Origin of the sequence: Cupriavidus sp. UBA2010, from assembly GCF_002335265.1 — a bacterium.
Classification (GTDB): Bacteria; Pseudomonadota; Gammaproteobacteria; order Burkholderiales; family Burkholderiaceae; genus Cupriavidus; species Cupriavidus metallidurans.
In genome coordinates this window covers 1-115,343 of the sequence record NZ_DDCI01000012.1, presented here as the reverse complement: position 1 = coordinate 115,343, position 115,343 = coordinate 1, and the positions used below count along the sequence as shown (strand labels likewise).

Sequence of the window (115,343 nt, the reverse complement as noted above, 5' to 3'; positions counted from 1 at the left end):
CGCATCAACTGAAGCTGGCCGGGGTCGATCGTGGCTTCGTGCGTATAGAGCGGCCATGCATACATCATCACCTGCATCATGCCGAGCATCGCCACCGCCATGCGCATCAGCAGGCCGCGCCGCTCACGGCGATCGTGCTGGTCGCCACGCGACACCTCGAACGGCCATGCCTGGTAGCCGATGTCGGCCAGCGTGGACAGCAGCCCTGCCACGCCCTGCTTGTTCTCTTGCCAGCGCACCACCACGCGGCGCGTAGCCACGTTCGCCACGGCCGACTCGACCCCATCCAGTTGTCCGAGGTGCTGCTCGATCAGCCAGGCACAGGCTGCGCAGCGGATGTTTTCCGGTGCTAGCGTAATCTCCGCCCGGCCATCGCCCAGTTCGCGAACGAACTGGTTGCGCAGCTCAGGGGTATCGTAGGCGGCCCACACAGGTTCCGCCTCGCGTCGCGCCTGGGCATCTATCGGCCGCGCGAATCGCGTGACATCGCTATATAGATGCCCGAAACCTGCTGAATAGAGTGTCTGTGCCAGCGCCTGGCAGCCGCCACAGCAGAACGTGCGGCGCTGCCCGTCTATATCAGCGACGAGCGGCGTGACATCGCGCCCGAGAGGCTGGCCGCAATGAAAACAATGAACAGTGGATGTGGACAGAGACGCCGACCCAGGCCGTGTGCCCGAGGCAAGGGCTGCGGCGGAACCAAGTTGTGCGCTCGGATTGGACGGAACGGACGTTCCATCGGGCGCGAGGGGGCTGGCGTGCAGGGACGGCATAGTGCGCTTTTAGTACCCAGCGAATACTAGGTAACCAGCGCGCCATATGCCTTGATAAAGATCAAACTTCCAAAAATGGAGTCAGGGCCGGGGCGGTGCAGACAGGGGAGCCGATTCGAATGGCCCTCACCCCCCCCTGCCAGCCTGTCAGGTCAACGAGGTGTCGACGGTACGACGTTCGGACTCGATGTACTCCCTCGACTGCATCTCGATGATCCGCGACACCGTCCGGTGAAACTCGTTCGCCATCTGGCCTTCGGTATAGAGTTCGTCGGCTGGCACCTCGGCGGACATCAGCAGCTTGACCTTGTGATCGTAGAAAACATCAATCAGCCAGGTGAAGCGGCGCGCCTCCGAGGACATCCGCGGCGTCATCTTCGGCACATCCGACAGGATCACCGTATGAAACTGTGACGCAATCTCCAGATAGTCGTTCTGGGAGCGCGGGCCGCCGCACAAGGTTGCGAAATCGAACCAGACCACGCCATTGGCCTTGCGCAGCGCCTTGATCTCGCGATGTTCGATATGCAGGATCGGAGATTCGTCCGCCGTACCCGCGATAGACACGAACGCATCGCGCAGCGCGGCGCTGGCTTCCCGGTTCAGCGGCGTGTGGTAGGCCTGCACCTGTTCCAGCGCCCGCTTGCGGTAGTCGATGCCGGCATCGACATTGAGCACATCGAGTTTTTGCTGCAGCAGCGCAATAGCCGGCAGCACCCGATCACGGTGAAGGCCGTCCGGGTAAAGCAGATCCGGGCGATAGTTCGACGTCATCACGAACTGCACACCGTTTTCGAACAACTGCTGCAGCAGACGATGCAGGATCATCGCATCCGCCACATCATTGACGTGGAACTCGTCGAAGCAGATCAGCCGGAAGCGGCGCGCAATGCGTTTCGCCAGTTCGTCCAGCGGGTCTGCCCGGCCGCGCAGTTCCTCGAGTTCCCGATGCACCTCGCGCATGAACTCGTGGAAGTGGAGCCGCGTCTTGCGCACCACCGGCACGCAGGAATAGAAACTGTCCATCAGGAACGACTTGCCGCGCCCCACTCCACCCCACATGTAGACGCCCTTCGGCACCTCGGGGTGTACCAGCAGCTTCTTCAGCGTGCTGTTTCGACGGCCCTTGTAGGCCACCCACTCGTCATAGCATTGCTGGAGCCGCTCCACGGCGCGACGCTGCGCCTCATCAGACTGATAGCCGCGCTGCTTGAGTTCGTGTTCGTAAAACTCGGTGACGTTCATGTGGGTTCAACCGGAGGCTGCAAGTGAAAACGGCGCGCCGCGAATGGCGGCGCGCCGGTGCTCACACTTTGCGAGGCAAATGCCTTACATGTTGAGCTGACGCTTGTCGACGGCCAGCGCGGCTTCGCGCATGACTTCCGACATCGACGGGTGCGGGTGGCAAACGCGACCGATATCTTCGCTCGCAGCCTTGAACTCCATCGCCACCACGGCTTCGGCGATCAGGTCCGAAGCATTCGCGGCCACGATGTGCACGCCCAGGATCTCGTCGGTCTTGGCATCGGCCAGCATCTTCACGAAACCGTCCGAAGCACCCATGCCCAGCGCACGGCCATTGGCCATGAACGGGAATTGGCCCGACTTGTACTCGCGGCCTTCGGCCTTGAGTTGCTGCTCGGTCTTGCCGACCCACGCGATTTCCGGGAACGTGTAGATAACCCAGGGAACCGTGTTGAAGTCGATGTGCGGCTTCTGGCCAACGATACGCTCGGCCACAGCCACGCCTTCGTCTTCGGCCTTGTGCGCCAGCATCGGGCCACGCACCACGTCGCCGATTGCCCAGATGCCCGGCACCTTGGTCTGGCAGTGATCGTCCACCTCGATGAAGCCACGCTGGTCCACGCCCAGGCCCACGGCGTCGAGGCCGAGGTTGTCGGTGTTCGGCACGCGGCCCACCGACACGATCAGGCGATCGACTTCCAGCGTCTGTGCCTTGCCGTCCTTGTCGGTGTAGTTGACCGTGACGTTGTCCTTGCCGGTCTTCACTTCGTCGACCTTGACGCTCAGATGGAACTGCAGCCCCTGCTTGGTCAGCAGCTTCTGCGCTTCCTTGGCCACGCCTTCGTCGGCTGCGCCCAGGAATGCGGGCAGCGCTTCCAGCACGGTCACTTCGGCACCCAGACGGCGCCACACCGAGCCCAGTTCCAGGCCGATCACGCCGGCGCCGATCACGCCCAGCTTCTTCGGCACGGTACCGAACTTCAGCGCGCCTTCGTTATCGCTGATCAGGTTGTTGTCGACAGCGATGCCCGGCAGATGGCGAGCCTTCGAGCCCGTGGCGATGATGACTTGCTTGGCGGTCAGCGTTTCGCCGTTCACTTCCACTTGGAAGCCTTCTGCAGCCTTGCCGGTGAACTTGCCGTAGCCCTTGAACAGGGTCACCTTGTTCTTGCGGAACAGGAACTCGATGCCCTTCGTCATCTTGCTGACGATGTCGTCCTTGCGCTTGAGCATCTTGGCCACGTCGACCTTGACGTCGCCCACGGTGATGCCATGGTCGGCCAGGTGATGCGAGGCGTTCTCGAACTCTTCCGAGGAAGCCAGCAGTGCCTTGGACGGAATGCAGCCTACGTTCAGGCAGGTACCGCCCAGGCGTGCTTCGCCCTTCGGATCGTCATAGGCATTGCCTTCCAGGCAAGCCACGTTCAGGCCCAACTGGGCAGCGCGGATGGCGGCGATATAGCCGCCGGGGCCGGCGCCGATCACCAGCACGTCGAATTGTTTGCTCATGGGAAATTTCTCACTGGTGCGTCATGCCCGCGCAAGGGCGGGCGTCCGGCGGCGATGTGGCGGCCGGGTCCCCGCACGCGAAGCGCGGGGACGACGACAAACGATAGACGGAGGTCTGGCCTGAATTACAGGTCCAGCAGCAGACGAGCCGGATCTTCCAGCGCTTCCTTCATGGCCACCAGACCCAGAACGGCTTCGCGGCCGTCGATGATACGGTGGTCGTAGGACATCGCCAGGTAGTTCATCGGACGGATCACGATCTGGCCGTCTTCCACCACGGCACGGTCCTTGGTGGCGTGCACGCCCAGGATGGCCGACTGCGGTGGGTTGATGATCGGGGTCGACAGCATCGAGCCGAACGTACCGCCGTTCGAGATCGAGAACGTACCGCCGGTCAGCTCTTCCAGCGACAGCTTGCCGTCACGCGCCTTGGTACCGTACTCGGCGATCTTCTTCTCGATGTCGGCCAGGCTCATCTGGTCGGCGTTGCGCAGGATCGGCACCACCAGACCACGCGGCGAGCCCACGGCGATACCGATGTCGAAGTAGCCGTGGTAGACGATGTCGTTGCCGTCCACCGAGGCGTTGATGACCGGGTACTTCTTCAGCGCGTGCACGGCGGCCTTCACGAAGAAAGACATGAAGCCCAGCTTCACACCGTGTTCCTTCTCGAAGCGATCCTTGTACTTGGCGCGCAGATCCATCACCGGCTTCATGTTCACTTCGTTGAAGGTGGTGAGGATGGCGTTGGTCGATTGCGACTGGATCAGACGCTCGGCGATACGGGCGCGCAGGCGGCTCATCGGCACGCGCTCTTCCGGGCGATCGCCCAGCGCAGCGAAGTCAACCTGGGCCGACACTTGCGGCAGGGCCGGCTTGGCGGCGGCCGGAGCCGGAGCAGCCTTGGCGGCCGGAGCGGGAGCCGAGCCGGCTGCCAGCACGTCACCCTTGGTGATGCGGCCGTCCTTGCCAGTGCCAGCCACTTGCGAAGCAGACAGGCCACCCTCGGCCATCAGCTTGGCAGCCGACGGCATGGCGATGGCGCCAGCGCTGGCGGCGGCTGCGGGGGCAGCGGCTGCCGGGGCCGGTGCTGCTGCGGCGGGAGCCGGAGCGGCGGCGGCCGGTGCAACGGCGCCTGCAGTGGCTGCCGTGTCGATCTTGGCAATCACTTCATCGGCCACGACGGTATCGCCGTCGTTCTTGATGATCTGCGACAGAACGCCGGCCGACGGTGCCGGCACTTCCAGCACAACCTTGTCCGTTTCGATTTCGATCAGGATCTCGTCCTGAGCAACGGCTTCGCCCGGCTTCTTCTTCCAGTTCAGCATGGTCGCTTCGGCGACCGATTCCGACAATTGGGGAACCTTGACGTCAACAATAGCCATGGTTTGAAAATTCCTCGATGTATGCGTGTGTTTCGTTGCGGGTAGGCTGACCCGCGGCGCGCATCCTTGTGCGCGGCCCGCGGGTGCCGACGAATTACTTGGTCAGAACAAAGCCCTTGAGCTTGGAGAACGCAGCGTCCAGCAGCGCCTTCTGTTGCTCGTTGTGCTTTGCGTAGTAGCCCACCGCCGGCGAAGCCGAGGCGGGACGACCGGCATAACCGAGCTTCTGGCCTTCCGTCATGTTTTCCATGATGTAGTGCTGCACGAAGAACCAGGCACCCTGGTTCTGCGGCTCGTCCTGGCACCACAGGATTTCGGTCGCGCCCGGATACTTCTTGAGTTCCGCGGCAACAGCCTTGTGCGGGAACGGATACAGCTGTTCCATGCGGATGATCGCCGTGTCGGTGGCACCGCGCTCACGGCGGGTGTTGACCAGGTCGTAGTAGACCTTGCCCGAGCACATGATCACGCGCTTGACCTTGCTGGCATTCAGTTCCTCGTGATCGGGGATCACGGTCTCGAAATGACCCTTGGCCAGATCGGACAGCGGCGACACGGCATCCTTGCTACGCAGCAGCGACTTCGGCGTCATGATCACCAGCGGCTTGCGGAACAGACGGATCATCTGGCGACGCAGCAGGTGGAAGATCTGGGCCGGTGTGGTCGGCTGGACAACCTGGATGTTGTGGTCGGCGCAGAGCTGCAGGAAACGCTCGATACGGGCCGAGCTATGTTCCGGACCCTGGCCTTCGTAGCCGTGCGGCAGCATCATCGTCAAGCCCGATGCGCGACCCCACTTCACTTCACCCGACGAGATGAACTGGTCGATCACAACCTGGGCGCCGTTGACGAAGTCGCCGAACTGGGCTTCCCAGATCACCAGCGCGTTCGGTTCGGCGGTCGAGTAGCCGTATTCGAAGCCGAGCACGGCCTCTTCCGACAGCACCGAGTCGATCACCGTGAACGGTGCCTGGTTTTCCGACACGTTCTGCAGCGGCACGTACGAGCCGGCATCCCAGCGCTCGCGAGCCTGGTCATGCAGCACGGCGTGGCGGTGCGTGAAGGTACCGCGGCCGGCGTCCTGGCCGGTGATACGCACCGGGTAGCCCGAGGCCACCAGCGAAGCGAAGGCCAGGTGCTCACCCATGCCCCAGTCCAGCATCTGCTCGCCACGGCCCATGTTGGAGCGGTCCTTGACGACCTTCTCCACCAGCGGGTGCAGCTTGAAGTGCTCGGGAATCGTGGTGATGCGCTCGGCCAGACGCTTCAGTTCCGTCATCGGCACGGCGGTGTCGGCAGCGTCCGTCCACTTGCGGTTCAGGAACGGCATCCAGTCCACGGCGAACTTGTTCTTGAAGTTCGACAGGACCGGGTCCACCGTGTGCTTGCCCGCATCCATGGCGGCACGGTAGTCCTTGACCAGCTCGTCGCCGAACTCGGCTGCGGTCAGGTTCTGCGCCACCAGTTTGTCGGCGTACAGCTTGCGCGTACCCGGATGCTGGCCGATCTTCTTGTACATCAGCGGCTGCGTCATGGCCGGCGTGTCTTGCTCGTTGTGGCCCAGCTTGCGGAAGCAGATGATGTCGACCACGACGTCCTTGTTGAATTCCATGCGGAAATCAACGGCCAGCTGCATGGCGTACACCACGGCTTCGGGATCGTCGCCGTTCACGTGCAGCACCGGCGCCTCGATCATCTTGACCACGTCCGTGCAATACAGCGTCGAACGGGCGTCACGCGGGTCCGACGTGGTGAAACCGATCTGGTTATTGATAACCAGATGCATCGTGCCACCCGTGCCGTAGCCGCGGGTCTGCGCGAGGTTCAGCGTTTCCATCACCACGCCCTGACCTGCAAAGGCCGCGTCGCCGTGCACTTGCACCGGCAGCACTTCCTTGTGGCCGACGTCGCCGCGGCGTTCCTGGCGAGCCTTGGACGAGCCTTCGACCACCGGGTTGACGATTTCCAGGTGCGACGGGTTGAACGCGAGCGACAGGTGAACCGGGCCGCCTTCCGTCGAGACATCGCTCGAGAAGCCCTTGTGGTACTTCACGTCACCGGCCGGCAGGTCGTCGACGTGCTTGCCTTCGAATTCGGCGAACAGGTCGGCCGGCATCTTGCCCAGCGTATTGACCAGCACGTTCAGACGGCCACGGTGAGCCATGCCGATCACGATTTCCTGCACGCCCTTGGTGCCGGCGTGCTGGATCAGTTCGTCCATCGCGGCGATGAAGCTCTCGCCACCTTCGAGCGAGAAGCGCTTCTGGCCGACGTACTTGGTGTGGAGGAATCGCTCCAGGCCTTCGGCCGCGGTCAGGCGGTCGAGGATGTGCTTCTTCTTCTCCAGCGTGAACACGGGCTTGGAACGCGTGGTTTCCAGGCGCTCCTGCCACCAGCGCTTCTGCGCCTGGTCGCTCACGTACATGAACTCGGCGCCAATGGTGCCGCAGTACGTTTCGCGCAGGTTGTTGAGCAGCTCGCGCAGGCTCATCGACTCCTTGCCGAAGTACGTGTTGCTGGCATTGAAGACGATATCGAGGTCAGCCTCGGAGAAGCCGTAGAACGCCGGATCCAGGTCAGGCAGGGGCGGACGCTCCTGGCGCTTGAGCGGGTCGAGGTCTGCCCAGTGCGAGCCGATGTTGCGGTAAGCGGCGATCAGCTGCGTGGCAGCGACGCGCTTGCGGCCCATATCGGAATCGGCCGAGGCAACAATGGTCTTGATGGGGCCCTGCTTGGCGCGCTCGGCGAACGAGGCGACGATCGGTGCGTGGGGAATATCGCGGGCGTTGGAACCATCCGCAGCCGGGACATTCTGCATCGCGTCGAAATACGCGCGCCAGTTGTCGGGAACCGAGCTGGGATTCTGGAGGTAGGCCTCGTACAGCTCTTCCACATAGGGGGCGTTGCCGCCGAAGAGGTACGAATTGCTTTGATACTGCTGCATCATGGGGCGCTCACTATTCTCCGGGAATGCCGGAGTTAAGCGGGTTCATCAACCTTCCGCGACACGGCTCGACCGGTTAGCGGATTGCAAACAACTCTTGGGGGCCCAACGGTTACCACCTTGAACGAACGGCACCTTGTCAGGTGCCGCTAGTTTTCGGTCTCGCCGCCAGACCCGAAAGGGCAAGTTGTGCGGGGAAGGACCTAAGTCTTCACTCGCGAAGCATAGCACGTTTGCCCAGAACTCGTAGGGACTTTTCGTGATGCAAAACAAGACGGACTGTTCAGGACTGTGGCGCGATCTGATCGACCGCATCGGTGATCAAGCCATCCAGCCCCCATGACAGCAGGTTCGCTGCCCTCGCCGGATCGTTGACCGTGTAGCAGAGCACCTTGAACCCGGCTGAATGCGCGGCGCCGATGACAGCGGCATCGAGTTCGCGGTGGTTGGCGTCAAGCGCCACGCATTCCAGCCGGCGCAGCCGCTCGAGCCAATCTGCAGGCAATGTATCCAGCAACAAGGCACGCGGGAGGTCTGGCGCCACCTGATGCGCCGCCTCCAACGCCACCTCCGAAAACGAGGACAGCAATGGCGGCGTGCCAGCACCCTTCCACATCGAAAGTGCATCAAGCGCCACGGCAGCACCGGTCCGATACTCGGTCCCCGGCACCGGCTTGATTTCTATATTGACCATGAAGCCATTGGCCTGCGTATAGCGAGCAATGGCCGCCAGCGTCGGCACCGGCTCGCCCGCGTACGCGGGACTGTGCCAGCCGCCAGCATCCAGCGCCGCCAGTTCGCCCAGCGTCAGCGCATCGACACGCCCTTTGCCGGTCGTAGTGCGATCCAGCGTCGCATCGTGCATCAGGATCGGCTTGCCGTCGGCAGACAGCTTCACGTCGAACTCGAACATCCGGTAGCCGAACGACGCACCGTGCCGAAACGCGGCCAGCGTGTTTTCGGGAGCCAGCTTGCCCGCGCCGCGATGGGCGATAAAGCGAGGATAGGGCCAATTCGTCATGCCTGAGCCTCGATACGCTTGCCCGACTGCACATCAAAGAAATGCAGATGCTCGGCCGACGCCGTGATCGGCAGCTTGTCGCCGGCACGCACCTGCATCTGGCTGTCGAGCCTGACCACGATGGGCTGGCCACCGAGCGAACCGTAAGCGAACGAATCCGCGCCGAGCGCTTCTACCACCCGCACATCCAGTTCGGCGATTGCCTCATGCACGGCACAAGGCTCGATGTGTTCGGGACGTAATCCCATCAGCGCCTGCTCGGGCAGATGCAGCCCCATCGGCAGATGTCCCAGCGTTGCCGCCGTCTGCCCGTCCTTGGGCTGGACCCGCATTTGCGCCCCGCCCTGCCCGCTTCCGTTCCGCGCCACCGGCACCAGGTTCATCGGCGGCGAACCAATGAAGCCGGCGACGAACGTGCTGGCCGGTCGCGCATAGACTTCCAGCGGCGTGCCGATCTGCTCCACCCGGCCGCCATTGAGCACCATCATGCGGTCCGCCAGCGTCATGGCCTCCACCTGGTCGTGCGTCACATAGAGGCTGGTCGTCTTGAGTCGGCGGTGCAGATCCTTGAGCTCCAGCCGCATCTGCACGCGCAGCTTGGCGTCGAGGTTCGACAGCGGTTCGTCGAACAAGAACACCGATGGCTCGCGCACGATCGCACGGCCCATCGCCACGCGCTGCCGCTGTCCGCCGGATAACGCGCGCGGTTTGCGCTCGAGCAGCGACGCAAGTTCCAGGATGCCCGCCGCGTGCTTGACGCGCCGCTCGATCTCGCCCTTCGACATCCCACGGATCTTCAGCCCGTACGCCATGTTGTCGTACACGCTCATGTGCGGATAGAGCGCGTAATTCTGGAACACCATCGCGATATCACGCGCGGCCGGCTCCAGATCGTTGACGACGTTGTCGCCAATATGGATCTCACCACCGGTGATCGTCTCGAGGCCCGCCACCATGCGCAGCAGCGTGGATTTGCCGCAGCCGGACGGCCCGACGATCACGATGAACTCGCCGTCGGCGATTTCCATGTCGATGCCGTGCACGACCTGCGTGCCCCCGGCATAGGTTTTCTGAACGTTGCGAAGAGACAGCTTTGCCATGGAATGACCTTATTTTTCCGTTTCCACGAGGCCCTTGACGAACCAGCGTTGCATCAGCACCACCACCACTGCCGGCGGAATCATCGCCAGCATCACGGTGGCCATCACGAGGTTCCAGTCGGTAGCGGCATCGCCCGAGCGGGAAATCATCTGCGTCACGCCCACCACCACGGGCGTCATTGACTTCTGCGTGGTGATCAGCAATGGCCAGAGGTACTGGTTCCAGCCATAGATGAACTGGATCACGAACAGCGCGGCGATACTGGTGCGCGACAGCGGCAGCACCACATCCCAGAAGAATCGCAACGGTCCGGCCCCGTCGATGCGAGCGGCTTCGGCCAGTTCATCCGGGATCGTCAGAAAGAATTGCCGAAACAGGAACGTGGCGGTGGCCGACGCGATGATGGGAATCGTCAGACCGAAGTAGCTATCCAGCATGCCGAGGTCAGACACCACCTTGTAGGTCGGCAGGATACGCACTTCCACCGGCAGCATCAGCGTGATGAAGATCATCCAGAAGAACGTCTTGCGCAGCGGAAAGCGGAAGTAGACGATCGCGAAGGCGGAAATGATCGAAATCGCGATCTTCCCCAGCGCAATGCCCAACGCCATGATCAGGCTGTTCTTCATCATGGTCGAGACCGGCGAAGCGGCCTCGCCCACGCCCTGGAACAGCACGGTGCGATAATTTTCGATCAGATGGCTGCCCGGGATCAGCGTCATCGGTGCATCGAGTACCTGCTCGGCCGTCAGCGTCGACGCGACGAAAGTCAGGTACACCGGAAATGCCACGACCGCGATGCCGACGATCAGCACGAGGTGGGTAATAAAGTCGAGTACGGGACGTCGTTCTACCATGGCTGGCTCCTCAATACTGGACTTTGCGTTCCACGAATCGGAACTGCACCACGGTCAGCGCGATCACGATCACCATCAGCACCACCGACTGCGCGGCCGAGCCACCAATATCCATGCCACGGAAGCCGTCATGGAACACCTTGTAGACGAGCGTGTTGGTCGAGTTGAACGGGCCGCCGTGGGTCACCGCATCGATGATCGCGAAGGTATCGAAGAAGGCGTAGACCATGTTGATCACGAGCAGGAAGAAGGTGGTAGGCGACAGCAGCGGGAACACGATCGACCAGAAGCGCTTCCACGGGCCCGCGCCGTCGATGGCCGCGGCCTCGATCAGCGATTTCGGAATGCTCTGCAGCCCGGCCAGGAAGAACAGGAAGTTGTAGCTGACCTGCTTCCATGCCGCGGCCAGCACCACCAGCAGCAGTGCCTGGTTGCCATTGAGCAGGAAGTTCCAGTCCACGCCTGCCTTGCGCAGCGCGTAGGACACCACACCCAGGGTTGGGTTGAACATGAACATCCAGAGCACGCCGGCCACGGCAGGCGCTACGGCGTACGGCCAGATCAGCAGGGTCTTGTAGCCAGTGGCGACGCGCACGACGCGATCGGCGAAGTACGCCAGCAGTAGCGCCACGGACAGGCCCACCACCGTCACGCCAATGGCGAAGATCGCGGTGGTCTGGAAGGACTCGATGTACTGCGGGTCCTTCCACAGCGTAACGAAGTTATCGAGTCCAACGAACTCGAGATGGATGCCGAAGGCATCCTGCTGCAGCATCGACTGCCACAGCGCTTGCCCGGCGGGCAAAAAGAAGAAGATCAGCGTGATGGCGATCTGCGGCAGCACCAGCAGATACGGCAACCACGGAGAGCGAAAGACGACGCGCTTTTCCATCGAGGGGGTTCCCAAAACAAACGCAAACGGGCGACGATTGTGCCGCCGCCCGCTTCAGCTCCATCACCGCAGGGGATTATTCCCTGGCGGTCTTCTGGAAACGCTCCAGCAGTTCGTTGCCACGTGCCACGGCGTTGTCGAGCGCGGCCTTCGGCTCCTTCTTGCCAGCCCACACCGCTTCGAGTTCCTCGTCGATCACGGTACGGATCTGCACGAGGTTGCCGAGACGCACGCCGCGCGACTTGTCGGTGGTCTTCACGACCATCTGCTCGACCGAGACATCGGCACCCGGGTTCTTGTCGTAGTAACCCGACTTCCTCGTCATCTCATACGCAGCCATCGTCACCGGCAGGTAGCCCGTGGCCTGGTGCCAGTCCGACTGGATCTCGGGCCGCGACAGGAACGTGAAGAACTTGGCCACGCCCTTGTACTCGTCGGCCTTCTTGCCGCCCATCACCCACAGCGATGCGCCGCCAATGATCGTGTTCTGCGGCGCGCCCGGCACGTCCGGGTAGTACGGCAGTTGCGACACACCAAACTGGAACTTGGCGTTCTTGCGGATATTGGCCAGCGATGCGGACGAGCCCGTGAACATCGCGCACTCGCCGTTGTAGAACTTGGCCTGCGACTCCGCCTTGCGGCCGCCGTAGCTGAAGTAGCCCTTCTTCACCATCTCCTGCAGGTTCGTGATGTGCTTTACGTGCAGCGGGCTATTGAAGACCAGCCGTGCGTCGGTGCCGCCAAAACCGTTGTTCTTCGTGGCGAAGAGCGTGTTGTGCCAGGCGGAGAAACTCTCCAGGTGCACCCAGCTCTGCCAGTCGGTGGTATAGGCGCAGCTCTGGCCCGACGCCTTGAGCTTGGCCGAATACTGCATCACCTCTGGCCAGGTCTTGGGCGGGGCGGAAATGCCCGCCTTCTTGAAGGCATCCTTGTTGTAATAGAAGACAGTCGTCGAGCTATTGAACGGGAACGACAGCATCTCGCCCTTCGACGACGTGTAGTAACCCGCCACTGCCGGGATGTACGCCTTTTGGTCGAACTTCTCGCCAGCGTCCTTCATCACCTGCGACACCGGCTTGATGGCGCCCTTGGCGCTCATCATCGTCGCGGTACCCACCTCGAATACCTGCAGGATGGCCGGCGCGCCGCCCGCGCGGAACGCCGCAATGCCGGCTGCCATGGTCTCGTCGTAATTGCCCTTGTTGACCGGCACGATCTTGTAGTCAGACTGGCTGGCGTTGAACTTGTCGGCAATCTCATTGACCTTGTCGTTCAGCGCGCCCTGCATGGCGTGCCACCACTGGATCTCAACAGCGGCATGGGCCGTACCGGCCAAGGCCAGGGTTGCAACGGCGGCGAGCTTCAACGCGGTGCGTGGAAAAGACATTGGCATTTCTCCTGAGGCTGTGTTCGGTCCGACCAATTTTTTTGAAAAAGCGACCGACTGTATGCATTTTTTGTGACAGGCATGTTACGCCGCTCTTATGTCACGGCAAACAGGGCAAACCCGCCTTGCCGAAGAGATTGTTGCGGCATATTGACACTGCGCAACCATCGCCCTTGCAACAAGGACGCAGATACAATTCGCCGCCATGACCTCGCCCCAACCTTTCTCCGCCCTGCCCGACGCCGCCCTGTGCCGCGTGCGCGGCATCCTGACCGACATTGACGGCACGCTGACCACCGATGGCCGCCTGCCCGCGGCCACGTATCTGGCATTGGATCGCCTCACCCGTGCCGGGCTGCATGTGATTCCGGTAACTGGGCGATGCATCGCATGGGCGGAGATTCTGACTCGTCTGTGGCCGGTTGACGCAATCATCGGCGAAAACGGCGCCTTTTACTCGCATCTGCGTAACGGCAAGCTGGTTACCCGTTTTCTGGACGACGCGGAAACGCGCGATGCCAACCTGTTTCGCATCCACGCGCTCGGCCAGGAAATCCTGCGCGAGGTCCCCGGCTGCGCACTGGCATCGGACCAGGCATGGCATGCTGCCGATCTCGCGATCGACCATGCCGAGGACGTCCCGCCGCTGCCGCAACGAGCAGTCGACCGGATCGCCGAGATGATGCGCGAGGCTGGCATGACAGCAACGATCAGTTCGATCCATGTGAATGGATGGTTTGGGCACCACGACAAACTATCGATGAGCCGGCTGTGTGTAGAGGAACTCCTCGGTGACGACATCGACGCCAATCGCGACGAATGGCTGTTCATCGGCGACTCGGCCAACGACGTCGCGATGTTCGGCCACTTCCCGCTGTCGGTCGGCGTTGCCAACGTGAGTGACATCCTCCACCTGCTGCCGCACAAACCGGCCTACGTCACCAATGCATCCGGTGGCGAGGGTTTCGCCGAAATGGTGGAAAGGTTATTGGGACTGAGGCAGTTGGCCTGACGGTCGTCAAGCAAGGCTGAAGTTCTCCTGGAGCGGGTAGCTATCTCAAGATTCTCGCCCGTATAAGCATTGCTGCGCCGCAACGGCGTGGAATGCCAATACTCCAGGAGAACAATCAATGACGAACAAATCTCGCACATCGCCGCGCGCGAGGTACGCTGCTGTGGCGCTGCTCGCGGCCATTGCCCTGAGCGCTTGCGGAGGCGCTGGCGACGGATATCAATCCTCCCAGCCCGTGACCACGTCCGGTGCGCCCTCGACTCCGGAACCCTCTCTGCCCTCGGCTCCGGAACCCTCTCCGCCCAAGCCAACCAACGTCATGACACCGGCCTGCAGTCATTGCGGAGTGGTCGATGCGGACAACTACGCGGGGACCGGGGTGGGCGTCTGGCACGGCATCAATGCCACTGCAGACACTGTGGATATGCCAATTCACATTTCGGGATTGAAGGGCCAGGACGTGACGCTAGTCTTCACCAACCACACCGGCATTGCGCGGACCATGCCGAACATCTCGCTGACGACTTCGCAAATGCCGAGCATCGTCGCTAGCGCGCTGCGGTGGGACAACGGCACACAGGAAACCAAGCGCCGCATTTCCGACTTCAACCGTGAAGGCTGGGTCGCGCTCGCCGGCACGCGTGGCAGCACACCCCACTATTCCACTACAAGCGAGCCGACTCCTGCTGCGGTGGGTGATGTGAGGACCTGGTACCACGCTGACAATTCCGAGCGGTCAGCCATACTTGTGCGTCAGCAGGCAGCCTCCGATGGCACCACAATCAACATCTGGGTTGAAGAGTCGGAGAACGATGCCACCAAGGTACATTCGGACATCGTTGCCCGCCTCGCAGACGGCTTCGCCTCGAAAGGAAAGATCTACGACATGCTGAAGTCGGTGGGTGGCCCGCTCTGGGGGCCACACGCCTACTTCGACGTGATCTCCGCCACCGGACAGCCGATCGATATCGTCATCCTGAACTTCGACCACAATGAGAAGCCGTTTGGTGGAATCGGCTACTTCTACGGACGAAACGCCATAAAAAAAGCGGCGAGAACCAATCCATACAGCAACGAATCCGTATCCCTGTATCTGGATGCCGAGACGCTCTATCTGGGCGGCGAAGTTGGCATGAGGACAATGCTGCTGACCATGGCGCACGAGGCCGTGCACGCGCAGAACTTCTACCGTCGCGGGATGCTCATGGGGCCGAAGTACAGCTTCGACGAGTGGCTGGAAGAGGCTTCGGCCATGATGATGGAGGACCTCGCAAGCCTCTCGATCGACGCAAACTACAACGCAATCCGCGACGTTCGTTTCCGGGACTACATTGGCTACAAGGCCGGCTCTTACAACTGCGGCCTGACAACGTGGACACCGTTCGCCGCGTCATGCGACAGCTACTCGGTCTCCGGCTCGCTCGGCGGATTCCTGAACCGACAACTCGGACTCGATTTCTACAAGAACTTGCTGACCGACACGAGCAGCAACTCAGTGGCCGTACTCGACTCCGCCATTCGCTCGGTGCAGCCGGAATCGAGCCTCGGAGAGCAACTACGTCGGTTCGGCGCGACTTCGGGCGCGCTGATGAAATCCCCTAGCCCTGCCGGCTTTGGCTTCCCGGAACGACAAGACGGCCCGTTCACGCTTCCGCTGATCGATCCGCAAGCGCTCCTGCCCCTCCGGACACTGACGCAATCGATACCTGCCACTCTCGAGGCATACGCTAACCTGCCGGTGGTCCGTTCCGCAGTGAGCGGTGCATACAGCGAAACCGTGAAGGTTCCTGCCGGCTCCACGCTGTCTGTCGTGATTCAATAGTGAATACGGGGGCTGCGCAGCGGCCCCGCATTTCCGGAGACACCGCATGAGAGCAAGCCTCGGCGCGCTGCTCGCCGCAATCAGCATCGCAGCATGTGCGACAAACTCGCCGGCAGACGCGCGTCAGACATTGGTGGGTGAGATCTACGTCAAGGGGAACGACCCTTTCCCGACCGTCATGCTCGAGACCAGTGACATGACCTTCTGGGAGCTGAGCGGCGTTGCCGTCGCGGACGCTCGTGCGCTGACGGGCAAACGCGTGACGGCGCGGGGGAAAATCGAGCGGCCGCCGGGCCCCGATGTCTGGCTCCCGTCGCTGCGCGTCGACAGCGTGCCCGAGCTGGTTAGTCCCTGAATGGAAACCACCAAGCAAAAAAGAGAGGCCCCGCGAACGCGAGGCCTCTCGATCCAGGGCCACAGACTTACGGGTCTGCGATCAGTCGAACCCAAGCTCCTGCAGCTTGCGGGTAATGGTGTTCCGACCGATGCCGAGCCGCGTCGCGGCCTCCACGCGACGTCCGCGCGTGACACCGAGCGCGGCTTCCAACACCGCTTTCTCGAATCGCCGCGTCAGCGCATCCATGACTTCGGGCTGCCCCGATTCGAGCATCGACTTTGCCTCGCCAGCCAGCAGCGTTTCCCAGCTTGCCGAAACGGCGCTCGCCGCAAATGCCGACGCTGACGACGTGGCCGAAGAGACCATGGGCGGTCTCGTGGCGACCATCGTGTCACCCTCGCCCGCGGCATGCGTGCCGTAGTCAGAAACTTCCGCGGCCTCGTACTCTCCCGACGACCTCGACTCGCTCGGTGAACGCATCGGCGACACACTGCTTTCGCCGTACCCCGCCTCGATCATCTCGCGCGGGAAATCCTTGACCTCGATGGTCTGCGCCGGCGCCATGACGGTCAGCCAGTTGCAAAGGTTCTCGAGCTGGCGTACGTTGCCGGGGAACGGCAGCGTGCTGACGTAGGCCAGTGCGTCATCGGACATGCGCTTGGTTTCGACGCCAAGCTCCTTCGCGCTCTTCTGCAGGAAATGGCGGGCCAGCAGCGTGATGTCCTCCGGCCGCTCGCGCAGCGGCGGCAGGCGCAGGCGAATCACATTGAGACGGTGGAACAAATCCTCGCGGAACAGCCCTTCCTTGACGCGCGTCTCGAGGTTCTGGTGCGTGGCGGCAATGACGCGCACATTGGCGCGCAACGGATTATGCCCCCCCACCCGATAGAAATTTCCATCCGAAAGCACACGCAGCAGGCGCGTCTGCAAATCAAATGGCATATCGCCGATTTCGTCGAGGAACAGCGTGCCACCTTCGGCCTGTTCGAAGCGACCGCGACGCATGGTCTGCGCGCCGGTGAACGCGCCACGCTCATGGCCGAACAGCTCCGATTCGAGCAGATCCTTGGGAATCGCCGCCGTATTCAGCGCAATGAACGGACCATTCGCGCGCGGGCTGTGCTTGTGCAACGCACGCGCCACCAGTTCCTTGCCGGTACCGGACTCGCCGGTGATCATCACGGTGACGTTCGATTGCGACAGACGACCGATCGCGCGGAACACGTCCTGCATCGCCGGGGCCTGGCCGAGGATTTCCGGCGCATCGACCAAGCGATCGTCCATTTCCTCCTCGCGCAGGCTTTCCTCGAGCGCCCGGCGAATCAACTCGACTGCCTTGTCGACATCGAATGGCTTGGCCAGATACTCGAACGCGCCCCCCTGGAACGCGGCCACGGCGCTATCCAGGTCCGAATAGGCCGTCATCACGATAACGGGCAGGCCCGGATGCCGCGCCTTGATGGCCTGCAGCAGATCCAGGCCAGAACCGCCGGGCATTCGGATATCCGAAATCAGGACCTGCGGCTCGTCCTCTTCCAGCGCCGCGAGCACGTCGCGCACGTTGGTAAAACTGCGGGAGAGCAGGCTTTCACGGGCAAGGGCCTTTTCCAGGACCCAGCGGATTGATTGATCGTCGTCGACTATCCAGATCGGCTTCATGTGCGTCGCTTGTCTGCTCGGTGTCATGTGGTCTCCCGTATTCCCTGCTGATGGCAGGGCCCTGCGCCGCTCGCACCGTCTCGCCGATCGGGCGGTTAGTGCAATGGCAACAGGATACGGAAGTCGGTACAGCCCGGCTTGCTCTCGCATTCGATCAAGCCCTCGTGTTGCTGCACGAAGGTTTGAGCGAGTGTGAGACCGAGCCCGCTACCGCCATCCCTGCCCGAAACCAACGGATAGAAGATGCGCTCGCGAATGTCCTCGGGGATTCCCGGGCCGTTGTCAATCACATGCAAATCCAATGCCAGCTTGAAAAGCCGCTTGGCGATCGTGACCTGCCGGGCCACCCGGGTCCGCAGGATGATCTGCGCATCGCCGCGCGCAATACGCTCGTGCAGCGCCTGGGCGGCGTTATGGACGATGTTCAGCACGGCCTGGATCAGTTGCTCCATGTCGCCGCGCAATTCGGGCAGGCTGGCATCGTAGTCGCGCACGATTTCCAGCCCGTTAGGAAACTCGGCCAGCACCACCGAGCGCACTCGCTCCAGCACCTCGTGGATATTGAGGTCCGAGACGATGTGCGGATGACGATGCGGCTCCAGCAGGCGGTCCACCAGCGTCTGCAGGCGGTCCGACTCCTTGATGATGACCTGCGTGTACTCCCGGAGTGCACGCTCGGGCAACTCGAATTCGAGCAACTGGGCCGCGCCGCGAATCCCGCCCAGCGGGTTCTTGATCTCGTGAGCCAGATTGCGGATCAGTTCCTTGTTCGCCGAGGTCAGGTCAAGAATGCGCTCCTCGCGGTCACTGCGCACCTTCTGCTCGTTAAGCAGCACCTCGACCACTGCTGTGTTCGGGTAGCCTTCCACGCCACCGATTACCACGTGCGCGTGCATCGGTTCCTGCAATGGCGGCCGCAGGACCAGATCCTGCCTGCGCACGTCCACCTGCCGGGCCATCACCGTCTCGAACATGCTGTCGAGCTCTTCCGACGCCCCGAAAAGGTCCGGCAGGGACAGTTCCACCATGGCCTTGCGCGACACGGCAAAGCTGGCCTCCGCCGCCGGGTTCGCGTAAATCACCCGCAGGCCCGGCTGGCGCACCAGCAGCACAGGGTTGGCCACTACATCCAGGCCCGGATGCAGGGCCGCGCCGCCCAACGGCAGGATGTCCGCATCACGATCGGCCGGCTCGCCGGCGTCCGGCTTGCGGTCTGTTCCAGCTACCTTGCGGGACACTTCTCGAATCAGGCGGCGCATTCAACTCAATCCTTCAGGCCGGAAAGCTCCCGGCGCAGCGATGCCACGTTGGCTTCGCTGCGGGTGATGTCGTCACGAAGCCGCGCGACACGATCCAGGTACTTCTGATAATTGCGCTCGCCGCCCTGACGCTCCGGCTCGCCGTTGTTGTACTCGGCACGCAGACCGGCCAACCTGGCCTCCTCAGTTTGCAGTTCGGTTTCCAGCACTGTGCGGCGCTCGCTGTCACGGCTCTTTTGCGTAGCGCTATCCACGCGCGGGAAGCTGGTCGGCGACGTGGACGCCACCGACTTGCCACCCGAAGACGCGCCGCCAGCACGCGAGCCGGGTACGGTGACCACATCCGGCAGGTTCAGCCGCTTGCAGTCCTTGCTGTTGCCAGGATTGCCATTGCGGTACTCGGGCACGCCATCGGCGCCCTTGCACATGTACACGTCGGACGACTGCGCGGCGGCAGGCCGGGCCCATGGCAACGCCATGGCCGCGACCATCACCAAAATGGGGAAGCCCACACGCATCTGGTGCGGCAACGCACCGCTGGCATTGCTGAAGACCCTGCTCGAGATCGCTTCCATGAACATCGACATGTAGGTTAGGAAAAGAGCCCCATTCTAGCGATCAACGTGGCCTCAAAACAAAAAGGGACAGCCGAAGCCGCCCCTTCCTGGTGCAACTGTTGCCCGGCCACAACCCGGCAACTCACTCGGCTTACAGCGAGTAGTACATGTCGAACTCGATCGGGTGAGTCGTCATGCGGAAACGCGTGACTTCCTCCATCTTCAGTTCGATATAGGCGTCGAGCATCGAGTTCGAGAACACACCACCGCGGGTCAGGAACTCACGGTCGTTGTCCAGGTACTCCAGGGCCTGATCCAGGCTCGAGCAGACGGTCGGGATCTTCGCGTCTTCTTCGGGCGGCAGATCGTACAGGTTCTTGTCGGCAGCTTCGCCCGGGTGGATCTTGTTCATCACGCCATCCAGACCGGCCATCATCAGTGCCGAGAAGCCCAGGTACGGGTTCATCAGCGGATCCGGGAAGCGCGTTTCGATGCGGCGACCCTTCGGGTTGGCCACGTACGGAATACGGATCGAAGCCGAACGGTTGCGAGCCGAGTAGGCCAGCTTCACCGGTGCTTCGAAGCCCGGCACCAGACGCTTGTACGAGTTCGTACCCGGGTTGGTGATGGCGTTCAGCGCGCGAGCGTGCTTGATGATGCCGCCGATGTAGTACAGCGCGAATTCCGACAGGCCGGCGTAGCCGTTGCCCGCGAACAGGTTCTGACCGTCCTTCCAGATCGACTGGTGAACGTGCATGCCCGAACCGTTATCGCCCACGATCGGCTTCGGCATGAACGTGGCGGTCTTGCCGTAGGTGTGCGCGACGTTCTGGATCACGTACTTCTGCAGTTGGGTCCAGTCGGCGCGTTGCACCAGCGTGCTGAAGCGCGTGCCAATTTCGTTCTGGCCCTGGCCAGCCACTTCGTGGTGGTGCACTTCAACGGGGATGCCCAGCGATTCCAGAATCAGGCACATTTCCGAACGCATGTCCTGGAACGTGTCGATCGGGGCAACCGGGAAATAGCCGCCCTTCTTGCCCGGACGGTGACCGCTGTTGCCGTGCTCGAATTCCTTGCCCGACGACCATGGTGCTTCTTCCGACTGGATCTTCACCGAGCAGCCTTGCATGTCGATGTTCCAGGTCACGCCGTCGAAGATGAAGAACTCGGGTTCCGGACCGAAGAAGGCGGTGTCGCCCAGGCCGGTGCTCTTCAGGTAGGCTTCAGCGCGCTTGGCGATCGAGCGCGGATCGCGGTCGTAGCCCTTGCCGTCCGACGGCTCGATCACGTCGCAGCTCAGCACCAGCGTCGGCTCTTCGTAGAACGGGTCGATGTAGGCGGTACCCGAATCCGGCATGAGCAGCATGTCGGAGGCCTCGATACCCTTCCAGCCTGCGATGGACGAACCATCAAAGGCGTGGCCGCTCTCGAACTTGTCTTCGTCGAAGTGCGACACCGGCACCGAGACGTGCTGTTCTTTGCCCTTGGTATCCGTGAAACGGAAATCGACGAACTTCACGTCGTTTTCGTTCACGAGCTTCATCACATCTGCAACGCTCTGCGCCATGCCTATCTCCTGGAAATTCGGGCTGAAACTGGGAAAGTGGGTAAGCCAAAGTTGGTGCGGTCATCTGTCTGGACCGCCCCAAAAGGGACGTCGAATGTTAGCAGAAAGCGTGCCAGCCGAAGCCACCTTTCCGCCTGCCAGACTCCCGACTTCCCGAAAAACGTGCACTGGCTTGGATTGGCGCGCACCGGAGCGAAAACATCGGATTGCATGCAATCCAGCCGGCCAACCTGATGCCACGGCGAAGTGCACTGCCCGCGCACGCCGCTCACCCCAATCAAACACCATAACGGTGCGCAATCCAAGGTTTTGCACCGTTTATGTGCTCACCTCGAAATTAGGCACCATATGGGTGCAATCGCATAGCACCACCACCGCGCCTTGCTTGGACATTTTTCGGGTCTGCCACAATGGCCGCGCTAGAATAACGCCGATTCAGCCGGCTTCCCAGTGCCGCGTTGGCCTTGTTGCCCCTGCTCAGGCCAGCCCCCGCTTTCCCTCCATTCTTATTGACTCCGTCACAAAAGATGACTACCCGAGACGAACTCCTCCAGGCCGCCCAGACGCGCAAGCAGCAAGGCGAACTCTCCTATTTCGGCGCCCTCACGCCGCAAGAGGCCTATGCGCTGCTGCAGGCCGAGCCGAAGGCCGTACTGGTCGACGTGCGCACGCAGGCAGAACTGGATTGGGTGGGCGGCGTGGATCTGCCCGACGAGCAGTTCGCCCATATCGAATGGATGTCGTATCCCGGCGGCGCCCAGAACGCCAACTTTGTGGCTGAACTGAAGGCCCGGGTACCGGCCGACGCGCCGGTGCTGTTCCTGTGCCGCAGCGCCGCCCGCTCGAAACACGCGGCGCGCGTGGCGACGGAAAACGGTTACCTGCTGGCGATGGATGTACTCGAAGGCTTCGAAGGCAACCGCGACGACCACCATCACCGCAAGACGGTGGAGGGCTGGTGCGTGCGCGGCCTGCCGTGGCATGGCGCCTGAGCAGCGCCACGAATCATTGATACGCCGCTTACTGCTCGACGATCTCGAAGCCCATCGTCCGGACCCCGTCGAGCAGCATCGCGTAAGCCGGCCCGACCATGTCGGCCGGCCCCTTCACACCAAGGTCGATATGGCGCCGCACGAATTTGTCACCGCGCGCGGCATCCCCGACTGATGGCAGGCTGAACACGCGAATACCGGCGAACGACGCCTCCACCTGCTCCATCAACGGCGTCAGCGTCGATTCGGGCGCCTCGAACACGTAGAACGCGCGCGACACCTCGGTATCCTGATGGAACAGGTGCGCGTACCGGTTGTCCAGCACCCACTCCATCATCGGCCACGCCATGACCGGGAAGCCCGGCATGAAATGGTGATCGGCCACCGAGAAACCCGGAATGCGGTTGTAGCTGTTCGGAATGATCCGGGCACCGACCGGGAACTCCCCCATCTTGAAACGATGCTGGTTCTCTGGCTGGTTCAGATCCGCCTTGACCGGATCGCCATTGGCCGTTTCCGCAATACGCAATGCGATCAGTTCGCGCGCCTCGGGGTGCAAGGCCAGATCCACGCCCAGCGCCGCGGCCACGCATTGGCGCGTGTGGTCGTCAGGCGTGGCGCCGATGCCACCCGTGCAGAAGACGATATCCGCGCCCGCCAGCGTGCGGCGTAGCGTGGCCGTGATGCGCTCGCGGTCATCCCCGATGTACTCGGCCCAGTCCAGCGCCAGCCCGCGCGCGCCAAGTAGCTCGATGGCACGGCGCATGTGCTTGTCCTCGCGCCGACCGGAGAGAATCTCGTCGCCGATGACAATCAAACCAAAACCCATGATGCGCTCGCTCAGAATTGTTTTCAGGAAGGCTCGATGCGGCGCACATCAGAGGGCGCCAGCTCGATCACGTCGGTAGCCGGGGGCGGTGGCGGCGCGGCGGCCGCGCGCTCCGCACGCAGATCCCCCAGCGCGCGCAGGCAGAAGTGGCCGAACCACAGTGCCGAGAAAATGAAGATCAGCACGTAGAGCCACAGCGTGCCGGCCAGCACCAGCGGGAACAGGAAGATGATGACAGCGGACCAGACCCACAGCAACGTCGGCGCGGACCCGAGCAAGCCAACCGCCACACCGATCATCAGCAGCGGCACCCGATGGCGCTTCATGAGCGTCTTGCGTTCTTCGGCCGTGGCATGTTCCGCCAGTGCGTCGTAGGTCATCACCCGGTACGTCAGCCAGCCCCACAATACCGGCGGAATCAGCGCGAAGAACGGCGGAATCAGCCATAACGGCAGCGTGATGAGGATCAGCAACAGGAAGATCAGCGTGCTGCCGAGCGTCTGGAAGACGCTGCCAACGATGCTGCCCCCATGAGACTTGGCCAGATCCGGATAGCTGCGTTCGAGCTGCCTGACCACCACCGGCACCGAGAACAAGCTGATGAAGATCAGCATCGACGCAATGACCAGCGGGATCGCCAGGGTCAGCACGAAGAGCGGCGCCACCACGCTGCGCAGCGACTGCAGACCGAGCCAGTCGAGCATCGAGTAGATCCAGCTCGTGAACACCGAGCCTTCGAGGATGGCGCGGGCCGTCCCCATGATTGGTTCCCAGCCCCACCAGATCAGGCCGCCCCAGAGGACGGTAGCGAGAACGAATGGCACGATGGTCAGCATCAGCATCCGTGGATGCATCTGACTGACCAGTGCGCGGCCAAACGAGCGGAAGATATCGTTCATGCGGCAAAGAGGTGAAAGAAGCCCTCGGAGCCTAGCACAGCCCGGCGATCGTGTTTCCGGAAACCCTCGGAAATGCGCGCGAAGTGGCGCTGGAGCCGAGCAGAAAGAAACCTACCCCAGGCGAAGCAACCGCTTGATGCCAAGCCATTGCTGCGACAGGAAGCCATCGCCGTAGCTACGCGCACGCCCGGCAGGTGGCGGCATCTGGTCGCGGATGCCGGTCGGATGATAGGCGTCGGTGAAGTCCGCAGTGCCAAAGAGCATGTCCCACCAAGGGAAGATCACGCCATAGTTGCACCCGCCGAGCCGTGCGGGCTTGTCCGCCGTGGCGCGTTTTTCATGGCCGAGCCCCACCGCGTGGTGCGTGCGATGGAAGCGCGGCGAAATCAGCAGGCGCTCGCCCAACCAGCCGAAGTGCAGGCGCAGATTGGCGTGCTGCAGGCTCTGCAGCAGTTGCGACAGCGCCACAAGCAGGACGTACTGCGACGGCTCGACCCCCACCGCCAGCGCAACGGCCGCGAAAACGAAATCGCGCAGGATATCGTCGAGCAGATGATTGCGGTTGTCGCTCCAGAGCGTCATTTGGCGCTGGCTGTGGTGCACCGCGTGCAGGCTCCACCACCAGCGGTACGTATGCGACAGCCGGTGATACCAGTAGTCGAGCAGGTCGAAAAGCGCCAGATAGAGGAAAAAGCTGATCAGCGGGATCGACGTCACGCCGGGCCACCAGTCCTCGACGTTGACACGCTGCCATCCCAGCAGTCGCAGATGGCCTTCGATGCCATCCATCAACGGTGCCAGCAGGAAAAACATCACCAGCCGGAACAGCCCCAGGCGATGGATGAGCGTATAGAGGATATCGGTGCGGATGGCCGCGCGGTCGGTCACGGCCTCAACGGGCCGCAGTCTCTCGAGCGGACCGAGGATCAGCACCATCACGGCGATCTGGACCAACCCGACCAGCAGCCATTCCGTGCCGGTGAACGCGTCTTCGGCATAGCCACCGAAGCCGAGGTTATAAACCACGGGCAACACCACGTTCTGAAAGACCGTGGCTTCGATCTGGCCCACCCACAGGTTAAGCCAGTTGGCGAGCGCGTCCCACATTACCGTTTCGCTCCCGATACAGACGATGTTTGAGGTTGTTCCCCCGCCTGCTCCACTCGCACCGGACCACGCTGGGCAATCCAGTGCTTGTACTGCGGATGCTCGCGCAGCGTGGCGAAGCAAAAGCCCTTCTGCTCGAGCCCGCTGATCAGCGGCTCCAGCACGCCCGGCGCCCAGGGGTCCTTGCGCGACCAGATACCCAGGTGGGCCATCGTGATGTCGCCATCGCGCAGATCGCGCAGCGCGCGTTCGAGCAACACCTGGTTAGGGTAGCGCTCGGAAGACAGTTCGTCGCCGAGAAAACCGGCCGGCGCCCAGCCCACGTGCTTGAAGCCGCATTGCTCGGCCCATGCCAGCGTCTTCGGTGACGTATGGCCACCCGGAGCGCGCCACAGCGGCACCATCGGCTGACCGGTCATCGACTGGAAGGCCTGCGCGCTCCGGCGCAGTTCCGTGCAGAACGATTCCTCGGTCATCGCCACGTCCTTGCCGCCCTGCGCCCCGAACTGCGGCCGCATGACGACCTTGCCGCCCTCGCCACCCTTCGCGCTGCGAAGGTAGACATGGTCGAACGTGTGGGTGCCAAAGGCATGACCGTCGGCAGCCAGCGATTTCCAGTAAGCCGCCCAAGTTGGATCCAGCGAATTGTCGTGGTTGACCGTGGGCTCGTTGGCCAGGAAGAACGTCGCGCGGATATGGTGCTTGCGCAACGTGCGAGCGATCAGTTCCGCCTGGCTCATGCTGCCAGTGTCAAACGTCAGATAGAGCGTGCCGGCTCGGCAGGCTCCGGGGCTGGCGTCGGCCGCCAGAGCAAGCGAGGCGCTCGCCAGCAACCCCGCCGCAGCTACCCCGATCCGGATCATCCAGTTGCGCATGGCGCTGACCTTCTTAATAGAGCGGCGCGCGCGTGCGGAAGTAGATGCCATGCGGCGATTTGCCGACACGGATCGTCTTGATCATCTTGCGGCTGGCCACATCGATCAGGCCAACCGAGCGCGCCCAGCGGAACGTCACCCAGAGCGTCTTGCCATCGGCAGTCAGTTCCATGTCGTCCGAGCCCGGCAGCAGACCCGTGATCTCGCCGACCTTCGACAGCGTTTGCTGGTCGATGATGCTTATCGAGCCAGACACCCGGTTGCTCAGGAACAGATGCCGCTTGTCGCCCACGGCCCGGAAGTTGTGCGCGCCCTTGCCGGTCTGGATCTGCTTGACCACTGTCCGGGTACGCCAGTCGATCACGGCAACGTAGTCAGCCCCCGTCATGCCCACCAGCAAGTACTTCTGGTCTGGCGTGACCCAGATACCGGCCGGCGCGGAGCCAGCCTCCATGGTCCAGAGCACGGCGAGCGTGTTCAGGTCGATCGCGGCGATCTGGTTCGAATCCTGCAGCGTGATGAATGCAATCTTGCTGTCGGCCGTGAACGCGATATGGCTCGGTGTCTTGGCCAGCGGGAACTGCTTGGCGATCTTGAGCTGGCGGCCATCCCAACGATAGACGTCGACGCGGTCCAGCCGGTTGCCGGTGGCGATGAACCACTTCTGGTCGGGCGAGAAGCCGATCTGGTATGGGTCGTCGATGTTCGGCACGCGCTGCTGCACCTTGCCGGTCACCGGGTCGAGGAAAACGAGGTCGTTGCCAACCGCATTGGCGACGATCAGCGATTTGTCGTCGGGGGTGGCGATCAGGTGATGGGGTTCCTTCCCGATCGGGAACGTCTCCAACACCTTCTGCGTGTCCTTGTCGATCAAAGTAACGCTTGCGTCACCTGAATTCAGGATTACTACAACTTCCGCGCGGGCGGGTGCGGACACCAATGCCAATGCCAGGGCGCCGACCGAAACAGCGCCAGCCACAACACGACGCAATGCGAGCATAAGACCGTTAAATCATGACGAATCGCGCATTCTAACGTTTCAATCGACCAGTACGATGACGTGAATCATCAAACTTGAGGGCCTATCACAATTAGATACAAATAATCTGGACAGCCCCCCCTCCTGGACACCGGCCTATCGCTGCATGGACTCCCAGACTTTCTGAAGCCGCTTGACCGACATTGGCTGTGGCGTGCGCAGTTCCTGCGCGAACAAGGCCACCCGCAATTCCTCAAGCATCCAGCGGAATTCGTCGAGGCGGGCATCGGCAGCGCCCCGGCCCTGCGACCGTAGTTGCTTCTCCGCACGCTGCCACTGTTGCACCAGCGGGGTCATTTCCTGGATGCGCTGGCTGTCACGGGACGGATCGCCCTTGAGCTTGTCCACCCGCATCACCATGCCCTTCAGGTAGCGCGGAAAGTGCGCCAGCTGGACATATGGCGTATCGATCACGAAAGACTTCGTCATCAAGCGTGCCAGTTGGCCTTCCAGATCCTGATAGGCCGAGCCGAACGGCTTGGCCTGGAGCAGCTTACGCGGCAGCCCCGCAAACTCGGCGAGGATCGTGCCCACCAGCCGCGCGATTTCCTGGGCCAGCAGCGACAGCCGCGCCCGCCCTTCTTCCTTGCGGGTATTGAACTCGGCTTCGTTGCGCGGCAGGGGCGCCTGCAGGCAGGCGCGTTCCAGCGCCATCATGACGATCTGGTTACGCAACTCCTCCTGCGTGCCCAGCGTCATGTACTGCATCGCCATCTGCTGCAGGTTCGGAATGTTCTTCTCGATGAACTTGACCTGCTCGCGCAGTTGCAGTGCGAACAACCGGCGCAGCCCGGCATGGTGGATACGCGCGGCCTCCTGCGGATCGTCGAAGACTTCCACATCGCAGTGATCGCCGTGGTCAACCAGCGCCGGATAGCCAAACAGCGTCTGGTTGCCCTTGCGGATCTCAAGCAGTTCGGGCAACTCGCCGAACGACCACGAGGTCAGGTTCTCGAATTGACCGGCTTCCGCCGCAGGCACATCACGCGCGGCAATGTTCTGGAACGACTGCTGCGCCTGACCGCCGAACTCCGCACGCAACTGGGCCAGGTTGCGGCCCATGTCCAGCTGGCGGCCGTGCTCGTCGATCACCTTGAAATTCATCGCGTGGTGGGCAGGCAGCGTCTCGAGCTTGAAGTCCGCACGCTTGATCATCGTGCCGGTCTGCTCGCGGACGTCGGCGATCAGCACATCGAGCAGATCTCCCTCCCCGAACGGCTGGCGGTCGACAAACCCAGCCGCGTAGTCGGGCAGCGGCACGCAGTGGCGGCGCAGCTTCTGTGGCAGCGATTTCAGCAGCAGATGCACCTTCTCCTTGATCATGCCCGGCACGAGCCACTCGGTGCGCTCGGGTCGTACCTGGTTGAGCGCGTACAGCGGCACCGTCAGCGTCACGCCATCGCGATGGCTGCCAGGTTCGAAGTGGTACGTCAGCGCCATGTCGATCCCGGCGATCGGCAGGATCTTCGGGAACAGGTCCGTCGTGATACCTGCCGCTTCGTGCCGCATCAACTCGTCGCGATTCAGGTACAGGAGTTTGCGATCCTTCGCGGACTCCGCCTGATACCACTTCTCGAACGCCACCTGATTGTGGATGTCGGCGGGAATCGCGCGATCGTAGAACGCGAAAATGAGCGCGTCGTCCACCAGCACGTCCTGACGGCGCGACTTGTGCTCCAGGTTCTCGATCTCGCGCACCAGACGCTGGTTATGGGCGAAGAACGGCAGCCGTGTGTCGAACTCGCCTTCCACTAGTGCGTGGCGGATGAACAGCTCGCGTGCCTCGGCCGGGTTCATCGGCCCAAAGTGCACCCGACGATGCTGGTACACGGGCAAGCCGTACAGCGTGCCGCGCTCGAGCGCCAGCACTTGCCCGGCCTTCTTCTCCCAGTGCGGCTCGCTCCAGCTCACCTTGAGCAGATGGCTGCCTACCTGCTCGACCCATTCCGGCTCGACGCGGGCCAGCGTGCGCGCGTACAGGCGACTGGTTTCCACCAATTCGGCCGCGATGATCCAGCGCCCCACCTTGCGCGCGATGAGCGAGCCCGGCCAGAGGTGGAACTTGATGCCGCGCGCGCCCAGGTACTCGCGCCCCTTGCCATCGGATTCGTCCAGCTTCAGGCCAACGTTGCCGAGCAGGCCGGTCAGCAGCGCCTTGTGCACCTGCTCGAAGGTCGGCTCGCTCTCGTTCAGGCGCCAGCCCTGTTCCGTCACCGTGGTCAGCAACTGCGAATGCACATCGCGCCATTCGCGCAGGCGAACATGCGACAGGAAGTTGGCGCGGCACTGCTCCTGCAACTGCCGGTTGGTCTTCTTGTGCGCGACGGCTTCTTCGAACCACTTCCACAGCTTGACCCAGCCCAGAAACTCGGACTTCTCGTCCATGAACTTGCGATGTGCCTGGTCGGCGGCCTCCTGGGCCTCCTGCGGGCGGTCTCGCGGGTCCTGCACGGACAACGCGCTGGCGATGATCAGCACCTCGCGCAGACATTGCTGGTCGCGCGCGGCCAGGATCATCCGCGCCACGCGCGGGTCGAGCGGCAGCTTGGACAACTGGCGGCCAACGCCGGTGAGCTGGTTGGCCTCGTCGAACGCGCCCAGTTCCTGCAGCAACTGGTAGCCGTCGGCGATGGCACGGCCCAGCGGCGGCTCGATAAACGGGAACGCCTCGATATCGGTCAGGCGCAGCGCTTTCATGCGCAGGATGACCGCTGCCAGCGACGAGCGCAGGATTTCCGGATCGGTGAAGCGCACGCGGCCCAGGAAATCACTTTCCTCGTACAGGCGGATGCAGACACCGTTCGCCACCCGGCCACATCGGCCGGCACGCTGGTTGGCTGCCGCCTGCGAGATCGATTCGATCTGGAGTTGCTCGACCTTGTTGCGGTACGAATAGCGCTTGACGCGCGCCAGCCCCGTATCCACCACGTAGCGGATGCCAGGCACCGTCAGCGACGTCTCCGCCACGTTGGTGGCCAGCACGATGCGCCGCGCGTTCGACGGTTTGAACACCCGTTCCTGCTCCTGCACGGACAGCCGCGCAAACAGCGGCAGGATTTCCGTATGCGGCGGATGATGCTTGCGCAGCGCCTCGGCGGCCTCGCGGATCTCCCGCTCGCCCGGCAGGAACACCAGCACGTCACCGGGCCCGACGCGGCAGAGTTCGTCCACGGCGTCAACGATGCCGTCGTACAGATCGCGCTCCCGGGCCTTCTCGGTACGCGGGGCGCCGTCGGCCGGCGCATCCGCCTGGATCGGCCGGTAGCGCACCTCTACCGGATAGAGTCGGCCACTGACCTCGATCACGGGCGCCGGCTTGCCGTTGCGCGCGAAATGCTCGGCAAAGCGCTTGGCGTCGATGGTTGCCGACGTGATGATCACCTTCAGATCCGGCCGCTTCGGCAAGATCTGGCGCAGGTAGCCGATCAGGAAGTCGATGTTGAGGCTGCGCTCGTGCGCCTCGTCGATGATGATCGTGTCGTAGGCGCGCAGCAGCGGATCATTCTGCGTCTCGGCCAGCAGGATGCCGTCGGTCATCAGCTTGACCGATGCACCGGCCGACATCGTGTCGTTGAACCGGACCTGATAGCCGACCGTCTCGCCCAGCGGCGTGCCCAGTTCCTGCGCGATGCGCTTGGCCGTGGAGGTGGCCGCGATCCGGCGCGGCTGGGTGTGGCCGATCAGCCCGCCGCCGGGCTTGCCCTCGCGTGCCGGGCCCCGCCCGATCGACAACGCGATCTTCGGCAGCTGAGTGGTCTTGCCCGAGCCGGTTTCGCCGGAAACGATGATGACCTGGTTGGCCTGCAGTGCCCGGGCGATCTCTTCGCGCCGCGCCGAGACGGGCAAGGCCTCCGGAAACGTGATTTCCGGTATCGGATTGGCAAGCCGTGCCGGCTGGGGCGCACGAGGTTGGCGAGGCCCGCCGGGCGGGCGAGGCGCGCGCGCGGCGGCCTCCGCCGGCCGCATGGCGGGATTCGGAGGAACCGGGGAAGTCGTGGCCTCGGCGGGCCGGGACGGAACAGGTTTGGCGGGGCGTTGTGCTGACATTGGCCGGGATTATAATCCGCCGCATGAACGCCAGAACCGACTCCCCGCAGCAGGACCCCGATCCTGCCTCCGCCCCGCTCCCGCTGCCCGTAAAGGCCGCGCCCGACACCCAGAAGCCGCCCGTCGCCACGGAGCTTGCCGAGCCCGCCGGCCCGGACCAGCAGCAGTTCGTCGACTGGCTGCGATCGGTCGCGCCCTATATCCATGCCTTCCGGGGCAAGACCTTCGTGATCGCCTTCAGCGGCGAACTGGTCAAGGCCGGGGTGCTCAACGGACTGGTCAACGACGTGGCACTGCTGCACGCGATGGGCATGCAGATTGTGCTGGTGTTCGGGTCCCGACCGCAGGTGGAAGAACAGCTCGCGCTGCGCAATGTCCAGTCGCAGTACGCGGAAGGCATCCGAATCACCGACAACGCCGCGCTGGAATGCGCCAAGGAAGCCGCCGGCGAACTGCGCCTCGACATCGAGGCCGCGTTCAGCCAGGGGCTGCCCAACACGCCGATGGCTGGCGCCCAGCTTTCCGTGGTGTCGGGCAACTTCATCACCGCGCGCCCGGTGGGCATCGTCAATGGCGTGGACTATCAGCACACCGGTCTGGTCCGCAAGATCGACGGCGACTCGATGCGCATGTCGCTATCGCACGGCAAGGTGGTGCTGCTGTCGCCGCTCGGCTTCTCGCCGACCGGCCAGGCATTCAACCTGTCGATGGAGGACGTGGCCAGCGCCACGGCCAGCGCGCTCAAGGCGGACAAGCTGATCTTCATCACCGAGGTACCCGGCGTGCCCGACCAGGTGGGCAAGCTGATGAAGGAAATGTCGCTGCGCACCGCCGTGGAACGGCTCCAGAACAACCATCTGCCGCCCGACGTCGCGTACTACCTCCAGCATCTGGTCAAGGCGCTCAAGGGCGGCGTGCCGCGCGCGCACCTGATCCCGTTCTCGCTGGACGGTTCGGTACTGCTGGAGCTGTTCCTGCACGACGGCGTGGGCACCATGCTGTCCGACAGCGATCTGGAAAGCCTGCGTGAAGCCACGCTCGACGACGTCGGCGGCATTCTGCAACTCATCGCCCCGCTCGAGGCCGATGGCACGCTGGTTCCCCGCGGCCGCCATCTGCTCGAGCGCGACATCGACAAGTTCTCGGTGATCGAGCACGACGGCGTGCTGTTCGGCTGCGCCGCGCTCTATGAATTCCCGCGCGAGAACATGGGCGAGATGGCCTGCCTTACCGTATCGCAGGAAGCCCAGGGCACCGGCGACGGCGAACGGCTGCTCAAGCGGATCGAGCGCCGCGCCCGCGCGCTGGGCCTGGAACGCCTATTCGTGCTCACCACGCGCACCGAACACTGGTTCCTCAAGCGGGGGTTCGTCCACGCCACGGTCGACGATCTGCCCGAAGACAAGCGCAAGCTCTACAACTGGCAGCGCAAGTCGATGGTCCTGATGAAGAAGCTCTGACGCCGCAGTAACAACAAGGTCGGCAGGGGCATGGGCGGATACTCCCGCCCGGCCGGCCAGCTTGGCTACAATAGCGGCCAAACGAACAAGGAGTCCCTCATGGCCCGCATGGTCCATTGCATCAAGCTGAACAAGGAAGCCGAAGGCCTCGACTTCCCCCCGCTGCCGGGCGATCTCGGCAAGAAGATCTGGCAGAACGTGTCCAAGGAAGCCTGGGCCGGCTGGCTCAAGCATCAGACCATGCTGATCAACGAGAACCGCCTGAACATGGCCGACCCGCGGGCGCGCCAGTACCTGATCAAGCAGACCGAGAAGTACTTCTTCGGCGACGGCGCCGACCAGGCCGCGGGCTACGTGCCCCCGCCGGCGGCCTAAGCATTGCCGCCCGCTCCTTTCCCGCACGCGGGAGAGGAGCCGGGGGAAACGGCCGCCACATTGAATCCCGCTTTGCCGGGATTCACCGACCGCACGGTCCGGAATTGGCCGACTCCCCCATCACTTCCCGCCGTCCATATGCCGATCGGACTAGTCCGTCCCGCATAGCCCCTTCCCCACCTACCTCTACGCCCGGCGAATAGTCGGCAAATCGCCACAGGCCTAATCTGGCGTCACTCCCCAAAGTGACTTCGGAACCCGGCCATGGCCACCCCAAACCTCCCCTCCAGCAAGCCAGAACCCGTCCCTTCCGGTGCTTGGACGACGCTCTGGTCCAGCACTTTCGCCTTCACGATCTGTTTCGCCGTCTGGATGCTGTTTGCCGTGCTCGGCATTCCGCTCAAGAAGGAACTCGGCCTGAATGACACCGAGTTCGGGCTGCTGGCAGCCACGCCGGTGCTGAGCGGCTCCCTGATCCGCGTGCCGCTCGGCATCTGGACGGACCGCTACGGCGGCCGCGTCGTGTTCTTCGTGCTGATGCTGCTGACGGTGATCCCCATCTGGCTGATCTCGTACGCGCATACGCTGTGGCAACTGCTGGTGCTCGGGCTGTTCGTCGGCCTGGCGGGCGGCTCGTTCTCGGTGGGCACGCCGTATGTCGCCCGCTGGTTCCCGCGCTCGCGCCAGGGCCTGGCCATGGGCATCTTCGGTGCCGGCAACTCGGGCGCCGCCTTGACCAAGTTCGTCGCGCCCGCTCTGATTCTGGCCGCCGGCACCTGGGAAATCGTGCCGAAGGTGTACTCGGTGGCGATGCTGATCACCGCCATCGTGTTCTGGCTGTTCTCGCGCAGCAATCCCGCGCACCGCGTTTCGTCGGCCACCAGCTGGCGTGCGCAACTTGCCGTCATGCGTGATCCGCGTGTCTGGCGCTATTCGCAGTACTACTCGGTCGTGTTCGGCGGCTACGTTGGCCTCTCGCTGTGGATGACCAAGTACTACATCGGTGAGTACGGCTTCGACATGAAGACGGCCGCGTTCCTCGCTGCCTGCTTCTCGCTGCCAGGTGGCGTGCTCCGAGCAATCGGCGGCTGGATCTCGGACCGCTACGGCGCGCACCGCACCACGTGGTGGGTCATGTGGGTCAGCTGGGTCACGTTCTTCCTGCTCAGCTACCCGAGGAGCGACTTCACGATCCACACCGCCAACGGCCCGGAGAGCTTCCATATCGCGCTCTCGCCGACGGTGTTCACCATCCTGATGTTCGTGGTCGGTATCGCGTTCGCGGTCGGCAAGGCTTCTGTCTTCAAGTTCATCTCGAACGATTTCACACACAACATCGGCGCGGTCTCCGGCGTAGTCGGTCTGGCCGGCGGCCTCGGTGGCTTCATCCTCCCGATCCTGTTCGGCGCACTGGCCGACCTGACCGGCATCCGCACCAGCTGTTTCATGCTGATGTACGGCGCGGTCTGCGTGAGTCTGGTGTGGATGCACTACAGCCAGCGCGCGGCAAACGCCAGGCCGACGCCCGAAACCCTGCAAACCGCCTGAGTTCCGTCTCCTCCGAAACCAACTAACTGCATATCATGTCAAGTTCCGTACTGACCCGCTGGGAGCCCGAGAACGTGGCCTTCTGGCGCGACCAGGGCGAGCGAATCGCCTATCGCAACCTCTGGATCTCGATCCCCGCGCTGATGCTGGCGTTCGTGATCTGGATGCTCTGGAGCGTGGTGGCGGTCAACCTCGACCGCGCCGGCTTCCAGTTCACCAAGAACCAGCTCTTCTGGCTGACCGCGCTGCCCGCGCTGTCCGGCGCCACGCTGCGTATCTTCTACTCGTTCCTGGTGCCGATCTTCGGCGGCCGCCGCTTCACGGCCATCTCCACGGCGCTGCTGCTGATCCCGGCGCTGGGCATGGGCTTCGCGCTACGCGACCCGTCGACCAGCTACCCCACGCTGCTGATCCTGGCGCTGCTGTGCGGCCTGGGCGGCGCGAACTTCAGTTCGTCGATGGCCAACATCAGCTTCTTCTTCCCGAAGGAAAAGAAGGGCCTGGCCACCGGCCTGAACGCCGGCATCGGCAACCTGGGCGTCTCCGTGGTGCAGTTCGTCACGCCGCTGGTGGTTTCGGTGGCCGTGTTCGGCGCGCTCGGCGGTGAACCCCAGACCTACAAGGCGGCCGACGCCACACAACAACTCTGGCTGCAGAACGCCGGCTTCATCTGGGTGCCGTTCATCATCGTCGCCTCGCTGGCAGCATGGTTCGGCATGCACGACATCGCCGACGCGCGCGCATCGTTCGCCGAACAGGCCGTGATCTTCACACGCAAGCACAACTGGCTGATGTGCTGGCTCTATATCGGCACGTTCGGCTCGTTCATCGGCTTCTCGGCCGGCCTGGCGCTGCTGACCAAGTCGCAGTTCCCCGGTGTCAACCCGACGGCCTACGCCTTCCTCGGACCGCTCGTTGGCGCACTGACCCGCCCGGTTGGTGGCTGGATCTCGGACAGGCTCGGCGGCGCCCGCGTCACGCTCTGGACCTTCATCGGCATGATCTTCGCAGTCTGCGCCGTGCTGGGCGCCCTGCGCGCCGATGGCGGCGCGGGCAACTTCCCCGCCTTCCTTGGCGCATTCATCGTGCTGTTCGCCCTGACCGGCATCGGCAACGGTTCGACGTTCCGCATGATCCCCGTGATCTTCCTGACAGAGCGCCAGCGCGCGGCCGGCAAGGACGCCGCCTCGCAGCGGCAGGCCGTGCAGGACGCCGGCAAGGAATCGGCCGCCGTGCTCGGCTTCTCGGGTGCGATCGGCGCCTACGGCGGCTTCTTCATCCCCAAGAGCTTCGGCACCTCGCTGGACCTGACTGGTTCGCCCCTTGCCGCGCTCTACTGCTTCATCGTCTTCTACGTGACCTGTGTGCTCGTGACGTGGTGGTTCTACGCCCGCCGCAACGCCGCAATGCCGTGCTGACAGAACGAACCCCACAGGAGAACCCTACAAAATGAGTCACTTTCTCGATCGACTGAAGTTCCTGTCGCGCGTGAAGTCCACCTACTCGGACGGACACGGCGCGGTGGTCAACGAGGACCGCAAGTGGGAAAACACGTACCGCAGCCGCTGGCAGCACGACAAGATCGTGCGCTCGACGCACGGCGTCAACTGCACCGGTTCCTGCTCTTGGAAGGTCTACGTCAAGAACGGCCTGATTACCTGGGAAACCCAGCAGACCGACTATCCGCGCACGCGCCCCGATCTGCCCAACCATGAACCGCGCGGCTGCCCGCGTGGCGCGTCGTACAGCTGGTACGTATACTCCGCGCAGCGGGTGAAGTACCCCATGATTCGCGGCCGCCTGATGGAAATGTGGCGCGAGGCCCGCAAGACGATGGATCCGATTTCCGCCTGGGAATCGATCAGCCAGAACCCGGAGAAGGCCCGCCGCTACAAGAGCGTGCGCGGCCAGGGCGGCTTCGTCCGCGCGGACTGGCAGACTGCCACCGAGATCATCGCGGCGGCCAATGCCTACACGATCAAGCAGTATGGCCCCGACCGCGTGATCGGCTTCTCGCCGATTCCGGCCATGTCGATGGTGTCGTACGCCGCCGGCGCGCGCTACCTGAGCCTGATCGGCGGTGCCTGCCTGTCCTTCTACGACTGGTACTGCGATCTGCCGCCGGCCAGCCCGCAGATCTGGGGCGAGCAGACCGACGTGCCGGAATCCGCCGACTGGTACAACAGCACCTACCTGATGGTGTGGGGCTCGAACGTGCCGCAGACGCGCACGCCTGACGCCCACTTCTACACCGAGGTGCGCTACAAGGGCACCAAGACCGTGGCCGTGTCTTCGGACTTCGGCGAAATGGTCAAGTTCGGTGACATCTGGCTCGCGCCGAAGCAAGGTACCGATGCCGCCCTGGCGATGGCCATGGGCCACGTGGTGCTCAAGGAGTTCCACGCCACCGGCAAGTCGGCCTACTTCCGCGACTATGTGAAGCAGTACACCGACATGCCGCTGCTGGTGCTGCTGCGCGAGCAGGACGGCACGCTGGTGCCCGATCACTTCCTCCGCGCTTCGCACCTGGACGGCAATCTCGACCAGGCGAACCATCCCGAATGGAAAACGCTGGCGATCGACGACGCCACGGGCGAAATCGTCGCGCCGAATGGTTCGATCGGCTTCCGCTGGGGCGAAGCCGCCCACGATAACGGCGCGAAGGTCGGCCGCTGGAACCTCGAGATGAAGGATGGCGGCAGTGGCCGCGAGATCGACCAGCGTCTGTCGCTGATCGGTCATGAGGATGAAGTGGTCGAAGTCGGCTTCCCGTACTTCGGCGGCGAGCACGATGCCCTGCTCAAGCGGCGCGTGCCCACGCGCCGCCTGACGCTGGCCGACGGCACCACGGTTCACGTGGCCACCGTCTATGACCTGCAGATGGCCAACTACGGCGTCGACCAGGGCCTTGGCGGCCCGAACGTCGCCACGTCGTACGACGACGATGTGCCCTACACCCCTGCCTGGCAGGAAAAGCACACGTCCGTGCCGCGTAAGCTCGTCATCCAGGTCGCCCGCGAGTTCGCCGACAACGCCGACCGCACGCAGGGCAAGAGCATGGTCATCGTTGGCGCCGCGCTGAATCACTGGTACCACAACGACATGATCTACCGCGGCATCATCAACCTGTTGATGATGTGCGGCTGCATCGGCAAGAGCGGTGGCGGCTGGGCGCACTACGTCGGTCAGGAAAAGCTGCGGCCGCAGTTCGGCTGGGCGCCGCTGGCGTTCGGGCTGGACTGGTCGCGCCCGCCGCGCCATATGAACGGCACGTCGTTCTTCTACAACCACACCAGCCAGTGGCGTCACGAGAAGCTCGGTGTCGACGAAATCCTCGCGCCGACCGCCGACCGCGCGCGCTACGACAAGCTGTCGCTGCTCGATCTGAACGCGAAGTCCGAACGGATGGGCTGGTTGCCTTCCGCCCCACAACTGGGCCGGAACCCGCTCGATGTGGTGGCCGAGGCCCGCGCCGCCGGCAAGGACCCGATCGCAGATACCGTGGAGCAACTGAAGTCCGGCAAGCTTCAGTTCGCCTGCGACGATCCTGACAATCCCGCCAACTTCCCGCGCAACATGTTCGTGTGGCGCTCGAACATTCTCGGCAGCTCCGGCAAAGGCCACGAGTACTTCCTCAAGTACCTGCTCGGCACGCAGAACGCTGTATTCGGCGATGAGAACGATGCGATCAAGCCCAGCGAAGTCACGGTTCGGCCAGCCGCCGAAGGCAAGCTCGACCTGCTGACCGTGCTCGACTTCCGCATGAGCACCACCTGCCTCTACGGCGACATCGTGCTGCCGACGGCTACGTGGTACGAAAAGGACGACCTGAACACGTCCGACATGCACCCGTTCATCCACCCGCTCTCCGAAGCCGTGCAGCCGCTCTGGGAAAGCAAGACGGACTGGGAAATCTACAAGGCGATCGCGAAGACGTTCAGCGAGATTGCTGGCCCGTACCTTGGCACACGTGAGGATCTGGTCTGCACCCCGCTGCTGCACGACACCCCGGGCGAACTGGGCCAGCCGTTCGAGCCGAAGGACTGGAAGCACGGCGAGTGCGACCTGATCCCGGGCAAGACCGCACCGTCGATGGCCGTGGTGGAACGCAACTATCACGACATCTACAAGAAGTTCACGTCGATCGGCCCGCTGCTCGACAAGCTTGGCAACGGCGGCAAGGGCATCAACTGGAACACCGAGCACGAAGTGCACGAGATCGGCCACCTGAGCAAGACGGTGACCGAGCCTGGCGTCAGCCAGGGCCGTCCGCGCCTGGAAACCGCGATCGACGCCGCGGAGATGATCCTGACGTTCGCGCCCGAAACCAACGGCCACGTGGCCGTCAAGGCCTGGGACGCGCTGTCGAAGATCACCGGCCGCGACCACACGCACCTGGCTGTCGGCCGCGAGCACGACAAGATCCGCTTCCGCGACGTGCAGGCCCAGCCGCGCAAGATCATTTCGGCGCCGACATGGTCAGGTCTCGAGTCCGAGGAAGTCAGCTACAACGCCGGCTACACCAACGTGCACGAGCTGATTCCATGGCGCACGCTGACGGGCCGTCAGCAGTTCTACCAGGATCACCGCTGGATGCTCGACTTCGGCGAAGGCGCGTGCGTATACAAGCCGGCGATCGACACCAAAACGATCAGCCCGATGCTCGGCAAGAAGCCGAACGGCAACCCCGAACTGGTACTGAACTGGATCACCCCGCACCAGAAGTGGGGCATCCACTCCACGTACTCCGACAACCTGCGGATGCTGACGCTGTCGCGCGGCGGCCCTCACGTGTGGATCTCGGAAGTGGAAGCCAAGGCCAACGGCATTCGCGACAACGACTGGGTCGAGGTCTTCAATGTCAACGGCACGCTGACCGCCCGGGTGGTGGTATCGCAGCGCGTTCCGCAAGGGATGTGCCTGATGTACCACGCCCAGGAAAAGATCGTGAACGTACCTGGGGCCGAGACCAGCGGTATGCGCGGCGGCATCCATAACTCGGTCACCCGCACGGTGACCAAGCCCACGCACATGATCGGCGGCTATGCGCAACTGGCCTACGGCTTCAACTACTACGGCACCGTCGGCAGCAACCGCGACGAGTTCGTGATCCTGCGCAAGATGAACAAGGTGGACTGGCTCGACCAGCCGCTACGAGAAGAACGTACCCCTGCAAACGAAGCAGAAAAGATCGAAGGAGCAAGGTAATGAAGATTCGTGCCCAGGTAGCCATGGTGCTGAACCTCGACAAGTGCATCGGCTGCCATACCTGCTCCGTGACGTGTAAGAACGTATGGACGAGCCGTGAAGGTGTCGAGTACGCATGGTTCAACAACGTCGAGACCAAGCCCGGTGTCGGCTTCCCGAAGGAATGGGAGAACCAGGACAAGTGGCAAGGCGGCTGGAAGCGTAATGCCGACGGCAGCCTCACACCCCGTCAGGGCGGCAAGGCGAAGATCCTGGCGAACATCTTCGCCAACCCGAACCTGCCGCAGATCGACGACTACTACGAGCCGTTCACCTTCGACTACGAGCATCTCCAGAATGCCCCGCTGATGCAGACGCCGCCCACGGCGCGTCCCGTATCGGCAATCACCGGCAAGAAGATGGAGAAGATCGAATGGGGTCCGAACTGGGAAGACGACCTCGGGGGCGAGTTCGACCAGCGCAGCCGCGACAAGCTGTTCGAAGATATCCAGAAGGACATGTACTCGACCTTCGAGAACACCTTCATGATGTATTTGCCGCGCCTGTGCGAGCACTGCCTGAACCCGACCTGCGTGGCGTCCTGCCCCTCCGGCTCGGTCTACAAGCGCGAGGAAGACGGCATCGTCCTGGTCGACCAGGACAAGTGCCGCGGCTGGCGCATGTGCGTGTCGGGCTGCCCATACAAGAAGATCTACTTCAACTGGCAGACCGGCAAGGCCGAAAAGTGCGTGTTCTGCTATCCGCGTATCGAGGCCGGGCAACCGACGGTCTGCTCGGAAACCTGCGTGGGCCGCATCCGCTATCTCGGGGTGATGCTCTATGACGCCGACCGCATCGAGCAGGCCGCGTCAGTGGCTGACGAGCGCGATCTGTACCAGTCGCAACTCGACGTCTTCCTCGATCCGCACGATCCGAAGATCCAGGCCGAGGCGCTGCGTCAGGGCATCCCGCAGAGCTGGCTGGACGCCGCGGTCAAGTCGCCGGTTTACAAGATGGCCTGCGAGTGGAAGGTGGCCTTCCCGCTGCACCCGGAATACCGCACGCTGCCAATGGTCTGGTACATCCCGCCGCTCTCGCCGATCCAGTCGGCCGCCGAATCTGGCTTCATGGGCATGAACGGCGTGATCCCGGACGTGAAGAGCCTGCGCATTCCGGTCAAGTATCTTGCGAACCTGCTGACCGCAGGCGATGTGAATCCGGTGCTGTCCGCGCTGGAACGCATGCTGGCGATGCGCGCATACAAGCGCTCTGAATCGGTGGACGGCCTGCAGGACCTGGCCGTGCTCGAACAGGTGGGGCTGACGCCCGCGCAGGTCGAGGACATGTACCAGATCATGGCCATCGCCAACTACGAGGACCGCTTCGTCGTGCCGTCGTCCCACAAGGAAATGGCGGAAGACAGCTTCGACGAGAAGGGAAGCTGCGGTTTCAGCTTCGGCAACGGCTGCTCGGGTGGCACGTCGGACGGCTCGCTGTTCGGCACGAAGAAGCCCAAGCCAGAAGTGTCGTACGCCGACTTGCCGCGCTCGCGCCGCAAGGCCATCACCGGTTAAAGGAAGGAGTTCGAAACATGCCCATTCATCAGGTACTCAGCACCCTGCTCTGCTACCCCGAACAGGAATGGCTCGACAGCCTCGAGGAAGCCAACCTCGCGCTGGTCGAATGGCCGCAGGCGCGGAACATGCTGGCGCCGCTGCTCGACGAGCTGCGCAGCCGCCCGCTGATCGAGCTGCAGGAAAACTACGTCGCCACGTTCGATCGCAGCCCGTCCCACTCGCTGCATCTGTTCGAGCATGTGCATGGCGAAAGCCGCGACCGTGGCCAGGCCATGGTCGACCTGATCGACGAGTACCGTCGTGACGGCTTCGAGCCGCTGGAGACCGAACTGCCCGACTACGTACCGCTGTTCCTTGAGTATCTCGGCGCGTTGTCGCTGGATGGCAAGGAAGAGCGCGCGGAGCAGTTGCTCGGTGACGCGATCCACGTGCTGGCCGCCATCGGCGACCGCCTGGCCCGCAAGGAAAGTCCATATGCCGCCGTCTTCAGGGTGCTGCGTACGCTGACCGACGTGCAGCCCGTCGCGCAGTTGGATCCTCCGGTGCGTGACATGGATGAAGCCATGGAAACGTTCGGCCCCGGCGCCGATGGCGTGGAACCGCTACTGGGCGTGAAACCAGCCATCGACGTGATCACGTTCCACAAGCGCGCCGCGCCGTCTCCTCGCCCGTGACCCGGCCCATTACAAGGAACCATCCAGAGCCACTACCATGAACCTGGTCCATCAATTTATCTTCGGGATCTATCCCTACATCGCAGCCGCCATCTTCCTGTTCGGCAGCCTGGCGCGCTTCGAGCGCGAGCAGTACACCTGGAAGTCGGACAGTTCGCAGATGCTCTATCGCGGTAACCTGCGCACGGGCAACATCCTGTTCCACGTGGGCATCCTTGGCCTGTTCTTCGGCCATCTCGTCGGCCTGCTGACGCCGGTCGTGGTGTGGGACACGCTTGGCGTGTCGCATGGCCTCAAGCAGGCCATCGCCATGAGCGCCGGCGGCGTCATGGGCACGATGTGCCTGGCCGGCCTGCTGATCCTGCTGCATCGTCGCCTGACCAACGCACGCGTGTCCGCCGTCACGCGCTTCGGTGACAAGGTCCTGCTGCTGTGGCTGCTGGTCACGCTGCTGCTGGGTCTGTCGACGATCTTCGAGTCGGCCAGCCATATGGACGGCCACATGATGGTGCAACTGATGACCTGGGCACAGCACATCGTCACGCTGCGCGCGGATGCGGCCAGCTATGTGGCCGAGGCCCCGCTGCTGTTCAAGGCGCACCTGTTCATGGGCATCTCGCTGTTCGCGATCTTCCCGTTCACGCGACTGGTGCACGTCTGGAGCGGCTTTGCCTCGGTGACCTACCTGGGACGCGCCTGGCAACTCGTCCGGGGCCGGTAAGGCCGTGTCCCCATGCACGAGATCGAACGTCTGCTCAAGGGCTTCGAACGGTTCCAGCGGCGCTACTTCGAGGCCAGGCCGGAACTCTTCGATGCCCTGCGCACGGGTCAGAATCCCCAGACGCTGCTGATCGGCTGTAGCGATTCGCGCGTGGACCCGGGCCTGCTGCTCGGCTGCGATCCGGGAGAGCTGTTCACGGTACGCAACGTCGCCAACCTCGTACCGCCGTGCGGGGATGGCGCCAGCGGGCGGCTCCACGGTGTCTCGGCGGCGATCCAGTTCGCCGTGGAGCAGCTGCATGTGGCCCGAATCATCGTGATGGGCCACGCTGGATGTGGCGGCATCCGTGCGTTGCTGGCCCATCCGCAAGACGCCGCTACGAACGCGCCGCAGGACTTCATCGGGCCCTGGGTCCGCATTGCAGGCCCTGCCCGGCGCATGGTCGAGCAGACGCTGCCCAACGCCAGTCCCGCTGAACGGCAGCGCGCATGCGAACAGGCAGCGATCCTGGTGTCACTGCGCAATCTCGAGAGTTTTCCGTTCGTCCGCGAGGCCTGCGAGCGCGGTGCGCTCACGCTGCATGGCTGGTACTTCGACCTCCAGGCGGGCGCGTTGCTGGCCTACTCGGAACGGGCAGACGATTTCCTGCCGCTGGTCTGCCCTCTCACACTGGAGGCGCGCCCGCATCGTCAACCACCGAATCGCCCCAGCATTGACAGCGGTCAAGCCGAAATACTGGGTTCTTAATAATGATGTCGGCATTTGCCCCACTCGCTGGCGACCCCATGCCAACCCTGCGCTGGATCTGCATTCCCATCCTTTCGTGTATGACCGCCACGGCTATCGCCGCCGAGCCACCCGCAGCCGCCCCGGCGCCTGCCAGACAAGCCGAGCTCTTCCGCCTGCTACGCGATGACTGCGGCGCCTGTCATGGCATGACGCTGCAGGGAGGGCTCGGATCACCGCTGACGGCTGCGGCGCTAGCCGACAAACCGCGCGACGGACTCGTCGCCACGGTGCTTCAGGGCAGGCCGGGAACCGCCATGCCGCCGTGGCAACCATTCATGACACAGGACGAAGCACGATGGCTGATCGATCGACTCCAATCCGGGCACGTGCCCGCCGTACCGAAACCATGATGCGCCGCACCGCACTTCCCGTCGTGCTGGCACTGAGCGTGCTGCTCTCCGGCTGCGCCACCGCAGTACGTGGCACCGGCGATATGGGCGTCGTGGTCGAGCGCGCCGCCGGCCGCATCCAGGTCGTGGAAACCTCGGGCATGACCCGATTGGCGACGATAGATGGCTTCGGTGACCTGTCGCACGCCAGCGTGGTCTTCGCGCGAGACGGCCGGTACGCCTACGTCTTCGGCCGCGACGGTGGCCTGACCCGCGTGGACCTGCTGGATGCCAAGGTGACCCACCGTACCATCCAGGCAGGCAACAGCATCGGCGGCGCCATTACCCAGGATGGCCGCGTAGTGGCCGCGCAGAATTACGAGCCCGGTGGCATCCGGCTGTTCGATGCCGCCACGCTCGAACCGCTCGCCGACATCCCCGCCATCGGCCCGGACGGGCGACGCTCGAAGGTTGTCGGTCTGGCCGACCTGCCCGGCAAGCGGCTGGCGGCGAGCCTGTTCGACGCAGGCGAGATCTGGATCATCGACGTGGCCGATCCGCGCCACCCCAAAGTCACCAAGCTGCCGGCAGGCAAGCAGCCTTATGACGGGCTGGTAACGCCGGACGGCCGCTGGTATCTGGCGGGACTATTCGGGGAAGATGGCCTGGCGCTGGTGGACCTGTGGCAAACCCCGCCTGCCGCGCGGCATGTCCTGTCCGGCTACGGACGTGGCTCCGCGCCGCTGCCCGTCTACAAGATGCCGCACCTGCGCGGCTGGGCCATGGCGCAGGGCAAGGCCTGGCTGCCCGCCATCGGGCGTCATGAAGTGCTCATCGCGGATACCGCCAACGCCTGGCAGGAAGCCGGACGCGTGGAAGTTGCGGGCCAGCCGGTGTTCGTGATGGCGCAGCCGGACGGACGACAGGTCTGGGTGAACTTCGCGTTCCCGAACAACGAAACCGTCCAGGTCATCGACACAGCCACCCGGAAGGTCGTGCGCACGCTCAAGCCTTGCCGTGGCGTGCTGCACATGGAGTTCACGCCCAAAGGCGAGGCAGTCTGGCTGTCGTGCCGCGACGACAATCGCGTGGTGGTCTACGACACGACTACCTACGAGCCGTTGACCACGCTGCCGGCGGACCATCCAAGCGGCATCTTCTTCACCTCGCGCGCGCAGCGCTTCGGGATGTGACCATGACGCTGGACGACCTGGACCGCCGCATCATCGACGCCTTGCAGCTTGGACTGCCTATTACGCCTCGGCCCTACGCCGACGCGGCGCAGTCGCTCGGCATCGACGAGGGCACGTTGCTTGGCCGGCTGCAGGCGCTGCTGGATGCGGGAATCCTGACCCGGTTCGGGCCGATGTACCAGGTCGAGCGCGTTGGGGGGCGTTTCATGCTCTGCGCATGCCATGCCCCCGTCGATCGCCTGGAAGCCGTGATCGAAGCCATCAATGCCTTTCCCGAAGTCGCCCACAACTACGAGCGCACACATCATCTGAACCTTTGGTTCGTGCTGGCTGTCGCGCGCGCGGAGGATGTCACCCCCACCCTGGAACGCATCGAGGTGGCCGCGGGCGTGAAGATCCTGCCGTTTCCAAAGGAACGCGAGTACTTCGTGCACCTCCATCTCCCGACATGACCCACGATTCGCTCGACCTCGCACTGATTCGCGCCACGCAACAAGGGCTGCCACTCGTGCCTGAACCCTTTGCCGCCATCGGCGCGTCGCTCGGCATCGACGAAAGCGAGGTCATTGCGCGGCTGCAGGCCATGCTGACACTTGGCACCTTGCGCCGCATCGGCGCGGTGCCCAATCACTACTTGCTGGGTTGGCGGGCCAACGGCATGACCGTTTGGGACGTTGACGACATGCATATCGACACGCTCGGCGAACGCGTTGGCGCGCTGCCGTTCGTGAGTCACTGCTACCGCCGCACGCGCCACACCCCGGATTGGCCGTACAACCTGTTCGCGATGGTCCACGCGCATACGCGGGAGGAAGCACAGGAACTCGTCGCCCGGATCGCAGCGTTGCTGGGTGATGCCTGCCGGGCCCACGACGTACTCTGGTCGACCCGGATCCTCAAGAAAACCGGTCTTCGGCTGCCAGCCACAGGAAACGTCTGATCATGCTCCGCGTGTCCCGATTCATGGAAGCGCTGTGTGACGGCGCGCCAACCTCCGCACTGCCCCGCGATCGCCGGAATGATGAAAGCCCCGTTGTCATCTGGCATCCGTGCGCGCCCGACCCGTCCACGGCCGGCACCGACACCGGCACCGAACTCGATACCACCGAGGCCCTGGCGTTGCTCGAGCAACTCCATCTCGCCCGGGTCCGCTCGCTGATCCTCTCCGGCAGCGATCCGATGGCACGCTCCGATTTCTTCAAAATCATCGCCCGGGCCCGCGAGCTGGACCTCAATGTGCTGCTGTCCACCGACGGTAGCCGCCTGACAGGCATGAACGCCGTCAAGCTGGCCGCCTATGGTCTCGACTACGTCGGTATCCAGATTGATGGTCTGCAGTACACGCACAACCATGTGCAACGCTCCCGCCACGCCTACCAACGTGCCTTGCGCGGCCTGCGCGCTGCCCGCAACGCCCACCTGAGAGTCGGGATGCGCATTGCACTGAGCCCGATGAACGCGGCGGAGTTGCCCGCGGTGGTGGCCCTGGCGGACAGCGAGCGTATCGACAGGTTTCACCTCTCTCAGCCCTGCCCTGCGGACTGCGCGCACGACTCCACCCAGAACACATCACTTCGTGACATGACGCGTGCTTCGCTCGAGTGGCTGTTCGATTATGTGTGGATACGAGCGCAGAAAGGCAATGCAGGCGACTTCGTCACCAGCCAGCACGCGGCCAGCAGCGCCTATCTGCTGCATTGGGTCTCAACACGCGTGCCACACCATCTGGCGGCCATTCGCGAGCGTATCGCGTGCGCCAGCAAGGCCAAGGGCGCTGGCATCCTTCTGATCGATGCGCTCGGCCACGTCCATCGGGGCTCGGCCCGGCTCGATGAAACGTGCGGCAATGTACGCGAACGACCGTTCAGCGACATCGCCGAGCAACGCTTGATCCACGCGTAGTTCCCCAGAGCTACGCCGATCGCACGCGCCAGCATCTACTTTGATATTCGACAAGAGTGGGACACGGAGCCTGTGCCACGCTTGCCCGTCACTACTACGCATACAAGGTGAACTCAACATGACAGAGCATTGGTTGACGCTGGCCGGCCGGCGATTGCTGCCGATCGTGCAGGGCGGCATGGGCATCGGCATTTCGGCGCACAGGCTGGCGGGAACCGTTGCCAGTCAGAACGGCGTTGGCACCATTGCCAGTATCGACTTGCGCCACCATCATCCCGACCTGATGGCCCAAACCGCCGGTACGCGTGACAAGGCGCGCATCGAGGCCGCCAACCTGGTAGCGCTGGACCGCGAGATCCGCGCCGCGCGCGAACTCTCGGAAGGACGTGGCCTGATCGCCGTGAACGTGATGAAGGCCGTCGGCTCGCACGCGCAACTGGTTCGCCAGGCTTGCGAGAGCGGCGCCGACGCGATCGTCATGGGTGCCGGCCTGCCACTGGACCTGCCCGATCTTGCCGCCGGCCACCCGAAGGTTGCGTTGATTCCGATCCTCTCGGAATCGCGCGGCATCGGGCTGGTGATCCGCCGCTGGATGAAGAAAGGCAGACTGCCGGACGCCATCGTGGTCGAGCATCCCGCCCATGCGGGTGGCCACCTCGGTGCGTCAGCCATCGAGGATATTGGCGACGACCGCTTTTCGTTCGACCGTGTACTGGACGAGTGCCGCGAGTTGTTCAAGACGCTGGGCCTGACGTGGGGCAGCATCCCGCTGATTCTTGCCGGCGGCATGAACAACCACACCAAGATCCGGCATTGGCTCGACAAAGGCGCTGCCGCGGTGCAGGTCGGCACCGCCTTCGCCGTCACAGAGGAATCCGACGCGCATCCAGCCTTCAAGCACGTACTGGCCACGGCGCGCCCGGAAACGTTGCGCGAATTCACCAGCGTAGCCGGTCTGCCCGCTCGTGCCGTGCTGACGCCCTGGCTGGCGAAGTACCTGTCAACAGAGAGCCGCTTGCAGCGCCGCGCGAAAACGCGCGATTGTCTGGAAGGATTCGATTGCCTGCAGGCGTGCGGCCTGCGCGATGGTATCGCCCGTATCGGCCAGTTCTGCATCGATCTCAAACTAGCGCAGGCAGTGCGCGGCGATGTGGAGCGTGGCCTGTTCTTCCGTGGCAAGGGCACGCTACCCTTCGGCGAGGCGATCCGTCCGGTTGCGGACCTGATGCACTATCTGCTGACAGGCGAGAAGCCGGCGGATCTGACGGAAGATACCGCCCGCGCCGTCAGCATGGCCTGATGCTCAGTTCGGCGGGACGCCATGTTCCGCCACGGCTGCCGCCACCCGTGGTGGCAGCCCACCCTGTTTGCGCATGACTCGCATACAGCGCAAGGCACGCAACAACTGCACGCCCAGCCATCCGTTCGCGATGGCGAACAGCACACCGCCAACCTTCGCCAGCAACCCCGGCGCCAACGGCACGGCCAGCAGCACGAGGAATGCCGCCAGCACCATCCACCCCTGCCTCTTCTGACTCTCCGGCGAGATGATCACCTGCATCGCCGGGACGCGCGCGCGCGGCGGCAACAGCCGGCGTAGATGCAACCAGACGAGGAACGGCACGATCTTGCCCAGCATCGCGTTCACGGGCAGCACCCCTCCCCCAATCAGCGCCAGCATGCCGATGTACCACTGCGCTGCAGCCGGCATCTGATTCGGCGCCAGAGCGCTGGCAGTCGTCAGCAATGCAGCCAGCAGCAGGCTCAGGGCGGACACTGGCCAAAGCACCCACTGTGGGTCATGTCGCCGCCTCGCGCGCCATGCGGCCTTCAATGCGCAGGCGCCGAGCACCATGGCGAACAGCAGCCAGGGCACGAGCGCGAATCGCTCAACCGCCCCGCCCGGCCGCGCAATCACGACGATGCTGAATACCAGCAGCAGTAGCCAATGCCCGTAAGGCAAACAGCGTTCGAGCCAGGACGGCAAACGCTCCGTCTGCCAGAACATCGGTAGTACGGTGGTGGCTACGCCGCTCACCAGCGCCGCCAGCCAGCCGCCTAGCCCCCACGCGACATGCAGCGCCAGCACCTGTTCGGGCGCCACCGTCCACATTCCACCGAACAGGCCAGCCAGCGCCGCACCGCCCAGTGCCGTAACGATCAACGGGGCGCCGATCCATGCCAACGTCCGCGTGGTTGCATCGACTGCGGCGACCCTGAAGCCCGCCGCCAGCAACAAGAGGCCTACGAGCGTCAGGAACGTCCCGCCGGTCGCGACGGCCCAGCGAAATGCCGTGGCGCCGCTACCAAGGAATCCGGCCGCGAGCGCGGCGGCGGTCCCGGCTCCCGCTACGGCGACGAATGGTGACACCAAGCCCGCGAACGGAACGGATACCCCCGCAACGACCGGCATCATCTGGAACAGGGCGCCGAGCATGACCGGCAACAACATCCCTAGCGCCAGTGCGTGGACGGCCGCCAATGCCAATGGCGCAAAGCGATCCGGCAGCGCGTCGACCGGGCCAAGTACCAGCAGCAAGCCAGCTACCACGCCAAGCCAGGGGGCAGGCATCAGGCAGCCAAACACCAAGCCGGGACGCGGCGCACTCGCGTAGTCAAGGTTGACGGCTTTCACCATGGCACGATTCGAGGTCTCAAGGGTGAGCGGCTTGTCCCGATGCGAAATCCGCCAACAGCGTATCCAGCCCCTTCACCTGGGCCTGACACATCGGGAACAGTACATTCTCTTCCTTGACGTTGTGCTGCTGCAGAAGCACGACCAGGGTATCGAGTTCGGCCGCCAGCGCGCCAACATCCTTCAGTTCCAACCATTCCCGCGCGTTGTCCAGCAGGCCACGCACCTCATCGTGTTCGTGGCGCATCACGGCGGTGGGGCCATTGCTGAATCCCACGGCTTGTTCGAACGCCGGAAACAAGCGCTGTTCTTCGGTACTGAAATTGCCCTGCAGGGCGGATTCCAAGCGCGCAAACGCACCGGCTGCGGCATCCCAGTCTTTCGCGCGCACGCAGGCTTCAACCTGCTCGATGGCTTCGTCGCAATCACGGTGTTGCCGCACCAGGGTGGTGATGGTCGTGGACATATCGCTTCTCCCGATCTCATGGTTTGATATGGCAACGATGCTAGGGCCACGTTAACGGCATGGATTTGATCGGGACCAAAACTCGCTGACTTACCACGTGCCTCGCTAAGCATATTGAAACCAAAAACTTCCTTGATCTAGCGCAGTAGAGCCACCATCACACGCTGGCACAATCCGCGGCAGGGCCGCCCGTCCCCACACTCATACTGCAGCATCACCCTGCAATATCACCCGCCGGGCCGCACCTTCCCAATGCTAGCCCCTACGACTCCAGATACCACCGCCCCCTTGCCTGACAACGGCCACGTGCCGGAAGCGGTCCGGCTGACACCATTGCGCCACCGGCTTTCCACGCGGATCATCCTGCTGTCGTTCGCGTCACTGATGGTGGTGCTGGGAATGATTTCAGGCACGCTGTATCTCTCCTGGAAGCTGGAAGGAGCCGGTGCCGCCATCAACGACGCCGGAAGCCTGCGGATGCGCGCAAACCGGGTCGCCATTGAACTGACCCGTGCCCAGAGCGGCAGTCCCAACGATCTGGCAGGGCAAGTCGCGGCGCTGGACGCCACGCTCGCGCAGTTGCGCCGTGGCAATCCGGCCCGCCCGCTATTCCTGCCCGACGAACCCGCGATCCGGGCCAAGCTTGACCTCGTCGTCGCGGACTGGCAGCAGCGCCTGAAGCCGCTTGCGGTGGCCACCGCAAGCACCACGCCTGCAAACGCCTACATCGATGCCCTGCCGGTTTTCGTCAATGAGGCCGACAGTCTGGTAAAGCTGATCGAACGCGATAACGCGCGTAAAACCGATCTGCTGCGACTCTCTCAGGCAAGCCTTGCGATCATCGCGTGCGTTGGCACGGTCGCTGTGATCTATCTGCTCTACCTCTGGATCATTCTGCCCGTGCTGCGTCTGCAGGATGGCCTGCAGCGCATGGCTGCCCGCGAGTTCTCGCTGCGCTTGCCCATCGCAACACGTGATGAATTCGGCACGCTGAACGCCGGCTTCAACCGCATGGCCGACGAACTGCAGGAGCTCTATCAGGATCTGGCGGCACGCGTGGACAGCAAGACTGCCGAGTTGGCGCGGCAAAATCGGGATCTGGAAGCCCTCTACGACATGACCGCCTTCCTCAACCGGGCCAGTGATGCCGAGGCGATGGCACGCGGATTCCTGGAACGCGTGATGCGCCAGTTCGAGGCCGACGGCGGGACCGTTCGTGTGATCGATGCCACGCACGGGAAGCTCCACCGACTTGCATCAGTGGGACTTTCGGATGAACTGGCGGACAACAGCCGCTGTAGCGCGATCCATGACTGTCACTGCGGGGCCGCAGCTGAAGCGGGCATGATTACGGTGACGGACCTGCGCCAGTTCGTGCGTCAGGGCTCCGAAACACCGGAGTCTCCCTGTGGCCGCGAAGGTTTCACGGGCATGGCGGCGTTCCGGCTCGACTCTCCGCGCGGCACGCTCGGCACATTCACGCTGCATTTCCGCAATCCGCGCGAACTGCCACCTTCCGATCGCCAACTGCTCCAAACCCTCGCCCGCCACCTTGGCACGGCACTGGAGCACCTGCGGCTTGCCGCCAGCGCGCGCCAGCTTGCGGTCGTCGAAGAGCGCAATCTGGTGGCGCAAGGATTGCACGACAGCATCGCGCAAGGCCTGAATTTCCTGAACCTTCAGGTACAACTGCTCGGCGATGCGGTGGAACGGAACGACAACGCGGAAACGCGCGAGATCGTGCCACTGCTGCGACACGGCGTGGAAGAAAGTTACCAGGACGTGCGCGAACTGCTGCACAACTTCCGCTCCCGGCTGACGACGGGCGACATGCGCCCAGCGGTGGAGGACACCGTCGCGCGCTTCCGCCGTCAATGCCGCACGGACGCCACATTGACGATCGAAGGAAGCGGACCGCCGCTGCAGCCGGAGCAGCAGCTACAGGTACTGTTCATCCTGCAGGAGGCGTTGTCGAACGTGCGCAAACATGCGATGGCCGAGCATGTCACGATCTCGCTCACGCAGGGGCGCGACTTCCAACTCGTCGTCCAGGACGATGGCGAAGGATTCGATCCTTCCGAATTCGACGGCCAGGACAGCGCGCACGTCGGTCTGCACATCATGCAGGAACGGGCATCGCGGCTTGGCGCGACCCTGACGATCGACGCCCGCCCAGGGGCTGGCGTCCGCGTCGCCCTATCATTGCCGCGCGGCGAAACCATGGCGCAGCCAGACGAGTTGCTGGCGGCGCAGGAGTCTTCCCAATGACCATCCGTATCCTACTGATCGACGATCACACATTGTTCCGCTCGGGTGTTCGCGCGCTGCTGCAGTGGCAGAGCGATTTCGAAGTGGTCGACGAAGCCGCCGATGGCGTGGAAGGCATCAAACGGGCCAAGCAGCATCGACCGGACGTGATTCTGCTCGACCTGAATATGCCCGGCCTGTCAGGACTCGAAACCCTTCAACTGCTGACGGAGGATCTGCCGGAATGCGCGGTGATTGTGCTGACGGTATCCGAGGAAGGAGAAGAACTGGCCAGCGCCCTGCGCAGCGGCGCGCGGGGTTACCTGATCAAGAACATCGAGACCGAAGCGCTGACGAGCGCGATCCGGCGGGCTGCCGCAGGGGAGCCGGTGATCTCCGACACGATGACCGCCAAGCTCGTGCAGCAATTCAAGGCTCCGGCGGCCGCACCTGCCCTGCTAGAGCGTGGCGACGCGGCCCCTCTGACGGCGCGTGAGCGGGACATTGTGCGCGGACTGGTACGCGGCGAAAGCAACAAGATGATTGCGCGCGCGCTGGGCGTGGCGGAGAGCACGGTCAAGATTCACGTGCAGAACATTCTGAAGAAGCTCAATCTGGCCAGCCGCGTGCAAGTGGCCGTCTACGCGGTGGAGCATGGGCTCACCGCGTGAGGCAATCGAAGCCGGGGGCCATGGGCGCCCGGCCTCTCACTTATACGGCGCTTATGCGATTCAGTAATCCGAGCGCTGCACGCCCTGATCGGTACCCAGCAACAGCACATTTGCTCCGCGCAGGGCGAACAGACCAACGGTCACCACGCCGGGTAGCTGGTTGATTTGCTGCTCCAGCGCCCTCGGGTTCTCGATCTTCAGGCCCGAGACATCCAGAATGACGTTGCCGTTGTCGGTCTTGTAGATACCGCCTTCCTTGGTCATGCGCAGACGCGGCTGACCGCCTAGCGCCGCCAGGCTTCGGGCTACCGCCGCGCGTGCCATCGGGATCACCTCGACCGGCAGCGGAAATGCGCCCATCGTCGGCACCAGCTTGCTGCCGTCGGCAATGCACACGAATCGATCCGCCACCGAGGCAACGATCTTCTCGCGCGTCAGCGCGCCGCCACCGCCCTTGATCATCGCGCCGGAGTTGTCGATCTCGTCAGCGCCATCCACATAGACGGGAATGCTGTCGACCTCGTTCAGATCGAGCACATTGAAACCGTGCTGTTGCAAGCGGCGTGTGGAGGCCTCGGAACTCGACACCGCGCCCGCAAAGCGCTCTTTGAACGCCGCCACGGCGTCGATGAAGAGATTGGCGGTGGAGCCGGTGCCCACGCCAAGAACAGCGCCTTCGGGCACTTCCTGCTTCACATAGTCAGCGGCAGCTTGCGCGACCAGCGCCTTGAGTTCATCCTGAGTCATGACTACAGCCAGAAAAGCGTTGGGAAACGTGTAGTGTAGCGGATTGGTTCCCCATCCCCGACGTTTACGCCACGCGCCACGCCGTTACAATGGCCTCTCCCTCCGACGGAACCCAATCATGAACGAGCTTGAACAACTGAGGCAGTTCACCACGGTAGTGGCCGACACCGGCGACTTCCAGTTGATGAAGCAATACAAGCCACAGGACGCGACCACCAATCCGTCGCTGATTTTCAAGGCGGTACAGAAGCCGGAATACCGCCCGCTGCTGGAACAGGCCGTGCGCGATCACCACGGCAATTCTGGGCTCGATGGCGTTATGGACCAGCTCCTGATCGCATTCGGCTGCGAGATCCTGGCCATCGTACCCGGCCGCGTGTCGACCGAGGTCGACGCCCGTCTGTCGTTCGATACCGAGGCCACCGTTGCCAAGGCGCGCCACCTGATCGGCCTGTACGAGCAACGTGGCGTGGCACGCGAGCGCGTGCTGATCAAGATCGCCTCGACATGGGAGGGCATCCGCGCTGCCGAGGTCCTGCAACGCGAGAACATCCGCTGCAACATGACGCTGCTGTTCTCGCTGGCACAGGCAGTGGCTTGTGCCGAGGCCGGCGCGCAGCTGATCTCCCCGTTCGTGGGCCGCATCCTTGACTGGTACAAGAAGCAGGCTGGCGAGAAATGGGACCCCGTGGCGAACGGCGGCGATAACGATCCTGGCGTGCGCTCGGTGCGTCAGATCTATGACTATTACAAGAAGTTCAGCTATGCGACCGAGGTCATGGGCGCCAGCTTCCGCAGCACCGATCAGATCCTGTCGCTGGCCGGCTGCGACCTGTTGACGATCAGTCCGGAACTGCTCGAGCAGCTTTCAGGCGGACAGGGTGCCGTTGCGCGCAAGTTGTCCGTGGAGCAGGCTCAAGCCGGCAACGTCGCACGAATCGCCGCAGATGAACCCGCCTTCCGCTGGCAACTCAACGAAGATGCGATGGCAACGGAGAAGCTCTCCGAAGGTATCCGCCTGTTTGCGGCCGATGCGATGAAACTGGAGAAACTCGTCGGCGAACTGGCCGGTTGAGTCGGGATCGCGGCTCGATCCAACGCCTTGGAGGGAGCCGCGGATCCGCAGTCGAACAGTCGTTCAGACTGCCTGCGGCCAGAGCAACGGCAGGCATTCACCCGCCGGCGCGGCCAGTACGATATCCGCCGTCTCGTCCAGTGCTGACGGCTGCGGATTCACCACGATCACGCGCGCGCCGTTCTCCTTCGCCACCCCCGGCAGCGCCGCCGCCGGATACACCAGCCCCGACGTGCCCACAACCAGGCAGAGGTCACAGGACTCGGCCGCATGGTCGGCGCGGAAACGGGCCACTCGCGGCAGGTCCTCGCCGAACCACACCACGCCGGGGCGCATCATCGCACCACATATCGCGCATCGCGGAGGATCGCCCGGAATCGGCGGCACGGTGTCGCAACGACCACAGCCATCAAGCCATTTGTTGGCGAAGAGGTTGCCGTGCAGTTCCACCACCTGCTCGCTGCCCGCCTTCTGGTGCAGGCCGTCGATATTCTGCGTCACTAGCGTCATCGGCTTCAGCCGGGCCAGCACCGCAAGCGCATGGTGGGCCGGATTCGGCCGGGCCGCCGCCACCAGCTCGCGCCGATGCTGATACCACTGCCACACCAGCGCTGGTTGACGACGGTACGCTTCTTCCGTCGCCAGTTCCTCGGGATCGAAGCGCTCCCATAGGCCGGTCAGCGCATCGCGGAACGTCGGCACACCCGACTCCGCGGAAATCCCGGCACCCGTCAGCACAAAGATCTGACGGGCCTCGGCAACCCAGCCACGCGCCTGCTCAAGGGCGAGGCTATCCATGATCAGCGCGGCAGACGGCGCTGACGCACCGCTTCGTACAGGCACACGCCGCTGGCCACCGACACGTTCAGGCTCTCGACGCCCCCCGCCATCGGAATCGCCACCAATTCATCGCAAGTTTCGCGCGTCAGGCGGCGCATACCCTCGCCTTCCGCGCCCATGACGATGGCGGTCGGTCCCTTCAGCTCGACGTCGTACAGCGCTTTCTCGGTGCCGTCAGCCGTACCGATCACCCAGATGCCACGCTCCTGCAGTTCGCGCAGCGTGCGCGCAAGGTTCGTCACCGTGATGTACGGCACGGTTTCGGCCGCGCCGCTGGCAACCTTCGCTACCGTGGCATTCAGACCGACGCTACGGTCCTTCGGCGCGATCACCGCGTGCGCGCCAGCGCCATCGGCCACGCGCAGGCATGCGCCGAGGTTGTGCGGATCGGTGACACCATCGAGCACGAGCAACAGCGGCGTGCCTTCGATGCCATCCAGGAGTTCGTCGAGGTTGAGCGCAAGCGAAACATCTTCGGCCCGCGCCACTACGCCCTGGTGGCGATCAGTGCCGGCCATGCCGCGCAGGCGCTCGGCATCGACCGGATGCAGCGTCACGCCAAGACTCTCCGCCAGGCGGATAAAGTCCTGCATGCGCCGGTCACGGCGATTCGCTTCGATGTAGATATCGGACACGCTCTGCGCGTTCTGGCGCAGGCGTGCGTTGACGGCGTGAAAGCCGATCAGGAGTTTGTGTTTGGCCATGGCGCGCATTGTACCCGCCATGGCCAACTTCAAACGCGCCAGATTAGCGCTTGCGGGCTGGCCGCGTGCTCTTGCCAGCGGGCTTGGGCGCGCGCTTGGTCGTCGGCTGCCGTTCGGTCTTCAAATGCGTCGGCTTTGGCTTGGCCGCTCGCTTCGCGGGCTTGCCTGACTGCGCCTTCTTCGCCGACCCACGGCCATGCGACGTATGCCCGACATGGGCGTCGCGCGGCTTGAGCGGCGTGATGACCGCCTCGAACACCGGTTGCTCTTCGATCACACGGTCCAGCGTTTCGTCGAACGACTCTTCCGGCTTCGAAGTGCCACCGAGCAGCGCGGCAAGCTGACGTCCCTTCTTGCGCGCCGGCACCGCATGGGCAGCCGGCACCCGCGGTTGCTCGGGCACGCCGGCCCGGGCGCGCAGCGTCTTGGCCGACGGCTCCTGCACCAGACGGAAGTCAATCTTGCGGGCATCGAGATCGACGCGCGACACCTGCACGCGCACGCGATCGGTGAGCCGGTAGCGGATGCCAGTCCGCTCGCCACGCAGTTCGTTGCGCGCCTCGTCGTACTGGAAATAGTCGCTGCCCAGTTCCGTCACGTGCACGAGGCCTTCCACATACAGCTCGTCGAGCTGCACGAAGATGCCGAACGACGTCACCGCGCTGATCGTGCCAGCGAAATCGCTACCCAGCTTGTCGCGCATGAAGTAGCACTTGAGCCAGGCCTCCACGTCGCGCGATGCCTCGTCGGCACGACGCTCGTTGGCCGAGCAGTGCAACCCCAGTTCGTCCCAGACGCCCTCGTCGCGCTTCGCGCGCGCGGCAACGTTCTCGGCACGCTTCTCGGCATCGGCGGCCTGCATCCGGCGCGCTTTCGGCGAGATCTGCGTATTGAGCTCCGTCCCCTGGATAAAGGCCGGCCGATACTTCGTATGTGCGAGGATCGCCTTGATCGATCGATGCACGAGCAAGTCCGGATAGCGGCGGATCGGGCTGGTGAAGTGCGCGTACGCCTCGTAGGCCAAGCCGAAGTGGCCGATATTGTCCGGGCTGTAGACCGCCTGCTGCATCGAACGCAGCAGCATCGTCTGCAACATCGGCGCATCGGGACGCGACTTGATCTTGTCCATGACCTCGGCATAGTCCGAGGCCTGCGGCTTGTCGCCACCGCCAAGCGACAGCCCGGCGGTTTTCAGGAACTCGCGCAGATTCTTGAGCTTCTCTTCGCTCGGACCCGCGTGGATCCGGTACAGCGCCGGATGCTTGAAGCGCTCGAGGAAGTCGGCCGCGCAGACGTTGGCCGTCAACATGCACTCTTCGATCAGACGGTGCGCGTCGTTGCGCGTGCGCGGCAAGATCTGCTCGATCTTGCCCTGCGCGTTGCAGACGATATAGGTCTCGGTGGTGTCGAAGTCGATCGCGCCACGGGCACGGCGAGCCTTGAGCAGGACCTGGAACAGCTCATACAGGTTCTGCAGGTGTGGCACCAGTTCCGCGCGCTTGTGGGCCTCAGGCCCCTTGGTGTTCGACAGAACCGACCAGACCTCGTTGTAAGTCAGGCGCGCAGCGGAGTGCATCACCGCCGGATAGAACTGGTAGCCCTTGAGTTCGCCCTTGGCCGTGATCACCGCGTCGCAGACCATGCACAGACGGTCGACGTTCGGGTTCAGCGAACAGAGGCCATTTGACAGCTTCTCCGGCAGCATCGGAATCACGCGGCGCGGGAAGTAAACCGACGTGGCGCGATCCAGCGCATCGGCATCGAGCGGCGTGCCCGGCCGCACGTAGTGCGACACATCGGCGATCGCCACGATCAGACGCCAGCCCTTTGCACGACCGATCTTCACCTGCTCGCAATAGACGGCATCGTCGAAGTCGCGCGCATCCTCGCCATCGATCGTAACCAGCGGAATGTCGCGCAGGTCGATGCGATGATCGAGGTCGGCCTGAAGCACCTCATCGGGCAACCCTTGTGCTTCCTTGACGGCAGCGGGCGAGAACTGATGCGGCACGCCGTACTTGCGCACGGCAATCTCGATCTCCATGCCGGGATCGTCGATATCGCCAATCACCTCGACCACGCGGCCCACCGGCTGCACGTAGCGATCGGGCCATTCCATCAGCTCGACGCTGACCACCTGCCCCACGCGCGCCTTGCCTTGGGCCTTGGGCGGAATCAGGATGTCCTGGCCAATGCGCTTGTCTTCCGGCGCCACCACGAGCACGCCATTTTCAGACAGCAGTCGGCCGATCACGAAGCGATTGGCACGCTCCACGATCTCGACGATCTGCCCTTCTGGACGGCCGCGGCGGTCATAGCCAACCACGCGCACCTGCGCGCGATCGTTGTGCATCGCCTTCTGCAGCTCGCGCTCGGGCAGGAAGATATCGTCCTCGCCGTCGTCGCGAATCAGGAAGCCGAAGCCGTCGCGATGGCCCTGTACGCGGCCAAGCACGAAATTGGGTTGATGGGCCAGCTCATAGCGGCCCTTGCGATTGAGTTCGATCTGGCCGTCGCGTTCCATCGCGGCGAGCCGTTTCTGAAAGCCGTCATGCTCCTTGCGCGTGACGGCCAGGGCCTTGGCGATATCGCCGGCCGACAGGGGCGACCCCGAAGTTCTCAGTACGCCAAGGATTTCTTCCCGGCTGGGGATCGGATAGTTGTTCTGATTCAATTTTTCTCGAAACTGTTTGACAAACGTTTTACGGTCGCTATAATGGCCGCTTCGGTTGTTTCGACACCTGCCCAGGTGGCGGAATTGGTAGACGCACTAGGTTCAGGTCCTAGCGGTGGCAACACTGTGGAGGTTCGAGTCCTCTCCTGGGCACCAAGATTTGGCGAGAAACCCGCAACACACGTTGCGGGTTTTTTGTTTTTGCATCGCCGAATCCTTCAAATCTCGTTCCTCTCTTTTGTTCACTCTCTCTATGGCGCAAAGCCGTGGATGAGTGTATCAGCTTCAGTGCCGATTCCGGCATTATCTCGCCACTCTCGTAGCATCCATCACGAAAAACACGCGGTATTGCCACGCCAACTCGTCGCTTGACGCGCCGGCGATATGTAACTACCATAGTTTCACATTGAAATTTCCGTATGAGCACCAGTAGCCGGTTTGCCGTCGCCGTTCACATCCTCACCCTGCTCGCGCAGGCTGAGGGTCCGGTGCCGTCGTCGATGATCGCCAGCAGTGTGGGAACCAACCCCGCACTCATCCGGCGCATGATCGGCGCGCTCACCGAGGCGGGCTTCGTCACCACGACAATGGGCAGCACCGGCGGCGCGATGCTTGCGCGACCCGCCAGCCAGATCACATTGCTCGAGGTGTTTCACGCCACGGAGACCACCGCGCTGATCACGCTGCACCAAAGCGCGCCGAATCCAGCTTGCCTGGTAGGTCGCGAGATCACCGGCGCTCTGCAGGTGGTTGCCGATCGGGCGCAAGCCGCTATGGATGCCACGCTCTCGGAAATCACGATTGCCAGCATGCTCGGCGAAGTCGAACATGCCGCCCGGCGCCGCAAGCGCTGATTTTTTTGCCCGGATATGTAACCACATTGGTTTCATATCAACCACTTCCGAGAGGATACGACCATGAAGATCGCCATCATCGGCGCTACCGGCAACGTAGGTACGCGTCTGACCGACGAAGCACTCCGCCGCGGCCATGCCGTCACCGCAATCGCCCGCCAGGCGTCGAAACTGCCATCACGTGACGGCGTCACCACCCGCGACGCCGATGTCGCCGACGCCAAGGCACTGGCTGATGCCGTGCGTGGCAACGACGTCGTCATCAGCACCGTCCGGTTTCTGCAAGCCACGGCGGCACAGATCACAGATGCGGCCAAGACGGCTGGTATCAAGCGCCTGCTGGTAGTGGGCGGTGCGGGCAGCCTCTACGTGGCGCCAGGCGTGCAACTCATCGATACGCCGGAGTTTCCGGACCTGTACAAGGCAGAGGCATCCGCAGGCCGTGATTTCCTGAACGCCCTGCGCGGCGAATCTCAGCTCGACTGGACGTTCCTGTCACCGTCGGCACTGTTCACGCCTGGCGAGCGCACGGGCAAGTTCCGCCTCGGCAAGGAAGATCTGCTTGTCGCCGCTGACGGCAAAAGCTGGATTTCGATGGAGGACTATGCCATCGCGATGCTCGATGAGATCGAGCAGCCAAAGCATGTGCGGGAGCGATTCACGGTTGGGTATTGAATTCACCCGCGACAATCACCCGTCTCCCATTCATGAGAGACGGGTTGGGGGCACGGGTCGACCGCGCGAACCCCAATGCTCTCCGAGCCCTGCCCTCCCGCACTTGCGGGAGGAGGGACGGCGGCCTTCAGGCCGCCGAATCGTCTTCCTGCAGGCTGGCGCGCTTGCCGCGCTTGAGCCAGGCAGCAAGGTTATGCGGACGCAGCGTGTCGTACTCCTCGAACGGCTGGTGGATCCAGGGGTTCGAAGGCAGGAACGTCACGTGGTAATCGGGTGTTACCTTGGAGCAGGCCTTGTACCAGAGCACGGCCGAACGCACATCCGTCACCTCGGGATAGCGCTCCTTCAGGTGGCGCCCCACGCGCTCCAGCGTGACACCCGAGTCAACGAGGTCGTCGACCAGCAGGATCCTGCCGGACAGATTGCCACGCGTCATCGTGATGTACTGCGCGATATCGAGTTCGCCCTGCTGCGTGCCCGCCGCCTCGCGGTACGAACTCGTGGCCAGGATCGCCAGCGGCACATCGAAGATGCGCGACATCTGGTCGCCCACGCGCAGGCCGCCGCGCGCCAGACACAGGATCTGGTCGAACTTCCAGCCCGACTCGTGCACGTTCAGCGCCAGACGCGCGATCAGGCGATGATATTCATCCCACGAGACCCACAGGTTCTCGTCATCATTGATTGGCAGGTTCATGGCGTCTTTTCTTGTATCGATGGCCAATGGATAAAGCATCGGCCCGCATATCGCGGGCCGAGGACTATCTGTGAGGCCGTGGCGCTCGTGGCGCCACGATCATGCTCACTGGGTAATGCAGGCGGTCAGGCGACCTGGTACGGATGACGCAGCAGAATCGTCTCGTCGCGGTCCGGACCGGTCGACACCATGTCGATCGGAATGCCGACCACTTCCTCGATTCGCTTCAGGTAAACGCGCGCCGCTTCGGGCAGCGCATCCCAGGTCTTCACGCCAAAGGTCGATTCGTTCCAGCCCGGGAACTCTTCATACACCGGCACGCAAGCGGCCACGGCATCCGAGCCACGCGGCAGGATATCGACGCGCTTGCCGTCGAGCTCGTAGCCCACGCACAGCTTGATCGTTTCCAGACCATCGAGCACGTCCAGCTTGGTCATGCACAGACCGGACACACCGTTGATCTGCACCGAGCGCTTCAGCGCAGCGGCATCGAGCCAGCCGGTACGGCGCGGACGGCCGGTCACGGAACCGAATTCCTTGCCGACGTTGGCCAGGCGCACGCCCACGGCATCCTGACGGGCAGGGTTGTCGTTGTCGTACAGCTCGCTCGGGAACGGACCAGCGCCAACGCGCGTGCAGTACGCCTTGGTGATGCCGAGGATGTAGTTAAGGCGACCCGGGCCCACGCCCGCGCCGGCCGCAGCGGCGCCGGCCACGCAGTTGCTCGAGGTCACGAACGGATAGGTGCCATGATCCACGTCGAGCAGCGTGCCTTGCGCGCCTTCGAACATCAGGTTGTTGCCTGCCGCATTCACGGCGTACAACTCGGCCGACACATCCGCCACCATCGGCTTCAGGCGCGGCGCGAATGCCAGCGATTCGTCCAGGATCTGCTGATAGTCGACGGCTTCGGCGCCGAGGTACTGGGTCAGCATGAAGTTGTGGAACTCGACGTTCTCGCGCAGACGTTCAGCGAAGTGCTTCGGATCGAACAGGTCCTGCACACGCAGCGCGCGGCGAGCCACCTTGTCTTCGTATGCCGGGCCGATGCCGCGTCCCGTCGTGCCGATCTTGGCGGCGCCGCGGCGGGCTTCACGTGCCTTGTCGATGGCCACGTGGTACGGCAGGATCAGCGTCGCGGCTTCGGAAATACGCAGGCGATTCTGCACCTGCAGGCCGGCAGACTCGAGCTCTTCGATTTCGCGGAACAGCGCCTCAGGCGACAACACCACACCGTTGCCGATATAGCAGATGGTGCTTTCGCGCATGATCCCCGACGGGATCAGTCGCAGAATGGTCTTCTTGCCGCCGATGATGAGCGTATGGCCAGCGTTGTGGCCGCCCTGGAACCGCACCACACCTTTAGCATGATCGGTAAGCCAATCGACGATTTTCCCTTTGCCTTCGTCACCCCATTGGGTTCCGATCACGACGACATTGCGTCCCTGGCCTACTGCGGATGCGGACATGTTGAATTGGTCAGAAGGTTAAAAACGTATTCTACTCTCGTTGTTCTACGGTTCCCGGTTTTCGGGCACGCGTATGACAGACGATTGTTGTCCAATGCGGGCGATTACAGCCCACCACGGGCATCAAACGTCATCTGAGAGCACCAAAAACGGCCGGCTCGCACGTCCGGCCAGGAATTTCAGCGAGGCACCACCACCCAGTTTGCGCCCTGGCGCTGCAGTTGCCGGTCGCAATTGAACTCGTCGAGTTCATGCGTGTGGCCCGGCAACGACTGGATCACGATCTCCCCATTTGCACGCAGCGCGGTAATGGCGGAACGCAGCGCCGGATCGGCATCCCACGGCGCGAAGATCGCCTGGGCGCGCACCTCGACAGGCGACAACGCCGCCACTTCGCGCAGATCCAGCGAAAAGCCCGTGGCCGGACGAGCGCGACCAAAGGCCTCGCCCACCTTGTCATAGCGGCCGCCACGCGCCACATAGTTCGGCAAACCAGAAACATAGGCCGTGAACATCACGCCACTGTGATAGTGGTAACCGCGCAAATCGGACAGATCGATGTTCACACTCGCATTGCTCACCTGCGCGGCAAGCGCAGCAAGCTCGTCCAGCGCACGGCCAATGGCCGGACTGGCAGGCAGCGTGACGCGGGCGCGCTCAATGACTTCGACACCGCCGTACAGCGTCGGCAGCGCCAGCAGCGCGTTCCGCTCCGTGTCGGGCAGGCCTTGGGTCAATTCGCGCAGGGCCGGCACATCCTTGGTTTCGAGCGCCGCAAACATCGCCTCTTCGATCTGGCGAATCGACGGCAACGCCGCGAGCAGCGCCTCGAGAATACCGGCGTGGCACAGGTCCAGACGAATATCCGACAGACCAGCCACCTGCAACGCAGCCAGCATCAGTTCCTGGATCTCGACGTCGGCTTCCAACCCGGCGTGGCCGTAGATCTCGGCGCCGATCTGGATCGGCTCGCGCGTCGCATTGAAACCCGCCGGGCGCGCGTGAAGCACATTGCCCGCATAGCACAGGCGCGTCACGCCCGGGCGGTTCAACAAGTGCGCATCGATGCGAGCCACTTGCGGCGTGATGTCCGCGCGAAGGCCCAGCGTGCGGCCCGAAAGCTGGTCCACCAGCTTCAGCGTGCGCAGATCCAGGTCGTGCCCGGTACCGGTCAGCAACGACTCCAGGTACTCGAGCATCGGTGGCATGACCAGCTCATAGCCATAGGTGCGGAACAGGTCCAGCATTCGGCGACGCAGTTCTTCAATCTTGCGCGCTTCCGACGGCAGGACATCGGCAATGTTTTCGGGCAGGAGCCAGCGGTTGGACATGGGGAATCTCTTCTATCAAAAACACAGGCGGGAAAGGTTCATGCCCTCCAGCCGGACAAAACCCCGGAATATCCGGGGTTCTGTCGAATCACGCGATCAGGCGCCTGGTGCGCCATCCACGCTACTTCTTGCCGCCTGACGGGGCCGGCGCGGTGTTGCCACCCGGCGAACGCATATAGCGGAAGAAGTCCGAATTGGGCTCCAGCACCATCACGTTGCCCTTGTCGCGGAACGTGTTGCGGTAGGCCTCCATGCTGCGCCAGAACTGGGCGAAGCTCGGATCCTTGCCGAAGGCATCGGCATAGATCTGCGAAGCCTTGGCATCGCCCTCACCCTTGACCACCTGCGCATCACGATAAGCCTCGGCCAACACCACCTCACGCTGGCGATCAGCATCGGCCCGGATTTTCTCACCTTCCGCGGCGCCAGTCGAACGCAGTTCGTTGGCCACGCGCTTGCGCTCGGCCTCCATGCGTCGATAGACCGACTCGCTGATGGCCGGCAGCAGATCCACACGCTTCAGGCGCACATCGATGATCTCGACACCCACCGACTGCGCGTACTCCGCCATGCCGCCCCGGATGTTCTGCATGACCTGCTCGCGCTGGCCCGCCACCACATCCGCCACGGTGCGCTTGCCGAACTCTTCACGCGCCACGGCGTCGATACGCTGCGTCATGCGGTCCTGCGCGCCGCGCAGGTTGCCACCAAACGCCACGAAGAATTTGCGCGGATCGGTGATGCGCCACTTCACGAACCAGTCCACCACCATCGACTTCTTCTCGGCGGTCAGGAAACGCTCGCTGGCTGCAACATCGATCGTCTGCAGACGACGATCCATGAACACTACGTTCTGCAACGGTGGCGGCAGCTTGAAATGCAGACCGGGCTCACGCACGACCTGCTTGATTTCGCCGAAAGCGAAGACGACGGCGTACTGGCGCTGGTCGACCACGAACAGCATCGACGAAGCGACGGCCAGCAGGACAAACAGGCCAATGACAAAGGAAATCAGTCGATTCATGACGGGTCTCCTTAGCGAATGTCGCGGTCGCGATTGCGCATCGACTCACGTGACCGGATATCCGGTGTGGTCGCATCCGGTACCGCCGGCGCATTCGTGCCCGCCGCTGCCGAGGACGGCGCGGCGGACGAGCCCGGCACCTGTGTCATCAGCTTGTCCAGCGGCAGATACAGCAGGTTGTTGCCCGACTTGGCATCGACAAGAATCTTGTTCGAATTGGCGTAGATCTGCTGCATGGTCTCCAGATAAATACGGTCACGCGTGACCTGCGGTGCCTTGGCATACTCGGTCTGCACCGAGCGGAAGCGCGCCGCGTCACCTTCGGCCTGCGCCACCACACGGGAACGATAGGCCTCCGATTCTTCCTTCAGGCGGGCCGCCGCGCCCTTGGCGCGCGGAATGATGTCGTTCGCATAGGCCTGACCTTCGCTGATCGCGCGCTCGCGATCCTGGCTCGCCTTGTTGACGTCGTCGAATGCGGCCTGCACCTGCTCGGGCGGCTGCACGCTCTGAACGTTGACGGAAATCACGCGGATACCAGTCTTGTAGGCCGTGAGGATCGACTGGATCGACTTGGCCAGCGATTGGGCAATCTGCTCGCGATTCTCGTAGAGCACCGCATCCATCTTGTTGCGGCCGACGATCTCACGCACCGACGTCTCCGCGGCCTGCGTCACGAGTTCTTCGTCACCACCGCGGTCGGTCTTGTTGAAGAACAGGAATTCGCTGGCGTCCTGGATGTCGTATTGCACCGTGAACCGGACGTCGATGATGTTCTCGTCCTGCGTCAGCATCGACGAGTCCTTCAGGTTGCTGTCCTTGATCGACGTGGCACGACCGACCTCGACCGAACGCACGGCCGACAGGTTTACCACTTCGGCCGACTGGATCGGCCATGGCATACGCCAGTTGATGCCGGGACCGGTGGAGTACTTGAACTTGCCGAACTGCAGGATCACAGCGGTCTGCCCTTCCTGCACCATGAAGAAACCGCTGGCCAGCCAGATGCCGATCACGGCGGCGATGATCACACCGATACCGACATTCGAGCCCTTGCCCGATGGACGCGGGCCGCTGCCGAAGCCCTGGCCACCACCGCCGTTGTCCTTGCGGCCCAGCAGGCCGTTCAGGCGGCGATTGAAGTCGCGCCAGAGCTCGTCGAGATCGGGCGGGCCGTCCTGAGGGCGCTGGTTTTGCTGGCGGCTATTGTCCTTGTCTTCATCGTCCTGTCCGTTGCGGCCCCAGCGGGGGTCGTTCAGCGAGAAGATGGCGCGCAGGCGCGGCCAGCGCGCAAACCGCAGGGCGCGGCTGCCTGGCACGATGTGCGGGTCAGGATTCCGAGGGAACAGGGGCATGAAGAGCACGGGTCCGGGAAGTTTGGATCAGAGGGATTCTAGCAGCCATCTTGATCACTTTTGCCCAGAATCCCCAATTGGGCGGGGATTCTCGTTCAAAAACGATCAATTGGCACCTTGCTGGTGGGTATCTGGTTCGTCATCGACGTCCCACGGCTCCCCATCCTGGGCGGGCTGCAGCCCTTCCAGCCTTGGATCATAAGGGGCCGGGGCCTCCGGCCGCGACGACAGCCACTGGGCCATCTCGACGATGGCCTCGCGGAGACCGTCCAGCCCCAGGCCATCCCGGGCGGAGACGAACACCTTCGTTGGAACACCGTCTTCGTCGCGCTCGATACGGGGGCCGAGTTCGAGCAACTCAGGTGCCGCATCGATCTTGTTCATGACCACGATCTGCGGAATGTCCGAGGCGTCGATCTCGGCGAGTACACGATTGACCTGTTCAATCTGCTCGTGGCGCACCGGACTCGATGCGTCGACCACATGCAGGAGCAGGTCGGCATGCACGGTCTCGTCGAGCGTGGCGCGGAACGCCGCCACGAGTTGTGTCGGCAGATCCCGGATGAACCCGACAGTGTCGGACAGCACCACATTGCCGAATCCGTCGAGAAACAGGCGGCGCGAGGTCGTATCGAGCGTGGCAAAAAGCTGATCGGCCGCATAGGCCCGCGCCTTGGTCAGCGCATTGAACAGCGTCGACTTGCCGGCGTTCGTATATCCGACCAGCGAGATACTGAGCGTGTCATTACGGGCGCGGGCGCGGCGCTGGGTATGGTGCTGGCGCTGCAGGCGCGCCAGATCGGACTTGAGCCGTTTGGCGCGATCATCGAGCATCCGCCGGTCCAGTTCGAGCTGTCGCTCGCCAGGGCCGCCGCGCATCCCGATACCACCCTTCTGCCGCTCCAGGTGGCTCCACGCGCGAACCAGGCGCGACGCCTGGTACTGCACCTGCGCCAGTTCCACCTGCACCTTGCCGACGTGGCTCTGTGCGCGCTGACCAAAGATATCCAGGATCAGACCGGTTCGGTCGATCACATGGCGCCCCAGGAATCGCTCCAGGTTACGCTGCTGGGCAGGACTCAAGGCGTGGTTGAACACCACCACATCGGCATCCAGCGCGTCAGCGGCCTGCCGCAGTTCCTCGGCCTTGCCGGAACCAATGAACAGCGCCGGATCGGGGCGCGAACGCTTGCCGGTCAGCGTGTGCACAGGCACCGAGCCGGCCGTGGTCGTCAACAGCGCCAGTTCGGAAAGGCTTTCCTGGAAGTCATGCTTGCCGAAGTCGACGCCAACCAGGATGGCGCGGGTCGGTTCGGTTTGGGAGGTAGCTCTGGGTTGCAAGCGGGTGGACGCAGTGCGCCGAAGGAATCGTGGTTAAGACAAAATCTGGCCGCGCTGGCGCAGCCTGCAGCCCCCGGACGCCGTGAGGCTCGGGACAGGTTCAGGTTGCAAGCGGGAAGCGGCGGATGGGTTCGCCCGTTCCGGGCGGAAAAGACGGCTGATGAGCCGAGGCACGCGATGCGACGGCCGCACGGAGATGCGGCCGCCCATGGGAGAGGAAAAATCAGCTCTCGGGAGAATCATCCACGCGGAAATTGACGGCGCGCGCCGGCACGACGGTGGAAATCGCATGCTTGTAAACCATCTGCGTCACAGTGTTACGCAGCAGGACGACGTACTGGTCGAACGACTCGATATTGCCTTGCAGCTTGATGCCATTGACGAGGTAGATGGAAACTGGCACATGCTCTTTGCGCAGCGCATTCAGGAACGGGTCTTGTAGCAATTGCCCTTTGTTGCTCATGGCACACTCCAAATTTATAGATTTAGTGATGGATCATGGGGACGAAAATCCCCGGTTCAAGCCAGTTGGCGCAAGATGCGCCAAAAAAAGATCAAAAACGGTACCAGGCTGGCATCTACGAGCAGGGTTTCCCCGCTACCGTGAATTTAGCCGCAGTTCCAAACGAACGCAAACGAAACTTGGCGGCAAAACCTGTCCCTTTTCCTGGTCAATCCTTCGAGTCGGCGTACGGGTTTTTGTTCGTACGAAATTCGATCCGAAGCGGTGTTCCCTTGAGTTTGAACGCCGTGCGGAAGCGGTTCTCGAGGTAGCGCCGGTACGCGTCGGTCACGCCGGACAGCGCATTCCCGTGCACAACGATGATCGGTGGATTTGAACCACCCTGGTGCGCGTAGCGCAGTTTCGGACGGGACACACCCACGCGCTTCGGCTGCTGGAACTCCACCGCTTCCTGGAGCACCCGCGTGATCTGCGGTGTCGGAAGCTTGATCATCGCGGCGGCGTATGCGTCGTCCACCGAGCGCAGCAGCGCGCCAATGCCGGTGCGCTCGCGGGCGGATACGAAGTGGAGGTTCGCGAAGCTCAGGAACTGCAGCTTGCGCTCGAGGTCGTGTTTGACCCGATCGCGCTGATGGCCGTCCAGGCCATCCCACTTGTTCACGCCCACCACCAACGCCCTGCCCGACTCCACAATGAAGCCGGCGATATGCGCGTCTTGCTCGGAAATATCCTGCTGGGCATCCAGCAGCAGCACCACCACGTTGGCGTCCGCGATCGACTGCAGCGTCTTGACCACCGAGAACTTCTCGATCGCTTCGAACACCTTGCCGCGCTTGCGCAGGCCAGCCGTGTCAATCAGCGTGTATGGCTTGCCGCCGCGCTCGAACTCCACATAGATCGCGTCGCGCGTGGTACCCGGCATATCGAAGGCAATCACGCGCTCTTCGCCGATCAGGGTGTTCACGAGCGTGGACTTGCCGACATTCGGGCGGCCAACGATGGCGATCTTGACGCCGTGCTGACCGGCATCTTCCTGATCGGCCAACTCCGGACGCTCCTGAACGGCCAGGTCAAGGGCTTCATCGACCAGTTCGTGCACGCCGTCGCCATGCGTCGATGAGATCGCGTACGGGTCACCCATGCCGAGTTCATAGAAATCCGCGGCCACCGAGGTGTACTTCATGCCCTCGGCCTTGTTGATCGCCAGCATCACGCGACGACCTGTCTTGCGGAGGTAATCCGCGATGACACGGTCCTGCGGCGCCAGCCCCAGGCGACCATCGACAAGGAAGATGACGACATCCGCTTCCACCACGGCCTGGCGCGTCTGCTTGGCCATTTCGGCCACGATGCCTTCCTTGGCCACCGGCTCGAACCCCCCGGTATCGATCACGATGAAGGGGCGATCGCCGATACGGCCCTCGCCGTAATGGCGGTCCCGTGTCAGGCCCGGCAAATCGGCGACGAGCGCGTCGCGCGAGCGGGTCATGCGATTGAATAGCGTCGACTTCCCTACATTGGGCCGGCCGACGAGTGCGATAACTGGTTTCATTCAATAAACGGAAACAGGGGGAGGCTTTCGCCGTCCCCCAGCTATTCCGGAGTCATGTTGATCCGACAACCACCGTGCCTATGCACGTCTGGCCGCTTTTCCTGTCGGCGGAACCGGAGCCTTGGGCCCGATTCCGCAGTTGTTGGCACGACCAGGGATCATGCTACCGGATTGGCGCCGCCCGCGCGACAGGGGCACGGGCGGCCTTGGGTGCGTTACGTGCGCTGGCGATCAGTCCGGCACGAAGCCGTAAATATCGCCATCGCGGGTCTGGACCACCAGGGTCTGACCGGCCATGACCGGCGCTGCGGTAACCGCGCTGCCGTCGGTCTTCATACGGGCCAGGATCTTGCCGTCTTCGCGCGACAGGAAGTGAACGAAGCCCTCGAAGTCGCCCACCACCACCGAGCGGCCCACGGCCACGGGCGCGCCGAGACTACGATACCGCAGCTCAGTGTTCTTCCAGCGTTCATTACCGTTCTGGCGATCGAACGCGTACACCGCCGACGTCTCGTCGCTGGCATACAGCGACGTATCATCCTGTGCCAGCCCGCTCGGCGACGAGAAATCCTTGCCCCATTGCGGCTGGCCGTTGGTCAGTTCCAGGCACGACACGCGCCCCTGGAACGTCGTCGCGCACACCTGGCGACCATTAACGGCCGGCATGCCGGTCACATCGTTCAGACGCTCGATCTCCGAGACGCCCTTCGGGTACGACACGGTGCTTTCCCACCGTAGCGCGCCATTGGCCGGGGCAAGCACGCCGAGCTTGCCGCCCGGGAAGCCGGTGACGATGCCGTCGCCGGCGAACACCATGCCCATGGCGGCACGCAGGTTCAGCGGGGTCTGCGTGCGCTGATAGATCCAGCGCCGCTCGCCCGTCGTGGCATCCATGCCAATCAGGCGCGTATCGGTGGTACGAACGACCACCAGACCGTTGCCAACCAGCGGAGCCGACAGCACCTCGCCGTTGACTTGCTTCTTCCAGATCTGCTTGCCGCTGGCGTCGAACGCGTAGATCGCACCCTTTTCACCCGCCACGGCCGTTACCGTACCGTCGGTGCCGGGACCGGACGTCAAGTCCAGATCCGTCTTCGCCTTCCAGCGCGTCTGACCGGTTGCGCCATCGAGCGCCAGCACGGTGCCGCCGTTCGACGACACATAAACCGTATTACCCGACGCCACCGGCGACATCACGTACGGGCCACCCTTGCCCACGTCGGCCTTCCAGGCCTGCTTGACCGACAGCGTCGCTGCAATCGGCTTCAGCTCCGTGGGCGGATGCTTGTTTTCCTTGCTGAACAGCGAGCAGCCTGCCAGCAGGCCGAGGCAGGTGCCGGCAACGATCGTGCGGGTGGCAGCTACGCGAAGCAATGACGTCATACGGTGCAATCCTTAGTGAGGAACTGGGGCCGCTCAGGCCGCGCCCAGCGCATCGAGTTTGAACTGGATGATCTGGCGCATGGCCGCCTCACCGCTGCCGAGCTTGTCGAGCGCGCTGCGATAGGCGGTACGCGCTTCCTCGCGCTTGTCCTGGGCGGCCAGCAGATCGCCACGACGGTCTGCGAACAGCGCAGCGTAAGGCGCGGCCGGCTCGTCCTTCAGTAGCGCCAGACCCTGGTCATAGGCCTTCTCGTCCAGCAGCACGCCAGCCATGCGCACACGGGCCAGCGGCGCGTAGTCGTCACCGCCATGGTCGATCGCCCACTGGAGCTGGGTCTTGGCGCCAGCCAGATCACCGGCTTCGTACAGCACCTTGGCCGCAACCAACGCGCTCATCGGGCCATAGGCGGTACGACCAAACTTCTCTTCGAGGTCGGTAGCGGCGCGCTTCACGCGGTCGGCGTCGCGGCTTTCCGCAGCCTTGGTGACCTGCTCATACAGCATCGACGCATCGCGCGCCTGGACACGCTGCCAGTAACCCCAACCACTCCAGGCAGCCAACCCGAGCAAGATGACAATCAACGCCCAGGTGACAGCGTTGCCATACTGTTTCCACCAGGCCTTGAGACTCTCAAGCTGTTCCTGTTCTTCTAGATCGTAAGCCATGTCGAGGCAGTTACCTGCTTAGGTTGAATATAACCGGCCGCCGTCAGGGACAACGACCGGGTGCTGCGATAGGGAACGGCAGATTATTGCTCGTCGTCGCCTTCGATCTCATCGACCATCGCGTCGATGATGAATTCGACAACCTGCTCGGCCGGCACAGTGGTTTGCTGGCCACCTTCGGCCGCATTGCCGCCGCGCAGTTGCTTGACCTGCACCGTGCCTGCGGCGATTTCGTCGTCGCCAATGATAACTGCAAAGGATGCGCCACTTGCATCGGCACGCTTCATCTGCGACTTGAAGCTCCCGCTCTTGCCGTCCGGCGTAGCATGGAGGACCACGTCCAGCCCGGCGTCACGCAGGCGTTCGGCGGCGATCATTGCCTGCTGGTTCGCCAATTCACCCTGGTGGACCATGTAGACGTCACAGCCCTGCACATCCGGCACCAGGTTTTCTTCGCGGATCAGTTCGATGATCCGCTCGATGCCCATTGCCCAGCCGCATGCCGGCGCAGGCTTGCCGCCCATCTGCTGGATCAGCGGGTCATAACGGCCACCGCCGGCGATCGTGCCCTGGGCACCCAGCTTGTCCGTGATCCACTCGAACACGGTCAGGTTGTAGTAGTCCAGGCCGCGCACCAGACGCGGGTTGATCTTGAACGGAATATTGTTGGCAAGCAGGATCCTCTTGACGCCCTCGAAGTGCGCGAGCGACTCTTCCCCGAGGAAATCGATCAGCTTCGGCGCATTGGCGGCCATCTCCTGCAGCGCCGGATTCTTCGTGTCCAGCACGCGCAACGGGTTCGTGTACAGACGACGCTTGCTGTCCTCATCGAGGATGTCCTGGAAGCCTTCCAGGTACTTGATGAGCTGCTCGCGATGCGCGGCGCGCTCGTGTGCCTGGCCCAGCGAGTTCAGTTCCAGACGGACGTTGGTCAGCCCGAGGTCGTCCCACAGGCGCTGGCACATCAGGATGATTTCCGCGTCGACGTCAGGGCCGGCAAAGCCGAGTGCTTCCGCGCCGAGCTGGTGGAACTGACGATAGCGGCCGCGCTGCGGACGCTCGTGACGGAACATCGGACCGATGTACCAGAGACGCTTGGGACCGTCATACAGCAGGTTATGCTCGATCGTCGAGCGCACGGCCGCGGCGGTGCCTTCCGGACGCAGCGTCAGATTCTCGCCGTTCAGGGAATCGGTGAAGGAGTACATCTCCTTCTCGACGATGTCTGTGACCTCGCCGATACCGCGCACGAACAGCTGGGTATGCTCGACGATCGGCGTGCGGATCTGCTGGTAGCCATAGGCGCGCAACATGCTGCGCGCCGCGCTTTCGAACATATCCCACAGCGGGGCGTCAGTGGGCAGCATGTCGTTCATGCCCTTCACGCCCTGCAGTGCCTTGGCGGCCTTCGTCTTGTCTTCGCTCATGTCTGATTTGTTGTTACGGTGATGCCCGATCCTTGCGCGATGGCGCCGAATCGATCAGGCCACCGCTTCTTGTGAAGCCTGTTTCGCGCCCGGACCGTAGTGCGAACGTACATACTCGTCGACGATCGCCTGAAACTCCTGCGCGATGTTCTCGCCGCGCAGGGTCTTCACCTTGACGCCGTCCACGAACACCGGCGCCGCAGGCGATTCGCCCGAACCCGGCAGCGAAATACCGATGTTGGCGTGCTTGCTTTCGCCAGGGCCGTTGACGATGCAGCCCATCACGGCCACATCCATTTCTTCCACGCCCGGATAGTCCGTCTTCCAGACCGGCATCTGCTCGCGCAGATACGACTGGATGCTTGCCGCCAGTTCCTGGAACGTCGTGCTGGTGGTGCGGCCGCAACCCGGGCACGCGATCACCATCGGCGTGAAGTTGCGCAGCCCCATCGTCTGCAGGATTTCCTGACCGACGTAGACTTCCTTCTCGCGCGGCGCGCCGGGTTCCGGCGTCAGCGAAATCCGGATCGTGTCGCCGATACCTTCCTGCAGCAGCACCGACAGCGCAGCCGTCGACGCAACGATGCCCTTGCTGCCCATGCCGGCTTCAGTCAGACCCAGATGCAGCGCATAGTCGCAGCGGCGCGCCAGCTCGCGGTACACCGCGACCAGTTCCTGCACCTGCGATACCTTGCACGACAGAATGATCTGATTGGCCGGCAAACCGATCTCTTCGGCCTTCTGGGCCGACTCGATCGCCGACGTGATCAGCGCCTCTACCATCACGCTTTGCGCGGGCCACGGTTCGGCGCGCTGGGCGTTCTCGTCCATGATGCGTGCCAGCAGATCCTGATCCAGGCTGCCCCAGTTCACGCCGATACGCACCGGCTTGTTGTAGCGGCACGCCATCTCGATCATCTCGGCGAACTGCTTGTCGCGCTTGGCGCCCTTGCCCACATTGCCGGGGTTGATCCGGTACTTCGAGAGCGCCTGCGCGCACTCGGGATAGTCATGCAGCAGGGTATGGCCGTTGTAGTGGAAGTCACCCACCAGCGGCACACTCACGCCCATACGGTCGAGTTGCTCGCGAATCGCCGGCACGGCCGCGGCGGCTTCCGGCGTGTTCACCGTGATACGGACGATCTCCGAACCGGCGCGTGCCAGTTCCTTGATCTGGATTGCGGTGCCAATGGCATCCACCGTATCGGTGTTGGTCATCGACTGCACGCGCACTGGCGCGCCGCCGCCGATCGTCACGATGTTGTCGCCCCACACAACACTGGCCTGGCGCGAAATGCGACGCGGCAGCGGGCCCGGGATCACGGGCTGGAAAGCATTCTGGTTCATTGCATTACCACCTTTTCTTGCATGGCTGACCGCGCCACCCGCAGCGCATTACTGCAGGGTCAGGCGGGCCACATTATTCCGGTTGGACGCCTGGAAGTTCACTGCGGCACCATTGTGCGTCAGCGACTCAACGCCCTTCACATTCCCGAGAATGACCTTGTAGGGCCCGCCCGCACCACCACCCGACACGGTATCGCCAGCCTTGGCCGTACCGCCGAGAATGACCTTGCCGGTGCGGTCTCGTACTTCATACCAGCTATCGGCCGAGAAACGGATCCGCACAGCACCCGCACTATCGTCCTGCGCAGCGGGAACCGTGGCAGCCGGCGTAGCGGCTGGCGTTTTTGCCGCCTCAGCGGGCGCCTCTCCACCCGTGACCATCGGCAAACCCGCCGACGTGGTAGTCGGAGCCGGCGTGACTGCCACGGACTGCGCAGCTGATGCCGAGGCAGTCTCGGACGGTGCTGGCGAGTCGTTGCCGGTCATCACCGGCGGCAACGCTGCGCTCACCGTGCCATCGTTATTGCTCTGCTCCTGGGCCCGCTCCTCGACAACAGCCGGTTTGGGCGCCTCGGCCTCGGCCGCGGCCTTGCTGCGGGCTTCGACCCATGCCTTGGCATGATCAAAGCCGAAATATCCACCAACGCCGATCAAGGCCAGCACGCAAACCAGCCAGACCCAGCGCCCACCGGCACCACCGCCAGTACCCTTCGAACCGAAGCGATTGCGATCGTCGAAAGCCTGATTGAGTGCGCCCTCATGACGCTGCGTGATCCCGGTAACCGGCGTGGCCTGAGCCTGCGCGTGATAGCGCCCCAGCAACCCGTCGATATTCACCTGGAGCGCCCGCGCGTAAGCACGCATCACACCCTTGGCGAACGTCACATCGGGCAGGCTCGATACATTGCCCGACTCGATGGCGACAAGCTTCGACGCTGCCACCTTCAGTCGTGCACTGACATCTTCCAAAGAAAGCCGCTGCGCCTCGCGAGCGTCTTTCAATTTCGCCCCGATCTCGCGGGCAACGGCCTCGCGGTCGGAGTCTGTCGCGCCACCGCCGACGTGACCCGTCGTCGCGGCCTGGCTGTCGGCGCGCTCTTGTTCACTCATCCCAAGCTCCTCTCTCGTATGCGGTCAACTCGCGCGAGTCGGGGAACCGGCTGCGCAGTTGTGCCGTGAGTGCGTTCTGTGTTTCGGTATCGCCCTGTCGGCGGGCGATGCGCGCACCCAGCCAGAGGGATTGCGCGCTGGCAAAGCGGCTGCTGTTGACGCGGCCAACGTAGTCCCTGGCCTGCGGCATCTCCCCGCGTTGGAAACTGAGCTGCGCGAGGTTCGTCAGCAACGCCGGATCATTGCGGTCGTAGCCATAGGCCGTCTGGAGACTCTTCTGCGCCGAAATCAGGTCGCCATTGCGCATCTCGCAAGCGCCCAGGTTCGTCAACGGCTTGACGGGGCCATTGATGGACGGTGCCTGCACCGCGCGCTGCAGCATGGTCTTCGCCTCTGCATAGCGGTTGCTCTGACACAGGAACCAGCCGTAGTTGTTCAACACATCCGGGTCGCTGTCGCGCATGCTCAGCGCGGTGCGGAAACTGTCCTCGGCCAGGGCGGTCTCGTTCATGCCCATGTAGATCAGCGCGCGAACGTGATAAGCGTCGACCAGCGTCGGATCGATATTGATGGCCTGCTTGACCTCGTCAAGCGCCACCGAATACTGGCGCGCCTCAAGGTACTGCGTGGCCAGGCGCAGCCTGATACTGGCGCGCTTGTCGGCCGGAGTCTGATCGGAAGCGGTCTTGATGTCCTGGGCGGGTGCAGGCGGCAACGAACAGGCGGACAGCATCAGCCCGAGCAGGGCAGCAACGATCAGACGGGTCATGCAGGACGGGCCTCCCGAGGGGCGCCGGCGTCAGCCACCGGCACCAGTGGCGTGATCTTGCCGAACTTGCCGCGCTCGGCCAGACGGGTACGATCCATGACTTCGCCAGCAAGCTGGCCACACGCGGCGTCGATGTCGTCGCCTCGTGTTTTGCGGATCGTCGTGACAATCCCCGCATCCATCAATACCTGGGCGAAGCGGCGAATCTGCTCGTTGTTCGAGCGCTTCAGCCCCGATTCCGGGAACGGGTTGAACGGAATCAGGTTGAACTTGCACGGCACGTCGGCCACAAGCTTCAACAGTTCCCGCGCATGTTCGACGCCATCGTTGACGCCATCGAGCATGCAGTATTCGAAAGTAATGAAATCGCGCGGGGCGAATTCCAGGTAGCGGCGACAAGCCGCCATCAGCTCGGCCAGCGGGTACTTGCGGTTGAGCGGCACGAGCACGTCGCGCAGCGCATCATTCGAGGCGTGTAGCGAAACCGCCAGCGCCACGGGCAAGTCCTTCGACAGGCGGTCCATCATCGGCACCACGCCGGACGTGGACAACGTCACGCGCCGGCGCGACAGGCCGTACGCATTGTCATCGAGCATCAGCCGCATGGCCGGCACGACCGCGTCATAGTTGAGCAGCGGCTCGCCCATGCCCATCATCACCACATTGGAGATGACACGCTCGTCCTTGGGGCCGCGACCCAGTTGGGCGCGCATCGCGAACTCGGCCATCCAGAGCTGGCCGATAATCTCACCGGTGGAGAGATTGCGGGAAAAACCTTGCTTGCCGGTCGAACAGAACCGGCAATTGACGGCGCACCCCGCCTGCGACGACACACACAGCGTGCCGCGCGTGTCCTCGGGGATGTACACCGTCTCCACCGCGTTACCGTCCCCCACGTCGAGCAGCCATTTGCGCGTGCCATCGGACGATGTATTGTCCGAAATGGCAGCGGGCGAGCGGATCTCGGCACGCGTCGCGAGCTTTTCGCGCAGCGACTTGGCGAGATCCGTCATGGCGTCGAAGTGGCTGGCTCCAAACTGGTGGATCCAGCGCTGCAACTGCCGCGCACGGAATGGCTTCTCGCCGAGCTCGCCGCAATAGGCGGTGAGCGCGTCCGCGTCGAGATCGAGCAGGTTGACGAGATTGTTCATGACGGCAGTTCCAACTTGACTACAGGTTCAGTCGTGATGTCAGAGACAATCAGCGGCTGTAAACGTTCATGCCCGGGAAGAAGAAAGCCACTTCCGCGGCAGCCGTTTCCGGAGCATCCGAACCGTGCACGGCGTTAGCGTCGATGCTGTCGGCGAAATCGGCGCGGATCGTGCCCTTTTCAGCCTTCTTCGGGTCGGTGGCGCCCATCAGGTCGCGGTTCTTGGCGATAGCGCTTTCGCCTTCCAGAGCCTGGATCATGACCGGGCCCGAAACCATGAAGTCCACCAGATCCTTGAAGAACGGGCGCTCCTTGTGAACAGCGTAGAACTGCTCGGCTTCACCGCGCGACAGGTGAGCCATCTTGGCTGCAACGACTTTCAGGCCGGCGGCCTCGAAACGGGCGTAGATCTGGCCGATAACGTTCTTGGCCACAGCATCCGGCTTGATAATCGACAGGGTGCGTTCGATCGCCATGAAAAACTCCGAAAAATGAAGGGGTTACAAATGGATTAAACGTGCAATTCTAGCACGACCGCATGGCGGTTTCGAACATGCCTGCCAATGCATTTCCAGGCGCGCCCGACGCCGCAGACCACTGGGCAAAAAGATATCCATAAGTAACTTATCGACCGGAAATCGCGGGAACGGAAGCGCGTAGACCCCGTCAAATGTTTGCGTTTTCGGAAAACAACTATTGAACGGGGATATTGTCCATACAAAGCCCCCTTGCAAATCCGCGGGCGCGATGCCACATTGGCGCTGTGCTGGCCGGGTTGCCCCGGCGCCTCACTGATATCTGATGACAGGAGTCACCATGAACAACAAGCTGAATACCTATGGTTTCGGCAATAGTGCTGCGAGCGCCACTGATGTAGCCGTCCGCAACCGGGTCCTTCGCAATACTTACTGGCTGCTGGCCATTTCGATGATTCCAACCGTGATCGGCGCCTGGATCGGCGTGGTCACTGGATTCACCGCGATGATCGCTGGCAGCCCGATGATGTCGGCCGTGCTGTTCCTCGCGGTCGCCTTCGGCTTCATGTTCGCCATTGAGAAGACCAAGAACAGCAGCATGGGCGTGGTCCTGCTGCTGGCCTTCACCTTCTTCATGGGTCTGATGCTGGCGCGCATCCTCAGCTTCACGCTGTCGTTCTCGAACGGCCCTGCACTGATCATGTACGCCTTTGGCGGTACCGCAGCCGTTTTCGGCGTGATGGCCACCATTGCCAGCGTGAGCAAGCGTGACTTCTCCGGCCTGGCCAAGTTCCTGTTCGTCGGCGTGATCCTGCTGATCCTGGCCAGCCTGGCCAACATCTGGCTGCAACTGCCGGCGCTGATGATCACGCTGTCCGTGATCGCTATCGGCATCTTCTCGGCGTTCATCCTGGTGGACGTGCAGCGCGTGGTGAATGGCGGTGAAACCAACTACGTGACCGCCACGCTCGCGATCTACCTGGACGTGTACAACGTGTTCGTGAACCTGCTGGCCTTGCTCGGCATCGCAGGCGGCAGCCGCGACTGACCCGCATCTGCCAACGAAAAAGCCGCCCTCGGGCGGCTTTTTTCATGAGCGCGCCATGTGGATTCAGTCGCGTTCGAACACCGCGATCGACTCCACGTGCGACGTATGCGGGAACATATTGACCACGCCCGCGCCGGCCAGGCGGTAGCCGGCCTCGTGCACCAGCAAGCCCGCGTCGCGCGCCAGCGTCGCCGGACTGCACGACACGTAGACGATACGCTTCGGCAGCACGTCGCTACCGGCCTGACTCAGTTCAGCAAGCGCCTTGCAGACAGCCAGCGCACCCTCGCGCGGCGGGTCTACCAGCCAGCGGTCGAAGCGGCCCAGCGCCGCGATGTCCTCGGCGGTCACCTCGAACAGATTGCGGCAGGCGAAGGACGTCTTGGCTGCCAGCCCGTTGTACTCGGCATTGGCCAGCGCACGCGTGGTCAGCGCCTCGCTTCCCTCGATCCCCATGACGGACGCACCCTGCGTCGCCAGCGGCAGCGTGAAATTGCCAATGCCGCAGAACAGGTCGAGCAGCCGGTCAGTCGGTTTCGCATCCAGCAGACGTAGCGCGCGACCAATCAGCACGCGATTGATCTGGTGATTGACCTGCGTGAAGTCGGTCGGCTTGAACGGCATCCGGATGCCGAATTCGGGCAGCGTATAGGCCAGCTCCTGCTCGGCCGGATAAAACGGATAGACCGTGTCCGGCCCCTTCGGCTGGAGCCAGAACTGCACCTGATGCTGATCGGCGAAGGCCCGCAGCAAGTCCTTGTCGGCGTCGTTGAGCGGCTCCAGGATGCGCAACACAAGTGCGGTCACCTCCGCACCAACGGCCAGTTCGATCTGCGGCATCCGATCATGGATCGACAGGCCGCCCACCAACTCGCGCAGCGGCACCAGCATTGCCGACACATGCGGCGGCAGGATCTCGCAGCGCGTCATGTCCGCCACATAGCTGCTCTTGCGCTCGTGGAAGCCCACCAGCACTCCACCCTTCTTGGCAACGTGCCGCACCGTCAGACGGGCGCGGTAGCGATAGCCCCAATCCGGGCCCGCGATCGGGCGGAACACGACGTCGGGCTTCACCTTCGACAGGTGCCAGAGATTGTCTTCGAGCACACGCTGCTTGATTGCCAGTTGCGCGCGCGAATCCAGGTGCTGCATCGAGCAGCCGCCGCACACGCCAAAATGCTGGCAACCCGGCTCCACCCGCATGACGGAGGCCTGCTTCACCTCGACGAGATGGGCCTGTTCGTAGCTAGGCTTGCGGCGATAGCTGCGATACGCCACCGTCTCGCCGGGCAGCGCGCCCTCGACGAAAATCACCTTGCCTGGCGTGCCATCCTCGTTCTCAAGACGGCCGACGCCACGCGCCTCCATGTCGAGGCTGTCGATCTTGACGACGGGATCATTGGAAGCGGCGGAAGCGGCAGATGCCGCGTCCGGGCGGCTTGTCGGATTGGGCTGGGAAGACACGGCTTGAGACACCAGTGGGACCTGTCGTATTGTTTTGCAAAAGCGCGATTGTAGTCCAGTCGCGGCGCCCGACACCGAAGGGGCAGGCTATGGAACTGATTTCGTGGAATATCCAGTGGGGCCGCGGGGCCGACGGCAAGGTCGATCTCGCACGCATTGTTGACACCCTGCGTGGAATGGCCGATGCCGACGTGCTCTGCCTGCAGGAAATCACGCGCGGCTTCAGCGACCTTGCCGGCCACCCCGGCCCCGATCAGGTGGCCGAACTCTCCGCCCTGTTGCCGGACTACCAGGTGATCTTCGCCCCCGGCGTCGACCGGACCCACCGTGACGGCAGCCCGCGCCAATTCGGTAACGTAATCGCCACTCGCCTGCCAGTGCGCGAGATCTTCCACCATGCCCTGCCCTGGCCCGCCGATCCCGATGTCGCATCAATGCCCCGCGTGGCACTGGAAGTCACGGTGCAGGCCGGCAGTCGACTGCTGCGCGTCATCTGCACGCACCTGGAGTATTACTCGACATCGCAGCGCGCGGCGCAGACCGAAGCGTTACGCGACTGGCATGTGCAGGCTTGCGACCACGCGCGCCACCCGGGTCGATCGGAAAGCCGGCCCGGCCCGTTCACACCGGAACCCCGGCCGAGCGAGGCGATCCTGTGCGGCGACTTCAACAGCCGGCCGGAAGCTGGGGCCTATCTGCGCATGGTGGAAACCTATGGCGGCGTCACGCCGGACTGGCACGACGCATGGATCCATATGCATCCCGGGCAACCGCACGCACCCACCTGCGCACTGTTCGACAAGGAGCAATGGCCGGAGCCACCCTTCGCCTGTGACTTCGTATTCGTGACAGACGATCTGCTCGGGAATGTGGGCCGGTGCGAGGTCAACGACCGCACAGATGCATCGGACCATCAACCGATCCACCTGACGATGGATCTGTAGATCAGTCGTCGTCCTCGCTCTCCGGGCTCATCGGCTGGAGTCGGAACGCCCGCAGGTATTCCATCCACTGCTCCCCGGGAAGCTCTGCCAGCGTCTCCTGGGCCAGTGCCACCTCCATATCGAACTCGCGCGGCGTCAGGCCGCCGCGCATGAGCTGAAAGCGACAGTACATCAGGTACGTGTTGACGACATCGGTCTCGCAGTAGTCGCGGATCTCGTTCAGCTTTCCCGCCTGATAGGCTTCCCAGACCTTGCTGCCGTCCATCCCCATCTTGCCGGGGAATCCGCACAGCTTCGCCAGATCGTCGAGTGGCGCGCTCGCGCGCGGCTGGTACATCGCCAGCAGGTCCATCAGGTCGAGGTGCCGCATGTGATAGCGGCTAATGTAGTTGTTCCACTTGAAGTCGCGGCTGTCGTCGTCGCGGCCCTCGCCCATTTCCCAGTAGCGCGGCGCAGAGACGCCGTGAACCAGGCCACGGTAGTGCAGCACGGGCAGATCGAAGCCGCCACCATTCCAGGACACGAGTTGCGGGCTATAGCGCGCAATCAATTCGTAGAACTTCTGGATCAGCGTTGCCTCGCCATCCTCGAGCGTGCCCAGCGAGCCGACATGAAACACCGCCGATCCGTCGCGTTGCGTCCGACGCAGCACGCACGAAATGGCGGCCACGCGCTGCAGATAGTGCGGCAGGAAGTCGGAGCCGGTCTTCTCCCGGCGGGCGGCGAACGCATGCTCGGCGACTTCGGCGTCGCTCATCGATGCGGGATGGTCATGCAAACGGCGCAGGCCGTCGACATCGGGAATCGTCTCGATGTCGAATACCAGCACAGGGGTCATAGAACGGCGTCCTTGCGTACACCTTGCGAAGCGAAATGCCGTTTGAGCTTGACCAGCGCTTCCTGCTGGATCTGACGCACGCGCTCGCGCGTGAGACCCATTTCCTCGGCCAGCTCCTCGAGCGTGGCCGGCTCGATGTGATTGAGGCCGAAACGGCGCTCCACCACATAGCGATGCTTCTCCGACAGGCGCGCCAGCCAGAGTTTCATCAGGTTTTCCAGCTCGCGGTGGGCCACCTCCTGATCGGGTGCGGCGTTATGCTCGTCGGAAAGGAAATCGAGCAGGCTGGAGCCCGGGTCGAGATCGAACGGCGTGTCGAGCGAGGTGGTATGTTCATTGAGTGCCAGCACGTCCTGCACCTCGTCCGGCGTCTTGCCGAGCAGGTGGGCGATGTCCTCGAGGCTGGCGTCGCGGCCATCGGTGCCACCTTTTTCAAGATGGCGCTTGGCGCGCAGAACTTGGTTGAGTTCACGAATCACGTGCACAGGCAAGCGCACGGTGCGTGCCTGGTTCATGATCGCGCGCTCGATGCTCTGGCGAATCCACCAGGTGGCATACGTCGAAAAGCGGAATCCGCGCGATGGATCGAATTTCTCGATCGCGTGCATCAGGCCCAGGTTGCCTTCCTCGATCAAGTCGAGCAGCGGCACACCCCGATTCAGATAGCCCTTGGCGATGCTGACCACGAGACGCAGATTGCGCTCGATCATCACCTGACGCGCGGAAAAGTCGCCGCCCTTGGCCAGCGTGGAGAAATGGAGTTCCTCCGGTGCGGACAGCAGCGGCTTGATGCTGATGCGATTGAGATAATGCTGGACCGTGTCGGCGGCGAGTTCCGTGTGCAACACGGTACGGAAGTCATCGGGCTCGGCAGTGGTCTCACTGCTGGCTTCTTCCTCATCCTCTTCGGATTCTTCCTCGTCGCCGTCGTCGTGATCGGCGTCGTCCGCATTCAAGTCCGTGTTGCGCAGGCCGACACGCGAAACTGGCGCGATCGGCTCATCGGCGACGGGTACCAGTTCGGCGGCCGGATCGTCGCCGAACATTTCCGTGTCGATCCCGCCGTCAGGTCTTGCCACTCCAGCCTTTCCTTCCGGCTGCTTGGGACGACGGGTCCTGCTGACAACTCCGGATGAGACAGTTTTCTGGCGTGGCATGAAACCTCACTGTGGCGGCAGATACCGCATCGGATCGACCGGTTTCCCGTTTTTGCGGACCTCGAAGTGCAGCTTGACCCTGTCAGAATCACTGTTACCCATTTCGGCAATCTTCTGGCCCTTTCGGACCGTAGATTGCTCTGTGACCAGCACCTTGTCGTTGTGCCCGTAGGCCGTCAAGTACGTGTCATTGTGTTTGATGATGACAAGATTCCCGTAGCCGCGCAAGGGGCCAACGTGAATCACTCGCCCCTCATCGGCGGCCAGCACTGCATCGCCCTTTTTACCCGCAATATCAATGCCTTTGTTGCTCTTCTCGTCAAATTTGCCGATCAATTGGCCGCTGGCCGGCCAAGCCAGGCGAATATCGGACGCCGGCGCGGAAGCCGATGCCGAAGGCGTTGCTGCCGGGGCTGCCGCGGTCGATGCAGGCGCCGCCGCTACAGCGGCTGGCGTGCTGGTCGTCGCGCCGACAGGCGCGCCTACCGGACGGGACGAATCGATCGGCTGGGACTGGACGACACCCGACGCCACCGGCACGGTTGCCACGCCAGGCGCGGCGTTCACGTCCGCACCCGGCGGCACCACGCGCAACAGTTGGCCAACCTCTATCTGGTTCGCATTGGCCATATTGTTCCAGCTCGCCACATCCCGATACGACTGGCCATTTTCGAGCGCGATACGGTAAAGCGTATCGCCTCGCTTGACCCGATAGTATCCGGGCGGCGCCGGCTCGGTGGAGGCAGCCTGCTGGGCGCCGGCCGTGGAGGTGCGATCCACCACAGGGGCGGGCATGGGGGAGTTGGCGCAGGCGGCCAGAACGGCTGCGATCGCCACGACGCTCAAACGTTGTCCGACTCGCGCGAAAGAATCCGATTTCACGATGTTGTGCATAGTTCGACTCAGATGGTGCCCGATTTTAAGGGCACAAAGAAAACCGCTTCAAGCGCAGTTCTGTGAAAACGATGCCGGTTGAGGCGCTCGATCAGCAGCAACTGCTGCGTCACGGTCTGCCCGGTCGCGCCAGAACTGGGCGCGACCACCGGGGCGATCAGCCGCCCGCCGATGGCCAGTTGTTCCAGCAACGCTTGCGGAACCTCCATGCCAGCGGCGGCCAGGATGATCGACGAAAACGGCGCGGCCTGCGGCAGGCCAAGCATCCCGTCGCCGTAATGCAACCGGATGTTTGGCACGCGTAGCGGCCGCAGGTTCGCCTTGGCTTGTTCGTGCAGCGGACGAATCCGCTCTATGGAGAACACTTCCTGCGCCACCAAGCTCAGCACGGCCGCCTGATAACCGCAGCCAGTGCCGATCTCCAGCACACGCGCCAGCGCGTGATCGGATGACATCCCTTCGCGCAGCAACTCAATCATGCGCGCCACCACGGACGGCTTCGAAATGGTTTGCTGATGTCCAATCGGCAACGCAGCGTCTTCGTACGCCTGGGAAGCCAGGCCCGGCTCCATGAACAGGTGGCGCGGCACCGTGGCAATGGCGCCAAGCACCCGCTCGTCGCGAATGCCGCCGGCGCGCAGGCGGGCTGCCAATGCCGCCCGAGCCCGATCCGATGCCATCCCACCCCCGCCAGCCACCGCTGCGGACGCCCGAGCTTCCACGGCGCTGCCCGGCGGCGGCGGTGCAACCGGCGGAGCCGCCGGCTTGCGTGGCTTGACAGCCGTCGGTGCCGGCGCCGGGGACGCCGCGCGCTTGCCGACCGCAGGCATTCCGGCGGTTCGTGCTGGCGCGGGCTTGCGCTCAACCACCGCATCGAGCGGAAGTGGAAAGCGGGATCGGCGCGGCGTGGAACTCATTTGAACAGGTACGGCAATCTGACGGATACGCGCAGGCAGGCGCGGGGATTCGATGTGAACGACTGAAGGCAGCGTGGCGATGACACGCTCACCCCAACCACTGTTCGATTTTTTCGAGCTGGCCGCGATGAGTCAGATCCAGCTGCAACGGTGTCAGCGAGACGTAGCCATTGGCGGTCGCGTGAAAATCGGTGCCTTCGCTCGCGTCGCGCGCGTCGCCGGCCGGCCCGATCCAGTAATTGGTTTCCCCGCGCGGATTCACCTGCACCACCACCGGTTGTGACGGATGCCGCTTGCCGAGACGCGTGGCGCGTTGCCCGCGGATATGTTCGTACGGCAGGTTCGGGATATTGACGTTGAGCAGCAGCGGCTCGGTCGGCGGGTGAGCGATCACATGCTCGACGATCTCGCGCGCCACGCGCGCCGCGGCGTCCAGGTGCTCCCAGCCGTGATTGACCTGCGAGAACGCGATCGACGGAATCCCGAACAGATAGCCCTCGATGGCTGCGGCCACCGTGCCCGAGTACAGGACGTCCTCGCCCATGTTCTGCCCCTGGTTGATCCCGGAGACCACCAGATCGGGCATATCATCGAGCAGGCCGGTCAGCGCCACGTGCACGCAATCGGTCGGCGTGCCATTGATGAAGCGAAAACCTTTCTGCACGCCCTCCCGCGCTTCGTAGACAGACAGCGGCCGCTGCAACGTCAGCGAATTCGATGCCCCGCTATGGTTCTGTTCGGGTGCGATCACGGTCACGCGCGCCAAGGGGGCGAGCGCGGCGTGGAGGACGGCGAGTCCCGGCGCGAGGTAGCCGTCATCGTTGGCGAGGAGGATATGCATGGCCGCGATTGTACCCGAGCAAAGCGGCGCGGGAGCGTCATCGTGCGCCCGGACATGCGGCGCCCGAATGGACGTCATGCAGCGATTTTTCGAACAGAACGACCGTGCTTTTCCTGCGCTACACTTGCCCGCAGCGCATGCGTACCCCCGCGCATGCCCCATTCCAACTGGAGACACAATGAAAGCCGTACTGTGCAAAGCCTGGGGCCCGCCCGACTCCCTGACCCTGGAAACGCTGCCCGATCTCGTGCCGGGTGATGGCGAGGTCGTCATCGACGTCAAGGCAGCCGGCGTCAACTTTCCCGATGTCCTGATCATTCAGAACAAGTACCAGGCCAAGCCGGAGCTGCCGTTCTCGCCCGGCTCCGAGCTGGCCGGCGTGGTCAATGCCGTTGGCGCGGGGGTCACGCACGTCAAGCCCGGCGACAAGGTCATCGCCTATCTCGGCAACGGCGCGTTTGCCAGCCAGGCCAAGGCGCCCGCCAAGGCCGTGGTGCCGATGCCTCCGGGCATCGACTTCGACGTGGCGGCGGCGTTCACGCTGACCTACGGCACATCCCACCATGCCGTGGTGGACCGTGGTGAGCTCAAGGCCGGTGAAACGATGCTGGTGCTGGGCGCGGCCGGTGGCGTGGGTCTGGCAGCCATCGAGATCGGCAAGGCCATCGGCGCGCGTGTGATCGCCGCGGCTTCCACCGATGAAAAGCTGGCAGTCTGCAAGGAACACGGCGCGGATGCGCTGATCAACTACAGCACCGAGGACCTGCGCGAGCGCGTCAAGGCGCTGACCGACGGCAAGGGCCCGGATGTCGTCTATGACCCGGTGGGCGGCGTCTATGCAGAACCGGCGTTCCGCTCGATCGCCTGGCGCGGCCGCTATCTGGTGGTGGGTTTCGCCAACGGCGAGATCCCCAAGATGCCGCTGAACCTGGCGCTGCTCAAGGGCGCATCGCTGGTGGGCGTGTTCTGGGGTGAGTTCGCGCGCCGCGAGCCGAAGGCCAATCAGGCCAACATGGCCCAGATGCTCGGCTGGATGAAGGAAGGCAAGATCCGCCCGCATATCTCGGCGCGGTATCCGCTGGAGCAGGCGCCGCAGGCACTCAAGGACATGGAAGCCCGCAAGGTGACCGGGAAGATCGTCATCACACCTTGAGTCGGACTTTTGTTTGCCCCTCTCCCGCTCGCGGGAGAGGGGCGAAATCAGACCGCAGCTTCAAGCGTCAGAGCTTCTCCGTCTCCCCCGACTTCGGCTGCCATCGCATCAGCCGCTTCTCCCCCATCGTCACCATCCAGTCGAGTACCAGCGCGAACGCGGTCAGCACCACGATGCCCGCGAACACCGTGTTGATGTCGAAGGTGCCTTCAGCCTGCAGGATCAGGTAGCCAACGCCACGCGCCGACCCCAGGTATTCGCCCACCACCGCCCCGACAAACGCCAGGCCCACCGAGGTATGCAGCGAGGAAAACACCCAGCTCGTGGCGCTCGGCAGGTAGACATGGCGCAGCAGTTGCCGCTTGTTGGCGCCGAGCATGCGCGCGTTGGCCAGCACCACCGGGCTTACTTCCTTGACGCCCTGATAGACGTTGAAAAAGACGATGAAGAACACCAGCGTCACCGCCAGCGCCACCTTTGACCAGATGCCGAGACCGAACCAGACCGCGAAGATCGGCGCCAGGATCACGCGTGGCATCGAGTTGGCAGCCTTGACGTAGGGATCGAGCACCGCCGAAGTGAACGGGCTCAGCGCCAGCCACAGGCCCACGCCCAGCCCGGACACGGTACCAATGCCGAATGCCAGCACCGTTTCGAGCAGCGTGACACCCAGGTGCAGGTAGATATCACGTTCGACGATGAACCAGCTCCAGATGCGCTGCGCCACCATCAGCGGCTCACCGAAGAAGAACGCCACTTGCTGGGAACGCGTGGCCATGTGCCACACGATCAGTACCACCGCAAGAAGCAGAAGCTGCCAGACGCGCAGCATACCTTTTGAGTCGGGACGAAAAGCCATGTTCGATTGTTGTCCGATCGGGGAAACTCAGGCCGCCTTGCGCTGCTGCGCGTAGCCCTTGAGCACTTCTTCGCGCAGCACGTCCCAGATTGCGGCGTGCAGCTCCACGAAGCGCGGATGGTTGCGGATCTCGGCCACATCGCGCGGCCGCGGCAGGTCGATGGAGAACTCGCCGATCGGGTGCGTGCCCGGCCCAGCGGACAGCACCACCACGCGGTCACTCATCGCGATGGCCTCGTCGAGGTCGTGCGTGATGAACAGCACGGCCTTGCGTTTGGCCGCCCACAGGTCGAGCACCTCGTTCTCCATGAGCTGGCGCGTCTGGATGTCCAGCGCCGAGAACGGCTCGTCCATCAGGATGATGTCCGGGTCCATCACCAGCGTCTGCGCCAGGCTCACACGCTTGCGCATGCCGCCGGATAGCTGGTGCGGATAACGATCGCCAAACCCGCCCAGCCCCACGCGCCGCAGCCATTCCTCGCCCTGCTTCACCGCTTCATCGCGCGGCACTCCGCGGAACTCCAGGCCGGCGATCACGTTGTCGAGCGCGCTGCGCCACGGCATCAGCGCTTCGGTCTGGAACATGTAGCCGGCACGCGCGTTGATGCCCTTGAGCGGCTCGCCAAAGACGCGCACGGTCCCGGTCGAGGGTTCGAGCAGGCCGGCCGATACGTTCAGCAGCGTCGACTTGCCGCAGCCGGTTGGGCCCACGACAGAGACAAACTCGCCGGGCTGGATGGATAGCGTGACGTCTCGCACAGCGGTATAGCGCTGCGCGCGGTCTTCGCGCGAGACGAAGGTGCAGGTCACGTTTTCGAGTGAAAGTGCAGGCGTGCTCATGACGGCATGACTCTGGGAAGCTTTCGCCCGCCGGACGGCTGGCGCGCGGCGGGCGACTGGGAGACGGCTCCTTGAAGGAGCCGGATCGGATACTGGCTTGTCTTACTTGTACTTGGCGTTGGCCTTCTGCACGAAGTTGTTCGTGAACGTGTTCTCGAGCTTGATCGCCTTGCCCTTGAGCTCCGGATCAAACTGCTGCAGCGTGTTCAGTGCCGTGTGCGGGCCATCGGCCGGCATCATGCCGTCCGGCGAAATTGCTTCCTTGACCTTGTCCCACGCGGCCAGATACAGCGCGCGGTCACCCAGCAGGTAGCTCTCCGGCACGGTCTTGACGATGTCCGACGGGCCGGCCTTTTGCAGCCACTTCAGCGCGCGCACCATGGCGTTGGCCATTGCCTGGGTGGTGTTCGGGTTCTGCTGGATGAACGACACCGACGCGTAGAGGCAGCCCGACGGCATATTGCCGCCGAACACGGTCTGCGTTTCCTTGATCGTGCGCGTGTCCGAGGCGATCTTGACCTCGTTCTTCTGCGTCAGCATCGAGATCACCGGATCGAGGTTGGCCATGGCGTCGATCTGGCCCGAACGCATCGCGGCCACCGCGCCGGCGCTGGCGCCCACACCGATGAACGACACGTCGGACGGCTTCAGCCCGGCCTTGGCCAGCACGAAGTTAGCCATCATGTTGGTCGACGAACCCGGCGCGGTCACGCCGATCTTCTTGCCCTTCAGGTCGGCAATCGACTTGAAGTTCGGCATGGTCTTGTTCGACACCACCAGCACGATCTGCGGCGCGCGGCCCTGGAGCACGAACTCCTGGTACTGCTGGCCCTTGGCCTGCAGGTTGATCGTGTGTTCGTACGCGCCCGACACCACATCGGCGCTGCCGCCGACCACGGCCTGCAGCGCCTTGGCGCCACCGGCAAAGTCGACGATCTCGACGTCGAGCCCTTCTTCCTTGAAGTAGCCCAGGCGCTCGGCGATCGTCAGCGGCAGGTAGTAGAACAGGTTCTTGCCCCCCACGGCGATGGTGACCTTGCTCTTCTCCGGCTTGCCCTGCGCCTGCGCGCTGCCAAACGTGAACCAGCCAGCCAGGAACAGCGCCAGCGCGATCAGCACCTGTTTCCAGAACTTCTTGTTGTACATATGGCTCTCCTGCCTTTTCTATTTCTGTTTGATCGAGGGGCGCGCCGCATGGCGGCTTGCTGCGATGCTAGCGGACGCAAGCGCCATGCGCATCGGGATCAATACCTAATCCCGGCAGACGCGGCGGCGGCCATGCTACACGCCGCCCCTTTCAGGCAGCTTGCCAACCCGTCATTCCGCGTGGATATCGGCGGCCTTGATCACCTTGGTCCAGCGCTGCAACTCGGCGCGCTGGTACTGGTCGAGCTGTTGCGGATTCATGTAGCGAGCCTCCGCGCCAAGCTCCTCGGCCTTCTTGCGGAACGCCTCCGACTTCATGATCTTCTCGATCTCGGTTGTCAGCCGGTCGATCACTGGCTTGGGCGTACCCACGGGCGCGTACATCGCGAACCAGGACGAAACGTCGAGATCGGGATAGCCGGCCTCCGGCGCCGACGGCACGTCCTTCAGGCTGGGCAGCCGGGTCTTGCTCGTGACCACGAGCGGGCGCAGCTTGCCGGCGGCGATATGGCCCATCAGCGGCGGCGGCGTGGTGATCGTCATGTCGACATTGCCGCCGAGCAGGTCGGTCATCGCTGGACCGGTGCCCTTGTAGGGCACGTGCGTGATCTTGATACCCGCCATCTCGTTAAGCAATTCGGTCGAGACGTGCTGCAGCGACCCATTGCCCGACGATGCGTAGTTGAGCTTGTTCGGATTGGCCTTGGCGTAGGCCACCAGCTCCTTCAGCGACTTCACCGGCAGGCTGGAACGCACCACCAGCACCTGCGGCGCCGACAGCAGGTTGGCCACCGGCGCGAAGTCCTTGACCGGGTCCCACGAAGTCTTCGTCAGCAACGGCGTGATCACGTGATAGCCCGAGTACTGCACCAGCAGCGTGTAGCCATCCGGCTTGGCCCGTTGCACAGCCTGCGCGGCAATCGTGCCATTGCCGCCGGGCTTGTTGTCGACCACCACCGATTGTCCGAGCGCCTTCGACAGCGGCTCGGAAATCATGCGGGCGGCCAGATCGGTCGTGCCACCGGCGGCGGCCGACACCACAAGCATGATCGGGCGATTGGGGTACGTGCCCTCCTGCGCGTGTGCGGCCGCGGACATGGCCAGACCGGTGGCAGCCAGCAGTGTGCCGGCACCAATCAGTGTGCGTTTCATGGTTGTCTCCGTATGTTTTATTGGGGGACTCAAAAAATCTGTCGGTTGATGCCTGCCATCAAGTCTTGGCGAAAAACTCTTCCATCCACGCTGGCGGCTGATGCGTGCGCAGGCGCGGGCCGGCGCGCAGGAGCTGGCTGGACACGTCGCGTTGCACCAGATCGGAGACGCCCGCGACCACGTCGAGCAGCGCATCCAGATCAACGCCCGTATCCACGCCCATCGACGCGAACATGTGCACAAGATCCTCGGTGCTGACGTTGCCGCTCGCGCCGGGCGCGTACGGGCACCCACCCAACCCACCGGCCGCGGCGTCGAACCGCGTCACGCCGGTCTGCCACGCGGCGATCGCGTTCGCCAGGCCCATGCCTCGGGTGTTGTGCAGGTGAATCGTCAGGCCAGTCTTCGGCAAGGCGTGCTGGAACGCTTCGCAGAGCGCGGCCACCTGGTTGGGATAGGCCATGCCCGTGGTATCGCACAGGGTGATACCCGCCGCGCCGGCATCGGCAAACGCCTTCGCCAGGCGCATGACCTCGGCTTCGCTGACGTCGCCCTCGAACGGGCAGCCGAATACGGTCGACAGCGATACGTTGACAGGCACGCCGGCCTTGCCCGCTTCAGCGATCATCGCCAGCAACTGGGCCTGCGACTGATCGCGCGTCATGCGCAGATTGGCGCGGTTGTGCGTCTCGCTGGACGACATCACCAGATTGACTTCGTCGGGGCGGCAAGACAACGCGCGCTCCAGCCCGCGCAGGTTCGGCACCAGCACGGTCAGCCCAACACCGGGGACGCGCTCGACCTGATGCATCACGGCTTCCGCATCTGCCAGCGCGGGAATGGCGCGGGCCGACGTGAACGACGTGGCTTCGATACGCGCGAAACCGCAACGTGCCAGCGCGTTGACGAAGGCGACCTTGCCCTCGGTGGGGACGATGAACGGTTCGATCTGGAGCCCGTCGCGCGGGGCGACTTCGTTGATCTCGACCTTCGCCGGGCCTGACAGCGGATACGTAGCAGCACTCATCTTGGCACTCATGCAATCACTCCACGATTACGCAGGTCGGCAATGGCCGCTGCGTCGAAGCCGGCATCGACCAGCACGGAATCGGTATGCTCGCCCAGCGTCGGCGCGCGATCGTGGATGCCGCCCGGATTGCCCGACAGCTTCGGCATGATGCCCGGCACCTCCACCTGCAGGCCCTTCGCGGATGTCACCGTCTCGATCACGCCACGCGCCCGGTAGTGCGGGTCTTCGGCGATGTCTTTGACGGTGTAGATGCGGCCAGATGGCACGTCGGCGGTGCGCAGCACCTCCAGCGCGGAGGCCACGGTTTGTGTCTTCGTCCAGGTGGTAATCGCAGCGTCGATCTCGTCGACACGCTTCACGCGGCCATCATTGCGTGCCAGCGCCGGGTCTTCGCCCAAGTCGTTGCGCCCCATCGCGGCCATCAGACGGCGGAAGATCGCGTCGCCGTTGGCAGCGATCAGCACATACTCACCGCAGCCGCACAGGTAGGCATTCGACGGCGCGATCCCCGGCAAGGCCCCCCCGGCCGGCTGGCGCACAGCGCCGAACGCGGAGTACTCGGGCAACAGGCTTTCGCTCAGATTGAACAGCGACTCGTACAGCGCCACGTCGATGACCTGGCCTTCGCCACCGCGCGCATCGCGTTCGTACAGCGCCAGCAGCACGCCAAGCGCGCCATGCAGGCCGGCGATCGTGTCACCCAGCGACAAGCCCGCGCGCACGGGCGGGCGTCCGGGCTCGCCGGTCAGGTAGCGCAGCCCGCTCATCGCCTCGGCCACCGCCGCAAAGCCGGGCTCATCCCGCTTCGGGCCGCTTTGGCCGTAGCCCGAGACTCGCACCATGATCAGCTTCGGATTGTCGGCATGAAGCACATCCCAGCCGAGCCCCCATTTCTCCATGGTTCCCGGGCGGAAGTTCTCGATCAGGACATCGGCCTCGCTGGCCAGCTTGCGCACCAGCGCCTGGCCCTCCGGCTGGCGCAGATCGATGGCAATCGACTGCTTGTTGCGTGACTGAGCTTCCCACCAGACCGAGGTGTCTTCGTGCAACATGCGCCACTTTCGCAGCGGATCGCCCTGCCCGGGCGGCTCCACCTTGACCACGTGTGCGCCGAAATCGGCAAGTGTCTTGGCGGCAAAGGGGCCTGCAATCAGCTGGCCCAGTTCGAGAACGCGGATGCCGTCGAGAATCTGTCGCGCCATGAGTGTCTCCGAGAAACTGACCCCAATTGGGGTGGATTGGCGTAGTTTCGACGGAGTGTGCCCCAGCGGCGGGGTGATGCGGAATCGGCATTCCGGAAAGCGGGCTTTCTCGGAATGCGAAAGATCAGGGAGAACCCTATAGGGTTCGGAAGCGGGCTCGGGGGCTCAGAATGGCGCGCGGTCGCCGCAGAGATGGCTGATCAGCAGCCGCGCCGAGACCGTGAGCCCGGCCGGGTCTCGCATGCCGATCAGCAGCGAGCGGCGCGCCCAGGCATCCTGAAGTCCGACCAGCGAGAGCCCCATCGACTTGACGTGCGGCTCCGCGGCGATCCGCGGCAGCACCCCCACGCCCAGACCGGCCATGACCATGCGGCACATCGCGTCGAAGCTCCGCACCTGGATGCGCAGCCGAAACTGCCGCTCGAGCCGACTACTTTCTTCCAGCAGCCGTGCCGCCAGCGAGGTCACCTGCGGCAAGCTGACGAAGTCGTATTCGAGCGCATCGGCATAGTGGACCGGGCCGTTTTGCGCCAGTGGATGCCCCGGAGGCGTGATGATGACGAGTTCGTCCTGCCGATACTCGACCGTCACCAGTCCCGCGCACGGCGTGCGGTCGGCGAAGATGCCCACATCGGCCCGGTTTTCCATGACAGCGGCAACGATGTCGCTGCTGTTGTGCTCTTCGAGTTCGATGCGGATGGTGGGATGCTGGCGCATGAACTGCGCCAGATCATCGGGAAGAAACTGCGTGATGGCCGAGGTATTGGCACAGACGCGCACCTGCCCGCGCACACCCGAGGCGTAGTCGGACATCACCCCGGCCATGCGCTCCACGTCCTGCAGGATGGTCAGCGCGTGGTGGAAGCAGGCCTGCCCCGCCTCGGTAAGCTGCACGCCAGCGGCATGGCGGAAAAACAGCGGCGCCCCGACCGCGGTCTCCAGGTCGGAGATCCGCTTGCTGGCAGCCGCCACGGCCAGATGCGATTGCCGCGCGCCGGCCGAGATACTGCCCTGCCGTGCCACGGCCACGAACAGCCCCAGCGTGACGAGATCGAAGCGCGCCAGATTCATGGTCCGTTACAGGGTGCGACGGTCCATCACGGCGCGGGCGATGGTGCCCGCATCCACGTATTCCAGTTCGCCACCCACCGGCACGCCTCGCGCCAGACGCGAGACCTTGAGCCCGCGCGCCTTCAGCATTTCGCCGATGTAGTGCGCGGTGGCTTCACCCTCGCTGGTGAAGTTGGTGGCGACGATCACCTCGCTGGCCGGGCCACCGAGTTCGGGGTCGGTAGCACGTGCCAGCAGGCGGTCGAGATGAATCTCCTTCGGACCGATGCCGTCGAGCGGCGAGAGCCGCCCCATCAGCACGAAATACTGGCCGCGATAGGTCAGCGTCTGCTCGATCATGACCTGATCGGCCGGCGTTTCGACCACGCAGAGCAGCGTCGCGTCACGCTCTGGATCGCTGCAAGTTCCGCAAATTTCGAGTTCGGTGAAGGTATTGCAGCGCGTGCAATGGCGGATGCCATCGACGGCCCCACGCAGCGCGTCGCCAAGCTTGCGCGCGCCTTCGCGGTCGTGCTGCAGCAGGTGATACGCCATGCGTTGGGCCGACTTCGGTCCAACGCCGGGCAGCACCTTGAGCGCCTCGATCAGCGCCTGCAGCGAGGTGGGCGGCGCCGCTCTCATGACAGAGCCGCCTGGTCTGAACGTGTCATCAGAATGGCAGCTTGAAGCCCGGAGGCAGCGGCAGACCCGACGTCATCGAACCCATCTTTTCTTGCGTGGTGGCCTCGGCCTTGCGCACGGCGTCGTTGAACGCGGCGGCTACCAGGTCTTCCAGCAGGTCCTTGTCATCGGCCAGCAGGCTCGGATCGATCGTGACGCGCTTGACGTCGTTCTTGCAGGTCATCACCACCTTCACAAGGCCGGCGCCGGACTGGCCCTCGACCTCGATCTGGGCAAGCTGCTCCTGCATCTTCTTCATGTTTTCCTGCATCTGCTGGGCTTGCTTCATCAGCCCGGCCAGTTGACCTTTCATCATGGGATCACTCCTTGAATACGTGTGGATGGGGGCGGGCGGCGCGGCCCTTGGTCAGGCGGCCGCCACTTGAAACTTGAAATTCAGGCTGCGCGCGGCTGGATCGACCCTGGCACGATCTGGCCGCCGAACTCCCGCAGCAGACCTTGTACAAACGGGTCGCGGTCGATCTCGGCCTCGGCTTCGCGCTGGCGTTCGGCACGCGCCGCGGCATCGACAGCCGCCGCGGTATGCGTCACGCCGCCGACGACGCATTGCACGCGCACGTCGACGCGGAAATGCTCGACCAGCGCGGCCTGAAGCCGCTCCGCGACGTTAGCTTCGGCAATCGCCGCAACCGGCACGCGCAGATGCAGCGTACGGCCGACCACGCGATGCAGTTCGCTTTGAAGTGCAAGCTGCTGGGCCAGCCCCTTGAGCGGCAGGGTGGCGGCGAACTCGGGCCAGTCGCCAGTGAAAACCGGCGGCGTGCCATCCTCGCCGGCGCTTGGCGCCACTTGCGGGACGGCAGGTGCCAGTTGCACTGCCGGTTCCGGTTCGGGCTTGCTGACCGGCTTGGCTGCCGATTGCGTCGGCGCCGGCTTGCGAGCAGCGCGCGGCGCGCGATCGGCGCTGTCGGATTCAAAGCCGTTGTCGAAACCACCGAAGCTCGGGTCATAGCCCGGATCGCTGTCGTACGGACCGATCACAGGCAGATCGGGCGGCATCTCTTCCCACGGCGGTACGTCACTTGCACCCGCGGCTTCCCACGGCGGGACGGACGTGGCTTCGGGTTGCGGCGCGGGCTTGGCGACCGGTGCCGGGCGCGCGGCCGCGACAGGGGCAGCAGCGGCCTTGCTCGGAGCGACAGCCGGCGTCACTGTCGGCGTCACTACCGGTGCAACGGCAGGCGAAACTGCCGGAGCCGGAGCCAACGCGGCAGTGGTAGCCGGCCGTGAGGCGGAAGGCGGACGCAGCGGCTGCGCAGCCGGGCGCGAACTGGCCGCGGCGGCGGCACCTGCGTTTGGCGCAGCTGACATCGGACGGCCAGCACGACCGGCGGAAGCTTGACGCGCGGCGGCCAACGCCGCACGGGCTGGCGACATCGACGTATCCACGTCAGCCTGGGGTGGCGCGGGTTCGGCTGACTTCGCTGGCGCAGCGGGCGTGGAGGGTGCTGCGGATGCAGCCGGAGCAGCGGCCGCAATCGGCGCAATCGGCGCAATCGGCGCTGCCGGCGCAACCACTGGCACAGCCTTGACCGGCTCGGCCGCCACAGGCTCGGCAGCAGCCGATGCCATGACCCGGGCCGACGGCGCAGCACTCGTCGTGCCAGCCGGGCGCGGGCGTGCCACCTGTTGCCCGCCACCGCCCTGTCCGCTCACCGGCGAAGCGGGAGCAATGGACGGCCGGAACGCCAGCATTCGCAGCAGCGTCATCGTGAAGCCGGCGTACTCGTCCGGCGCCAGCGCCAGTTCGCTGCGGCCAAGGTTGGCAATCTGATAGAAAAGCTGGGTTTCCTGGGCGTCGAACTGCCCAGCCAGGCGGCGTACGTCCTCGGCCTCGGGCCATTCGTCCTGCACGGAAGCCGGCACGGCCTGCGCCAGCGCAACCTTGTGCAGCAACGAGCCAAGATCCTGCAGCGCCCCGGCAAACGACAGGCTGCGGTCGGCCATGGAATCGGCGATGCCGAGCATCGTGGCGCCGTCTTCGGCAGCCAGCGCGTCGAGCAGTTGCACGAGGTAGCTCTGATCAATCGCCCCCAACATGCCGCGCACTGCCTCTTCCGACACCTGGCCAGCACTGTAGGCAATGGCCTGGTCGGTCAGCGACAGCGCATCGCGCATCGAACCGTGGGCGGCCTGCGCCAGCAGGCGCAGCGCGCTACCGTCGTGGCCGATCCCTTCCTGGGCCAGGATGTGGTCGAGGTGCGAGACGATGTGACCCGGCGGCATCTGCTTCAGATTGAACTGCAGGCAGCGTGACAGCACCGTGACCGGAATCTTCTGCGGATCGGTCGTGGCCAGGATGAACTTGACGTGCTCGGGCGGCTCCTCCAGCGTCTTCAGCATGGCGTTGAAGGCGTGGTTGGTCAGCATGTGCACTTCGTCGATCATGTAGACCTTGAAGCGGCCGGCCGTCGGGGCGTAGATCGCCTTGTCGAGCAGCTGCGCCATCTCGTCGACGCCGCGGTTCGACGCCGCGTCCATCTCGATGTAGTCGACGAACCGCCCGCTGTCGATTTCCGTGCAGGCCTTGCACTGGCCGCAAGGCTGGGCGGTGATACCGCCGTTGCCGTCAGGGCCGGTGCAATTGAGGGCCTTGGCCAGGATCCGGGACAGCGTGGTCTTGCCGACGCCGCGCGTGCCGGTGAACAGGTAGGCGTGATGCAGCCGCTGCTGTTCCAGCGCGTGCGTGAGCGCGCGGACCACGTGCTCCTGGCCGACCAGCGTGGTGAAATCCCTGGGGCGCCATTTGCGCGCTAGAACTTGATAACTCATGGCGGCGATTGTAGCAAAAGGCGGACCTGGGTCAGACCTGGATTTGGAGTTGCCAGATGCTATCGCACGCCGCCGCCATCCGTGAAGCGTCGCCGGCTAGCCACACTCGCCCACATAACCGCAATTGGCGCACTTGGCGCAGCCGTCCACCTTGTGCAGGGCGTGCGCGCCACACTCGGGACACGGCTTGCCGGTGCCGATCCCGGCAGCCAGCTTGGCGGCGGGCGCCGCTTCGGCCGGCGAAGCCAGCGCCACAGCCGCCTCGCCGCCTTCGCGCCGGGCCAGACGGGCAGCCAGCGCCACCACCGGCACCTGGCTGCCCTCCTCGTCCAGGAAACCACGCTTGATCAAGATGCGTTGAATCGCGTAACTCAGCGCCGCCACCTCCGAATCATGGAAGCGCGGCACCTCGGTGCCGTCCTGGCGGACCAGGGAACCGTAGCGGACCGTGCCCTTGTCCCAGACCACATTCCGCATATCGGCCAGCGCCTTGGCGATCGGGCCGCCCGAGCGGGCCACCATCGACAATAGCCTCATCGTCGACGTGATCCACTGCTGGCCCTCGGAGCGCTGCCCCGCTGGCATGAAAAACTCGATTGGCCGCTCGATCGTCACCGACTGACCGCCGACCGTGCCGGACACCTGCATGAAGTTGACGGTCAGGTAGACCGTCTTGTGGCCCTCATAGGTCAAATACTCGACCTTCGACGTCACGCCTTCCAGATCGCCGAGTGGCCGGCTACCGAACGGCCGCGTCAGCGGATCGTCCTCGCTCGGCGTGGCGGGCGCCGGCGCCGTGGTGGCCGTGGCGGCCGTGGCGGCCGGGGTGACCGACAGCACCGCGCCAAGCACCTGGTTCGGCCGATACGTGGCGAGCCCCTTGAGCCCGGCCTTCCACGCTTCGAGGTAGAGATTGCGGAAGGCTTCGTACGGATAGTCCTCCGGCACGTTCACGGTCTTGCTGATGCTCGTGTCGATATAGGGCTGAACCGCCTCCAGCATCCGCATATGGTCGATGGCAGACATCTGGAGCGCCGTGACGAAGCTCTCCGGCAACTGCTCGACGTCGCCGCCCATATGGCGATAGAGCCGCCATGCATGGTCGGCCACCTCGAACGTGCGATAGCTGTCGTCGGGCATCCGCTTGCGCCGGTTGTAGGTCCACGAGAAAGCCGGCTCGATGCCATTCGACGCGTTATCGGCAAAGGCCAGCGTGATCGTGCCAGTTGGCGCGATCGAAAGCAGGTGCGAGTTGCGCAGGCCGTGTTCGCGGATGGCATCGCGGATGGGCTCGGGCAGGCGGCTCACGAAGCCGCCACTCAGATAGGCGTCGGCATCGAATAACGGGAAGCGGCCCTTCTCCTCGGCAAGTTCGACCGATGCCAGATAGGCGTGATCGCGCATGGTCTCGGAGATCCGACCGGCGAGCGCGCGCGCCGCATCGGTGTCATAGCGATGACCCAGCATCACCAGTGCGCTGCCAAGCCCCAGAAACCCCAGGCCGATACGACGCTTGGCCTGCGCCTCGGCCTGCTGCTCGGGCAACGGCCAGTAGGTGATGTCGAGCACGTTGTCGAGCATCCGCGTCGACACGCGCACGACCTCGGCAAACGCCTCGAAATCGAAGCTGGCCTGATCGGTAAACGGGCGGCGTACGAAGCGCGTCAGGTTGATCGAGCCCAGGCAGCAGCAGCCATACGACGGCAACGGCTGCTCGGCGCACGGGTTGGTGGCCTCGATCGTCTCGCAGTAGTAGAGATTGTTGTCAGCGTTGATGCGCGACAGGAACAGGATGCCAGGCTCCGCGTGGTCATAGGTGGCCTGCATGACCTGATCCCACAGCCGACGGGCCGGCACACGCCGATACACCCACTGACCGTCGTCGCGGCGATAGGCACCCGCCGCGATATCGTCCGCACCAGGCTCGGCCTCGTGGATCAGTTCGATTTCCCCATCGGCCGCCACCGCCTGCATGAACTCGTCGGTGACGCCAATCGAGATATTGAAGTTGGTCAGGTCACCGCGATCCTTGGCGTGGATAAAGCTCTCGATATCGGGGTGGTCGCAGCGCAGCACGCCCATCTGCGCACCGCGCCGTGCGCCGGCCGACTCCACGGTGGCACACGATGCATCGAACACCTTCATGAACGACACCGGCCCCGATGCGCGCGAGTGCGTGGCACGCACCAGCGCGCCACCCGGCCGGATCGAGGAGAAGTCATAGCCAACACCACCGCCGCGCCGCATCGTCTCGGCGGCCTGGGCCACGGCGGTATAGATGCTCGGCTTGCCGCCACGCACCTGGGACACCGAGTCGCCCACGGGCTGGACGAAGCAGTTGATCAGCGTAGCTTGAATGCCTGTGCCAGCCGCCGAGTTGATACGCCCGGCCGGCACGAAGCCGCCTTCCAGCGCCCAAAGAAAGCGCGAGGCCCAGGCCTCGCGTTTGTCGGCGGGTTCCACCTCCGCGAGCGCGCGCGCCACACGGCGGCGCACATCGTCAATGGTCTGTTCCTCGCCCTTGGCGTATTTTTCCTGGAGTACTTCGATGGAGATGTCTTGCGGCGCAAGCGCGCCGCGGAGGATCTGGTCGTTTGCGTTCATGTCCCCAGCCTGTCAGATGAGAGCTTTCTGGCCCGAATTTGCCGTCCGCCATGCTGCCAGCACGGCAGGGCGCCAACCCCGCTTCAGATCAAACAACGCGCCAAAGCCCCTGCCAAGAATACAAAATTGGAAACCCTCTCAAGGTTGCGTTACAATGCCGGTCGGACGGGCCTCCTCGCATGGCGGCGCGGTCAACCTGGTCAGGTCGGGAACGAAGCAGCCACAGCCGTTTTCCACCAGTGCCGAGGGTCAGGCTCGTCCCCCTAATTCCCCTTTCTGCTTTTATCTCCCGGCATTTCCCTGATTAATCTCTGGCGCCCGCCCGTTTCCGTGCGCCAGAAACGTCCTATTGTGCGCCTGTTTTGCGAATCGGGCACGGGCCGAGTGCGCTCAGAACAATGACCCCTGCTGTGTCGTGGCGATAGGCTTCGCCTGTGACGCCGAGGCACGTAGAAGCTCTACATCGATCCACTCTCCGGCCGCTGTAGCCACGCCGGCTTCGATCCGCTTGCCCGGAAACATCGGCGCCACCGCCGCTGCATAGCGCAAGAGCTGCGCGCGATAGCCCGCATGTTCCTGCGGCAACAGCCTGAGCTTGTAGTCGATGATGACGACCCGCTCGTCGAACTCCACCAGCCGGTCGATCCGCAGCAACCGGCCGCGGCCATCATAAAGCTCCACCTCGTTACGTGCCGACACGGCGTCCACCGGGAACATCAGTTCGCGCAGCGCCGGGGCCTCCAGCATTGCGCGCAAGTCCGCGACGGCCGCCTCGGCCTGCTGCCGCCAGCGCTCGCGCGCGTTCGGCGCACCCGCGCCAGTCAGCGGGAACCAGCGCAAAACCGTTTCCACGTCGGGCAAGCTGCCATGCGCATCGGGATAGCGCGAGACACGCTCGAGCAGCGCGTGCACCAGTTCGCCATGTGCCGCGGCGTCGGCATCGAACACGATGCCCTCGGCCTCGTCGTCCGCATCGTCGATCGGCAAACGGTCGTCAGCCGCATCGCGATAGCGCAGCCGGAAATCGGTATAGCGGATGCGCTCGCTGGCGGCGGTCAGGGTATCGACTGCCGCGACGTCGGTCTCTGGATAAGCCGTGATCTCGTCACCGACACCCGCCGCAGCCAGACGCACGTACCAGCTTCCGGCGATCTCCGCCCCTGGCGCGTCTTCCTTCTCCGCCTTGCTCGCGCGCCCCTTGACTCCGCTGACCAGCAGGCCTTGCTGGGCGCGTGTCATCGCCACATAGAGCAGATTCCAGTTTTCGCGATCGGCAAGCGCCGCTTCGGCGTCGAACAGCGACGCGCGAGCCATGCCGCGCTCGTCGCGCTTGCCGTAGGCGGAAAAATGCCGTGGCACCGCCGATGTCGGCGGCCAGTCAACCAGAATGCCACCACGATCGGCCGCCGGATCGCTGTGATTCGCATCGAGCAGGATCACGAATGGCGCCTCAAGGCCCTTTGCCGCGTGCACCGTCAGAATGTGAACGGCGTCGAGCTGATTGTCTCCGGCGTCGTCGGGCTCCGCCTCGGTATCCTCGACGCCTTCACCCATGCCGCCCTCGTCGGGGCTTTCATCCTCGTCACCACGCCGAATTTCCTGCAGTTCATCGATGAACTTGGGCAGGCTCGGATAGCGCCCGCCATCAAGGTCGAGCGACAGCTTCAGGAAGGCATCGAGATTGGCCAGCACCTGCTCGCGAATGGCCGCAGGCGCGGCCTCGGCATAACGGCGACGCACCTCGCCCTGGTGATAGATCTGGTCGACCAGGTCATGCACGGGCTTGTGCGGCGCAAGCGCCAGCCAGCCGCGCAGGCGCGCGACACCCGTTCGCAGCGAATCGGAAACGCGCTCAGGCAGTCCCAGCGCCTCGATGCGCGCCCACCATCCGCCCTCGCCCTCCATCATGGCCAGCAGCACCAGATCGTCGTCAGTCGCGCCCACGAGCGGGCTCTTGAGAACATGCGCGAGGTCGAGGTCCGATTCCGGCGTCATCAGGAACGCCAGGAGCGCCGAGAGGTCGAGTGCTTCCAGCGTTGTCAGCAAGCCGCCACGGCGCGGGCTCAGGCAGGGGATGCCGGCCTCGCGCATCGCACGTTCGTAATCGGCCAGGAAAGTCTTGCGTCGCACCAGCAGATGCATGTCGCGCCAGCCCGCCGGGCGAGTGCCATCGCCTTCCCTCACGGGCACCTGGTCACGCAGATAGTGCAGCCAGGCTGCCACGCGGCGACCTTCCTCGTAGCGCAGGGAGTCGCCTTTCTGCGTGCGTGGCTGGGTCAGCGTATCGCGATGGCCATCGCCCTCGGATGCTTCGTCATCCTCTGTTTCCTCCGGCTCGACGAGCGGCAGCAGCCAGACCGGTCCGGCCGGACCCCCGAGCGCCGTGGTTTGCGTTTCGTAGAGCGGATAGCGCCCTTCCGCGCGTGCGTGATCGAACACGGCGTTGACCCAGTCGAGCACCTCGGGGCGATTGCGGCGCGTGCGGTTGGTACGCAGCACGGTGGCGCCGAATCCGTCCTGAAGCATGACCCGGGCGGCATTGAACAGGCGCGCGTCCGCGCGACGGAAACGGTAAATCGACTGCTTGGGATCGCCAACCAGAAACACGGTGGGCTTCTCTCCCAGCCCCTGATAACCGGCCAGCCAGCCCTGCAGGATGCGCCATTGGAGCGGGTTCGTGTCCTGGAACTCGTCAAGCAGAAGGTGACGATATCGCGCGTCGAGACGCACCTGCAGGTACGTGGCGGTCTCCTCGTCGGCCATCAGCTTCGCCGCCAGCCATTCGAGGTCCGCGAAGTCCATCGCACGCTGGTCGCCCTTGTAGCGCTGATAACGTTCGAGCAGTGCATCGCCCAGACGGTACAGCGCCAGGTTGATCGCGAGCACCATGGCCTCGCAGCGGCGCGCCGCGATCTCGTCCAGTCGTGCGCAGTGCTCTGCGTGCTGATCCAGCAATTCGTCAACGGCACCTTCACTACCGCACGCCTTGGCCAATGCCGTGGTACGACGCAGCGAGCGCGCCTTACCCGCATCGGTGAAAAACGCGGCACGCAGCAACTGGAATGCGTTGGCGGCGGCCTCGCCCGGCGCGGCGCCTGCGTCGCGCCATGCGCGGATCGCGCGCAGTCCGTCGATGATCTTCGATGCGTGCCCCTGCTCTGTCTTGCCGCCACGACCGAGCAGCAGTGCCATCTGCGCGCATTCCTCTAGCCAGTCGTCGTCGCAGAGCGCGTCTACCAGAATGTCGGAGGTGGCATCATCCCCAAGATCCTGCGCCAGCTTCGTGGCGGGATCGCCCGACTCCTTGAACGCAAACCACTCGTTGCGTGCGTGGAACATCCGGTCGAGCAGGCCCCGCGCCTGGAAGTCGCCGATCGCATCAACCAGCGCTTCGTAGGATTCGCGCAGATCCGCGTATTGCGGCTGCGCCAGCGCGCGCCAGAACGGCGCCCAGGCCTCGCGCTTCATGCGCAAGGCATCCTCACGCAGCGACGCGCCGGGCACGATGCCCGAAGACAGCGGCGCCCCCCGCAACAACGTGCCGAACCAGCCGTGGAACGTGTCGATCGCCATGCGGCCCGGTGACGCCAGCACTTGTGCATGTAGCGTCCGCGCGCGGGGCAATGCCGCGCGCGCGGCGTCTGGAGACAGCCCGCGCATTTCCAGCTGCGTCAGCACCGCCTCGTCGGTGCCGCCGGCAAGCTGCGACAGCACTTCGAGCAGGCGTTCGCGCATTTCCTCGGCGGCCTTGCGCGTAAAGGTGATAGCCAGGATTTCGTGCGGCGCGGCGCCGGCCAGCAGCAGACGGACCAGACGCGCCACCAGCAGCCACGTCTTGCCGCTGCCCGCGCAGGCCTCCACCACCACGGAGCGGCCAGGATCGCAGGCGGCGCGCGTGAAATCGGCCTCGCCCACGGATTGGCCGTCGCGCAAATAGGCGTGAACTTCGGTCATGACTTCAGATCCGGCAACGCGGTGGACTCCCAGAAACCCTTGCGGCACAGGCCGCGGGCATCGCAATAAGTACAGGCGACGGCATCGCCGATCGCGGGCAGCTTCGCGCCTTGCCGCAAACGCACGACATCGTGCCGCAACTGGCGTTCGAGCCAGGTCACCGCTGCCTGAAATTCCGGCAGATCGACTTCCCGCTGGGCACCGGGCGAACTGTCGCGGCCGCCCTGCTTCACACCTTCCAGCGCCACCCAGCTTCCCGCCACGGCATCGGCCCGAAGCAGACCGTAGAACGCCAACTGGCAGTCTTCCTCGGCATCACCGGCCTTGCGCCGCAGGCGGCTGGCTGGCTGGGTCTTGTAATCGAGCACCGCATGAGCGCCATCCGGTCCCTTGTCGAGCCGGTCGATCCGGCCGGCCAGCCGCAGCGGCACGCCATCGGGCATCGCCACATCCACGCCGGCATCGAATTCGCCACCGCGCCAGTGCCAGCCGGCTTCCTCACGCGCCGCCTGCCATGCCACGTACGACGGCAGGACTTCCATCCAGCGGCGGTAGTAGCTGATGGCATTGCCGTCCTCGGCAATCTGCTTGCCGAACGTGGTATCCGAGATTTCCCGCAGACGCGCCAGACGCCGGTCGTTGTCACGCTCGCCAGAGGCATGGATCTCCTCGTGGTACTGCAGCAGCACGCGATGCAGCAGGTTGCCGATATCGCGCTTCTCGAGGTCGTCGCTGAGCGTGTCGAGCCCGGAAAGGCCCAGCATCCGGCTGGCGAAGAACTGATAGGGGCAACGGCGCAACGTGTTGTACGCCTGCGCGCTCCAGCGCTCTGGCACGCGCTCGGGCGCCACCGGCGCAGGCATTCCGGCGGGCTGCGCGAAGGTATCGTGCAGAGCGGGCGTGGCACTGGCTTCGATCGGCATGCCCGCGCGCGCGCAGCATGCGGACAACCGCTCGATCCAGCCGGAGACATGATGCGGCTCGCCCCGGCCGCCGAAGCGTTGCCACGTCAGCACGACGTCGCTGTTGTTGAGCAGCACTTCGGCCAGGTCCCGGGCCTGCTGGGCAAAGCGGGCCTCGCGGTCTTCGAGCCCAAGCTCGCGTCGCATCTGGTTCGAGAAAAACATCAGCTCGGCCGCGCTTGACGGCAACTGCGCATCATCGCAGCCGACTACCACCACGCCGTCGAACCGTCGCATCCGGGCGCCGTTGAGCGGGAGGATCGTGATGCGCGACTGGCTCTGCGCCGAGGGCTCCTTATAAGCCACTGATTCGAGCAATGCCGACAGCATCGCGCGAAACTCCTGCTGGTTCAGCGTGGCGTGGCTGCCGGTCTCGTCGTCGGGCAAGTCGCCCAGCTTCGCCAGCGCATCGAGCAGTTGCCGCCCGGCATCGTCGGCAGCCAGCGCAGCACGCATATCGAGCGTGTCAAGCATGGCGTCGAGGCGGCCCAGCCAGACATGGAGCGGCTGTTGCGCCAGGCCCCGCGGCCACTGCGCGGCCTCGTCGGCCAGCGTGGCGACGAGCGTGCGAGCCGCAGCGCGGATCTGCAGTTCGGCATCGCTGGCCTCCATCGTCTCCGCGTCGACCAGCGCACCTGCCGCTCGCTCGCGCTCTGCAAACAGATGCGCCAGTCTGGTCCAGCCTCCGGTAACGACAGCGCGACGGATGCGGCGTTCCATCAGCGCGATTGCCGCGCCGCGATGCTCGAATGCAGGCAGGCAAAACGGGCTCTTGAGCAGATCGAGCAGCGCCGCGCTATCGCCATCTCGCGCTAGCACGTCAAACCAGCGCATCAGCGCGGCGGCTGCGCGCGTGGTCGACAACTTCCAGCCGGTTTCATCGCGGACAGGCGCGCCGGCACGCGCCAGCAACGCGCGGGCGCGGCGGGCCACGACTCGGTCGTGGGCCACGAGCGCCACATGCCTGCGGCCTTCGTTGAGCCATTGCACGAGTTGGTCCGCTGCTGCGGCGGCTTCATCCTCGAAGCGCGCGCTGCCGATAACGCGGACGCGCGGACGTTCGGCCGGCAATTCGGCCGGCAACGCAACGGGCAAGGCCAGCGGTGCCGCGGACGGTTCGCTGTCGGCACTACTGTCCCCGTCGCGCCGGGCCTCGGGCCACAGCGCAAGCAGCGTCCGATACCAGTCGGGCTCGCCCCCCGCTTCCGATGCGCCGGTCCAGTCGTAGCCGACTTCGAGCGTCGGCACGAGTTCGCCGGCCTGCGCGAGGAATCTGGCTTCAACCGGTTCCGGCGGTGTCGGGCCAATCCAGACCACCGGCGCTGCAACCTGCTGCGCCAGGCGCTGTAGCGCCCGGCGCCGTGCCGGAAGCGGATCGTCCGGCCCCGACAGCATTTGCCAGAAGGCCAGCACGATCTGCGCCTCCTGTCCGAGGAAGCGTTCGGACAGGTGCGCATAAGTACGTTGCAGCGCGCCTTGCAGGAGCGCCGCCCGCTCATCGCTATCGTCGCTACCGTCGCCCTCGAGATCATCGTCTCCGCGGATCGCAGCGTCCTCCAGCCAGCGCGCGCTCAGTTCGTCGCTGATCGATAGCAGCGTCTGCGCCAGTCCCCATGCCGCCCCCTCTGTCTGGGCGCCAAAGGCAATCCGCAGCCAATCCTGCGAGCGAATCGCCTGTTGCACTGCCAGCAGCCGCGCGGCATGGCCACGCGTGGGGGTCGGGTCGGTAGCAAGGTCGGGGGGAAGGTCCAGCAGCCAGTGCCCGAGCGTCAGCACGCGCGGTAGCAAACGGGGCTGCCCAGCGGCACGCGCAGCGGCATCCAGCGCCTGGCGCACGCCAGGAATCTGCGCAGCCGTCGGCACGACGATGTGCGCGCCAGCGGCTACCGGGCCGCAGTGATCCAGGAAATACCACGTCGCCGTTGCAGCCTGATCGAGAAAGGACGGCCCGGGAGGAAACGAGAGTCGGGTCATGGATAACGGGGACGGAGTCGAGGCCGAGGGCAACCCGTGACCCTCGGAACAGACATCTTGTCTTGATTAGTTGTCGTCGCCTGCGTTGCCGCCCTCCAGACGGGCGCGCAGTTCGCGCGCCGTCTCCAGCAGGCCTTCATAGCCGGAGCGGGCGTGCTCGGGCAAATCGGGGTCGCCGATCAGCGTGCCGAGCGTTTCCATCACACTGTAGACCAGCCCCTTGGCGGCGCCGGTGGCGATGCTCTCGGACTCGACGGCGCTGCTGAGATGCTGCAGCGCATCGCTCAGGTGGTCCGCCTGGCTTTCATCGGACGGATTGGGCTTGCGGGAGTCTGGCGTCATGATCAATAGCGTTGTGAATCGGTTTGTGCGTCACATGCGCACGATTCCATTCTACTCGCGCGTCACGTCTGTCTGAATGGATTGCGCATGGATTGCGCGGATACGCGAAGTGCATTCTAGATCATGCCGACGAGCAAGCCTCGCATGGCCCCTTCGCGAAGGCGCGGCAGATTAACTCAAATAAGGGATGCCAATAGCTGGAAACTCTTGCTGCGATTGACACTATCATCGGCAAAACGATTCACAACACGGCACAATATCCACTGTTGCCGCCCCCGGCTAAATCCCGATTCTGGCGAGGACTTGATTTTCGCGAAGCTGGTAACATATCGGCGTCAGCGGCGCATCCTGCCGCGCGCCGTCGCGCTGCGAGTCCGCGCAATGTCGTGTAAGGTAGCGGATCGCGCCGACAGCTGTTGTCCGCCTTCAACATAAACTGAGCGATACCTGAGGTTCCCCGCCATGAGCGAACAAATCAAATACGTGAGCGACGCTTCGTTCGATGCCGACGTGCTCAAGTCCGACAAGCCCGTGCTGCTCGACTTCTGGGCCGAATGGTGCGGTCCTTGCAAGATGATCGCCCCGATCCTGGACGAAGTCGCGAAGGACTACGGCGACAAGGTGCAGGTCGCCAAGATCAACGTGGATGAAAACCAGCAAGTGCCGGCCAAGTTCGGCATTCGCGGCATCCCGACGCTGATCCTGTTCAAGAACGGCCAAGTGGCCGCGCAGAAGGTTGGCGCGCTGTCGAAGTCGCAACTGACCGCGTTTCTGGACAGCCAGCTGTAAGCTGTACCTGCCCGGGGCCGAACGGCTCCGGGAATGCACTACCCGGTCATGCGTGCGCCAGCTCTGGCGCGCCGGCCGGATTGTGCTATGATGCCACCCAACAACTTCCCCGAGCGTTCGCTCATTCTTTTCCCCCTTCTCCTTGTTCTTGCCCGTCCGGGCACTTCTGTACCCCTCGTCTATGCACCTGACAGAACTCAAATCGCTTCACGTGTCTGCGCTTCTCGAAATGGCGGCAACGCTCGAGATCGACAATGCACAGCGGATGCGCAAACAAGAACTGATGTTTGCGATCCTCAAGAAGCGCGCCAAGATGGGCGAAACCATCTACGGAGACGGCACGCTGGAAGTTCTTCCCGACGGCTTCGGTTTCCTGCGCTCGCCGGAAACTTCCTACCTGGCCAGCACGGACGACATCTACATCAGCCCCTCGCAGATCCGTCGTTTCAACCTGCACACCGGTGATTCGATCGAAGGCGAAGTGCGCACGCCGAAGGACGGCGAGCGCTATTTCGCACTGGTGAAGGTGGACAAGGTCAACGGGCAGCCTCCCGAAGCGGTGAAGAACCGCATCATGTTCGAGAACCTGACGCCGCTGCATCCGAACCGGCCGCTCACGCTCGAACGCGACATCCGCGCCGAGGAAAACATCACCGGCCGCATCGTCGACATCATCGCGCCGATCGGCCGTGGCCAGCGCGCGCTGCTGGTGGCATCGCCGAAGTCCGGCAAGACCGTGATGCTGCAGCACATCGCCCACGCGATTGCGAACAACCATCCGGAAGCCGACCTGTTCGTGCTGCTGATTGATGAACGTCCGGAAGAAGTGACCGAAATGCAGCGCTCGGTGCGCGGCGAAGTGGTGGCGTCGACGTTCGACGAACCTGCGATCCGTCACGTGCAGGTGGCCGAAATGGTCATCGAGAAAGCCAAGCGTCTGGTGGAACTGAAGCGCGACGTGGTGATCCTGCTGGACTCGATCACGCGTCTGGCCCGCGCCTACAACACCGTGGTGCCGGCATCGGGCAAGGTGCTGACCGGCGGTGTGGATGCCAACGCGCTGCAGCGTCCGAAGCGTTTCTTCGGCGCCGCGCGTAACCTGGAAGAAGGCGGTTCGCTGACCATCATCGCCACGGCGCTGATCGAAACCGGCAGCCGCATGGACGACGTGATCTACGAAGAGTTCAAGGGCACCGGCAACATGGAAGTGCACCTCGAGCGCCGCCTGGCCGAGAAGCGCGTCTACCCGGCCATCAACCTGAACAAGTCGGGCACGCGCCGCGAGGAACTGCTGATCAAGCCGGACATCCTCCAGAAGATCTGGATCCTGCGCAAGTTCATCTCCGACATGGACGAAGTGCAGGCGATGGAATTCATCCTGGACAAGATGAAGCCGACAAAGAACAACGCGGAATTCTTCGACCTGATGCGCCGCGGCGGCTGATGCCGCGCCGGTAGTCCATCCTGATAAAAAGGCGTACCCTTGGGTGCGCCTTTTTTCTTTCGCCCCCTCGCGAGAACCATGTTCGGAAAGCTGACCAGTTTCCTGCGCGCCCGCTCGAAGGCGCGCAAGCTCGCCCATTACGCGATTCCCGACGACCTCTGGGCGCAGACCGTGGCTGCCCTGCCCTTCGTGCAGCACTACAGCGAAGCGGACCTGACCGCATTGCGCGAGCTGGCCACACTGTTCATCGCCAACAAGGAATACTCGACCGCGCACGACATGGAGCTGACCGATGAAATGGTGGTCAGCGTGGCGGCGCAGGCTTGCGTGCCCATCCTCAAGCTCGGCATCGAATGGTATCGCGGCTGGCATGGCATTGTGCTCTACCCGGGTGAGTTCGTAATTCGCAAGACCGTCCAGGAGGACGTCGGCTTCGAAGACATCGGTCTCGTGCATGGCGTCGAGGAAGAGGCCAGTGGCGAGGCATGGGAACACGGCCCGGTGATCCTGTCATGGCCCGATGTGGCCTCGCCCGGCGCCGGGCTGAATGCCCACCATGGCGAACACGAACTACCGGTAGACACGTACAACGTCGTCATCCACGAGTTCGCCCACAAGCTCGACATGCTCAATGGCGAGGCCGACGGTGTGCCGCCGTTCTCGCGCGTTCTGCACCCGGGCGTCGATGCCGAGCAGTGGGCGGAGACCTTCCTGAGTGAATACGATACCTTCGCGGAGGCCTGTGACGCCTTGCCCGACCATATCTGGGACGACCCCGATCGACTGCCTCCCCGACTGCAGGTGATCGACCCGTATGGCTGCGAGGCGCCGAGTGAGTTCTTCGCAGTGGCGTCCGAAGCATTTTTTGTCGAGCCTATTGGTTTGCGACGGTATTGGCCTACCCTTTATGACGCCTTGGCCCAGTTTTATCGGCAGAATCCAGCCGGGAATGCGGCAAGCGACACTTAAGACATCGCCAGTTGCCCAGCTACGACGCCATTTCGTTTGTTGCACCTGCACTTGATTTTCTGCCATAATCCCGGTTTGCCCGTTATCGGCAAGTGGTTCGCTCGCCGCAAGCATTCTGACCTGCGGCACGACGAGCGGACTGGCTACCCAACCTGAAAGGAAGCACCATGAAAGAAGGCATTCACCCGAATTACCGTGAAGTCCTGTTCCACGACGTGTCGAACGACTTCAAGTTCGTGACCCGCTCGACGATCCAGACCAAGGACACGATCGAACACGAAGGCAAGACCTACCCGCTGGCCAAGATCGAAGTGTCGTCGGAATCGCACCCGTTCTACACCGGCACGCAAAAGATCATGGACACGGCCGGCCGCGTCGAAAAGTTCCGCCAGAAGTTCGGCAGCAAGCTGGGCGCCGCCAAGAAGTAATTGCCCCGCTTTATGCGAGCAAGCGCCGCGCCCAGAGGACAGATGCTCCCGCGGCGCGCGACCTGACAAAGAGGCAGCATCGGCTGCCTCTTTGCATTTGTGCCCCCAAAAGACGATTTTCATGCGCCGGGGTCACATGCCTTACCATCTGCCGATGAGCCAAGCCAAGACTTCTCCCGTCCATCTGACTGCCGCTGCTACCGGTGCCCTCCCGCGTGCACTGCTGCTGGCGATCTGCATCATCTATGGACTGGCTGGCCTGTTCGGCCGCGACCCCTGGAAAAACGAGGATGCCGCCGGATTCGGCGTGATGTGGCAACTCGGCAGCGGCGGCCTGCAGGACTGGCTCATGCCGAACATCGTCGGCCGCCCCTACAGCGACGATGGCCCACTCGTATTCTGGATCGGCGGCGGCATGATCCGCCTGCTTGGCGGCTGGCTCGGCGCGCCGGATGCGGCAAGACTCGCCACCGCGCTGTTCTACTTCGCCACCTGCGCACTGGTCTGGTACTCGACCTACCTGCTGGGCCGCCGCGACGAGGTGCAGCCCTTCGCCTTTGCCTTCGGCGGTCAGCCTGACGCGCGGTCCTACGGACGCGCGCTCGCCGATGGGGCCCTGCTGATCTTCCTGGCCTGCGTTGGCCTGGCGTTGCGCGGTCACGAAACCACCGCACAGGTCGGCCAGGTCTGCTTCATCGCCTTCACCCTGTACGGCCTTGTGCGCAGCCTTGACAAGCCGGTACAGGGCAGCCTCTGGTTCGGCGTCGGGCTTGGCGCCCTTTGCCTGGCCAGCGGGCCGATCCTGCCGCTGGTATTGCTTGCCGCGACACTCATTGCCGGACTGATCTGCCGACCGCTGCCGCTGATGCGGCTGCTGACGATCGGGGCGCCGCTCGGCATCCTCATCATCGCCGTATGGATAGCCACGGTATATTTCGGCGCCACCGTCACGGACGATGCGGTGACCTATATTCGCGAGTGGGCTCGCTACGACCGCCACACCTACGGCCCGCCTTCTCTGGCAGCCGCCGGCTTCATCGCACGCAACTTCTTCCTGTTCTCGTGGCCGGTCTGGCCGATTGCCGCCTTTGCATGGCTGTCGTGGCGCGGCATGCGCCGGGCACCCCATGTGACGCTGCCGCTGTCGTTCCTGGCCGTGCTGTTCGTGCTGCTGGTGTTGCTGCGCAGCCCGGGAGACGTGCAGTTCATCTTGCTGCTGCCGCCGATGGCCGTTCTGGCTGCCTTCGCGCTTCCGACGCTGCCACGCGCGGCGATCAACGCGATCGACTGGTTCTCGCTGCTGTTCTTCACGATCCTGGGCGGCACGATCTGGTTCCTCTGGGTCGCGAAGACCACGGGTTGGCCGCCGCGCATCGCCAGCAACGTATTCCGTCAGTTGCCCGGATTCCAGCACACGTTCACGATCAGCGCCGTCATCATCGCGCTGGCGGTGACGGTGGCATGGGTGTTGATCGTGCGCTGGCGCCTGTCACGCGCGCCGAAACAGATCTGGCGACCCGTGGTTATTTCCGCCGCCGGCACGACGCTGATGTGGGTCATGGCGATGACGCTGTGGCTGCCGTCCATCAACTACGGCAAGACCTATCGAGACGTGGCACAGGCCGCCCAACTGGCGCTGCCGTCCACCTATACCTGCGTGCAGCCCATCCGCATGGGCGATGCGCAGCTTGCCTCGTTTGCCTATTTCGGTCATATCCGTTTCGGCGGTCCCGATGACGGCTGCGACATACTGCTGCGGCATGATGCCGTGGACTACGGCGCCCCGAGCAGCATCTCCCATTTCGAATGGCGCCTGATCTGGGAAGGTCGCCGACCCGCCGACCGTGACGAGCGCTTCCGCATGTACCGGCTCGTCGATTTGTCGCACACCACCCCGCCACGGCCGACAATTCAGCGCCGGCTGCCGCGTCAGCCCTGAGCATCTGCCGCCCGGTAGCATCCGGACGGCGTTGCCACCCGCTGGCACGCGGCCGGCCCCTACCCTAGAAGAACGATGAGCAGCGCGCTGCAAGATATTCGTCGCATTACCCATCTGGCCGCCCCCGTGCTGGTTGGACAACTGGCGGTCATCGCGTTCGGTGTCATCGACACCATCATGTCCGGCCGTGCCTCGGCCACCGATCTTGCCGCTGTCGGCTTGGGCGGATCGATCTATGTCACGGTCTACGTCAGCCTGATGGGCGTGCTGCAAGCGCTCGCGCCTGTTGCGGGACAGCTGTACGGCGCCAACCGATCCGCGGAGATCGGCGCCGAGGTACGGCAGGCCGCATGGCTCGGCGTGGCGCTGGCCATCCCCGGCATGCTGTTGCTGCTGTTTCCCGCACCGTTGCTGGAATTCGCCAAAGCACCACCCGAGTTGGTCGAAAAAGCATCGCATTATCTGCATATCGGCGCATACGGCCTGCCCGCAGCGCTGGGGTTTCGCATCTACATGGCGCTGAACAATGCGCTATCTCGCCCCGTCATGGTGACGGTGCTGCAGATCGCTGGCCTGGCACTCAAGATTCCACTCAATGCCTGGTTCATCGAAGGCGGTTATGGCCTCGCCCCGATGGGCGGGCCCGGCTGCGCGCTGGCATCCACGCTGATCAGCTGGATATGGTTTCTATCCGGACTGGCGATCCTGCTGCGCGGTACGGCGTACCGGTCCCTGGAGATCTTCACGCGTTGGGAGTGGCCACGCTGGGACCGGATTCAGCCTCTTCTGCGCCTGGGGCTGCCGATGGGACTCACCTACCTGATCGAGATCACGTCATTCACCCTGATGTCGATCTTCATCACACGCATGGGCACCGATACCCTTGCGGGGCATCAGATCATCGCCAACCTCAGCGCCGTGGCGTACATGATGCCGCTGTCGCTATCCATCGCCACCTCGACGCTCGTCGCGCAGTCCATTGGCGCACGCGATATGGCTGCCGCGCGGCGTATCGGCTGGCGTGGCATTCGCTTGGGCGCTGGACTCTCGCTACTGACCGGCATGCTGCTCTGGCTGCTGCGCGAGCCGCTGCTGCATGCCTATGTCAGCGACCCGGCCGTAATTGCCAAAGCATTGCCGCTGATGCTGTTTGTCGCGTTCTATCAAGCCTTTGATGCTGTACAGGTCATGAGCGCGTTCATCCTGCGCGCGTACAAGATCGCGCTGATCCCGACGCTGATCTACGCCGGCTCACTCTGGGGCGTGGGGCTTGGTGGCGGCTATGTGATGGGTTTCGGCCTGATCGATGCGCTGCCCGCCTTCACTCGCGGCGCATCGGGCTTCTGGTTGGCCAACAGCATCAGCCTGGCAATTGCCGGAACGCTGCTGGTTCGATACTTCATGCGCGTGAGTCGCGTTGGATAACCCCAATCAATGGCGCACAGAAAAAATGCCCGCGTATGCGGGCATTTTTAATTTGGTGAAGCGGACGGGACTCGGCTACATCCCACAGGCTGCGGATTCGCTTGCAAGCGAATCTCTGCGAGTCCGGCCAGGTGCCGCGCAGATGGCTCGCTCCGTTTCGTACAGACGAAAAAAATGCCCGCTTGCGCGGGCATTTCTAATTTGGCGGAGCGGACGGGGCTCGAACCCGCGACCCCCGGCGTGACAGGCCGGTATTCTAACCAACTGAACTACCGCTCCTTTTTCGGTTGCTATCCGAAGCTTCGCTCCGGACAGCCAACTGGACGTTTGATTACGTCCAACATCTGGCGTCCCCTAGGGGATTCGAACCCCTGTACTCACCGTGAAAGGGTGATGTCCTAGGCCTCTAGACGAAGGGGACAGAAACTTGGGGGAGCTAAGCGGGATCGAACCGCTGACCTCTTGCATGCCATGCAAGCGCTCTCC

95 protein-coding genes, 3 tRNA genes and 1 other RNA gene (1 of these 99 running past the window's edge) are annotated in these 115,343 nt (G+C 63.8%); 35 read left to right on the top strand and 64 right to left on the bottom strand.

Annotated features, from left to right (window positions below):
- The 10 genes from B2246_RS07845 to ugpB form a co-directional block, all read right to left on the bottom strand.
- On the bottom strand, window positions 1–773 hold the 5' end (the start) of the coding sequence (locus tag B2246_RS07845) for a heavy metal translocating P-type ATPase (protein ID WP_035882351.1). The gene continues 1,813 nt to the left of window position 1, outside the view; the window shows 773 of its 2,586 coding nt (coding positions 1–773); the start codon lies at window positions 771–773; the stop codon falls past the left edge of the window.
- Between the two features lie 147 nt (window positions 774–920).
- Entirely contained in the window at window positions 921–2,018 is a 1,098-nt protein-coding gene (zapE, locus tag B2246_RS07840; RefSeq protein ID WP_008647467.1) for a cell division protein ZapE, read from the bottom strand.
- 84 nt (window positions 2,019–2,102) lie between these two features.
- Complete coding sequence (gene lpdA / locus B2246_RS07835; RefSeq protein ID WP_008647468.1) at window positions 2,103–3,527, bottom strand: dihydrolipoyl dehydrogenase; 1,425 nt, start codon at window positions 3,525–3,527, stop codon at window positions 2,103–2,105.
- Between the two features lie 125 nt (window positions 3,528–3,652).
- Entirely contained in the window at window positions 3,653–4,912 is a 1,260-nt protein-coding gene (odhB, locus tag B2246_RS07830; RefSeq protein WP_035882350.1) for a 2-oxoglutarate dehydrogenase complex dihydrolipoyllysine-residue succinyltransferase, read from the bottom strand.
- Window positions 4,913–5,006: 94 nt separating this feature from the next.
- A complete protein-coding gene (locus B2246_RS07825) occupies window positions 5,007–7,859 on the bottom strand; it encodes a 2-oxoglutarate dehydrogenase E1 component (RefSeq protein ID WP_008644258.1) in 2,853 nt (950 codons plus the stop codon).
- A gap of 280 nt (window positions 7,860–8,139) precedes the next feature.
- Window positions 8,140–8,877, bottom strand: a complete 738-nt coding sequence (gene ugpQ / locus B2246_RS07820; RefSeq protein ID WP_008644256.1) for a glycerophosphodiester phosphodiesterase — start codon at window positions 8,875–8,877, stop codon at window positions 8,140–8,142.
- Window positions 8,874–9,977: a sn-glycerol-3-phosphate import ATP-binding protein UgpC gene (locus B2246_RS07815; RefSeq protein WP_286882152.1), complete on the bottom strand. Its 1,104-nt coding sequence runs from the start codon at window positions 9,975–9,977 to the stop codon at window positions 8,874–8,876. Before B2246_RS07815 ends, ugpQ begins: the two co-directional genes overlap by 4 nt.
- 9 nt (window positions 9,978–9,986) lie before the next feature.
- Window positions 9,987–10,835: a sn-glycerol-3-phosphate ABC transporter permease UgpE gene (gene ugpE, locus B2246_RS07810; RefSeq protein WP_008644254.1), complete on the bottom strand. Its 849-nt coding sequence runs from the start codon at window positions 10,833–10,835 to the stop codon at window positions 9,987–9,989.
- A gap of 10 nt (window positions 10,836–10,845) precedes the next feature.
- Entirely contained in the window at window positions 10,846–11,727 is an 882-nt protein-coding gene (ugpA, locus tag B2246_RS07805) for a sn-glycerol-3-phosphate ABC transporter permease UgpA (RefSeq protein WP_035882348.1), read from the bottom strand.
- Window positions 11,728–11,803: 76 nt separating this feature from the next.
- A complete protein-coding gene (ugpB, locus tag B2246_RS07800; RefSeq protein ID WP_008644248.1) occupies window positions 11,804–13,114 on the bottom strand; it encodes a sn-glycerol-3-phosphate ABC transporter substrate-binding protein UgpB in 1,311 nt (436 codons plus the stop codon).
- 205 nt (window positions 13,115–13,319) lie between these two features.
- Here ugpB and B2246_RS07795 point away from each other — a divergent pair, with 205 nt between their 5' ends.
- From B2246_RS07795 to B2246_RS07785, 3 genes are all read left to right on the top strand, one after another.
- Window positions 13,320–14,126, top strand: a complete 807-nt coding sequence (locus B2246_RS07795; protein ID WP_286882153.1) for an HAD-IIB family hydrolase — start codon at window positions 13,320–13,322, stop codon at window positions 14,124–14,126.
- 163 nt (window positions 14,127–14,289) lie between these two features.
- A complete protein-coding gene (locus tag B2246_RS07790) occupies window positions 14,290–15,948 on the top strand; it encodes a M30 family zinc metallopeptidase (RefSeq protein ID WP_414646341.1) in 1,659 nt (552 codons plus the stop codon).
- Between the two features lie 46 nt (window positions 15,949–15,994).
- Entirely contained in the window at window positions 15,995–16,303 is a 309-nt protein-coding gene (locus B2246_RS07785; RefSeq protein WP_008644243.1) for a hypothetical protein, read from the top strand.
- 81 nt (window positions 16,304–16,384) lie between these two features.
- Here B2246_RS07785 and ntrC read toward each other — a convergent pair whose 3' ends face one another.
- From ntrC to B2246_RS07765, 4 genes are all read right to left on the bottom strand, one after another.
- The gene (ntrC, locus tag B2246_RS07780) at window positions 16,385–17,944 is read right to left on the bottom strand and encodes a nitrogen regulation protein NR(I) (RefSeq protein WP_008644242.1); all 1,560 of its coding nucleotides are present in this window, start codon (window positions 17,942–17,944) and stop codon (window positions 16,385–16,387) included.
- 95 nt (window positions 17,945–18,039) lie between these two features.
- Window positions 18,040–19,203 (bottom strand): nitrogen regulation protein NR(II), encoded by a 1,164-nt coding sequence (glnL, locus tag B2246_RS07775; protein WP_035882344.1) that lies wholly within the window; start codon window positions 19,201–19,203, stop codon window positions 18,040–18,042.
- Window positions 19,204–19,208: 5 nt separating this feature from the next.
- On the bottom strand, window positions 19,209–19,790 hold the full coding sequence (locus B2246_RS07770) for a DUF4124 domain-containing protein (protein ID WP_286882156.1): 582 nt from the start codon (window positions 19,788–19,790) through the stop codon (window positions 19,209–19,211).
- Between the two features lie 121 nt (window positions 19,791–19,911).
- Complete coding sequence (locus B2246_RS07765) at window positions 19,912–21,327, bottom strand: 3-hydroxylaminophenol mutase (protein WP_008644239.1); 1,416 nt, start codon at window positions 21,325–21,327, stop codon at window positions 19,912–19,914.
- A gap of 527 nt (window positions 21,328–21,854) precedes the next feature.
- On the opposite strand from B2246_RS07765, the gene B2246_RS07760 reads away from it, so the two are divergent.
- On the top strand, window positions 21,855–22,319 hold the full coding sequence (locus B2246_RS07760; protein ID WP_035882342.1) for a rhodanese-like domain-containing protein: 465 nt from the start codon (window positions 21,855–21,857) through the stop codon (window positions 22,317–22,319).
- Between the two features lie 28 nt (window positions 22,320–22,347).
- Here B2246_RS07760 and B2246_RS07755 read toward each other — a convergent pair whose 3' ends face one another.
- From B2246_RS07755 to hrpA, 6 genes are all read right to left on the bottom strand, one after another.
- Window positions 22,348–23,148, bottom strand: a complete 801-nt coding sequence (locus B2246_RS07755) for a competence/damage-inducible protein A (protein WP_035882341.1) — start codon at window positions 23,146–23,148, stop codon at window positions 22,348–22,350.
- A gap of 23 nt (window positions 23,149–23,171) precedes the next feature.
- Complete coding sequence (locus B2246_RS07750) at window positions 23,172–24,047, bottom strand: EI24 domain-containing protein (RefSeq protein ID WP_008644236.1); 876 nt, start codon at window positions 24,045–24,047, stop codon at window positions 23,172–23,174.
- Between the two features lie 111 nt (window positions 24,048–24,158).
- Complete coding sequence (locus B2246_RS07745; protein WP_035882340.1) at window positions 24,159–25,154, bottom strand: sterol desaturase family protein; 996 nt, start codon at window positions 25,152–25,154, stop codon at window positions 24,159–24,161.
- On the bottom strand, window positions 25,154–26,029 hold the full coding sequence (locus B2246_RS07740) for a polysaccharide deacetylase family protein (RefSeq protein ID WP_008644234.1): 876 nt from the start codon (window positions 26,027–26,029) through the stop codon (window positions 25,154–25,156). Before B2246_RS07740 ends, B2246_RS07745 begins: the two co-directional genes overlap by 1 nt.
- 13 nt (window positions 26,030–26,042) lie before the next feature.
- Window positions 26,043–27,029: a beta-propeller fold lactonase family protein gene (locus tag B2246_RS07735; protein ID WP_286882157.1), complete on the bottom strand. Its 987-nt coding sequence runs from the start codon at window positions 27,027–27,029 to the stop codon at window positions 26,043–26,045.
- 135 nt (window positions 27,030–27,164) lie between these two features.
- On the bottom strand, window positions 27,165–31,115 hold the full coding sequence (gene hrpA / locus B2246_RS07730; protein ID WP_286882158.1) for an ATP-dependent RNA helicase HrpA: 3,951 nt from the start codon (window positions 31,113–31,115) through the stop codon (window positions 27,165–27,167).
- Window positions 31,116–31,138: 23 nt separating this feature from the next.
- On the opposite strand from hrpA, the gene argA reads away from it, so the two are divergent.
- From argA to B2246_RS07655, 15 genes are all read left to right on the top strand, one after another.
- On the top strand, window positions 31,139–32,575 hold the full coding sequence (argA, locus tag B2246_RS07725; protein ID WP_186425025.1) for an amino-acid N-acetyltransferase: 1,437 nt from the start codon (window positions 31,139–31,141) through the stop codon (window positions 32,573–32,575).
- Between the two features lie 99 nt (window positions 32,576–32,674).
- Entirely contained in the window at window positions 32,675–32,950 is a 276-nt protein-coding gene (locus tag B2246_RS07720) for an oxidative damage protection protein (protein WP_024570137.1), read from the top strand.
- A 264-nt stretch (window positions 32,951–33,214) separates the two neighbouring features.
- A complete protein-coding gene (locus B2246_RS07715) occupies window positions 33,215–34,498 on the top strand; it encodes an MFS transporter (protein ID WP_008643822.1) in 1,284 nt (427 codons plus the stop codon).
- A gap of 35 nt (window positions 34,499–34,533) precedes the next feature.
- Window positions 34,534–35,916 (top strand): NarK family nitrate/nitrite MFS transporter, encoded by a 1,383-nt coding sequence (locus B2246_RS07710; protein WP_286882159.1) that lies wholly within the window; start codon window positions 34,534–34,536, stop codon window positions 35,914–35,916.
- 31 nt (window positions 35,917–35,947) lie between these two features.
- A complete protein-coding gene (locus B2246_RS07705) occupies window positions 35,948–39,706 on the top strand; it encodes a nitrate reductase subunit alpha (RefSeq protein ID WP_286882160.1) in 3,759 nt (1,252 codons plus the stop codon).
- Window positions 39,706–41,259 (top strand): nitrate reductase subunit beta, encoded by a 1,554-nt coding sequence (narH, locus tag B2246_RS07700; protein WP_008643816.1) that lies wholly within the window; start codon window positions 39,706–39,708, stop codon window positions 41,257–41,259. The genes B2246_RS07705 and narH overlap by 1 nt, the downstream gene beginning before the upstream one ends.
- A gap of 17 nt (window positions 41,260–41,276) precedes the next feature.
- Window positions 41,277–41,936, top strand: coding sequence for a nitrate reductase molybdenum cofactor assembly chaperone (gene narJ / locus B2246_RS07695; RefSeq protein WP_286882161.1), 660 nt, complete (start codon window positions 41,277–41,279; stop codon window positions 41,934–41,936).
- Window positions 41,937–41,973: 37 nt separating this feature from the next.
- Window positions 41,974–42,657, top strand: coding sequence for a respiratory nitrate reductase subunit gamma (gene narI, locus B2246_RS07690; protein WP_024570135.1), 684 nt, complete (start codon window positions 41,974–41,976; stop codon window positions 42,655–42,657).
- 12 nt (window positions 42,658–42,669) lie between these two features.
- The gene (locus tag B2246_RS07685) at window positions 42,670–43,404 is read left to right on the top strand and encodes a carbonic anhydrase (RefSeq protein WP_008643809.1); all 735 of its coding nucleotides are present in this window, start codon (window positions 42,670–42,672) and stop codon (window positions 43,402–43,404) included.
- Between the two features lie 38 nt (window positions 43,405–43,442).
- Window positions 43,443–43,796 carry a c-type cytochrome gene (locus tag B2246_RS07680; RefSeq protein WP_035882364.1) on the top strand — a complete coding sequence of 118 codons (354 nt, stop codon included), beginning with the start codon at window positions 43,443–43,445 and terminating at the stop codon, window positions 43,794–43,796.
- Window positions 43,796–44,968 (top strand): cytochrome D1 domain-containing protein, encoded by a 1,173-nt coding sequence (locus tag B2246_RS07675; protein ID WP_080709701.1) that lies wholly within the window; start codon window positions 43,796–43,798, stop codon window positions 44,966–44,968. Before B2246_RS07680 ends, B2246_RS07675 begins: the two co-directional genes overlap by 1 nt.
- A gap of 2 nt (window positions 44,969–44,970) precedes the next feature.
- On the top strand, window positions 44,971–45,420 hold the full coding sequence (locus B2246_RS07670; RefSeq protein ID WP_286882162.1) for an AsnC family transcriptional regulator: 450 nt from the start codon (window positions 44,971–44,973) through the stop codon (window positions 45,418–45,420).
- Complete coding sequence (locus tag B2246_RS07665; RefSeq protein WP_286882164.1) at window positions 45,417–45,908, top strand: AsnC family transcriptional regulator; 492 nt, start codon at window positions 45,417–45,419, stop codon at window positions 45,906–45,908. The genes B2246_RS07670 and B2246_RS07665 overlap by 4 nt, the downstream gene beginning before the upstream one ends.
- Window positions 45,909–45,910: 2 nt before the next feature.
- The gene (locus tag B2246_RS07660; protein ID WP_286882166.1) at window positions 45,911–46,870 is read left to right on the top strand and encodes a radical SAM/SPASM domain-containing protein; all 960 of its coding nucleotides are present in this window, start codon (window positions 45,911–45,913) and stop codon (window positions 46,868–46,870) included.
- Between the two features lie 118 nt (window positions 46,871–46,988).
- Window positions 46,989–48,170, top strand: a complete 1,182-nt coding sequence (locus B2246_RS07655; RefSeq protein ID WP_186425015.1) for an NAD(P)H-dependent flavin oxidoreductase — start codon at window positions 46,989–46,991, stop codon at window positions 48,168–48,170.
- A gap of 3 nt (window positions 48,171–48,173) precedes the next feature.
- Here B2246_RS07655 and B2246_RS07650 read toward each other — a convergent pair whose 3' ends face one another.
- Window positions 48,174–49,508: a hypothetical protein gene (locus B2246_RS07650; protein WP_286882167.1), complete on the bottom strand. Its 1,335-nt coding sequence runs from the start codon at window positions 49,506–49,508 to the stop codon at window positions 48,174–48,176.
- A 16-nt stretch (window positions 49,509–49,524) separates the two neighbouring features.
- Window positions 49,525–49,971 carry a hemerythrin domain-containing protein gene (locus B2246_RS07645; RefSeq protein ID WP_186425013.1) on the bottom strand — a complete coding sequence of 149 codons (447 nt, stop codon included), beginning with the start codon at window positions 49,969–49,971 and terminating at the stop codon, window positions 49,525–49,527.
- 252 nt (window positions 49,972–50,223) lie between these two features.
- Between B2246_RS07645 and B2246_RS07640 the strand changes: the two genes are divergently transcribed.
- Together B2246_RS07640 and B2246_RS07635 are read left to right on the top strand one after the other, a co-directional pair.
- Entirely contained in the window at window positions 50,224–52,239 is a 2,016-nt protein-coding gene (locus B2246_RS07640; RefSeq protein ID WP_286882168.1) for a type IV pili methyl-accepting chemotaxis transducer N-terminal domain-containing protein, read from the top strand.
- Window positions 52,236–52,889, top strand: coding sequence for a response regulator (locus B2246_RS07635; protein WP_286882169.1), 654 nt, complete (start codon window positions 52,236–52,238; stop codon window positions 52,887–52,889). The genes B2246_RS07640 and B2246_RS07635 overlap by 4 nt, the downstream gene beginning before the upstream one ends.
- A gap of 60 nt (window positions 52,890–52,949) precedes the next feature.
- Here B2246_RS07635 and rpiA read toward each other — a convergent pair whose 3' ends face one another.
- Window positions 52,950–53,636, bottom strand: coding sequence for a ribose-5-phosphate isomerase RpiA (rpiA, locus tag B2246_RS07630; RefSeq protein ID WP_286882170.1), 687 nt, complete (start codon window positions 53,634–53,636; stop codon window positions 52,950–52,952).
- 118 nt (window positions 53,637–53,754) lie between these two features.
- Here rpiA and tal point away from each other — a divergent pair, with 118 nt between their 5' ends.
- Window positions 53,755–54,711: a transaldolase gene (gene tal, locus B2246_RS07625; protein ID WP_286882171.1), complete on the top strand. Its 957-nt coding sequence runs from the start codon at window positions 53,755–53,757 to the stop codon at window positions 54,709–54,711.
- A 63-nt stretch (window positions 54,712–54,774) separates the two neighbouring features.
- Here tal and B2246_RS07620 read toward each other — a convergent pair whose 3' ends face one another.
- Genes B2246_RS07620 through rnr form a run of 3 tightly spaced genes read right to left on the bottom strand, consistent with a single transcriptional unit; the run spans window position 54,775 to window position 58,929 of the window.
- Window positions 54,775–55,509 (bottom strand): SIR2 family NAD-dependent protein deacylase, encoded by a 735-nt coding sequence (locus B2246_RS07620; protein ID WP_008643783.1) that lies wholly within the window; start codon window positions 55,507–55,509, stop codon window positions 54,775–54,777.
- Window positions 55,510–55,511: 2 nt separating this feature from the next.
- Window positions 55,512–56,255 (bottom strand): 23S rRNA (guanosine(2251)-2'-O)-methyltransferase RlmB, encoded by a 744-nt coding sequence (rlmB, locus tag B2246_RS07615; RefSeq protein ID WP_008643782.1) that lies wholly within the window; start codon window positions 56,253–56,255, stop codon window positions 55,512–55,514.
- A gap of 43 nt (window positions 56,256–56,298) precedes the next feature.
- Window positions 56,299–58,929 (bottom strand): ribonuclease R, encoded by a 2,631-nt coding sequence (gene rnr, locus B2246_RS07610; RefSeq protein ID WP_008643780.1) that lies wholly within the window; start codon window positions 58,927–58,929, stop codon window positions 56,299–56,301.
- Window positions 58,930–58,998: 69 nt separating this feature from the next.
- On the opposite strand from rnr, the gene B2246_RS07605 reads away from it, so the two are divergent.
- The 3 genes from B2246_RS07605 (at window position 58,999) to B2246_RS07595 (ending at window position 60,458) form a co-directional block, all read left to right on the top strand.
- A tRNA-Leu gene (locus B2246_RS07605) sits at window positions 58,999–59,085 on the top strand.
- A 263-nt stretch (window positions 59,086–59,348) separates the two neighbouring features.
- Complete coding sequence (locus B2246_RS07600; protein WP_286882172.1) at window positions 59,349–59,783, top strand: Rrf2 family transcriptional regulator; 435 nt, start codon at window positions 59,349–59,351, stop codon at window positions 59,781–59,783.
- A gap of 63 nt (window positions 59,784–59,846) precedes the next feature.
- A complete protein-coding gene (locus B2246_RS07595) occupies window positions 59,847–60,458 on the top strand; it encodes an NAD(P)-dependent oxidoreductase (RefSeq protein ID WP_286882173.1) in 612 nt (203 codons plus the stop codon).
- Between the two features lie 127 nt (window positions 60,459–60,585).
- On the opposite strand, the gene B2246_RS07590 is transcribed toward B2246_RS07595, so the two are convergent.
- From B2246_RS07590 to ndk, 16 genes are all read right to left on the bottom strand, one after another.
- Complete coding sequence (locus B2246_RS07590) at window positions 60,586–61,155, bottom strand: phosphoribosyltransferase (RefSeq protein ID WP_008643777.1); 570 nt, start codon at window positions 61,153–61,155, stop codon at window positions 60,586–60,588.
- 125 nt (window positions 61,156–61,280) lie between these two features.
- Window positions 61,281–62,624, bottom strand: a complete 1,344-nt coding sequence (locus tag B2246_RS07585; protein ID WP_008643776.1) for an adenylosuccinate synthase — start codon at window positions 62,622–62,624, stop codon at window positions 61,281–61,283.
- 179 nt (window positions 62,625–62,803) lie between these two features.
- Window positions 62,804–63,955, bottom strand: a complete 1,152-nt coding sequence (locus B2246_RS07580) for an ATP phosphoribosyltransferase regulatory subunit (RefSeq protein WP_008643775.1) — start codon at window positions 63,953–63,955, stop codon at window positions 62,804–62,806.
- 121 nt (window positions 63,956–64,076) lie between these two features.
- A complete protein-coding gene (gene hflC, locus B2246_RS07575) occupies window positions 64,077–64,979 on the bottom strand; it encodes a protease modulator HflC (protein ID WP_008643774.1) in 903 nt (300 codons plus the stop codon).
- An 11-nt stretch (window positions 64,980–64,990) separates the two neighbouring features.
- Window positions 64,991–66,334, bottom strand: a complete 1,344-nt coding sequence (gene hflK / locus B2246_RS07570) for an FtsH protease activity modulator HflK (RefSeq protein ID WP_008643773.1) — start codon at window positions 66,332–66,334, stop codon at window positions 64,991–64,993.
- 105 nt (window positions 66,335–66,439) lie between these two features.
- Window positions 66,440–67,675 carry a GTPase HflX gene (hflX, locus tag B2246_RS07565; protein ID WP_008643771.1) on the bottom strand — a complete coding sequence of 412 codons (1,236 nt, stop codon included), beginning with the start codon at window positions 67,673–67,675 and terminating at the stop codon, window positions 66,440–66,442.
- A gap of 223 nt (window positions 67,676–67,898) precedes the next feature.
- A complete protein-coding gene (gene hfq / locus B2246_RS07560; RefSeq protein ID WP_008643769.1) occupies window positions 67,899–68,138 on the bottom strand; it encodes an RNA chaperone Hfq in 240 nt (79 codons plus the stop codon).
- 208 nt (window positions 68,139–68,346) lie between these two features.
- On the bottom strand, window positions 68,347–69,690 hold the full coding sequence (der, locus tag B2246_RS07555) for a ribosome biogenesis GTPase Der (protein WP_008643768.1): 1,344 nt from the start codon (window positions 69,688–69,690) through the stop codon (window positions 68,347–68,349).
- Window positions 69,691–69,921: 231 nt separating this feature from the next.
- Window positions 69,922–71,073, bottom strand: coding sequence for an outer membrane protein assembly factor BamB (gene bamB, locus B2246_RS07550; protein WP_008643765.1), 1,152 nt, complete (start codon window positions 71,071–71,073; stop codon window positions 69,922–69,924).
- 33 nt (window positions 71,074–71,106) lie between these two features.
- Window positions 71,107–71,739, bottom strand: a complete 633-nt coding sequence (locus B2246_RS07545; protein ID WP_008643763.1) for a YfgM family protein — start codon at window positions 71,737–71,739, stop codon at window positions 71,107–71,109.
- Between the two features lie 83 nt (window positions 71,740–71,822).
- Complete coding sequence (gene hisS, locus B2246_RS07540) at window positions 71,823–73,166, bottom strand: histidine--tRNA ligase (RefSeq protein ID WP_008643762.1); 1,344 nt, start codon at window positions 73,164–73,166, stop codon at window positions 71,823–71,825.
- Between the two features lie 54 nt (window positions 73,167–73,220).
- The gene (ispG, locus tag B2246_RS07535; RefSeq protein WP_186425006.1) at window positions 73,221–74,513 is read right to left on the bottom strand and encodes a flavodoxin-dependent (E)-4-hydroxy-3-methylbut-2-enyl-diphosphate synthase; all 1,293 of its coding nucleotides are present in this window, start codon (window positions 74,511–74,513) and stop codon (window positions 73,221–73,223) included.
- A gap of 48 nt (window positions 74,514–74,561) precedes the next feature.
- Entirely contained in the window at window positions 74,562–75,623 is a 1,062-nt protein-coding gene (locus B2246_RS07530) for a RodZ domain-containing protein (RefSeq protein WP_186425005.1), read from the bottom strand.
- Entirely contained in the window at window positions 75,616–76,392 is a 777-nt protein-coding gene (gene pilW / locus B2246_RS07525) for a type IV pilus biogenesis/stability protein PilW (protein ID WP_186425004.1), read from the bottom strand. The genes B2246_RS07530 and pilW overlap by 8 nt, the downstream gene beginning before the upstream one ends.
- Window positions 76,389–77,543, bottom strand: a complete 1,155-nt coding sequence (gene rlmN / locus B2246_RS07520) for a 23S rRNA (adenine(2503)-C(2))-methyltransferase RlmN (RefSeq protein WP_029307560.1) — start codon at window positions 77,541–77,543, stop codon at window positions 76,389–76,391. The genes pilW and rlmN overlap by 4 nt, the downstream gene beginning before the upstream one ends.
- Before the next feature lie 49 nt (window positions 77,544–77,592).
- Entirely contained in the window at window positions 77,593–78,018 is a 426-nt protein-coding gene (ndk, locus tag B2246_RS07515; protein WP_008643751.1) for a nucleoside-diphosphate kinase, read from the bottom strand.
- Window positions 78,019–78,358: 340 nt separating this feature from the next.
- Between ndk and B2246_RS07510 the strand changes: the two genes are divergently transcribed.
- Complete coding sequence (locus B2246_RS07510; RefSeq protein WP_008643750.1) at window positions 78,359–79,066, top strand: Bax inhibitor-1/YccA family protein; 708 nt, start codon at window positions 78,359–78,361, stop codon at window positions 79,064–79,066.
- 63 nt (window positions 79,067–79,129) lie between these two features.
- Here the strand turns inward: B2246_RS07510 and rlmD are convergent, their stop codons facing one another.
- Window positions 79,130–80,530, bottom strand: a complete 1,401-nt coding sequence (gene rlmD / locus B2246_RS07505; RefSeq protein ID WP_286882174.1) for a 23S rRNA (uracil(1939)-C(5))-methyltransferase RlmD — start codon at window positions 80,528–80,530, stop codon at window positions 79,130–79,132.
- Window positions 80,531–80,619: 89 nt separating this feature from the next.
- Between rlmD and B2246_RS07500 the strand changes: the two genes are divergently transcribed.
- On the top strand, window positions 80,620–81,474 hold the full coding sequence (locus tag B2246_RS07500; RefSeq protein ID WP_286882175.1) for an endonuclease/exonuclease/phosphatase family protein: 855 nt from the start codon (window positions 80,620–80,622) through the stop codon (window positions 81,472–81,474).
- A 1-nt stretch (window position 81,475) separates the two neighbouring features.
- Here B2246_RS07500 and B2246_RS07495 read toward each other — a convergent pair whose 3' ends face one another.
- The 5 genes from B2246_RS07495 to surE form a co-directional block, all read right to left on the bottom strand.
- On the bottom strand, window positions 81,476–82,312 hold the full coding sequence (locus tag B2246_RS07495) for a 3'-5' exonuclease (RefSeq protein ID WP_008643743.1): 837 nt from the start codon (window positions 82,310–82,312) through the stop codon (window positions 81,476–81,478).
- Window positions 82,309–83,469, bottom strand: coding sequence for an RNA polymerase sigma factor RpoS (rpoS, locus tag B2246_RS07490; protein ID WP_286882176.1), 1,161 nt, complete (start codon window positions 83,467–83,469; stop codon window positions 82,309–82,311). The genes B2246_RS07495 and rpoS overlap by 4 nt, the downstream gene beginning before the upstream one ends.
- 6 nt (window positions 83,470–83,475) lie before the next feature.
- Window positions 83,476–84,363: a peptidoglycan DD-metalloendopeptidase family protein gene (locus B2246_RS07485; RefSeq protein WP_286882177.1), complete on the bottom strand. Its 888-nt coding sequence runs from the start codon at window positions 84,361–84,363 to the stop codon at window positions 83,476–83,478.
- Between the two features lie 8 nt (window positions 84,364–84,371).
- Window positions 84,372–85,280 carry a protein-L-isoaspartate(D-aspartate) O-methyltransferase gene (locus B2246_RS07480; RefSeq protein ID WP_286882178.1) on the bottom strand — a complete coding sequence of 303 codons (909 nt, stop codon included), beginning with the start codon at window positions 85,278–85,280 and terminating at the stop codon, window positions 84,372–84,374.
- Between the two features lie 88 nt (window positions 85,281–85,368).
- Complete coding sequence (gene surE, locus B2246_RS07475; RefSeq protein WP_286882179.1) at window positions 85,369–86,121, bottom strand: 5'/3'-nucleotidase SurE; 753 nt, start codon at window positions 86,119–86,121, stop codon at window positions 85,369–85,371.
- Window positions 86,122–86,299: 178 nt separating this feature from the next.
- Between surE and B2246_RS07470 the strand changes: the two genes are divergently transcribed.
- Window positions 86,300–87,274, top strand: a complete 975-nt coding sequence (locus tag B2246_RS07470; protein ID WP_286882180.1) for an NADPH:quinone oxidoreductase family protein — start codon at window positions 86,300–86,302, stop codon at window positions 87,272–87,274.
- A 67-nt stretch (window positions 87,275–87,341) separates the two neighbouring features.
- Here the strand turns inward: B2246_RS07470 and B2246_RS07465 are convergent, their stop codons facing one another.
- The 11 genes from B2246_RS07465 to B2246_RS07415 all read right to left on the bottom strand — a co-directional run bounded on the left by B2246_RS07465 (window position 87,342) and on the right by B2246_RS07415 (window position 100,631).
- Window positions 87,342–88,133: an ABC transporter permease gene (locus B2246_RS07465; protein WP_186425000.1), complete on the bottom strand. Its 792-nt coding sequence runs from the start codon at window positions 88,131–88,133 to the stop codon at window positions 87,342–87,344.
- Window positions 88,134–88,160: 27 nt separating this feature from the next.
- The gene (locus B2246_RS07460) at window positions 88,161–88,973 is read right to left on the bottom strand and encodes an ABC transporter ATP-binding protein (RefSeq protein ID WP_286882181.1); all 813 of its coding nucleotides are present in this window, start codon (window positions 88,971–88,973) and stop codon (window positions 88,161–88,163) included.
- A gap of 102 nt (window positions 88,974–89,075) precedes the next feature.
- The gene (locus B2246_RS07455; protein ID WP_029307553.1) at window positions 89,076–90,119 is read right to left on the bottom strand and encodes an ABC transporter substrate-binding protein; all 1,044 of its coding nucleotides are present in this window, start codon (window positions 90,117–90,119) and stop codon (window positions 89,076–89,078) included.
- A gap of 171 nt (window positions 90,120–90,290) precedes the next feature.
- Window positions 90,291–91,271, bottom strand: coding sequence for a Bug family tripartite tricarboxylate transporter substrate binding protein (locus tag B2246_RS07450; RefSeq protein ID WP_286882183.1), 981 nt, complete (start codon window positions 91,269–91,271; stop codon window positions 90,291–90,293).
- Window positions 91,272–91,329: 58 nt separating this feature from the next.
- Window positions 91,330–92,298 carry a hydroxymethylglutaryl-CoA lyase gene (locus B2246_RS07445; RefSeq protein WP_286882198.1) on the bottom strand — a complete coding sequence of 323 codons (969 nt, stop codon included), beginning with the start codon at window positions 92,296–92,298 and terminating at the stop codon, window positions 91,330–91,332.
- Window positions 92,299–92,306: 8 nt separating this feature from the next.
- Window positions 92,307–93,503, bottom strand: coding sequence for a CaiB/BaiF CoA transferase family protein (locus tag B2246_RS07440; protein ID WP_035882319.1), 1,197 nt, complete (start codon window positions 93,501–93,503; stop codon window positions 92,307–92,309).
- A 165-nt stretch (window positions 93,504–93,668) separates the two neighbouring features.
- A complete protein-coding gene (locus tag B2246_RS07435; RefSeq protein WP_008647482.1) occupies window positions 93,669–94,574 on the bottom strand; it encodes a LysR family transcriptional regulator in 906 nt (301 codons plus the stop codon).
- A gap of 6 nt (window positions 94,575–94,580) precedes the next feature.
- Entirely contained in the window at window positions 94,581–95,195 is a 615-nt protein-coding gene (gene recR, locus B2246_RS07430) for a recombination mediator RecR (RefSeq protein ID WP_008647479.1), read from the bottom strand.
- A gap of 28 nt (window positions 95,196–95,223) precedes the next feature.
- Window positions 95,224–95,550: a YbaB/EbfC family nucleoid-associated protein gene (locus B2246_RS07425; RefSeq protein ID WP_008647477.1), complete on the bottom strand. Its 327-nt coding sequence runs from the start codon at window positions 95,548–95,550 to the stop codon at window positions 95,224–95,226.
- 80 nt (window positions 95,551–95,630) lie between these two features.
- On the bottom strand, window positions 95,631–98,027 hold the full coding sequence (locus B2246_RS07420; protein ID WP_286882184.1) for a DNA polymerase III subunit gamma/tau: 2,397 nt from the start codon (window positions 98,025–98,027) through the stop codon (window positions 95,631–95,633).
- A gap of 96 nt (window positions 98,028–98,123) precedes the next feature.
- A complete protein-coding gene (locus B2246_RS07415) occupies window positions 98,124–100,631 on the bottom strand; it encodes an adenosylcobalamin-dependent ribonucleoside-diphosphate reductase (RefSeq protein WP_286882186.1) in 2,508 nt (835 codons plus the stop codon).
- A 164-nt stretch (window positions 100,632–100,795) separates the two neighbouring features.
- Between B2246_RS07415 and ffs the strand changes: the two genes are divergently transcribed.
- Window positions 100,796–100,894, top strand: an RNA gene (ffs, locus tag B2246_RS07410) — signal recognition particle sRNA small type.
- A gap of 127 nt (window positions 100,895–101,021) precedes the next feature.
- Here ffs and B2246_RS07405 read toward each other — a convergent pair.
- From B2246_RS07405 to B2246_RS07395, 3 genes are all read right to left on the bottom strand, one after another.
- Window positions 101,022–104,585: a UvrD-helicase domain-containing protein gene (locus B2246_RS07405; RefSeq protein ID WP_286882187.1), complete on the bottom strand. Its 3,564-nt coding sequence runs from the start codon at window positions 104,583–104,585 to the stop codon at window positions 101,022–101,024.
- Window positions 104,582–107,521: a PD-(D/E)XK nuclease family protein gene (locus tag B2246_RS07400; protein WP_286882188.1), complete on the bottom strand. Its 2,940-nt coding sequence runs from the start codon at window positions 107,519–107,521 to the stop codon at window positions 104,582–104,584. The genes B2246_RS07405 and B2246_RS07400 overlap by 4 nt, the downstream gene beginning before the upstream one ends.
- A 66-nt stretch (window positions 107,522–107,587) precedes the next feature.
- Window positions 107,588–107,863, bottom strand: coding sequence for a hypothetical protein (locus tag B2246_RS07395; RefSeq protein WP_286882190.1), 276 nt, complete (start codon window positions 107,861–107,863; stop codon window positions 107,588–107,590).
- Between the two features lie 462 nt (window positions 107,864–108,325).
- Between B2246_RS07395 and trxA the strand changes: the two genes are divergently transcribed.
- The 6 genes from trxA (at window position 108,326) to B2246_RS07365 (ending at window position 114,857) form a co-directional block, all read left to right on the top strand.
- Window positions 108,326–108,652: a thioredoxin TrxA gene (gene trxA, locus B2246_RS07390; protein WP_008647939.1), complete on the top strand. Its 327-nt coding sequence runs from the start codon at window positions 108,326–108,328 to the stop codon at window positions 108,650–108,652.
- A gap of 181 nt (window positions 108,653–108,833) precedes the next feature.
- Window positions 108,834–110,096, top strand: coding sequence for a transcription termination factor Rho (gene rho / locus B2246_RS07385; protein WP_008647942.1), 1,263 nt, complete (start codon window positions 108,834–108,836; stop codon window positions 110,094–110,096).
- Between the two features lie 78 nt (window positions 110,097–110,174).
- Window positions 110,175–111,065, top strand: a complete 891-nt coding sequence (locus B2246_RS07380) for a M90 family metallopeptidase (RefSeq protein WP_008647944.1) — start codon at window positions 110,175–110,177, stop codon at window positions 111,063–111,065.
- A gap of 167 nt (window positions 111,066–111,232) precedes the next feature.
- Entirely contained in the window at window positions 111,233–111,493 is a 261-nt protein-coding gene (locus B2246_RS07375; protein WP_008647952.1) for a type B 50S ribosomal protein L31, read from the top strand.
- A gap of 154 nt (window positions 111,494–111,647) precedes the next feature.
- Window positions 111,648–113,432 (top strand): ArnT family glycosyltransferase, encoded by a 1,785-nt coding sequence (locus B2246_RS07370; protein ID WP_008647954.1) that lies wholly within the window; start codon window positions 111,648–111,650, stop codon window positions 113,430–113,432.
- A 75-nt stretch (window positions 113,433–113,507) separates the two neighbouring features.
- Window positions 113,508–114,857: an MATE family efflux transporter gene (locus B2246_RS07365; protein ID WP_008647956.1), complete on the top strand. Its 1,350-nt coding sequence runs from the start codon at window positions 113,508–113,510 to the stop codon at window positions 114,855–114,857.
- 202 nt (window positions 114,858–115,059) lie between these two features.
- Here B2246_RS07365 and B2246_RS07360 read toward each other — a convergent pair.
- Window positions 115,060–115,136 (bottom strand) — tRNA-Asp (locus B2246_RS07360).
- A gap of 66 nt (window positions 115,137–115,202) precedes the next feature.
- Window positions 115,203–115,278 (bottom strand) — tRNA-Glu (locus B2246_RS07355).
- Window positions 115,279–115,343 lie beyond the last annotated feature (65 nt).

Excerpts from the sequence above, each read along its gene's own strand:
- hflK (WP_008643773.1), bottom strand. The coding sequence starts at position 66,334 with ATGCCCCTGTTCCCTCGGAATCCTGACCCGCACATCGTGCCAGGCAGC.
- B2246_RS07760 (WP_035882342.1), top strand. The coding sequence starts at position 21,855 with ATGACTACCCGAGACGAACTCCTCCAGGCCGCCCAGACGCGCAAGCAG.
- B2246_RS07405 (WP_286882187.1), bottom strand. The coding sequence starts at position 104,585 with ATGACCGAAGTTCACGCCTATTTGCGCGACGGCCAATCCGTGGGCGAG.
- B2246_RS07685 (WP_008643809.1), top strand. The coding sequence starts at position 42,670 with ATGCACGAGATCGAACGTCTGCTCAAGGGCTTCGAACGGTTCCAGCGG.
- B2246_RS07470 (WP_286882180.1), top strand. The coding sequence starts at position 86,300 with ATGAAAGCCGTACTGTGCAAAGCCTGGGGCCCGCCCGACTCCCTGACC.
- trxA (WP_008647939.1), top strand. The coding sequence starts at position 108,326 with ATGAGCGAACAAATCAAATACGTGAGCGACGCTTCGTTCGATGCCGAC.
- B2246_RS07785 (WP_008644243.1), top strand. The coding sequence starts at position 15,995 with ATGAGAGCAAGCCTCGGCGCGCTGCTCGCCGCAATCAGCATCGCAGCA.
- B2246_RS07495 (WP_008643743.1), bottom strand. The coding sequence starts at position 82,312 with ATGACCCCTGTGCTGGTATTCGACATCGAGACGATTCCCGATGTCGAC.
- B2246_RS07770 (WP_286882156.1), bottom strand. The coding sequence starts at position 19,790 with ATGTCGATGTTCATGGAAGCGATCTCGAGCAGGGTCTTCAGCAATGCC.
- B2246_RS07530 (WP_186425005.1), bottom strand. The coding sequence starts at position 75,623 with ATGAGTGAACAAGAGCGCGCCGACAGCCAGGCCGCGACGACGGGTCAC.
- B2246_RS07645 (WP_186425013.1), bottom strand. The coding sequence starts at position 49,971 with ATGTCCACGACCATCACCACCCTGGTGCGGCAACACCGTGATTGCGAC.
- B2246_RS07665 (WP_286882164.1), top strand. The coding sequence starts at position 45,417 with ATGACCCACGATTCGCTCGACCTCGCACTGATTCGCGCCACGCAACAA.
- B2246_RS07600 (WP_286882172.1), top strand. The coding sequence starts at position 59,349 with ATGAGCACCAGTAGCCGGTTTGCCGTCGCCGTTCACATCCTCACCCTG.
- B2246_RS07500 (WP_286882175.1), top strand. The coding sequence starts at position 80,620 with ATGGAACTGATTTCGTGGAATATCCAGTGGGGCCGCGGGGCCGACGGC.
- rpoS (WP_286882176.1), bottom strand. The coding sequence starts at position 83,469 with ATGCCACGCCAGAAAACTGTCTCATCCGGAGTTGTCAGCAGGACCCGT.
- B2246_RS07815 (WP_286882152.1), bottom strand. The coding sequence starts at position 9,977 with ATGGCAAAGCTGTCTCTTCGCAACGTTCAGAAAACCTATGCCGGGGGC.
- recR (WP_008647479.1), bottom strand. The coding sequence starts at position 95,195 with ATGAGAGCGGCGCCGCCCACCTCGCTGCAGGCGCTGATCGAGGCGCTC.
- hrpA (WP_286882158.1), bottom strand. The coding sequence starts at position 31,115 with ATGTCAGCACAACGCCCCGCCAAACCTGTTCCGTCCCGGCCCGCCGAG.
- hfq (WP_008643769.1), bottom strand. The coding sequence starts at position 68,138 with ATGAGCAACAAAGGGCAATTGCTACAAGACCCGTTCCTGAATGCGCTG.
- B2246_RS07635 (WP_286882169.1), top strand. The coding sequence starts at position 52,236 with ATGACCATCCGTATCCTACTGATCGACGATCACACATTGTTCCGCTCG.
- B2246_RS07740 (WP_008644234.1), bottom strand. The coding sequence starts at position 26,029 with ATGCGCAACTGGATGATCCGGATCGGGGTAGCTGCGGCGGGGTTGCTG.
- B2246_RS07765 (WP_008644239.1), bottom strand. The coding sequence starts at position 21,327 with ATGGCGCAGAGCGTTGCAGATGTGATGAAGCTCGTGAACGAAAACGAC.
- B2246_RS07825 (WP_008644258.1), bottom strand. The coding sequence starts at position 7,859 with ATGATGCAGCAGTATCAAAGCAATTCGTACCTCTTCGGCGGCAACGCC.
- odhB (WP_035882350.1), bottom strand. The coding sequence starts at position 4,912 with ATGGCTATTGTTGACGTCAAGGTTCCCCAATTGTCGGAATCGGTCGCC.
- B2246_RS07650 (WP_286882167.1), bottom strand. The coding sequence starts at position 49,508 with ATGGTGAAAGCCGTCAACCTTGACTACGCGAGTGCGCCGCGTCCCGGC.
- B2246_RS07590 (WP_008643777.1), bottom strand. The coding sequence starts at position 61,155 with ATGAACCTGCCAATCAATGATGACGAGAACCTGTGGGTCTCGTGGGAT.
- B2246_RS07375 (WP_008647952.1), top strand. The coding sequence starts at position 111,233 with ATGAAAGAAGGCATTCACCCGAATTACCGTGAAGTCCTGTTCCACGAC.
- B2246_RS07670 (WP_286882162.1), top strand. The coding sequence starts at position 44,971 with ATGACGCTGGACGACCTGGACCGCCGCATCATCGACGCCTTGCAGCTT.
- B2246_RS07445 (WP_286882198.1), bottom strand. The coding sequence starts at position 92,298 with ATGAGTGCTGCTACGTATCCGCTGTCAGGCCCGGCGAAGGTCGAGATC.
- B2246_RS07415 (WP_286882186.1), bottom strand. The coding sequence starts at position 100,631 with ATGAACGCAAACGACCAGATCCTCCGCGGCGCGCTTGCGCCGCAAGAC.
- B2246_RS07580 (WP_008643775.1), bottom strand. The coding sequence starts at position 63,955 with ATGTCCAACCGCTGGCTCCTGCCCGAAAACATTGCCGATGTCCTGCCG.
- ugpQ (WP_008644256.1), bottom strand. The coding sequence starts at position 8,877 with ATGACGAATTGGCCCTATCCTCGCTTTATCGCCCATCGCGGCGCGGGC.
- lpdA (WP_008647468.1), bottom strand. The coding sequence starts at position 3,527 with ATGAGCAAACAATTCGACGTGCTGGTGATCGGCGCCGGCCCCGGCGGC.
- B2246_RS07370 (WP_008647954.1), top strand. The coding sequence starts at position 111,648 with ATGAGCCAAGCCAAGACTTCTCCCGTCCATCTGACTGCCGCTGCTACC.
- rpiA (WP_286882170.1), bottom strand. The coding sequence starts at position 53,636 with ATGACTCAGGATGAACTCAAGGCGCTGGTCGCGCAAGCTGCCGCTGAC.
- hflC (WP_008643774.1), bottom strand. The coding sequence starts at position 64,979 with ATGAATCGACTGATTTCCTTTGTCATTGGCCTGTTTGTCCTGCTGGCC.
- B2246_RS07425 (WP_008647477.1), bottom strand. The coding sequence starts at position 95,550 with ATGATGAAAGGTCAACTGGCCGGGCTGATGAAGCAAGCCCAGCAGATG.
- B2246_RS07795 (WP_286882153.1), top strand. The coding sequence starts at position 13,320 with ATGACCTCGCCCCAACCTTTCTCCGCCCTGCCCGACGCCGCCCTGTGC.
- B2246_RS07735 (WP_286882157.1), bottom strand. The coding sequence starts at position 27,029 with ATGCTCGCATTGCGTCGTGTTGTGGCTGGCGCTGTTTCGGTCGGCGCC.
- B2246_RS07380 (WP_008647944.1), top strand. The coding sequence starts at position 110,175 with ATGTTCGGAAAGCTGACCAGTTTCCTGCGCGCCCGCTCGAAGGCGCGC.
- B2246_RS07675 (WP_080709701.1), top strand. The coding sequence starts at position 43,796 with ATGCGCCGCACCGCACTTCCCGTCGTGCTGGCACTGAGCGTGCTGCTC.
- B2246_RS07365 (WP_008647956.1), top strand. The coding sequence starts at position 113,508 with ATGAGCAGCGCGCTGCAAGATATTCGTCGCATTACCCATCTGGCCGCC.
- narH (WP_008643816.1), top strand. The coding sequence starts at position 39,706 with ATGAAGATTCGTGCCCAGGTAGCCATGGTGCTGAACCTCGACAAGTGC.
- B2246_RS07680 (WP_035882364.1), top strand. The coding sequence starts at position 43,443 with ATGCCAACCCTGCGCTGGATCTGCATTCCCATCCTTTCGTGTATGACC.
- ugpE (WP_008644254.1), bottom strand. The coding sequence starts at position 10,835 with ATGGTAGAACGACGTCCCGTACTCGACTTTATTACCCACCTCGTGCTG.
- ndk (WP_008643751.1), bottom strand. The coding sequence starts at position 78,018 with ATGGCGATCGAACGCACCCTGTCGATTATCAAGCCGGATGCTGTGGCC.
- B2246_RS07450 (WP_286882183.1), bottom strand. The coding sequence starts at position 91,271 with ATGAAACGCACACTGATTGGTGCCGGCACACTGCTGGCTGCCACCGGT.
- B2246_RS07485 (WP_286882177.1), bottom strand. The coding sequence starts at position 84,363 with ATGCACAACATCGTGAAATCGGATTCTTTCGCGCGAGTCGGACAACGT.
- B2246_RS07545 (WP_008643763.1), bottom strand. The coding sequence starts at position 71,739 with ATGGCTTACGATCTAGAAGAACAGGAACAGCTTGAGAGTCTCAAGGCC.
- zapE (WP_008647467.1), bottom strand. The coding sequence starts at position 2,018 with ATGAACGTCACCGAGTTTTACGAACACGAACTCAAGCAGCGCGGCTAT.
- pilW (WP_186425004.1), bottom strand. The coding sequence starts at position 76,392 with ATGACCCGTCTGATCGTTGCTGCCCTGCTCGGGCTGATGCTGTCCGCC.
- B2246_RS07400 (WP_286882188.1), bottom strand. The coding sequence starts at position 107,521 with ATGACCCGACTCTCGTTTCCTCCCGGGCCGTCCTTTCTCGATCAGGCT.
- der (WP_008643768.1), bottom strand. The coding sequence starts at position 69,690 with ATGAAACCAGTTATCGCACTCGTCGGCCGGCCCAATGTAGGGAAGTCG.
- hisS (WP_008643762.1), bottom strand. The coding sequence starts at position 73,166 with ATGAGCGAAGACAAGACGAAGGCCGCCAAGGCACTGCAGGGCGTGAAG.
- B2246_RS07660 (WP_286882166.1), top strand. The coding sequence starts at position 45,911 with ATGCTCCGCGTGTCCCGATTCATGGAAGCGCTGTGTGACGGCGCGCCA.
- B2246_RS07510 (WP_008643750.1), top strand. The coding sequence starts at position 78,359 with ATGAACAACAAGCTGAATACCTATGGTTTCGGCAATAGTGCTGCGAGC.
- ntrC (WP_008644242.1), bottom strand. The coding sequence starts at position 17,944 with ATGAAGCCGATCTGGATAGTCGACGACGATCAATCAATCCGCTGGGTC.
- B2246_RS07395 (WP_286882190.1), bottom strand. The coding sequence starts at position 107,863 with ATGACGCCAGACTCCCGCAAGCCCAATCCGTCCGATGAAAGCCAGGCG.
- rlmB (WP_008643782.1), bottom strand. The coding sequence starts at position 56,255 with ATGGCCAAACACAAACTCCTGATCGGCTTTCACGCCGTCAACGCACGC.
- bamB (WP_008643765.1), bottom strand. The coding sequence starts at position 71,073 with ATGACGTCATTGCTTCGCGTAGCTGCCACCCGCACGATCGTTGCCGGC.
- B2246_RS07750 (WP_008644236.1), bottom strand. The coding sequence starts at position 24,047 with ATGAACGATATCTTCCGCTCGTTTGGCCGCGCACTGGTCAGTCAGATG.
- ugpB (WP_008644248.1), bottom strand. The coding sequence starts at position 13,114 with ATGTCTTTTCCACGCACCGCGTTGAAGCTCGCCGCCGTTGCAACCCTG.
- B2246_RS07745 (WP_035882340.1), bottom strand. The coding sequence starts at position 25,154 with ATGTGGGACGCGCTCGCCAACTGGCTTAACCTGTGGGTGGGCCAGATC.
- B2246_RS07755 (WP_035882341.1), bottom strand. The coding sequence starts at position 23,148 with ATGGGTTTTGGTTTGATTGTCATCGGCGACGAGATTCTCTCCGGTCGG.
- narI (WP_024570135.1), top strand. The coding sequence starts at position 41,974 with ATGAACCTGGTCCATCAATTTATCTTCGGGATCTATCCCTACATCGCA.
- B2246_RS07465 (WP_186425000.1), bottom strand. The coding sequence starts at position 88,133 with ATGGCTTTTCGTCCCGACTCAAAAGGTATGCTGCGCGTCTGGCAGCTT.
- B2246_RS07460 (WP_286882181.1), bottom strand. The coding sequence starts at position 88,973 with ATGAGCACGCCTGCACTTTCACTCGAAAACGTGACCTGCACCTTCGTC.
- B2246_RS07455 (WP_029307553.1), bottom strand. The coding sequence starts at position 90,119 with ATGTACAACAAGAAGTTCTGGAAACAGGTGCTGATCGCGCTGGCGCTG.
- B2246_RS07435 (WP_008647482.1), bottom strand. The coding sequence starts at position 94,574 with ATGAATCTGGCGCGCTTCGATCTCGTCACGCTGGGGCTGTTCGTGGCC.
- ugpA (WP_035882348.1), bottom strand. The coding sequence starts at position 11,727 with ATGGAAAAGCGCGTCGTCTTTCGCTCTCCGTGGTTGCCGTATCTGCTG.
- B2246_RS07420 (WP_286882184.1), bottom strand. The coding sequence starts at position 98,027 with ATGAGTTATCAAGTTCTAGCGCGCAAATGGCGCCCCAGGGATTTCACC.
- glnL (WP_035882344.1), bottom strand. The coding sequence starts at position 19,203 with ATGCGCCGCCTGATTCGAGAAGTGTCCCGCAAGGTAGCTGGAACAGAC.
- narJ (WP_286882161.1), top strand. The coding sequence starts at position 41,277 with ATGCCCATTCATCAGGTACTCAGCACCCTGCTCTGCTACCCCGAACAG.
- B2246_RS07480 (WP_286882178.1), bottom strand. The coding sequence starts at position 85,280 with ATGAGTTCCACGCCGCGCCGATCCCGCTTTCCACTTCCGCTCGATGCG.
- tal (WP_286882171.1), top strand. The coding sequence starts at position 53,755 with ATGAACGAGCTTGAACAACTGAGGCAGTTCACCACGGTAGTGGCCGAC.
- argA (WP_186425025.1), top strand. The coding sequence starts at position 31,139 with ATGAACGCCAGAACCGACTCCCCGCAGCAGGACCCCGATCCTGCCTCC.
- B2246_RS07705 (WP_286882160.1), top strand. The coding sequence starts at position 35,948 with ATGAGTCACTTTCTCGATCGACTGAAGTTCCTGTCGCGCGTGAAGTCC.
- B2246_RS07720 (WP_024570137.1), top strand. The coding sequence starts at position 32,675 with ATGGCCCGCATGGTCCATTGCATCAAGCTGAACAAGGAAGCCGAAGGC.
- B2246_RS07620 (WP_008643783.1), bottom strand. The coding sequence starts at position 55,509 with ATGGATAGCCTCGCCCTTGAGCAGGCGCGTGGCTGGGTTGCCGAGGCC.
- surE (WP_286882179.1), bottom strand. The coding sequence starts at position 86,121 with ATGCATATCCTCCTCGCCAACGATGACGGCTACCTCGCGCCGGGACTC.
- rho (WP_008647942.1), top strand. The coding sequence starts at position 108,834 with ATGCACCTGACAGAACTCAAATCGCTTCACGTGTCTGCGCTTCTCGAA.
- B2246_RS07710 (WP_286882159.1), top strand. The coding sequence starts at position 34,534 with ATGTCAAGTTCCGTACTGACCCGCTGGGAGCCCGAGAACGTGGCCTTC.
- B2246_RS07640 (WP_286882168.1), top strand. The coding sequence starts at position 50,224 with ATGCTAGCCCCTACGACTCCAGATACCACCGCCCCCTTGCCTGACAAC.
- B2246_RS07595 (WP_286882173.1), top strand. The coding sequence starts at position 59,847 with ATGAAGATCGCCATCATCGGCGCTACCGGCAACGTAGGTACGCGTCTG.
- B2246_RS07655 (WP_186425015.1), top strand. The coding sequence starts at position 46,989 with ATGACAGAGCATTGGTTGACGCTGGCCGGCCGGCGATTGCTGCCGATC.
- rlmN (WP_029307560.1), bottom strand. The coding sequence starts at position 77,543 with ATGAACAATCTCGTCAACCTGCTCGATCTCGACGCGGACGCGCTCACC.
- B2246_RS07715 (WP_008643822.1), top strand. The coding sequence starts at position 33,215 with ATGGCCACCCCAAACCTCCCCTCCAGCAAGCCAGAACCCGTCCCTTCC.
- B2246_RS07440 (WP_035882319.1), bottom strand. The coding sequence starts at position 93,503 with ATGGCGCGACAGATTCTCGACGGCATCCGCGTTCTCGAACTGGGCCAG.
- ispG (WP_186425006.1), bottom strand. The coding sequence starts at position 74,513 with ATGAACCAGAATGCTTTCCAGCCCGTGATCCCGGGCCCGCTGCCGCGT.
- B2246_RS07585 (WP_008643776.1), bottom strand. The coding sequence starts at position 62,624 with ATGTCCGCATCCGCAGTAGGCCAGGGACGCAATGTCGTCGTGATCGGA.